General features: G+C 64.3%; 104 protein-coding genes, 3 tRNA genes and 1 riboswitch (1 of these 108 cut by a window edge). Of the genes, 48 read left to right on the plus strand and 59 right to left on the minus strand.

What is annotated here, in order from left to right; all coding sequences use genetic code 11:
• Positions 1-191 precede the first annotated feature (191 nt).
• On the plus strand, positions 192-1,436 hold the full coding sequence (locus RN01_RS05910; RefSeq protein WP_024569966.1) for an O-antigen ligase: 1,245 nt from the start codon (positions 192-194) through the stop codon (positions 1,434-1,436).
• Positions 1,437-1,448: 12 nt separating this feature from the next.
• On the opposite strand, the gene RN01_RS05915 is transcribed toward RN01_RS05910, so the two are convergent.
• The 4 genes from RN01_RS05915 to RN01_RS05930 all read right to left on the minus strand — a co-directional run bounded on the left by RN01_RS05915 (position 1,449) and on the right by RN01_RS05930 (position 5,084).
• Positions 1,449-2,933: a TolC family outer membrane protein gene (locus RN01_RS05915; RefSeq protein ID WP_024569965.1), complete on the minus strand. Its 1,485-nt coding sequence runs from the start codon at positions 2,931-2,933 to the stop codon at positions 1,449-1,451.
• Between the two features lie 136 nt (positions 2,934-3,069).
• Complete coding sequence (locus RN01_RS05920) at positions 3,070-3,393, minus strand: rhodanese-like domain-containing protein (RefSeq protein ID WP_017513381.1); 324 nt, start codon at positions 3,391-3,393, stop codon at positions 3,070-3,072.
• Between the two features lie 13 nt (positions 3,394-3,406).
• A complete protein-coding gene (locus RN01_RS05925) occupies positions 3,407-4,060 on the minus strand; it encodes a protein-L-isoaspartate O-methyltransferase (protein ID WP_017513382.1) in 654 nt (217 codons plus the stop codon).
• A gap of 259 nt (positions 4,061-4,319) precedes the next feature.
• Positions 4,320-5,084: a TetR/AcrR family transcriptional regulator gene (locus tag RN01_RS05930; RefSeq protein WP_024569964.1), complete on the minus strand. Its 765-nt coding sequence runs from the start codon at positions 5,082-5,084 to the stop codon at positions 4,320-4,322.
• Positions 5,085-5,360: 276 nt separating this feature from the next.
• Here RN01_RS05930 and RN01_RS05935 point away from each other — a divergent pair, with 276 nt between their 5' ends.
• From RN01_RS05935 to RN01_RS05945, 3 genes are all read left to right on the plus strand, one after another.
• Positions 5,361-5,660 (plus strand): hypothetical protein, encoded by a 300-nt coding sequence (locus RN01_RS05935; protein WP_017513384.1) that lies wholly within the window; start codon positions 5,361-5,363, stop codon positions 5,658-5,660.
• 13 nt (positions 5,661-5,673) lie between these two features.
• Positions 5,674-6,240, plus strand: coding sequence for a DUF1439 domain-containing protein (locus RN01_RS05940; RefSeq protein WP_017513385.1), 567 nt, complete (start codon positions 5,674-5,676; stop codon positions 6,238-6,240).
• A gap of 85 nt (positions 6,241-6,325) precedes the next feature.
• Positions 6,326-7,207, plus strand: coding sequence for an undecaprenyl-diphosphate phosphatase (locus tag RN01_RS05945; protein WP_011517276.1), 882 nt, complete (start codon positions 6,326-6,328; stop codon positions 7,205-7,207).
• 89 nt (positions 7,208-7,296) lie between these two features.
• On the opposite strand, the gene trmB is transcribed toward RN01_RS05945, so the two are convergent.
• From trmB to RN01_RS35055, 3 genes are all read right to left on the minus strand, one after another.
• Entirely contained in the window at positions 7,297-8,085 is a 789-nt protein-coding gene (trmB, locus tag RN01_RS05950; protein WP_017513386.1) for a tRNA (guanosine(46)-N7)-methyltransferase TrmB, read from the minus strand.
• A gap of 75 nt (positions 8,086-8,160) precedes the next feature.
• A tRNA-Gly gene (locus RN01_RS05955) sits at positions 8,161-8,235 on the minus strand.
• A 210-nt stretch (positions 8,236-8,445) separates the two neighbouring features.
• Positions 8,446-8,772 carry a DUF2335 domain-containing protein gene (locus tag RN01_RS35055; protein WP_128646594.1) on the minus strand — a complete coding sequence of 109 codons (327 nt, stop codon included), beginning with the start codon at positions 8,770-8,772 and terminating at the stop codon, positions 8,446-8,448.
• Positions 8,773-8,974: 202 nt separating this feature from the next.
• Here RN01_RS35055 and RN01_RS05960 point away from each other — a divergent pair, with 202 nt between their 5' ends.
• Positions 8,975-9,364, plus strand: a complete 390-nt coding sequence (locus RN01_RS05960; protein WP_017513388.1) for a DUF5594 family protein — start codon at positions 8,975-8,977, stop codon at positions 9,362-9,364.
• Positions 9,365-9,446: 82 nt separating this feature from the next.
• On the opposite strand, the gene RN01_RS05965 is transcribed toward RN01_RS05960, so the two are convergent.
• Together RN01_RS05965 and RN01_RS05970 are read right to left on the minus strand one after the other, a co-directional pair.
• Positions 9,447-10,352, minus strand: a complete 906-nt coding sequence (locus RN01_RS05965) for an aldose epimerase (RefSeq protein ID WP_024569963.1) — start codon at positions 10,350-10,352, stop codon at positions 9,447-9,449.
• Between the two features lie 85 nt (positions 10,353-10,437).
• On the minus strand, positions 10,438-11,670 hold the full coding sequence (locus RN01_RS05970) for a polyhydroxyalkanoate depolymerase (protein ID WP_017513929.1): 1,233 nt from the start codon (positions 11,668-11,670) through the stop codon (positions 10,438-10,440).
• Positions 11,671-11,953: 283 nt separating this feature from the next.
• Between RN01_RS05970 and RN01_RS05975 the strand changes: the two genes are divergently transcribed.
• Positions 11,954-12,610, plus strand: coding sequence for a glutathione S-transferase family protein (locus RN01_RS05975; RefSeq protein WP_008642239.1), 657 nt, complete (start codon positions 11,954-11,956; stop codon positions 12,608-12,610).
• Positions 12,611-12,619: 9 nt separating this feature from the next.
• Here the strand turns inward: RN01_RS05975 and RN01_RS05980 are convergent, their stop codons facing one another.
• Both RN01_RS05980 and ubiD read right to left on the minus strand, forming a co-directional pair.
• Positions 12,620-14,629 carry an acetoacetate--CoA ligase gene (locus RN01_RS05980; protein WP_017513928.1) on the minus strand — a complete coding sequence of 670 codons (2,010 nt, stop codon included), beginning with the start codon at positions 14,627-14,629 and terminating at the stop codon, positions 12,620-12,622.
• A gap of 85 nt (positions 14,630-14,714) precedes the next feature.
• Complete coding sequence (gene ubiD, locus RN01_RS05985; RefSeq protein ID WP_024569962.1) at positions 14,715-16,238, minus strand: 4-hydroxy-3-polyprenylbenzoate decarboxylase; 1,524 nt, start codon at positions 16,236-16,238, stop codon at positions 14,715-14,717.
• 647 nt (positions 16,239-16,885) lie between these two features.
• On the opposite strand from ubiD, the gene RN01_RS05990 reads away from it, so the two are divergent.
• Positions 16,886-17,953: a lytic transglycosylase domain-containing protein gene (locus RN01_RS05990; protein WP_024569961.1), complete on the plus strand. Its 1,068-nt coding sequence runs from the start codon at positions 16,886-16,888 to the stop codon at positions 17,951-17,953.
• A 118-nt stretch (positions 17,954-18,071) separates the two neighbouring features.
• Here the strand turns inward: RN01_RS05990 and RN01_RS05995 are convergent, their stop codons facing one another.
• The 4 genes from RN01_RS05995 to ribBA form a co-directional block, all read right to left on the minus strand.
• Positions 18,072-19,253, minus strand: a complete 1,182-nt coding sequence (locus RN01_RS05995) for a pyridoxal phosphate-dependent aminotransferase (RefSeq protein WP_017514139.1) — start codon at positions 19,251-19,253, stop codon at positions 18,072-18,074.
• 181 nt (positions 19,254-19,434) lie between these two features.
• The gene (nusB, locus tag RN01_RS06000) at positions 19,435-19,950 is read right to left on the minus strand and encodes a transcription antitermination factor NusB (protein WP_008642244.1); all 516 of its coding nucleotides are present in this window, start codon (positions 19,948-19,950) and stop codon (positions 19,435-19,437) included.
• Positions 19,943-20,452: a 6,7-dimethyl-8-ribityllumazine synthase gene (gene ribH / locus RN01_RS06005; RefSeq protein ID WP_017514137.1), complete on the minus strand. Its 510-nt coding sequence runs from the start codon at positions 20,450-20,452 to the stop codon at positions 19,943-19,945. Before ribH ends, nusB begins: the two co-directional genes overlap by 8 nt.
• Positions 20,453-20,530: 78 nt before the next feature.
• Complete coding sequence (ribBA, locus tag RN01_RS06010) at positions 20,531-21,646, minus strand: bifunctional 3,4-dihydroxy-2-butanone-4-phosphate synthase/GTP cyclohydrolase II (protein ID WP_017514136.1); 1,116 nt, start codon at positions 21,644-21,646, stop codon at positions 20,531-20,533.
• A gap of 236 nt (positions 21,647-21,882) precedes the next feature.
• Between ribBA and RN01_RS06015 the strand changes: the two genes are divergently transcribed.
• From RN01_RS06015 to RN01_RS06025, 3 genes are all read left to right on the plus strand, one after another.
• Positions 21,883-22,917, plus strand: a complete 1,035-nt coding sequence (locus RN01_RS06015) for a CaiB/BaiF CoA-transferase family protein (RefSeq protein WP_017514135.1) — start codon at positions 21,883-21,885, stop codon at positions 22,915-22,917.
• A 67-nt stretch (positions 22,918-22,984) separates the two neighbouring features.
• Entirely contained in the window at positions 22,985-23,821 is an 837-nt protein-coding gene (locus RN01_RS06020) for an alpha/beta fold hydrolase (protein ID WP_223277286.1), read from the plus strand.
• Positions 23,822-23,950: 129 nt separating this feature from the next.
• Positions 23,951-24,142, plus strand: a complete 192-nt coding sequence (locus RN01_RS06025; RefSeq protein ID WP_011517263.1) for a YjfB family protein — start codon at positions 23,951-23,953, stop codon at positions 24,140-24,142.
• Between the two features lie 129 nt (positions 24,143-24,271).
• Here RN01_RS06025 and RN01_RS06030 read toward each other — a convergent pair whose 3' ends face one another.
• From RN01_RS06030 to glyA, 10 genes are all read right to left on the minus strand, one after another.
• Positions 24,272-24,904 (minus strand): riboflavin synthase, encoded by a 633-nt coding sequence (locus RN01_RS06030; RefSeq protein ID WP_017514437.1) that lies wholly within the window; start codon positions 24,902-24,904, stop codon positions 24,272-24,274.
• Between the two features lie 27 nt (positions 24,905-24,931).
• Positions 24,932-26,053: a bifunctional diaminohydroxyphosphoribosylaminopyrimidine deaminase/5-amino-6-(5-phosphoribosylamino)uracil reductase RibD gene (ribD, locus tag RN01_RS06035; RefSeq protein ID WP_017514438.1), complete on the minus strand. Its 1,122-nt coding sequence runs from the start codon at positions 26,051-26,053 to the stop codon at positions 24,932-24,934.
• Positions 26,054-26,097: 44 nt separating this feature from the next.
• Positions 26,098-26,622: a GspH/FimT family pseudopilin gene (locus RN01_RS06040; protein WP_017514439.1), complete on the minus strand. Its 525-nt coding sequence runs from the start codon at positions 26,620-26,622 to the stop codon at positions 26,098-26,100.
• A gap of 1 nt (position 26,623) precedes the next feature.
• Positions 26,624-27,091: a type IV pilin protein gene (locus RN01_RS06045; protein WP_017514440.1), complete on the minus strand. Its 468-nt coding sequence runs from the start codon at positions 27,089-27,091 to the stop codon at positions 26,624-26,626.
• Positions 27,088-28,902: a hypothetical protein gene (locus tag RN01_RS06050; protein WP_024569959.1), complete on the minus strand. Its 1,815-nt coding sequence runs from the start codon at positions 28,900-28,902 to the stop codon at positions 27,088-27,090. The genes RN01_RS06045 and RN01_RS06050 overlap by 4 nt, the downstream gene beginning before the upstream one ends.
• The gene (locus RN01_RS06055; protein WP_017515986.1) at positions 28,902-29,462 is read right to left on the minus strand and encodes a pilus assembly protein; all 561 of its coding nucleotides are present in this window, start codon (positions 29,460-29,462) and stop codon (positions 28,902-28,904) included. Before RN01_RS06055 ends, RN01_RS06050 begins: the two co-directional genes overlap by 1 nt.
• Positions 29,456-30,316: a PilW family protein gene (locus tag RN01_RS06060; RefSeq protein WP_024569958.1), complete on the minus strand. Its 861-nt coding sequence runs from the start codon at positions 30,314-30,316 to the stop codon at positions 29,456-29,458. Before RN01_RS06060 ends, RN01_RS06055 begins: the two co-directional genes overlap by 7 nt.
• On the minus strand, positions 30,313-30,702 hold the full coding sequence (locus RN01_RS06065; RefSeq protein ID WP_029700236.1) for a hypothetical protein: 390 nt from the start codon (positions 30,700-30,702) through the stop codon (positions 30,313-30,315). Before RN01_RS06065 ends, RN01_RS06060 begins: the two co-directional genes overlap by 4 nt.
• A 275-nt stretch (positions 30,703-30,977) precedes the next feature.
• Positions 30,978-31,445 carry a transcriptional regulator NrdR gene (nrdR, locus tag RN01_RS06070; RefSeq protein ID WP_011517254.1) on the minus strand — a complete coding sequence of 156 codons (468 nt, stop codon included), beginning with the start codon at positions 31,443-31,445 and terminating at the stop codon, positions 30,978-30,980.
• Positions 31,446-31,588: 143 nt separating this feature from the next.
• On the minus strand, positions 31,589-32,836 hold the full coding sequence (glyA, locus tag RN01_RS06075; RefSeq protein WP_017513189.1) for a serine hydroxymethyltransferase: 1,248 nt from the start codon (positions 32,834-32,836) through the stop codon (positions 31,589-31,591).
• A gap of 182 nt (positions 32,837-33,018) precedes the next feature.
• Positions 33,019-33,121: riboswitch (ZMP/ZTP riboswitch) on the minus strand.
• Between the two features lie 166 nt (positions 33,122-33,287).
• On the opposite strand from glyA, the gene ybgC reads away from it, so the two are divergent.
• The 12 genes from ybgC (at position 33,288) to RN01_RS06135 (ending at position 44,531) form a co-directional block, all read left to right on the plus strand.
• Positions 33,288-33,692, plus strand: coding sequence for a tol-pal system-associated acyl-CoA thioesterase (ybgC, locus tag RN01_RS06080; RefSeq protein ID WP_024569957.1), 405 nt, complete (start codon positions 33,288-33,290; stop codon positions 33,690-33,692).
• On the plus strand, positions 33,689-34,372 hold the full coding sequence (gene tolQ / locus RN01_RS06085) for a protein TolQ (RefSeq protein WP_011517252.1): 684 nt from the start codon (positions 33,689-33,691) through the stop codon (positions 34,370-34,372). The genes ybgC and tolQ overlap by 4 nt, the downstream gene beginning before the upstream one ends.
• A 24-nt stretch (positions 34,373-34,396) precedes the next feature.
• Positions 34,397-34,834: a protein TolR gene (tolR, locus tag RN01_RS06090; protein WP_008642269.1), complete on the plus strand. Its 438-nt coding sequence runs from the start codon at positions 34,397-34,399 to the stop codon at positions 34,832-34,834.
• Between the two features lie 23 nt (positions 34,835-34,857).
• Entirely contained in the window at positions 34,858-35,940 is a 1,083-nt protein-coding gene (tolA, locus tag RN01_RS06095) for a cell envelope integrity protein TolA (RefSeq protein WP_017513191.1), read from the plus strand.
• Positions 35,941-36,153: 213 nt separating this feature from the next.
• The gene (gene tolB / locus RN01_RS06100) at positions 36,154-37,494 is read left to right on the plus strand and encodes a Tol-Pal system beta propeller repeat protein TolB (RefSeq protein WP_011517249.1); all 1,341 of its coding nucleotides are present in this window, start codon (positions 36,154-36,156) and stop codon (positions 37,492-37,494) included.
• A 19-nt stretch (positions 37,495-37,513) separates the two neighbouring features.
• Positions 37,514-38,023: a peptidoglycan-associated lipoprotein Pal gene (gene pal, locus RN01_RS06105; protein ID WP_011517248.1), complete on the plus strand. Its 510-nt coding sequence runs from the start codon at positions 37,514-37,516 to the stop codon at positions 38,021-38,023.
• Positions 38,024-38,040: 17 nt separating this feature from the next.
• Positions 38,041-38,799 (plus strand): tol-pal system protein YbgF, encoded by a 759-nt coding sequence (gene ybgF / locus RN01_RS06110; protein WP_017513193.1) that lies wholly within the window; start codon positions 38,041-38,043, stop codon positions 38,797-38,799.
• Positions 38,800-38,989: 190 nt separating this feature from the next.
• Positions 38,990-39,673 carry a 7-cyano-7-deazaguanine synthase QueC gene (gene queC / locus RN01_RS06115; protein WP_017510712.1) on the plus strand — a complete coding sequence of 228 codons (684 nt, stop codon included), beginning with the start codon at positions 38,990-38,992 and terminating at the stop codon, positions 39,671-39,673.
• Positions 39,674-39,743: 70 nt separating this feature from the next.
• Positions 39,744-40,859: a YeeE/YedE family protein gene (locus RN01_RS06120; RefSeq protein ID WP_017510711.1), complete on the plus strand. Its 1,116-nt coding sequence runs from the start codon at positions 39,744-39,746 to the stop codon at positions 40,857-40,859.
• A gap of 69 nt (positions 40,860-40,928) precedes the next feature.
• Positions 40,929-41,004 (plus strand) — tRNA-Lys (locus RN01_RS06125).
• 527 nt (positions 41,005-41,531) lie between these two features.
• On the plus strand, positions 41,532-42,377 hold the full coding sequence (locus RN01_RS06130; RefSeq protein WP_017510708.1) for a hypothetical protein: 846 nt from the start codon (positions 41,532-41,534) through the stop codon (positions 42,375-42,377).
• A 141-nt stretch (positions 42,378-42,518) separates the two neighbouring features.
• Positions 42,519-44,531 (plus strand): diguanylate cyclase domain-containing protein, encoded by a 2,013-nt coding sequence (locus RN01_RS06135; protein WP_017510707.1) that lies wholly within the window; start codon positions 42,519-42,521, stop codon positions 44,529-44,531.
• Here RN01_RS06135 and RN01_RS06140 read toward each other — a convergent pair whose 3' ends face one another.
• The 3 genes from RN01_RS06140 to RN01_RS06150 all read right to left on the minus strand — a co-directional run bounded on the left by RN01_RS06140 (position 44,532) and on the right by RN01_RS06150 (position 45,905).
• Positions 44,532-45,068 carry a DUF3318 domain-containing protein gene (locus RN01_RS06140; RefSeq protein ID WP_017510706.1) on the minus strand — a complete coding sequence of 179 codons (537 nt, stop codon included), beginning with the start codon at positions 45,066-45,068 and terminating at the stop codon, positions 44,532-44,534.
• Positions 45,065-45,442, minus strand: a complete 378-nt coding sequence (locus tag RN01_RS06145; protein ID WP_024569953.1) for a phage holin family protein — start codon at positions 45,440-45,442, stop codon at positions 45,065-45,067. The genes RN01_RS06140 and RN01_RS06145 overlap by 4 nt, the downstream gene beginning before the upstream one ends.
• Before the next feature lie 145 nt (positions 45,443-45,587).
• On the minus strand, positions 45,588-45,905 hold the full coding sequence (locus tag RN01_RS06150) for a DUF883 family protein (protein ID WP_029307306.1): 318 nt from the start codon (positions 45,903-45,905) through the stop codon (positions 45,588-45,590).
• Between the two features lie 305 nt (positions 45,906-46,210).
• Between RN01_RS06150 and RN01_RS06155 the strand changes: the two genes are divergently transcribed.
• Positions 46,211-46,849 (plus strand): peroxiredoxin, encoded by a 639-nt coding sequence (locus tag RN01_RS06155; protein WP_017510705.1) that lies wholly within the window; start codon positions 46,211-46,213, stop codon positions 46,847-46,849.
• A 156-nt stretch (positions 46,850-47,005) separates the two neighbouring features.
• On the opposite strand, the gene RN01_RS06160 is transcribed toward RN01_RS06155, so the two are convergent.
• Entirely contained in the window at positions 47,006-48,199 is a 1,194-nt protein-coding gene (locus tag RN01_RS06160; protein ID WP_017510704.1) for an acyl-CoA dehydrogenase, read from the minus strand.
• A gap of 222 nt (positions 48,200-48,421) precedes the next feature.
• Between RN01_RS06160 and RN01_RS06165 the strand changes: the two genes are divergently transcribed.
• The gene (locus tag RN01_RS06165; protein ID WP_017510703.1) at positions 48,422-49,246 is read left to right on the plus strand and encodes an IclR family transcriptional regulator; all 825 of its coding nucleotides are present in this window, start codon (positions 48,422-48,424) and stop codon (positions 49,244-49,246) included.
• A gap of 62 nt (positions 49,247-49,308) precedes the next feature.
• On the opposite strand, the gene kynA is transcribed toward RN01_RS06165, so the two are convergent.
• From kynA to kynB, 3 genes are read right to left on the minus strand one after another with little or no spacing between them, the layout of a single operon-like run.
• Complete coding sequence (gene kynA, locus RN01_RS06170) at positions 49,309-50,208, minus strand: tryptophan 2,3-dioxygenase (RefSeq protein WP_017510702.1); 900 nt, start codon at positions 50,206-50,208, stop codon at positions 49,309-49,311.
• A 13-nt stretch (positions 50,209-50,221) separates the two neighbouring features.
• A complete protein-coding gene (gene kynU / locus RN01_RS06175) occupies positions 50,222-51,478 on the minus strand; it encodes a kynureninase (RefSeq protein ID WP_011517224.1) in 1,257 nt (418 codons plus the stop codon).
• Positions 51,479-51,513: 35 nt separating this feature from the next.
• The gene (gene kynB / locus RN01_RS06180; protein WP_017510701.1) at positions 51,514-52,170 is read right to left on the minus strand and encodes an arylformamidase; all 657 of its coding nucleotides are present in this window, start codon (positions 52,168-52,170) and stop codon (positions 51,514-51,516) included.
• A gap of 151 nt (positions 52,171-52,321) precedes the next feature.
• On the opposite strand from kynB, the gene RN01_RS06185 reads away from it, so the two are divergent.
• Positions 52,322-52,801 carry an Lrp/AsnC family transcriptional regulator gene (locus tag RN01_RS06185; RefSeq protein WP_008646266.1) on the plus strand — a complete coding sequence of 160 codons (480 nt, stop codon included), beginning with the start codon at positions 52,322-52,324 and terminating at the stop codon, positions 52,799-52,801.
• Position 52,802: 1 nt separating this feature from the next.
• Here RN01_RS06185 and RN01_RS06190 read toward each other — a convergent pair whose 3' ends face one another.
• Complete coding sequence (locus tag RN01_RS06190; RefSeq protein WP_024569952.1) at positions 52,803-53,363, minus strand: flavin reductase family protein; 561 nt, start codon at positions 53,361-53,363, stop codon at positions 52,803-52,805.
• Between the two features lie 286 nt (positions 53,364-53,649).
• Between RN01_RS06190 and msrA the strand changes: the two genes are divergently transcribed.
• Positions 53,650-54,192 carry a peptide-methionine (S)-S-oxide reductase MsrA gene (gene msrA, locus RN01_RS06195; RefSeq protein ID WP_017510700.1) on the plus strand — a complete coding sequence of 181 codons (543 nt, stop codon included), beginning with the start codon at positions 53,650-53,652 and terminating at the stop codon, positions 54,190-54,192.
• On the opposite strand, the gene RN01_RS06200 is transcribed toward msrA, so the two are convergent.
• From RN01_RS06200 to RN01_RS06220, 5 genes are all read right to left on the minus strand, one after another.
• A complete protein-coding gene (locus RN01_RS06200) occupies positions 54,189-55,259 on the minus strand; it encodes a DUF72 domain-containing protein (protein WP_024569951.1) in 1,071 nt (356 codons plus the stop codon). The two genes, msrA and RN01_RS06200, sit on opposite strands and share 4 nt — an antisense overlap.
• 3 nt (positions 55,260-55,262) lie before the next feature.
• Complete coding sequence (locus tag RN01_RS06205) at positions 55,263-56,504, minus strand: cyclopropane-fatty-acyl-phospholipid synthase family protein (protein WP_008646259.1); 1,242 nt, start codon at positions 56,502-56,504, stop codon at positions 55,263-55,265.
• Between the two features lie 214 nt (positions 56,505-56,718).
• Positions 56,719-57,357 (minus strand): pyridoxamine 5'-phosphate oxidase, encoded by a 639-nt coding sequence (pdxH, locus tag RN01_RS06210; protein WP_017510698.1) that lies wholly within the window; start codon positions 57,355-57,357, stop codon positions 56,719-56,721.
• 133 nt (positions 57,358-57,490) lie between these two features.
• A complete protein-coding gene (locus RN01_RS06215; RefSeq protein ID WP_017510697.1) occupies positions 57,491-58,681 on the minus strand; it encodes an MFS transporter in 1,191 nt (396 codons plus the stop codon).
• A gap of 308 nt (positions 58,682-58,989) precedes the next feature.
• Positions 58,990-61,197, minus strand: coding sequence for an AsmA family protein (locus RN01_RS06220; protein ID WP_017510696.1), 2,208 nt, complete (start codon positions 61,195-61,197; stop codon positions 58,990-58,992).
• Positions 61,198-61,391: 194 nt separating this feature from the next.
• Between RN01_RS06220 and tcdA the strand changes: the two genes are divergently transcribed.
• Positions 61,392-62,246, plus strand: a complete 855-nt coding sequence (tcdA, locus tag RN01_RS06225; RefSeq protein ID WP_024569950.1) for a tRNA cyclic N6-threonylcarbamoyladenosine(37) synthase TcdA — start codon at positions 61,392-61,394, stop codon at positions 62,244-62,246.
• On the opposite strand, the gene RN01_RS06230 is transcribed toward tcdA, so the two are convergent.
• A complete protein-coding gene (locus RN01_RS06230; protein WP_017510694.1) occupies positions 62,235-62,813 on the minus strand; it encodes an ATP-binding protein in 579 nt (192 codons plus the stop codon). The genes tcdA and RN01_RS06230 overlap by 12 nt on opposite strands.
• A 133-nt stretch (positions 62,814-62,946) precedes the next feature.
• Here RN01_RS06230 and RN01_RS06235 point away from each other — a divergent pair, with 133 nt between their 5' ends.
• The gene (locus RN01_RS06235; RefSeq protein WP_017510693.1) at positions 62,947-63,429 is read left to right on the plus strand and encodes a bacteriohemerythrin; all 483 of its coding nucleotides are present in this window, start codon (positions 62,947-62,949) and stop codon (positions 63,427-63,429) included.
• A 31-nt stretch (positions 63,430-63,460) separates the two neighbouring features.
• Here the strand turns inward: RN01_RS06235 and trxA are convergent, their stop codons facing one another.
• On the minus strand, positions 63,461-64,303 hold the full coding sequence (trxA, locus tag RN01_RS06240; protein WP_017510692.1) for a thioredoxin: 843 nt from the start codon (positions 64,301-64,303) through the stop codon (positions 63,461-63,463).
• 234 nt (positions 64,304-64,537) lie between these two features.
• Here trxA and RN01_RS06245 point away from each other — a divergent pair, with 234 nt between their 5' ends.
• Positions 64,538-66,238, plus strand: a complete 1,701-nt coding sequence (locus tag RN01_RS06245; protein ID WP_017510691.1) for a long-chain fatty acid--CoA ligase — start codon at positions 64,538-64,540, stop codon at positions 66,236-66,238.
• Positions 66,239-66,273: 35 nt separating this feature from the next.
• On the opposite strand, the gene RN01_RS06250 is transcribed toward RN01_RS06245, so the two are convergent.
• Both RN01_RS06250 and RN01_RS06255 read right to left on the minus strand, forming a co-directional pair.
• Positions 66,274-67,083, minus strand: coding sequence for an ankyrin repeat domain-containing protein (locus RN01_RS06250; RefSeq protein ID WP_024569949.1), 810 nt, complete (start codon positions 67,081-67,083; stop codon positions 66,274-66,276).
• A gap of 21 nt (positions 67,084-67,104) precedes the next feature.
• On the minus strand, positions 67,105-67,872 hold the full coding sequence (locus RN01_RS06255) for a gamma-glutamylcyclotransferase (protein WP_008649807.1): 768 nt from the start codon (positions 67,870-67,872) through the stop codon (positions 67,105-67,107).
• A 187-nt stretch (positions 67,873-68,059) separates the two neighbouring features.
• Here RN01_RS06255 and RN01_RS06260 point away from each other — a divergent pair, with 187 nt between their 5' ends.
• Positions 68,060-68,380, plus strand: coding sequence for a hypothetical protein (locus tag RN01_RS06260; protein WP_008649808.1), 321 nt, complete (start codon positions 68,060-68,062; stop codon positions 68,378-68,380).
• Between the two features lie 108 nt (positions 68,381-68,488).
• Here RN01_RS06260 and galU read toward each other — a convergent pair whose 3' ends face one another.
• Together galU and RN01_RS06270 are read right to left on the minus strand one after the other, a co-directional pair.
• Positions 68,489-69,388: a UTP--glucose-1-phosphate uridylyltransferase GalU gene (galU, locus tag RN01_RS06265; RefSeq protein WP_008649809.1), complete on the minus strand. Its 900-nt coding sequence runs from the start codon at positions 69,386-69,388 to the stop codon at positions 68,489-68,491.
• A gap of 114 nt (positions 69,389-69,502) precedes the next feature.
• Positions 69,503-72,370 (minus strand): valine--tRNA ligase, encoded by a 2,868-nt coding sequence (locus tag RN01_RS06270; protein WP_017510689.1) that lies wholly within the window; start codon positions 72,368-72,370, stop codon positions 69,503-69,505.
• 218 nt (positions 72,371-72,588) lie between these two features.
• Between RN01_RS06270 and RN01_RS06275 the strand changes: the two genes are divergently transcribed.
• Positions 72,589-74,952: a UvrD-helicase domain-containing protein gene (locus tag RN01_RS06275; protein ID WP_024569948.1), complete on the plus strand. Its 2,364-nt coding sequence runs from the start codon at positions 72,589-72,591 to the stop codon at positions 74,950-74,952.
• 51 nt (positions 74,953-75,003) lie between these two features.
• Here the strand turns inward: RN01_RS06275 and RN01_RS06280 are convergent, their stop codons facing one another.
• From RN01_RS06280 to RN01_RS06295, 4 genes are all read right to left on the minus strand, one after another.
• Entirely contained in the window at positions 75,004-75,807 is an 804-nt protein-coding gene (locus RN01_RS06280; protein WP_011517204.1) for a BPSS1780 family membrane protein, read from the minus strand.
• 6 nt (positions 75,808-75,813) lie between these two features.
• Positions 75,814-76,800, minus strand: a complete 987-nt coding sequence (locus RN01_RS06285; protein ID WP_024569947.1) for a homoserine kinase — start codon at positions 76,798-76,800, stop codon at positions 75,814-75,816.
• 169 nt (positions 76,801-76,969) lie between these two features.
• The gene (locus tag RN01_RS06290) at positions 76,970-77,389 is read right to left on the minus strand and encodes a DUF2782 domain-containing protein (RefSeq protein WP_008649820.1); all 420 of its coding nucleotides are present in this window, start codon (positions 77,387-77,389) and stop codon (positions 76,970-76,972) included.
• Positions 77,390-77,563: 174 nt separating this feature from the next.
• Positions 77,564-78,370, minus strand: coding sequence for a TIGR00730 family Rossman fold protein (locus RN01_RS06295; RefSeq protein ID WP_017514685.1), 807 nt, complete (start codon positions 78,368-78,370; stop codon positions 77,564-77,566).
• 145 nt (positions 78,371-78,515) lie between these two features.
• Here RN01_RS06295 and polA point away from each other — a divergent pair, with 145 nt between their 5' ends.
• From polA to RN01_RS06315, 4 genes are all read left to right on the plus strand, one after another.
• Complete coding sequence (polA, locus tag RN01_RS06300; RefSeq protein ID WP_024569946.1) at positions 78,516-81,320, plus strand: DNA polymerase I; 2,805 nt, start codon at positions 78,516-78,518, stop codon at positions 81,318-81,320.
• Between the two features lie 232 nt (positions 81,321-81,552).
• A complete protein-coding gene (locus RN01_RS06305) occupies positions 81,553-82,956 on the plus strand; it encodes an NAD(P)/FAD-dependent oxidoreductase (protein WP_017512917.1) in 1,404 nt (467 codons plus the stop codon).
• 128 nt (positions 82,957-83,084) lie between these two features.
• The gene (locus tag RN01_RS06310) at positions 83,085-83,960 is read left to right on the plus strand and encodes a dienelactone hydrolase family protein (RefSeq protein ID WP_017512918.1); all 876 of its coding nucleotides are present in this window, start codon (positions 83,085-83,087) and stop codon (positions 83,958-83,960) included.
• Between the two features lie 123 nt (positions 83,961-84,083).
• Positions 84,084-84,959 carry a ZIP family metal transporter gene (locus RN01_RS06315; RefSeq protein WP_011517199.1) on the plus strand — a complete coding sequence of 292 codons (876 nt, stop codon included), beginning with the start codon at positions 84,084-84,086 and terminating at the stop codon, positions 84,957-84,959.
• A 22-nt stretch (positions 84,960-84,981) separates the two neighbouring features.
• Here the strand turns inward: RN01_RS06315 and RN01_RS06320 are convergent, their stop codons facing one another.
• The 3 genes from RN01_RS06320 to RN01_RS06330 form a co-directional block, all read right to left on the minus strand.
• A complete protein-coding gene (locus RN01_RS06320) occupies positions 84,982-85,839 on the minus strand; it encodes a sulfurtransferase (RefSeq protein ID WP_017512919.1) in 858 nt (285 codons plus the stop codon).
• A 52-nt stretch (positions 85,840-85,891) separates the two neighbouring features.
• Positions 85,892-86,812, minus strand: a complete 921-nt coding sequence (locus tag RN01_RS06325) for a DMT family transporter (RefSeq protein WP_024569945.1) — start codon at positions 86,810-86,812, stop codon at positions 85,892-85,894.
• A 202-nt stretch (positions 86,813-87,014) separates the two neighbouring features.
• On the minus strand, positions 87,015-88,118 hold the full coding sequence (locus tag RN01_RS06330) for an aromatic ring-hydroxylating dioxygenase subunit alpha (protein WP_017512921.1): 1,104 nt from the start codon (positions 88,116-88,118) through the stop codon (positions 87,015-87,017).
• A 458-nt stretch (positions 88,119-88,576) separates the two neighbouring features.
• Here RN01_RS06330 and RN01_RS06335 point away from each other — a divergent pair, with 458 nt between their 5' ends.
• From RN01_RS06335 to folE2, 4 genes are all read left to right on the plus strand, one after another.
• Positions 88,577-88,885 carry an exodeoxyribonuclease VII small subunit gene (locus RN01_RS06335; RefSeq protein ID WP_008649843.1) on the plus strand — a complete coding sequence of 103 codons (309 nt, stop codon included), beginning with the start codon at positions 88,577-88,579 and terminating at the stop codon, positions 88,883-88,885.
• Positions 88,882-89,766 (plus strand): polyprenyl synthetase family protein, encoded by an 885-nt coding sequence (locus tag RN01_RS06340; RefSeq protein ID WP_017514777.1) that lies wholly within the window; start codon positions 88,882-88,884, stop codon positions 89,764-89,766. The genes RN01_RS06335 and RN01_RS06340 overlap by 4 nt, the downstream gene beginning before the upstream one ends.
• 44 nt (positions 89,767-89,810) lie before the next feature.
• Entirely contained in the window at positions 89,811-91,724 is a 1,914-nt protein-coding gene (dxs, locus tag RN01_RS06345; protein ID WP_017514778.1) for a 1-deoxy-D-xylulose-5-phosphate synthase, read from the plus strand.
• A gap of 331 nt (positions 91,725-92,055) precedes the next feature.
• Positions 92,056-92,859: a GTP cyclohydrolase FolE2 gene (gene folE2, locus RN01_RS06350; RefSeq protein ID WP_008649847.1), complete on the plus strand. Its 804-nt coding sequence runs from the start codon at positions 92,056-92,058 to the stop codon at positions 92,857-92,859.
• Positions 92,860-92,925: 66 nt separating this feature from the next.
• Here folE2 and RN01_RS06355 read toward each other — a convergent pair whose 3' ends face one another.
• Complete coding sequence (locus tag RN01_RS06355; protein ID WP_017513891.1) at positions 92,926-94,965, minus strand: alkaline phosphatase; 2,040 nt, start codon at positions 94,963-94,965, stop codon at positions 92,926-92,928.
• A gap of 98 nt (positions 94,966-95,063) precedes the next feature.
• Positions 95,064-96,104 carry a tRNA (adenosine(37)-N6)-threonylcarbamoyltransferase complex transferase subunit TsaD gene (tsaD, locus tag RN01_RS06360; RefSeq protein WP_017513890.1) on the minus strand — a complete coding sequence of 347 codons (1,041 nt, stop codon included), beginning with the start codon at positions 96,102-96,104 and terminating at the stop codon, positions 95,064-95,066.
• Between the two features lie 149 nt (positions 96,105-96,253).
• On the opposite strand from tsaD, the gene RN01_RS06365 reads away from it, so the two are divergent.
• The 4 genes from RN01_RS06365 to dnaG all read left to right on the plus strand — a co-directional run bounded on the left by RN01_RS06365 (position 96,254) and on the right by dnaG (position 100,499).
• Positions 96,254-97,495, plus strand: coding sequence for an NAD(P)/FAD-dependent oxidoreductase (locus RN01_RS06365; RefSeq protein ID WP_024569944.1), 1,242 nt, complete (start codon positions 96,254-96,256; stop codon positions 97,493-97,495).
• Positions 97,496-97,643: 148 nt separating this feature from the next.
• Positions 97,644-97,856, plus strand: a complete 213-nt coding sequence (rpsU, locus tag RN01_RS06370; protein ID WP_008649856.1) for a 30S ribosomal protein S21 — start codon at positions 97,644-97,646, stop codon at positions 97,854-97,856.
• Positions 97,857-97,980: 124 nt separating this feature from the next.
• Positions 97,981-98,430: a GatB/YqeY domain-containing protein gene (locus RN01_RS06375; RefSeq protein ID WP_008649861.1), complete on the plus strand. Its 450-nt coding sequence runs from the start codon at positions 97,981-97,983 to the stop codon at positions 98,428-98,430.
• A gap of 227 nt (positions 98,431-98,657) precedes the next feature.
• Positions 98,658-100,499: a DNA primase gene (gene dnaG / locus RN01_RS06380; protein WP_024569943.1), complete on the plus strand. Its 1,842-nt coding sequence runs from the start codon at positions 98,658-98,660 to the stop codon at positions 100,497-100,499.
• An 82-nt stretch (positions 100,500-100,581) separates the two neighbouring features.
• Here dnaG and RN01_RS33805 read toward each other — a convergent pair whose 3' ends face one another.
• Complete coding sequence (locus RN01_RS33805; protein ID WP_223277285.1) at positions 100,582-100,989, minus strand: hypothetical protein; 408 nt, start codon at positions 100,987-100,989, stop codon at positions 100,582-100,584.
• Here RN01_RS33805 and rpoD point away from each other — a divergent pair.
• Positions 100,979-103,258 carry an RNA polymerase sigma factor RpoD gene (rpoD, locus tag RN01_RS06390; RefSeq protein ID WP_017512930.1) on the plus strand — a complete coding sequence of 760 codons (2,280 nt, stop codon included), beginning with the start codon at positions 100,979-100,981 and terminating at the stop codon, positions 103,256-103,258. The two genes, RN01_RS33805 and rpoD, sit on opposite strands and share 11 nt — an antisense overlap.
• A gap of 10 nt (positions 103,259-103,268) precedes the next feature.
• Positions 103,269-103,347 (plus strand) — tRNA-Ile (locus tag RN01_RS06395).
• A gap of 102 nt (positions 103,348-103,449) precedes the next feature.
• On the opposite strand, the gene RN01_RS06400 is transcribed toward RN01_RS06395, so the two are convergent.
• The 5 genes from RN01_RS06400 to RN01_RS06420 all read right to left on the minus strand — a co-directional run bounded on the left by RN01_RS06400 (position 103,450) and on the right by RN01_RS06420 (position 107,812).
• Positions 103,450-104,478: a nitronate monooxygenase family protein gene (locus tag RN01_RS06400; protein WP_017512931.1), complete on the minus strand. Its 1,029-nt coding sequence runs from the start codon at positions 104,476-104,478 to the stop codon at positions 103,450-103,452.
• Between the two features lie 52 nt (positions 104,479-104,530).
• Positions 104,531-105,343 carry an SDR family NAD(P)-dependent oxidoreductase gene (locus tag RN01_RS06405; RefSeq protein WP_017512932.1) on the minus strand — a complete coding sequence of 271 codons (813 nt, stop codon included), beginning with the start codon at positions 105,341-105,343 and terminating at the stop codon, positions 104,531-104,533.
• 54 nt (positions 105,344-105,397) lie between these two features.
• Positions 105,398-106,189 carry an enoyl-CoA hydratase/isomerase family protein gene (locus RN01_RS06410; RefSeq protein ID WP_017512933.1) on the minus strand — a complete coding sequence of 264 codons (792 nt, stop codon included), beginning with the start codon at positions 106,187-106,189 and terminating at the stop codon, positions 105,398-105,400.
• Positions 106,190-106,262: 73 nt separating this feature from the next.
• A complete protein-coding gene (locus RN01_RS06415; protein ID WP_017512934.1) occupies positions 106,263-107,411 on the minus strand; it encodes a thiolase family protein in 1,149 nt (382 codons plus the stop codon).
• Positions 107,408-107,812 (minus strand): Zn-ribbon domain-containing OB-fold protein, encoded by a 405-nt coding sequence (locus RN01_RS06420; RefSeq protein ID WP_017512935.1) that lies wholly within the window; start codon positions 107,810-107,812, stop codon positions 107,408-107,410. The genes RN01_RS06415 and RN01_RS06420 overlap by 4 nt, the downstream gene beginning before the upstream one ends.
• Before the next feature lie 233 nt (positions 107,813-108,045).
• Here RN01_RS06420 and RN01_RS06425 point away from each other — a divergent pair, with 233 nt between their 5' ends.
• From RN01_RS06425 to RN01_RS06435, 3 genes are all read left to right on the plus strand, one after another.
• Positions 108,046-108,795, plus strand: coding sequence for an IclR family transcriptional regulator (locus RN01_RS06425; protein WP_011517180.1), 750 nt, complete (start codon positions 108,046-108,048; stop codon positions 108,793-108,795).
• 108 nt (positions 108,796-108,903) lie between these two features.
• Positions 108,904-110,052, plus strand: a complete 1,149-nt coding sequence (locus RN01_RS06430; RefSeq protein ID WP_011517179.1) for an acyl-CoA dehydrogenase family protein — start codon at positions 108,904-108,906, stop codon at positions 110,050-110,052.
• 104 nt (positions 110,053-110,156) lie between these two features.
• Positions 110,157-111,541, plus strand: partial view of an acetate--CoA ligase family protein gene (locus RN01_RS06435; protein WP_024569942.1) — the 5' portion only. The gene runs 742 nt beyond the window's last position; 1,385 of the gene's 2,127 nt are visible here — the first part of the coding sequence; the start codon lies at positions 110,157-110,159; the stop codon falls past the right edge of the window.

The raw sequence follows: 111,541 nt of genomic DNA on the forward strand, positions 1-111,541 counted from the left end.
GTAGTGTCCAGTTTGGCCTGGAACGCGTGTCCAGTTTGCGTTGGAACAGGTGCCCAGTTTGCGGCGGAGCGGGTGTCCAGGTTCGGCGGAATACGCACCTGCTGGGGCGGGGCGCCTGATCAGATAGAATCCGGCCTGTTTTCCGAAACGCCACGGCGCAGTGGCGATACCGGCGCATCAAGTATCCCACTATGACCGATAGCAGCAAGCTCTTGTCGAGGATGGCTACCGTCCTCGTCTTCGCCTTTCCCGTGTTGATCCTGTGCGTGCCACGCGGCGCGGGCGTGTTTCTGGCGGGGGTCGGCGTACTGGCGCTGCTCGGCTGGCGGGGCATGGGGCGAGCTTGGCGCGAGTATTCCAAGGTCATGACACCGCTGGCCATTGCCGTGCTGGCCTTCATGCTTGTCTACGTCGGCTCGAAGCTCTACTTCCACACACCGTGGAACGTTATCGACAATCCCTCGCGAACGCTGCTGGCCATTCTGACGTGCTGGGTGATCGTGCGCGCGGCGCCCAATCCCGCATGGCTCTGGCGAGGGATCACAGTGGGGCTGTTTCTGGCGTTGCTAATCGTTGGTTATCAGCGCTTCATGCTGGGCGATGACCGGCCATCGGCGTTTGTTCAGGCGATTGCCTTTGGCAATATGGTGGCGGCGCTTGGGTTAGTCGGTTTTGCCCGGCCTGGTGAAACCCGACGCATTCATGCAGAGGCATGGTTCAACGTGCTATGCGCTGTCGGCATTCTGATGCTGAACGGGACGCGTGGGGCGATGGTCGCCATGTTTGCGACGCTGATTCCGATGCTGCTGATTCGTTATCGGAGGTTCACGTTTCGGATGTTCCTTGTGGCGATCGTCACAAGCGTTGCTCTGGCGGCCGCGGCATATGTACTGCCCGGCAGCCCGGTACCCGCACGCGTGAATCAGGCCGCGCAAGAGCTTCGACAGTATGAGCAAGGGAACATCGAATCATCAGTTGGCGTGCGTTTGAAGATCTGGCACGTCGGTATGCAGTACTTCGCCAATCATCCCTGGACCGGCGTCGGAGTGGGGCAGTTCGCTCGCATTCTTCGAGCGACACCATTCTGTCAACAGCAGCCGAAGTCGCTATCGTGCATTGTTGAACATGCGCACAACGACATTGTTGAGGCAGCCTCTACCACGGGAATTTTGGGGTTGCTGACGATGCTCGGGCTTTTCCTGGTCCCAGCAGAGCTGTTTCGCCGCGCGCTGATTGCTTGTCGAGGCAGTCACCACCAGCAAGGTGTGAGTCTCGGAGGCGCGGGGCTTGCAGTGGTGATGACATCATTGATTTGCGGCCTCACCCAGGTCACGACTGCCCACCAGGCCAACGTCGTCTTCTACGCGGGGCTCATTGGCCTGTTGCTGGGGATGGCCGGGCGCGAGGCGCATTCGGCGAGTGCCGACGGCGCCTGACCTTGCCCGCGGTCAGGACCGCGGCGTGGCGCTCGTAGCCAGACTTTCGCGCCGGCCGCGTTCGCCGCGTGCGGACTTGGTGGCAGCGGGCATGGCACCCACTCTTGTCTTCCCCGGCAACTTGTACATCGCTCCCGGCGCCGACGTCAGCAGCGTGTTGATCTGCACTACGTCGTCTTCCGACAGCGCGCCGGTGGAAGCCTTCAGGCGCATGCCATTCATGATCGTGTCGTAGCGTGCCTTGGCCAGGTCGCGGCGGGTCTGGAACAGTTGCGCCTCCGCGTTCAGCACGTCGATATTGATGCGCACGCCCACTTCATAGCCAAGCTGGTTCGATTCCACCGCGCTTTGCGCCGAGCGTTCGGCTGCCTCGAGCGCCTTGACCTGCGCGAGCCCGTTGTACACACCCGAGTAGGTCTGCCGGGCGGTCTGCGCGGCGGTACGGCGCGCGAATTCGAGATCGCTCGCGGCCTTGTCGGCAAGCGCCAGGGTTTCGCGCACGCGCGACTGGATCTGACCACCGGTGAAGATCGGGATGCTCAACTGGACGCCCACCACACCCGAGTTGTAGCGGCTGCCCACGTTACTGAGCTGCGTGGCCGTGCCCTGGGCGTTGGTGTAACCGTATGAAGCGACGAGGTCGACGGAAGGCAGGTGGCCTGCCTTGGCCTTGTTCGTTTCGCGCTGCGCCGTTTCGAGGTTGTATCCGGCCAGGCTGACTTGCGGATTGGCCTGTTCGGCCTGGGTTGCCCATGCGTTGACATCGGCCGGCGCCGGGCCCGGAATCGCCGCTTCGGAGCGCAGTCCCATCAGTTCGTCGACGGATTTGCCGGTGATCTGTTGCAGCGTGGCGCGGGACACCTCGAGCGCGCTTTGCGAAGCAATCTCCGTGGAGGTGGCCAGGTCGTAGCGCGCCTGGGCATCGTTGGCGTCGGTAATGGTGGCGGTGCCTACCTCGAAATTGCGCTTGGCCTGCTCGAGTTGCTCGCCAATGGCCTTCTTCTGGGCACCCGCCAGGTAGAGGTTGTCCTGCGCGGCCAACACATCGAAGTACGCCTGCGAGGCACGTGTGATCAGGTCGAGCTGTGCCTGCTGGAAGGTGATCTCGCCCGCCAGTGCGGCCAGTTCTCCCTGCTTGTAGGTTTCCCATCGATCCCAGCGGAACAGCGGCTGTGTCAGCTGCAGCTGCCAGGTGTTGGCATTGAAATAGCGGGTGACGTCGACCGGCGAGCTGTAGTCGGCCTGGGTCCGCTGCGCGCCTGCCGTGCCAAAGACCTGCGGCAACAGGCCCGAGCGCGCCTGGGGCAGCTTCTCGCGCGTGGCGACGAGCTGCGCGCGTGCGCTGGCGAACTGGGCGTCATTGGATTGCGCATCGCGATACACCTGCAGCAGATCGGCTGACTCCGCGGCCGGCAAGTGCAGCAGGGCCACAAGAGCAGCCGCGAGCGGCAGGGATCTTCTGGCCGCACCGGGCACGGCGGAAAGCGGAAAACTCATGACATCTCCAGCGCGGCCTGCGACGCGGCGCGGCCAATGTTCGGTTACATCGACGGGTGGTACGGCAAGGACTGCGGAGGTGCTGCAGGGCGGGATGGTCCCGGGCGGTGTTGCCGTCCCGGGGCCAGTTCCCGGGTCAGTACTGCGGGACGGACGGGTCGACTTGCGTCGACCAAGCGTGAATGCCGCCGGTCAGGTTGTAGACCTTGGCATAACCCTGGCGCTCGAGGAAGTTCGCCACCTGCATGCTGCGCGCACCGTGGTGGCAAATGCAGACGATTTCGGCGTCTTCGTCGAGTTCATTCAGCCGGCCAGGAATCTGGCCCATCGGGATATGCGTGATGCCGGGCATTGCGGCGGTCCGGATCTCGATGTCCTCGCGTACGTCGAGCAGCACCGGTTTCGCGCGGCCGGCATCCGCCAGCCATTGGGCGAGTTCGGGAGCGGTAATGACTTGCATATCTGGCGTCTGATCAGAACTTGAAGCGCGACGGCTGGACGGCGCCTTCCAGCGGCTTGGCCAGCGTCTCGAACAGGTCGACAACCTGGTACTCGGTCTCGGAGGCGCGCGTGATGATGCGGGCTTCCATGACCGGGGCCGAGCCGACGATGGCGGCGATACGGCCGCCGACCTTCACCTGGGACAGGATCGTGCTCGGAATTTCCGGCACGGACGCCGAGATGCAGATCACGTCGTACGGCGCGGCGACCGCCCAGCCTTCGGCGGCGTTGCCTTCTGCGACATCCACGTTGGTGATGCCGGCGTTGGCCAGGTTCTGGCGAGCCAGGGCAACCAGTTCGGGATGAACGTCCACGGTGAGCACGTGACGGGCGCGGTTGGCCAGCAGGGCGGCCATATAGCCGGAGCCCGCGCCAATTTCGAGCACGTTCTCATGCTTGCGCACGTTCAGGTCCTGCAGGAGACGGGCCTCGACGCGCGGGGGCAGCATGTTCTCGCCGCACGGCAGCGGAATCTCCATGTCGACGAAAGCCAATGCGGCGTAGGCCTGCGGTACGAACTGCTCACGCTTGACCACGGCCAGCAGGTCCAGGATTTCCTGGTCCAGCACGTCCCATGGGCGGATTTGCTGTTCGATCATGTTGAAGCGGGCTTTTTCGAGATCCATCTTGCCTTTCCTTCCAAATGCTTGCGGGGTTGCGCTGCCGGTTAGCGGGTGATGCCGCCGTCAGCGCTGTCGTTGCGGTTGATGCTGGGTGACGTCCCGACGGGTGCCGAAGCCGCAGCCTGCCGGGAAGTTACGCAAAAGCCCACTATTTTACCCTCTCGCACCCGAATGGCATGTTTACAAAACATTAGAAGCGAGCGGCGGGATGCGTTTGTGCCACGGTGGTGTCGAGACGCCATCTTGCGGGCGACAAGGTCGGTCATTGGCCCGTCTCCGCAGGTGGCGCCAGGTCCGCCGCGCGTTCGGCCAGCAGCTCGTCGCGGATCCTTTCCCATATGTATGGGCCCTGGACCGGCGGTAGCGGCGTATCGCGCGATGGCCCGGTGGTCAGGCCGAACAGCAGTACCTGGAGCAACTGGTCGACGAACGCCTCGGGGTCGATGACCCGGCAGTCCAGTTGTCCAAATGCGCTCCGCCAGAGCATCAGGAATACCAGTGGGGCGCAGATCAGCGTGGTGGTAGGGTTTGCCGGCGCGGCGCGGAACTCGCCGCGCGCCACGCCACGGGCCAGCACACGTGCGAACAGTTCGTCGCCGGGTCCCATGACCTCGTCCTGGTAGAACTGGGCGATATCGGGGAAATTATGCGATTCGGCCATGATCAGCTTGGTCAGGCCGGCCACGGGTGTGGCGCCGATCAGGCCCCACCAGCCAAGCAGCAATTCGCGCAATAACTCGGGCGTGGAGCCCTCGTAGCGATCGACCAAGTCCGTGCCGCGCACGAGCGCGGGCACCATGTTCTCCCGGACCACGGTCTTGAACAGCTCTTCCTTGTTGGCGAAGTAGAGATAAACCGTGCCCTTGGATACGCCCGCGGCGGCGGCGACATCCTCGAGTCGTGTTGCCGCGTAGCCGCGCTCGACGAAGAGGTCCAGCGCCGCGGCAACCAGTTCCTGGGGGCGGGCAGCCTTGCGCCGGCTCCAGCGCCGGGTATCAGGGTCTTTCTTTGGCAGGGCGGCGGTCACGGTGTGCGGGAATGGCAGGGCCCTCGGGCGGAGCAAGGCGTCGCGGGGACCGATATTAATAACCTATGGGTCAGTAATGTAGGGGGGCGCTTACGTATGGTCAAGCAGACAATATGAACAAGGCGCAGCTTGTTAAAAAGTGCCTCATTTGTCTCACGTGGTCGAAGTTGCCCTTTGTTTCAGGTGCCAGCGCCCGCCTGGGGCACAATTGCGGCTTTCTTAGGTCTGATCGGCTTCATATGCTGTTTTTCGGCAGTTGCCGCAGAAATCTTCACCATGACGTGCCAATCCGCTTTGACCTGCCGCGAAGGCTGTGGCGCTTGCTGCATCGCGCCGTCGATCACCTCCCCGCTGCCGGGAATGCCCGCTGGCAAGCCCGCGGGGCAGGCATGCGCCCAGTTGCTGCCCGACATGCGTTGCGCGGTGTTCGGGCGGCCCGAGAGGCCGGATTTCTGCGGCGGGCTGCGTCCGTCGCATGAGATGTGCGGCGATTCGCGTGAGGCGGCGCTGCTGTGGCTGACGCGGCTGGAAGCGATGACTGCGCCGGCATCCCGTTCGGATGGTGGCCATGCTTGACGGAGGTAAATCGATGATTGGCACAACGCGCCGGCGCTGGCTGGCGGCTGCGGGTGTCGCGGCGCTTGCCACGGCCGGATGGCTGGGTGGATGTAGTGTGTTCCGCGACGAATACACCTTCTCGCAAAGCCAGTTGCAGGCGGCGCTGGAGAAGAAATTTCCGTTCAACAAGCGGTATATGGAGCTGTTCGATATCCAGCTTGCCAATCCGCAGCTCATGCTCGACGCCACGCGCAATCGCGTGACGGTGGCATTCGATGCGACGATCGACAATCGCCTGTTCTTCCGGCAGCCGCTGACGGGGCGCTTCGCGCTTGACAGCGCCCTGCGGTACGACCAGCCAACGCGGTCCCTGGTCCTGCAGGACCCCGAGGTCAAACAGTTCGACGTGCAGGGGCTGCCAAGCCAGTTTTCTCGCCAGCTCAATGCGCTTGGCGGTATTCTCTCGGAGCAGTTGCTGCAGGGCTATCCGCTCTATACGTTCAAGCCGGAGCAGCTTCGGCTGGCCGGCACTAACGTCGAGCCCGGTACAATCACGGTCCTGCCGGACGGTATCAACGTCAAGATTAATCGGCCATAAATCCGAATCAACAATAATGCTCGTGCCCGCGCCCATACCGGCGGGTCTTGCGCAGACTTTTCGCGCCTCCCTCTCCTGATTCCGCATGGATATTGCACTCGCCCTGAAAGCCGTCATCCTTGGCATTGTCGAAGGACTGACCGAATTCCTTCCCATCTCCAGTACTGGTCACCTGATCCTCGCGGGTCAGTTGCTCGATTTCAACGACGAGAAGGGCAAGATTTTCGAGATCGTGATCCAGTTTGGCGCCATCCTGGCCGTTTGCTGGGAATTCCGACAGCGCATCGGCACCGTGATCAGCGGCCTGGCCAGCGATGTCAAATCGCAGCGCTTTGCGGTCAACGTGATCGTGGCCACGATACCGGCCATCGTGCTGGCGCTGGTCTTCGGCAAATGGATCAAGGCCCATCTGTTCAACCCGATCACCGTGGCGACGGCGTTCATCATCGGTGGCGTGGTGATCCTGCTGGCCGAATGGCGCGAGGCGCGTCGCGGCACGGTGTCGGCCCCACAAGGCAATGCGTTGCTGGAGGCCGCCAAGGCGGGCGCGCCGCGCATCGAATCGGTGGACGACCTGAACTGGCGCGATGCGCTGAAGGTGGGTCTGGCCCAGTGCTTCGCGCTGGTGCCCGGTACCTCGCGCTCCGGTGCGACGATCATCGGCGGCATGCTGTTCGGTCTGTCGCGCCAGGTGGCCACGGAGTTCTCGTTCTTCCTGGCGATTCCGGTGATTTTCGGCGCCACGGTCTACGAACTCTACAAGGCGCGCGCGCTGTTGTCCGCTGACGATCTCGGCATCTTCGCGGTGGGCTTCGTTTTCGCGTTCCTGTCGGCGTTCCTTTGCGTGCGCTGGCTGCTGCGTTTCGTGGCCACGCATGATTTCAAGCCATTCGCGTGGTACCGCATCGCCTTTGGCATCATCGTGCTCCTGACCGCGTGGACCGGGGTCATTTCCTGGCACGCCTGATCGCTGCCGGGCTTGTCCCGGCATCGGAAATGCAAAGAGGGGCGATTGCCCCTCTTTTGCTTTGTTGCGATTCGATGGTCGATATCCGCTTACTTCTTCCGGAATACGACGTCCCACACGCCATGGCCAAGGCGCAGTCCGCGCTTCTCGAACTTGGTCACGGGCCGGTAATCGGGCCGTTCCGCGAATCCGCCATCGGCCTTCGACGTGTTTTCGAGGGCCGGCTCGCCGGATAGCACTTCCACCATCTGGTGGGCGTACTCTTCCCAATCGGTCGCGCAGTGAATGTAGCCCCCCGGCTTGAGCCGGCTGGCCAGCAGCTTCACCAGCGGCGGTTGCACCAGTCGACGCTTGTTGTGGCGCTTCTTGTGCCACGGGTCGGGAAAGTAGATATGCACGCCATCGAGCGAGTTCTCGGTGAGCATGTGCGCGGCGACTTCGACGGCGTCGTGCTGCATGATGCGCACGTTCTGAAGGCCACGCTCCCCGATCAGCTTGAGCAGGGCGCCAACGCCGGGCTCATGCACCTCGCAGCCCAGGAAGTTGTCCTGTGACCGGAGGCCGGCGATATGCGCCGTCGTCTCGCCCATGCCAAATCCGATTTCGAGGATCGAGGGCGCCTCGCGTCCGAAGGTGGCCGCCCAGTCCAGCGGTTCGGGCTGGTAGGGAACGATATAGGTCGGTCCCAGTTCGTCCATCGCCCGCTGCTGTCCGGTCGAGGTGCGCCCGGCACGCCTGACGAACGAGCGGATTCTGCGCGGATGTGCGACTTCGTCGCCCGGGTTGGAAGTGCCTTGGGAGGCGTCGGCGGACTTTCCAGACGCGCTTTCGGCATCGTCGCCCGGCAGCGGATCGGTGTTCGTGTCTTGGGGAAGCATGGCAACAAAAAGCCGCCGGGCGGATCGCCGATCATCGTTTCGACCGGGTGCCAGAGGCGGCTTGCGTAGTGAGAGTGGAGCGGGCGATGGGAATCGAACCCACGTCTTTAGCTTGGGAAGCTAAGGTAATGGCCATTATACGACGCCCGCTATGGCTTACTGGGGGCGGATTGTAGCATGACAGGGCCGAGAGGCCAGCCCGAGCCGTGACTAGCATTCGGCGTCTTTCGGTCGCCCGCCTAAGGAAGGTCGGATTGCACGAATGCTGCTGCCAATCGGCACGCATAGAAATGCCGCGATGGCGGCCGCGCCCCGATCCATGGCCGCGCCGTTGACAACCCCCCAGCATGCAGCCGGCACCTATCGTCCAGCCGAGCAGTATCCCAGCCGCGCATTGATTCGTGATCCCCGGAGGTGCCGGCGCGCAAGCTCGATCTCAGCATTTTGGGCGGCGATATCTGCAAGCTGGCCTCTTTCATCTGGCGCCTGTCGATAGATTGTCTGCCGTTCGGCTAACTCGAAGATTCGTTGGGGGATTCCAGGCTGCAGGCGCTCGTATTCGGCAAGGGTGTCAGGGAGGGCGGCATCGGTCCGTAATGAAGTGTCGTTTGCGGCGCATGCATGGTGGCTATCGGATGGGAGGAGGGCGGTCCTGTGTCCTTGGGAAAGCTGCTCCAGCCAGGCCATTCAAGCGTCCGCGCACAAAGGCGGAGTGGAACACTGCCGTCAGGAGATTCGTTGGCCGCCCGGTCTTTGCCGCATCATTGCCCGGCATGATCTCGTCCAGTTCGCGACCCGTTTTCGTCCTCGTCAAAAACCTTACTGTCCCGGCCAACCCGGCGCACAATACCGCCTACCACTACACAAGCCACAAGCGCCCCCCGCTCTCGTGCACCCGATTCCTGCCCAACGCTTCAACGCGGAGTTTCTGCCCCGTATCGCCGAGCGCGTGCAATCGCTATTCCATGGCACGCTGAACGTCGAACTGCTTCCTCACACATCGGTAGACCAACCCGCGCGGCTACGTATCTGGGCCCTGGCGCGTGCTGGTGGCGGGCGCTACGCGTGCCCGCTCGATATCACGTTGTCGTGGGATAGCTACGAAGTCGACCGCTTGTTTGCCGCGGGTGGCGATCAGCGGTTTGCCGAGTACCTCGGCGCCTTGCCGGGCAAGCTCAATGCGTGGCAGGACGCACGACAGTTCGACTTCAATTCGCGTACGCAAGCCGACACCACCGTGCTGCTTGGTGGACTCGATTTCGAGCACCTGATTCGGTAACCACCGCCAGACTCTCGCGTCAAATGTGCGCCGAGGGGCCATTCAGTGTGCGTCCAAATGCCACTCTTCTGATGCGATTGGCTCAGGGTTTCACGTCCAGCCTGCAGGTCGCGTGGGCTTCAGTGTTGGCGTCGAGCCAGCGCAGTCCTTGCCCGTGGGCGATTGCGTTCGGCAGGCCGAGCCACGGCTCCACGCAATAGAAGTCGGACGTATTTTTTTCGGTCCATGTGGTGACCGCATACCAGGGCGTGCTGCTTTCCCCTTCCGTGAACAGTTCGATATCAATCGTGCGGGATGGCATCGCGAGACCAACGGACCCCGCTGCCTGGAGGAGGTGAAAGGTATCCTGCAGCCGCGGATCGGCGATGGAGTAGGTGCTATCGCCAGGTTCGGTGCCGGTGAGGCTTCCATCTTCCTTCTGGCGAACACGTGCGGACGGTGGCATCGACAGGCGGCTTTCCGCGCGTTGCTCGTGCGGCAGGGCGAAGTAAAAGTGGTGGCCCGCGTAATAGGGCAGGGGGCGGCTGCCTAGGTTGCGTGTGGTGAGCGTGACCTCGAGCCCATTGGTCGTCAAACGATAGGTGACGGCGAACGCGAAATCGTAGGGATATCCCGCGTGGGTGGCGTCGGATGACGTCAATGTCAGGCTGATGGACGAGTCCGAGTGCGCGGTCACCGTGAACGGCAGATCGCGGGCGAAACCGTGCTGGGGCAGGCTGTGCACCGTGCCGTCGGGGTCGCGCCACTTGCCCGCTTCGCCGTCGACGAAATGGCGTCCGATAAATGGAAACAGCAACGGATTGCCACCACGGATCTTGGCAACGCGCGACCAGTCGGCGTCATCGGGCCAGAACAGGATGTCCTGCCCATGATGGACCCAACGCACCAGCCGGCCACCATGGTCGGGGGCCAGCAGCAGATAGCTGCGGTCGTTATCGATCCTGAGAAGATCCTGACCCTGGTATCGCTGCGTGGAGGTGGTGGGCATGTCGACTGCGGAAGATAAGGGGAGAACCGAAGGTTAGCACCCTGCCTCTTCGGCTCATTTCTTCGGCCCATTCAGGCGCCATCGCTCAGCCAAACATCTCGTCGCTCATGTGGATGGTCTCTCGCAGCAGCGGGTAGACCTGCGATTCCCAGCGTTTGCCGTTGAACACGCCGTAGTGGCCCACGCCGGTCTGGATGTGATGCATCCGCATATACGGGCGCAGGCTGGCGCAGAGGTCCTGCGCGGCCATGGTCTGGCCGATCGCGCAGATGTCGTCGCGCTCTCCTTCCACGGTCAGCAGGGTGGTGCGGCGGATCGCGTCGGTCGATACGCGCCGGCCCGCCACGTCGAGCAGCTTCTGGGCCAGCAGAAAGCGCTGGAAGACCAGGCTGATGGTCTCGAGATAGAACTCGGCCGTCAGGTCCATGGTCGCGAAGTACTCGCTATAGAACGTCTGGATTTCGTCGGCCTTGCCATGCTCTCCGCGCGCACGCAGGTCATACAGATCACGCAGCGCCTGTTCGTGGCGCTCGCGGTTCATGCTCATGAACGCGATGAGCTGGACGAAGCCCGGATACACGCGTCGCAGCGCGCCGGCGAAACGCAGCGGCACGTATCCGATCAGCGTGTTTTCGAACCACTCGATCGGGCGGCTGGTAGCCAGCGCGTTGACGCGGGTGGGATTCACGCGCGCATCGATCGGGCCCGCCATCAACGTCAGGCTCGGCGGCTGTGCCGGGTCGCCGTCCTCGGCCATCAGCGCGACGGCCGCCAGCGCGGCGACAGTCGGCTGGCACACGGCCACGACATGCGTGTTGCCACCCAATACGTGGAGGAACGTGATCAGGTGATGCACGAATTCGTCGAAGCCGAATCGGCCACAGACGAGCGGGATGTCACGAGGGTTATGCCAGTCGGTAATGTAGACGTCATGGTCGCGGAGCATCGTTTCCACGGTACCGCGCAGCAGCGTGGCGAAGTGGCCGGACATCGGCGCCACCAGCAGCACACGCGGTTGCTGGGGCGCGCCCTCGCGGCGAAAACGCAGCAATGTGCAGAACGGCGTACGTATGACGATTTCTTCGGTCACGGGCACATGCTCGCCGCGACCATTGATACGCACGCGGTCGATGCCGAAAGGAGGGCGGTAGTGAGTCAGACGTGCCAGTGCCAGCACTTCGCACCAGGCGCGTAGCGCGCGCAGCGTCTCGCTGTTGTCGGCGCGACGGTATCCGGAGATGAGCGTGGAGGCGATGTCGGCCAGCGAGCAGGCCGGCTGCATCATATCCGCGTAGAGCTGATAGGTCTGGTAGAGCATGGCTCGGTCCCCCCACGTCCGTCGAGCCCCATTGCCGCAATATATATGCCACGGGCGTCGATGTTGGCACGCCGTTTGCAAATTTTGTCTGGCTTGGTGGGTGAGGGCACGCAAAGGGTGCGGAGTGGCGGAGCGGCCCCGTAGCGGCGACGACAGGCGGCCTCGCACTGGTGCCGGACGCGCCGGCGGCACGCACCGCGCGGGTGCGTGCTGGCATATGGTCCGCTCGCCGCCGATACTGCAAGCGAACATCGCACAATGCCCCGGGGGCAGAGGAGGCACGATGTCGAAGACGACGCTGACGATCAGCAGCAAGACGTATTCGTCCTGGTCACTGCGTGGATGGTTGCTGGCCCGGTTTGCGGGGCTTGAATTCGAGGAGGTGCTGGTGCCGCCGGATGACCCGGCCGCGCGGGCGGAGATCCTGCTGCTGTCGCCGTCGATCCTGGTGCCGTGCCTGCGCCATGAGGGCGTGACCGTCTGGGACACGATGGCGATTGCGGAGTACCTCAACGAGATCCGGCCAAAGGCGAAGCTATTGCCGGACGATCTGGTCGCGCGCGCCCACTGCCGCGCGATCTGCGGCGAAATGCACTCCGGCTTTGCCGCCATGCGCGCGGCGCTGCCAATGAACCTGAAGGGGCATTTCCCGGGACTGAAGGTCTGGTCGCGCGCGCAGGCCGATATCGACCGCATTACCGCGATCTGGGCGGAGTGCCTGCAACGCTACGGCGGTCCTTACCTGTTCGGCAAGCGCCGCACCATTGCCGATGCGATGTACGCGCCGGTGGTGACGCGTTTCATCACGTACGGCGTGAAGCTCGATGCGCCGCTCGTCGAGTTCTGCAAGACGATCCTGGCCATGCCCGAGATGCAGGAATGGATTCATGCCGCTCGCGAGGAGCCCGACGAGATCAGCGAACTCGACGTCGAGTTCTGACGCCGCGCCTTACGCCGGTTGCGCGGCGCGCGTCAGGTAGTCCTCGGCATACGCGAAGTACCACGTCAGGCACTCGGGATTCGCCATGGCATCGCGGTTGGCGATCTTCTCGGGTGCATGACCGAGCAGCAGCTTCTTGATCGGCACTTCCATCTTTTTGCCCGAGAGCGTGCGCGGCACGCCGGGCACCTGCAGGATCTCGTTCGGCACGTGCCGCGACGACAACGCAACGCGAATGCGCGCGCGCAGGGTGTCGCGCAGGGCATCGTCCAGCGCCATGCCCTCTCGCAGCGCCACGAACAGTGGCATATACGATTCGCGGCCGAGGTATTCGAGATCGACCACCATGCTGTCGAGCACTTCGGGCAACTCTTCCACCACGCGATACAGCTCGCTCGTGCCCATGCGGATGCCGTATCGGTTGATCGTCGCATCGGAGCGACCGTAGATGATGGCGCCGCCGCGCGGTGTGATGCGAATCCAGTCGCCGTGGCGCCACGCGTTCGGATAGGTGTCGAAGTAGCTGTCGCGGTAGCGCTTGCCGTCGGCATCGCCCCACAGGAACAGCGGCATGGATGGCATCGGCTCGGTGCAGACCAGTTCGCCCACCTCGTCGATCAGTGGCTTGCCGTTGTCGTCAAAGGCTTCGACCTTGGCGCCCAGGCAGCGGCACTGCATTTCGCCCTGATAGACCGGCAGCAGGGGGCATCCGGCCACGAACGATCCGGCGAAGTCAGTGCCGCCGGACATCGGCGCCAGCCAGATGTCGGCGCGCACGTGCCCGTAGATCCAGTCGTACGCTTCCTCCGGCAGTGGCGATCCCGTCGAGCCCAGACCGCGCAGGCGTGACAGATCGGCGATCTCCGCCGGTTCTACGCCCGCCTTCATGCAATTGGTGAAGAATGCGGCGCCGGCGCCGAACATCGTCACACGCGCCTGATCCACGAATCGCCAGAGCACGCCGGCATCGGGCCACGCCGGGTTGCCGTCGTAGAGCGCGATGGTGGTGCCCAGCAGCAGGCCAGCTACCTGCGCATTCCACATGATCCAGCCGCTGCTGCTGTACCAATGGAACACATCATCTGTGCCCAGGTTGTTGTGGAATGCCATCAGCTTGAGCTGCTCGATCACGATGCCGCCGTGCCCGTGGACGATTGGCTTTGGCATACCGGTGGTGCCGGACGAATAGACGATCCACAACGGATGATCGAACGGGACCGGCGTGATCTCGAGCGGCACGTCGTGCGCCAGCACGTCGCTCCAGGTGTGGCGCCGGGCATGTGGCTCGGGCGTGACGTTGCTGCCGATCGACGGCACGATCACGAGGTCGGTCAGCGAGGGTAGCGCGGCAACCAGATCGGCGACCACAGGCGCTCGATCGTACGTCTTGCCGCCGTATCGGTAGCCATCGACGGCGATCAACACCTTCGGTTCGATCTGGCGGAAGCGGTCGATCACAGCCACCTGGCCCATGTCCGGCGCGCAGCCGGACCAGATCGCGCCCACGCTGACGGTTGCCAGGAATGCGACGATCGTTTCCGGCACGTTGGGCAGGTAGCCGGCCACGCGGTCACCGCGCGTTACGCCCATCTGGCGCAAGGCGTGGGCAACCGAGGCGACTTGTGATTCCAGCGCGTCCCAACTGATATCGGCTAGCGGTTGGGCCTCGCCGGCATGGCGAATGGCGGTGCGCTGGCGTGCCAGGCCGGTGCCGGCGTGGCGGAAGATCTGCTGCGCGTAGTTGAGCGTCGCGCCCTCGAACCAGCGCGCGCCCGGCATGGTGCGGCGATCCAGCACACGCTGCGCGGGCGTGTCGAAGCGTACGTCGAAGTAATCGACGATGGTCTGCCAGAACGCTTCGATGTCGGTGACCGACCATTGCCAGAGGCTGGCGTAGTCACGGAAGTCGAGGCCGCGCGCGCCGCGCAGCCACTTCATATAGGCGGCCAGATGGCTGCTTTCGGTGAATGCCGCGGACGGCGTCCATGCCGGCTGTCCGGCCTGGGTTGCAAGCGTCATTTGTCTCCTCCGGGCCCGTCTGCGCGGGCCATGAGAGTGTTGTCGTGGATTGCCGGTCAAAAAGCGATGATAGCGGGCAATCGCGCTACTTGCCTGGGCCTTCCTCGAACAACGAGCCCCACATCTGATCCACGCGGGCCTTGATCTCCGGGGCCATGGTGATCGGGGTGCCCCATTCGCGCGTGGTTTCGCCGGGCCACTTGTCGGTGGCGTCGATACCCATCTTCGATCCCAGGCCGGAGACCGGCGAGGCAAAGTCGAGGTAGTCGATCGGCGTGTTGTCGACCATCACGGTGTCGCGGGTCGGGTCCACTCGCGTGGTGATCGCCCAGATCACTTCCTTCCAGTCACGAACGTCGATGTCGTCATCCACCACGACGATGAACTTCGTATACATGAACTGGCGCAGGAAGCTCCACACGCCGAACATCACGCGCTTGGCGTGGCCGGCGTACTGCTTCTTCATGCGGACGAGTGCCATGCGGTAGCTGCAGCCCTCGGGCGGCAGGTAGAAGTCGGTGATCTCGGGAAACTGCTTCTGCAGCAGCGGCACGAACACCTCATTCAGCGCCACGCCGAGCACGGCCGGCTCGTCGGGCGGCTTGCCCGTATAGGTGGAGTGGTAGACCGGGTCGCGCCGCATCGTGATGCGATCGATCGTGAAGACCGGGAACCAGTCCTGCTCGTTGTAATAGCCGGTGTGATCGCCGTACGGGCCTTCCAGGGCGTGCTGGTAGCCGGACGGGTGGTTCGGATCGGGCTGGATGTGGCCCTCGAGGATGATCTCCGCCGATGCGGGCACCGACAGTTCGGACAGCGTAGGCGTGATACAGCTGGCCAGTGCGGTGCGGCTGCCGCGCAGCAGGCCGGCGAATTGGTACTCGGAGAGTGTGTCGGGCACGGGCGTGACGGCCCCGAGGATCGTGGCCGGATCGGCGCCCAGCGCCACGGCGATCGGAAACGGCTTGCCCGGGTTGGCCAGCGCGTGCTCGCGGAAATCGAGCGCGCCGCCACGGTGGGCGAGCCAGCGCATGATGACCTGGTTACGGCTGATGACCTGCTGGCGATAGATGCCCAGGTTCTGGCGCTTCTTGTGCGGGCCCTTCGTCACGACCAGGCCCCATGTAATTAGTGGTGCTGCATCGCCGGGCCAGCAAATCTGGATTGGCAGGCGCGCGAGATCGACGTCGTTGCCTTCCCAGACGATCTCCTGGCACGCGGGGCTGCTCACGCGCTTGGGCGCCATGTCCCATACGGATTTGGCCAGCGTAAACAGCTTGCCGGCTTCACGCAGGCCACGCGGCGGCTCCGGTTCCTTGAGGACCGAGAGCACGCGGCCGATGTCGCGAAGATCCTCAAGTGACGATGCGCCCATGCCCTGCGCCACCCTCTGTGTCGTGCCGAACAGATTTGCCAGGACAGGCACCTTATAGATATCGCCATTGTCACGTCGCGGTTGCTCGAACAGGACCGCCGGGCCGTTCGCGCGCAGCAGGCGGTCGCAGATCTCGGTCATTTCGAGGTTCGGAGACACCGGTGCTGCCACGCGTTTCAGCTCGCCACGCTGCTCGAGCTGGCTCATAAAATCGCGCAAGTCTTTGTATTGCATAGTGAAATCGATTTGGGGTGCGGTGTCGCGAGGGGTCATGGCGCGACGTTTCCAATGTGTGTGACGATACACACGCCATCGCAAAGGCGCAAAAAAATCGTGCCGGCGCGCGAGTTGAAATTGTAAATAAACTGCGAGGCCGGTCAGGTGGTGGAGGGGGAGCAATACTAGGCCCGGCTTATGATTCCGGGTTTGCGGGTGCGCTGACGGCCGCCCGGAGGCCGTTGTTACATATATATAAAAGTAGTGTTATTGCAATTTGTTATGCTTGACGGGTTATAAAAGCGTTCCTACAATCCGGTCTGCTCTTCGAGGTGTTGCGCCGCAACATGGCTTTTTGTCCTCTGTCAATAGGATGTCTGCCGAATCGCTGCGAATACAACACCTCAATTGATCGCGATCATGAGGCTGCCGGGAGTGGCCCGATCGACGATCACCCCGGCGGGATGCCGGGGCATGAATGAGTGCTTAGTGGCAGGGTGCGGCTCCCCAGGTTCGTACCCTGTTTCTCGTTGGGCGCATGGGGAGCGCCCGCCAACAGGTGCTGGACACCCCTGCTAGGTGACGCAGCATCCTTACTTGAGTACGTTGAGATCGGGCTCGCGCAGTTGTCAGGCGCGCGCAGCGGGCAGCGGATGGAGGTAAGCATGAGCGGTTGGAAAACCCTTCATCTTCCCGGTATCGGGCGGGCATTGCAGGTCCGCTTTAGACAACCGGTTCCCGGTGTGAGCCGCGCACTGCAAGTGCGACTGGCCCATCCGGTGGCAGGCCGCGCGTTGCTGCGCGGTGGCCGCACAACCTTGAAGTACACCCTGAACAGTCTCGGGGTGCTGTCGGTGGCCGCAGCGGTCACCTTGACCGTCAGCCAGCAATGGCGGACCTCGCTCGCCGGTGCGCTGGCAGGCAATGAAGCCCCTGCCGTGCTGGTGGATGCCGCCATGTCGAAGGATTCGATCAGCCATGTGCCGCCCATGTCGGCGGATGTGGCCGCGTCGCGCCTGGTGGCCGCCGTGGCCAGCCATGGCAGTTCGGGCCTGCCGACCGTGTCGGGCGTGGACGAATGGAGCCAGACGGCTGCCGGCAAGGTGCCGTCCGTGGCGCATCTGGCCGCGCAGATTCCGGTCCAGCGCGTGGCGCTGGACGCCCGCAACACGGCTGCGCTCGGCTCCGCGCGTGAGCAGGCTGCCGTGGCCGAGTACATCGCCCGCAAGTACCGCGTGGCGACGCAGGCGACTGCGCAGCTCGTGAAGGCCGCCTATATGACGGGTCGCGAGGTCGGTATCGATCCGCTGCTGATCCTGGGCGTGATCGCGATCGAGTCGAGCTTCAATCCGTACGCGGAAAGTGGCGTTGGCGCGCAGGGCCTGATGCAGGTCATGACGAAGGTTCACCAGGACAAGTACGAGGCCGTGGGCGGCGTGTCCGCCGCGCTGAATCCGTACGCCAACATCAAGATTGGCGCGCTGGTGCTCAAGGATTGCATCGCGCGTGCCGGTTCGATCGAAGGCGGGCTGAAGTACTACGTGGGTGCCACGACCAATACCGACGGCGGCTATGGCGCCAAGGTGCTGGCCGAGCGCGCGCGTCTGCGTGCCCTGCTGGGTCTGCCGAACACGGAGAAGGCACCGGCCGTTTCCGATACCAAGACGCAAGCCGAGCATCATCAAGGCACCGAGAAGCTCGAGGCGTCCGGCAATACGGCCCAGTCGGCCTGAGCAGCGGATTCTCGTCGCTCATGAAAAAGGCACCCCTTGGGGTGCCTTTTTCGTTTGATGCCTGTGAAAAGGTGAGCAACCCAGGCAATCCGCGCAGGCGCTACCTCTACCTCTACCGCTACCGCAGGAAATGATGCAATCGCTGCATCGCCTCCTCGATGTTCTGCATCGACGTCGCGTATGAAATCCGGATGTAGTCGTTGGCGGTATGCGGGCCGAAGTCCGTGCCAGGCACCATGACCACGCCGGCATCGTGCAGGATGGCCTGTGTCAGACGGTCAGCGTTGCCGGCGGCGGGATGATTGACGTGGCGGCAGTTGGCGTAGACGTAGAACGCGCCGTCTGGCTTGACCGGCACGCGCAGACCGAGTGCTTCGAGCGCGGGGACGATGGCATCGCGGCGGCGGCGGAATTCCGCCTTGCGCTCGTCATAGATCGCCAGTGCCTCGGGCGTGAAGCAGGCCAGCGCGGCGTGCTGGGCCACGGCCGACGCGCAGATGAACAGGTTCTGCGCGACCTTCTCGAATGCCGGCACCAGCGAGTCGGGCACCACAAGCCAGCCGAGGCGCCAGCCGGTCATGTTGAAGTACTTCGAAAAGCTGTTAACGGTCACGACGTTGTCGTCGAGCGAGAGCGCCGAGACCGGCGGTGCGTCGTACGACAGCCCCTGGTAAATCTCGTCGAGGATTGCGAAGCCCTGGCGCTTGCGGACCTCGGCCAGGATGGCCTTGAGTTCGTCGGGCAGGATCGACGTGCCGGTCGGGTTCGACGGCGATGCCAACAGCACGCCCCGCGTGTTCTCGCCCCAGTGCCCGATCACCTGGGCCGCCGTGAGCTGGAAACGTTCTTCCGGGCCGCTCGGGATCATCTTCGCGTGGCCATCGAATGCCGCCACGAAATGCCGGTTGCAGGGGTAGCTCGGGTCCGGCATCAACACCTCGGCGCCGATCTCGACGAGTACGGCGCAGGCCAGCAACAGCGCGCCCGAGGCGCCGGCCGTGACAATCACGCGTCGGGCCGGGACATCGATACCATAGGCCGTCTTGTAATAGCCGGCGATGGCTTCACGCAGCGCGTGGATGCCAAGCGCGCCCGTGTACTGGGTGACACCGCGGCGCATCGCGGCTTCGGCAGCGTGAATGACCGGCGCGGCAGCCGTGAAGTCGGGCTCGCCGATACCCATATGGATGATGTGGCGCCCGGCGCGTTCGAGTTCGGCGGCCTGCTTGGCCAACTCCATCACGTGGAAGGCGTCGATGTTGGCGAGGCGGGAAGCGGTGGCAAGGCGCTGGAGATCCATGGCAATCGGGACTGGCCCGTCAGAGAGTCAGAGAAGGGATGGCATGGCGCATCGTCATCGGCTGCGCACGCCGAACATCGGGTGACCAAACGAAAACACCCGCCGGGGCGGGTGTTTTGCCGGTGCTGAGCATATTCGAATGCCACGCACCGAAATGCAACATCTGTTTTAAATGCGCGAATTAACGTCGAGCTGATACTTCTGGCGCCCGCACCTGCGCGGCCAGCTTGTCGAGCACGCCGTTGACGTACTTGTAGCCTTCCACGCCGCCGAAGGTCTTGGTCAGTTCGACAGCTTCGTTGATCACGACCTTGTACGGAATGTCCAGGCAGTGCACGAGTTCGTAGCTGCCAACCAGCAGCGCGGCGCGCTCGACCGGCGACAGTTCGTCGACGGTGCGGTCCAGGAACGGCTCGAAGGCCGCCGTCAGACGTGCTTCCTCGCGCACGGCGCCACCCAGCAGGGCGTCGAAGTGCTCGCGGTCGGCCTTGTTGAAGCCTTGGGCATCGTGCAGATGGGCCTGGATGGCGCCAATATCGTTGCGATTCAGCAGCCACTGGTACAGGCCCTGCAAGGCCAGCTCGCGCGAACGGCGACGCGCGCTCTTCGGCGGTGCCTTCGGCTCGGTGCGGGGCTTGGCGCCAGCCGGCTTGCCGGCTGCCTCGCCCTTGTCGCCGGTGTCGGGCGCGTCACTCATCATCTTCCTCGTCTTCTGCGTCTTCGGCGTCATGCTCGCGCAGCGAATCGAGCGCGACCACCAGGTTGGCCATTTCCACTGCGGCGCGGGCGCAATCGCGGCCCTTCTCGCGGGTGCGGGCATGGGCCTGGGCGTCGGTGTCGACGGTCAGGATGCCGTTGGCGATGGGCACGTTGAAATCGAGGCCCACGCGAGTGATACCGGCGCCGGATTCATTCGAGACCAGCTCGAAGTGATACGTTTCGCCACGCACCACCGCGCCCAGCGCGACCAGCGCGTCGAACTGGCCGCTCTCGGCCATTTTCTGCAGCGCCAGCGGCACTTCCAGTGCGCCCGGCACGGTCACCAGCAGCGTGTCTTCACCTTCGACGCCCAGCTTTTTCAGTTCCGCCATGCAGGCCTCGCGCAGTTCGTCGCAGACGGGCTCGTTGAAACGTGCCTGCACGATGCCGATACGCAGGCCTTCACCGTCGAGGTTGCTCTCGTAGAAGCCGTGATCCATTGTTATTTCTCCAGTGATTCGGTCAGGCAGCCGCGCGGATGCGCCGCTGCCGGGTCAATCGGTACGATCCGTTCCCGGTCAGCCGCGATTCGACTCGCCGCTCATCGGCTGGCAGCCAACGATCTCGAGTTCGTAACCGGTCATGCTCGGCATCTTCTGCGGCGAACCCAGCACGCGCATCTTGCCCACGCCGATGTCGCGCAGGATCTGCGCGCCCACGCCGTAGGTGCGCAGGTCCGGCTTGCGGCGCGGACGGTTCTCCGGAGCATCCAGCGCGGCGAACTGCTCGAACAGCATTTCCGGCGAGTCGCCGCAGTTCAGCAGCACCATCACGCCTTGTTCGGCGCCATGCAGCACTTCCAGCGCGGCGGGCAGGCTCCACGAATGGGTGGTGTGGCCGGCTTCCAGCAGGTCGAGCACCGACAACGGCTCGTGCACGCGCACCAGCGTCTCGCGGTCCGGCTGGGGCTTGCCCTTGACCAACGCCACATGGGCGCGGCCGGACGGCTTGTCGCGATACAGCACGCTGTGGAACGTGCCCCACGGCGTTTGCATGTCGCGCTCGCCCACCCGTTCGATGATGCTTTCGGTGCGGCTGCGGTAGTGGATCAGGTCGGCGATCGTTCCGATCTTGAGGTCGTGCTCGCGCGCGAACTCGATCAGGTCCGGCAGCCGGGCCATCGTACCGTCGTCCTTCATGATTTCGCAGATCACCGCGGCGGGCGTCAGGCCAGCCAGGGTGCCAAGGTCGCAGCCGGCCTCGGTATGGCCGGCGCGGATCAGCACGCCGCCGGGCTGGGCCGTCAGCGGGAAGATGTGACCGGGCTGCACCAGGTCGCTCGCGCGGGCGTCACGGGCCACGGCGGCCTGGACGGTGCGGGAACGGTCGGCTGCCGAGATGCCAGTGGTCACGCCTTCGGCGGCTTCGATGGATACCGTGAAGTTGGTGCCATGCACGGTGCCGTTGCGCGACACCATCGGATACAGCTCGAGCTGGCGGCAGCGTTCGGCGGTCAGCGTCAGGCAGATCAGGCCGCGGCCGTACTTGGCCATGAAGTTGATGGCTTCCGGCGTCACGAAATCGGCCGCCAGGACAAGGTCGCCCTCGTTTTCACGATCTTCCTCGTCCACAAGGATGACCATGCGGCCGGCACGAATGTCGGCAATGATGTCTTCGATACGAGAGATAGTCATGGTTGGGGCGACGTATGAGTGGCGAGCGGGATGCTTTTCGGCGGGCAGGGCCGGCGGCGGGATGCGACGATGCCGGCGAAATCAAGGCCGCTATTGTACGCCAAGCCGTGCATGACTGGCCCGCTCCGACCCCGGGCGCCGCGGCGCCACCGCATCCGGGTTGGTCCCGGTTGCATCGGTGTGCGCGAAGCGCCATATCATGAAGCCATGACTTTTGCCATCTAAGGAGATCGCGCATGACACCGCCGCTGCAGGGCATCCGCATTGTCGAATTTGAAGGAATCGGCCCCGGGCCGCTGGCGGGCCGGATGCTGGCCGACATGGGGGCGCAGGTGACAGTCATCGCGCGGGGCCAGCGGGTGGCTGTGGCCGACCAGCTAGGTGGTGACAAGCCCAGCCCGCTGCGGCGCGGCAAGGTCATCGTGCCACTCGATCTGAAGCAGCCTGACGATCTGGCCGAGGCAATGCGGTTGGTGGACGGCGCCGATGCCTTGATCGAAGGTAACCGTCCGGGTGTGATGGAACGGCTGGGCCTGGGCCCGGCCGACTGCGCCGCCCGTAATCCGAAGCTGGTCTATGGGCGCATGACGGGGTGGGGCCAGTCCGGCCCGCTCGCGCAGACCGCCGGACACGACCTCAACTACGTGGCGCTGACGGGGATCCTGTCGCTCTCGGCCCGCCCGGGCGAGGCGCCGATGATCCCGCCCACCGTGGTCGGCGATGCGGGCGGCGCGCTGGGGCTGGCGTTCGGTATCGTCTGCGCCCTGCTAGACGCCCGTGCCTCGGGGCGCGGGCGTGTGGTCGATGGCGCCATCGTCGACATGGTGGCGATGCTCGGCAGCATCGCGGTGTGGGTGCGCAATAACGGCCAGCTCGATGGCCCCACACCCAGCCCGTTCCATCAATCGCCGTTCTATGATGTGTATGGCTGTGCCGACGGTGGATTCATCACGATCGGCGCGCTGGAGCCCCAGTTCTATGCGCTGTTGCTGGAGCGGCTCGGCATGACCGACGTCGATCCCGCCGCGCAGTATGACCACGCGGCCTGGCCCGCGTTGAAGCAGCGTTTCACTAGGCTCTTCGCGAGCGAGCCGCGCGCGCACTGGGACGCGCTGCTTGGCGGCACTGACGTTTGCTATGCACCGGTGCTGAGCATCGCGGAAGCGGCGCGGCACCCACACAATGTGGCGCGCGGCGTGTTTATCGCCCAGGAGGATGGGGCGCTGGACGTGGCGGGCGCGCCGAGGTTTGCGCCGTCAGGGGCGGCCTGACTGGAGCGAATGCGCACGGCGCGCATCGAGCGGATCGAGCGGAGAGGGGGAGAACATGAGATACGTAATGACGATCGTCGCACTGTGTCTGGGTGTCTTCATGAGCCCCCGCACGATGGCGCAGGAAGCCGCGCTCGAGGAGAGCGTCACGACGGTAAGCCTGCCGCGAGGCACCGAGCTGAGTCTCGTGGTCAGCAAGAAGCCCGGCTCCAGCCCTTCGACGGCGGCGCTGCTGTTTCCGGGCTATCCCGGCGTATTGCGGGTCGAAGTCCAGAACGGGGCGCCGGTCTATCAGCTTCGCGGCAACTTCCTGGTGCGCGCGCGCCGGCATCTGGTGAGCGATCAGGTGATGACGGTGATGGTCGACTGCCCGAAGGACTGCTGGAGCAACTGCGATGACGACTACCGGACGTCGGACCAGTATGCGGTCGACGTAGGCGCGGCGATCGACAAGCTCAAGGCGGACCTTGGCATTGGCAAGGTCTACCTGATCGGCACGAGCTATGGCACCGTGTCGAGCGCCTTCCTGGCGCGCAAGCTCGATGGCCGCATCGACGGCGCGGTGCACACGTCCACTATTACTGACCCACGCGCAGGCCGCAATCGCAATGCGCACGGCCTGCCGATGTGGAACTTCGACTGGACGGCGACGCATGTCGATCAGTTGTTTGTCCACCATCAGGATGACCCGTGTCCGCTGACGCAGTACCGGAGTATCGTGGCCCGGCGTGGAAACATTCCATTGATCACGGTGCTGGGGTCGAAGGGGGCGCGTGGAGAGCCTTGCGAGGCGTTCTCCCAGCACGGCTTCGTGGGACGCGAACAGGTGGTCATGCGGGCGATTGGCGACTGGATTGCCACGCGCAAGGCTGCGGAGACGGTGGGCGAGAAGGGCGACGAGTAAAAGGCCCGCGCTCATAGACCCGCGCTCAAGTCATGCCGGAATTCTGCCGACAACATGGATGCGGCTGAATGGCGCAAGTGTTCGCGCCTGCCGTGCCGCACTTGTCAAACTTGAATCAGGCAGAACCCAATGATCAATTCCATCGTCAGTTCGCTGAACGCCTCAGACCCAGGTAGTGATCCCGTAGGCCTCACGATGCTACGCAAGACGCTCGACCTGCAGTCGCAGGGCGTGGCCCAACTGCTGCAATCCATGCCCGGTGTTGGATCGGCTGGCAGCAATCCGCCGCATCTGGGTCAGAACATCGACATCAAGGTCTGAGCCTCACGCAGCGCAGCAAGAGCGAACGGCCACTGGCAATCGAATTGCCAGTGGCCGTTCTGCATTGCGCCGGTGGACGTCGGGTGGGCGCCGGGAAGAGGCGCCGGCAGCTACCGGCGCCATCGATTGTCAGACCAGCGGTTGTCCGGCGTCGGCGGATGCCGACAGCATTCGTTCCACGTACCGCGCGATCAGGTCGATCTCGAGGTTCACGCGCTTGCCCGGTGCCAGCTCGTTGAGCGTGGTGACTTCCACGGTATGCGGAATCAGGTTGATCGAGAACACGCAGCCGTCGGCTTCATCGCTGACGCTGTTGACGGTCAGCGACACGCCGTTGACCACCACCGATCCCTTGTAGGCCAGATAGCGGCCCAGCTCGCGCGGCGCGCGGATACGGAGCTCATGCGATTCGCCCACCGGTGCAAAGCGAACGACCTCGCCAAGTCCGTCCACGTGACCCGACACCAGGTGCCCGCCCAGGCGGTCGGCCAGACGCAGCGCCTTTTCCAGATTGACGCGGCCTGGCTGGTCGAGGCCGACGGTCTTGTCGAGCGATTCGCGTGACACGTCGACGTCGAATTGGCCCGCGCCCAGCGTTACCACGGTCATGCACGCGCCCTGGATGGCGATACTGTCGCCGATGCCGACGTCGGACAGGTCGAGATCGCCGGCCGCCACGCGCAGGCGCACGCCTGCGTTGACGTCACCGAACGGGGAGACGGTTTCGATGCGGCCAACCGCCGCCACGATGCCAGTAAACATGCTTGCCTCTTCGATGTGTGTGTTTGTTCAGTGTTGGGTATCGGCGCGGCGCGCGATAAGGCGCAGATCGTCGCCAATCTGGCGCACTTCGTGCCAGCGGAATTCGGTCGCGTCCTCAAGCTTCGACAGCGGCGGCAGGTTGAACATGCCCTGCGCGTCGCCAAGCAGCTTCGGCGCCAGGTAGACCAGCAGTTCGTCCGCGCAGCCTTCGCGGATCAGTGAGCCATTGAGCTTGAAACCCGCTTCCACGTGAAGTTCGTTGATGCCTCGCCGCGCGAGTTCTTCCAGCATGCGGCGCAGTTCCACCTTGCCATGCGGATTGGGCAGTACCACGACTTCGACGCCACGTGCCTCGAGCGCGCGCTGGCGGGCCTTGTCTTCGATGGCACAGAAGACCAGCACGGGTTTGGCGAAGTCGCCGGTATCGCGGTTGAGGATCTGCGCGTCGAGCGGCACTTCAAGCCGTGAGTCGACAAGCACGCGCTGCGGCTGCCGCGGCGTCGGGATGGCACGCACGGTCAGTGCCGGATTGTCGTCGCGGACGGTGCCAATACCGGTCAGGATGGCGCAGGCCCGGGCGCGCCAGGCGTGCCCGTCGTCGCGTGCGGGCTGGCCGGTGATCCACTGGCTTGTACCATCGTGCAGCGCAGTGCCGCCGTCGAGGGATGCAGCTACCTTGACTCGCACCCAGGGAAGTCCGCGCGTCATGCGCGAGATAAAGCCGATATTGAGATCCCGCGCTTCCTTTTCCAGCAACCCGCAGCGGACGTCGATGCCCGCGTCGCGCAAGCGCTGCAGGCCGCGGCCGGATACGGTGGGATTCGGATCTTCCATGGCAGCCACCACGCGCGCGATACCTGCGCGCACCAGCGCGTCGGCACATGGTGGCGTGCGGCCGAAGTGGCTGCACGGTTCCAGCGTGACGTAGGCGGTGGCGCCAGCGGGATCATGGCCGCGCGAGATCGCGTCCTTCATGGCCTGGATCTCGGCATGATCCTGGCCGGCCGGTTGCGTGTAGCCTTCCCCGATGACCAATCCGTCCTTCATCAGCACGCAGCCGACACGAGGGTTCGGCGTGGTGGTGAACATGCCACGCGCGGCGAGCGCGAGGGCCTGTTCCATGGCGGTGTAGTCAGCGGCGGAAAACATGGCGTGGGATTCTGGCCAAAGGGTTTGTCGGGAATCCGGTCCGGTCAGTCGCAATCGACATCGGTGCCGGGCCGGCAGATCCGGATGCGCCCCTGGGCACCGAGCCGGACCTGACGCTGCGCGCGGTGGCAGCGCAACTGGAACGTGGCGGCCAGAAAGCCGCCTTGCTCAGACCGTGAGTATCCCACAGGTGTCAAGCGCAGGCTTTGTGCGCCGGCAGGGCCCGCCGTGCTGCGGAGCGTGATCCGCAGGCACGGGTCGCTGGCTCTGACGACCGCGAGCGAAGGCTCCACGTCACTGTCCAACTGCCAGCCGCCATCCAGCGTGTGGGCGCCTGCCAGGGGGCCGATACGCACTTCAACGCGGCGACTGGCCGCCATTGTGCGTGCCAGCGCCAGTGACGCGGCCAGCCGGTCCGCGGCATGGGCCACCGTCTGCTCCGCAGTCAGGTTGCGAAGCACCGGCCACGCGGCGATGGCCAGGATCGCGCTGATGGCCAACGAGATCAGCAGTTCGGGCAAGGTGGCGCCGCGTTTGGCGTTTCGGGACGCGTGGCCTGTGGTTCGCATGTCAGCACTCCCAAGGCAACGGAATGGCGGCGGCGTCCGCCGTGGGCATGGAGAGCCACTCGCCATTGCTGCGCAGGACCAGCGTGCCACACGCTTTGTCCACATGCACTGGGGTGGCGCGTATCTCCACACAACGCGACAGATCGAGTCCGGCACAGCTTGTGGCAGTCAGCCAGTGGCGCGTGTGGGCTGGTGGGGGCGGTACGGGACGCGGCCACTGGCCGGCTGGTGTCGCCGCGCCCGGTGTGCTGGCGAACGAGGTGGTGAGCAGGGCGTGCCGCTCGAGTGAGAGCATCGCGGAAACCAGCTCGGTCCGTGCCTGTACGCGCCACGCGCGTTCCAGATGATGTCGCCATGCGGGCATCGCCAGCGTCGACAGGATCGCGCCGATCAGCAGGGTCACCAGTAGTTCGGCAAGACTGAAGCCGGTCTGGTGGCCACTGATGCTTCTAAGTTGAGCGAGGTTCATGGCTCGGTCCGGATCAGTTCGCGCCAGCCAAGGCGTCCGCGCCGGCGCCGATAGTGCGTGTTCTGCGCGAGATGCGCGGTGCTGCCGTCGACCTGCCAGATGCCGAGTTCGAATGTGTCGAAGGTCGAGCTGCCGGGCACGACCGGCCCGCCGTTCGAGGTTGGCGATGCCACGGCGATTGGCGTGCCGAACCGGTCATCGAACGGCACACCGGTTACGGCGCGCACGAGCGTACCGTCCGGGGCCGTCTGCATGACCGACTCCCCGCTGGCCGCTTCGATCAGGTAGCTACGAGTGCGCCCGTCGGGTGTTAGCGTGGTGAAGCTCAGATGCGCAGGGCCAACGTCGTCCAGCGTCGTGATCGATTCCCCAGGATGGGGGAGTGCAAGAGTCCAGCCATTCGCGCCGGTGTCCAATTGGGGCTGGCCCGTTCGGAAGATCACGCCATCGCCTGACACGCTGGCGTCGATCCGTGAGGGGTTGCCGCGCGGACCGCGCCCATCGGGAATTGCGGAAAGCTCGCCACCGCCCGCGTAGATGACGAGCGGTCCGCTGGACGGATGCATGACGATTGGTGCCTCGGCGGTGGCACTTCCGCGCTGACGATGCAGGCATCGTGCTGGCTCCGCCTGCTGCGTCGCGCCAAGGTGATCGAGTCCGAATCGCCAAAGTCTGCCCGTGTCGTCGACGACGTATGCGGCACGAGCGTGGCCACTTGCGTTGGCAAGTACGCTGGCTGCGAGCAGCCGGGTCCCGGTGGTGTCGGCACCGCATCCGGCTGAGGGCAGATATAGCCTTGGCACCGTGCCGGATGGGAGTCCATTCACGATGGGCCGGTCAAGCGGCAGCAAGGCAATCCCGGCAGGTGAGCCGGTTTCCGGTGCCGCGGTGACAATGGTCAGCGCGGCCCAGCGACGTGCGCCGTGTTCGATCCACATGAGTGCGCGGATCGGGCCCTGGCCTGTCAATGGCAACGTCTCGGAAGCAGGAATTTCCCAGAGCAGCCGGATCGGCGCTTCGCTTTCCGGTGACGAGACATCCAGGGCGAACACGGCGGCCGGCTGCCTGTCCGTCGACGGGATGCCGCACAACAACAGCGTCCGCCAGACGCCGGATGGATCCGCGTCGATGCTATCCGGGCGCGGGCAAGGCGCCACGGGCATGGCGCTGCCCGGTACGGTGAGGGCGGCGGAGCCGGCTAGCGCGGCGCGCGGGAGGAATCCTGCAAGCTCCTTGCCGGTCACGGCATCGAAGCCATGCACGATGCCGTCGCGCGTACCGATCCAGACGGTGACTGGGCGGCTTGCGTGACGCAGGCGAAATTGGGCGTGTCCCGGTTGCATCGGCAGCCAGGCTGGGGCTGCCACAACGCGCACGCGGGCGCCGGCGCCGCTGGCCAATCGCGTGTCGCGCGGGCGAAGTGTGGCGTCCGTCCTGTCGCCTCGCAACCATGCAAGCCGCCTCGTGCCATTGCCACTGGGCTCGGGGGTGTGAAGTACTGCCTGGGCGTCGGCGTCAATGGAGCGCCAATGGAGCGGCACGAGACGATCACCACCGAGGTAAAGCCTGCGCGAAGCGGAATCGCGCAGGTCGAGCTCGGTGCCCGCCTCCCATTTCGTGAGCACTGTGGAAGTGTGGATGCGCGCGGTGCGGAAGGCGATTGCATGGAGCCGGCCGGTCCATGGAAAACTGCCTGCCGAGATGCGATAGCTGAGCGGAAGCTGACCGGCCATGGAGCCATAGCTGGGGGCGGTCACGCCCAGCCAAAGTGCCAGGATGACGATGCCGCCGAAGCATGTGCGATGGCGCATCACGGCTGGAACTCCGTCTGGAGCAGCGCTCGGACGCCAGTGTCGCGCCCAAAGCCCAGCGCCGTGATGCGAAAGCGCGGCCAGGCGTCGGCCGTTAGGCCGGTTCGATCATCGAGGGGTTCGATCAGGTAACGCGGCGCCGTGGTCGCTCCGATGACATCGGCGGGCAGGATTGGCATGGTGGTACCTGTGAACGTGCCGGCTTCGATGCCGAGATCTGCGGGCAAATTGCCCTCGAGCCAAGGCATCCATGCTGCCATGTCACCATCGGCCATGCACAGTCCGCGTTGTGCTCCCGTCCCGCACGTTCCGGGCGTTGGCCATGACGCCAGTCGCCCGCCGCCGGCCTCCGCGATGGCGGCGATGAGATCCGCTTCCGCGTCGAGCAGCGCCACCTCGGCCGCGCGGAAGGCGATCTCGCGGTCCAGCCACTGGCTCGTCATGCTTCGCCCGGCAAACAGCAGGTGCGCGGCGGCGGCGCCGATGCTAGCCATCATCAGCAGCAGGGTGGAGAGGAACGCCAGCAGCGCCGCGCCGGAATGTGGGCGAAGGTTCAGCATAGGGCTTCCCGGCATGGAGACGGATTGCGTAGACGAACAGTCGTGGTGAAGGTTCGTTGTCTCGGCGCGCGACTGACAGTCGGGCGGTGTCCCTGAACGACGAGCGTGACCTGTACCGCTCGCACGTGATGCCAGGCGAGTTGTCGCTGTCGCGCCACGTCTTGAGCGTCAAGCAGAGCGGGGACGCGCTCACTCTCGCCCTGTCCATCGCCCTCATCGACAATGCCGAAACGCAATTGCATCGACTCGACGCCGCGCACAAGGGTGCCGGATGTGTAGGCGTGTGCCTGCGCGCGGTTGTCGCTGCGGCGCGGGTAACGGCACAGCAACTGGGGAACGCCGTCGCTACCGTTGCCGATATAGAAGACGTTGGTCGCGGCATGGTGTGCTGGCGGCGCGATGCCGTCGCCAACTGTTTTTGCGGGCAGCGCGTAGCCACTGCAGTCAGTCATCGTGCCGTCGGCCAGGCTTGGATCGGTTTCGCGACCGCTGCCGGAAAATCGCACGAGCAGTGCATCGCTGCCACGGACGCCGCGTCGCCCACATTCCAGCCCGTCATCGATCGATGGCGCACCACAATCGTCACGGCCTTCAAGCGGCACCTGCGGGGCGGGGTGTGCGGGCTCCAGCGCAACATGCGCGGGAATCCAGCCCGCATGCCGGATCGCATGCGCGATGATGGCCAATGCGCGCTGACCGCGCTCTTCGATCTCGATCCCGTCTGCCACACTGGCATAGGCGTCCCGCATGACCTGCCACATGGTCAGCGCAGCGAGCATTGCAATCGTGCCAAGCGCGACACCGATCATCATGCCCACCAAGGTGAAGCCGTGATGCTGCGAACTTGCCCTCATGGCGCCACCCACAATGCCAGCCGGGTAGGCATGGTGTCGACTCCGGCTGCATCCGTCGGAGAACGGCTCTCGATGGCTGCGATCGCGAGGCGTTTGTCTGGCACGCAACGCTTGTCCTGCTCGGCCAATCCGCAAAGTGGGATCGGGAGCGCGTCGTTGCCGGGTGGCTGCAATGCCATCGCACTTGCTTCGGCCAGTTCAGCGGCCCGCATCAGTGCGGTGGTCAGGCGTTCCTGTTCACCGGTCCAGCGCAGCGAGACCGTGCCGAGCATCCCCAGCGGTATCGCGCCCAGGCCGATGAAGGCCAGGCTCAGCAATGCTTCGAACAGGACGTGACCTCGGCACGAAGTCAACGAAGGGGAGCAGGGGTGAAGGCGGGCAACCATGGCGTATCGGTTCGATTGGAACGGAAGGCCACGATAACGGCGGGGATGCTGTCAGGACGTGTCTGGCTGTGGAGGATTGGTGTCAGTGTGTTTCCGAGTCGAGCCCGGAAACATCCGAGTGAGTGCCAGAGGCGTCAGGGGCGTGACATCACGCGCGTCTGGCATTCGAGATCCGGGTTGCGCCACGCCATGAGGCGGACTTGCACGCGCGCTCGCTTGCCTGTCTCTAGCCAAGAGCGGCAAGTGGTGATCAGCCAGCTTTTTTGCGGTCCTTATTACCCCTTTCGTGGGGTGGATGACGAAAATTCGTCGAGCATTTCCCGGAATTCGGAAACGTCCTCGAAGCTGCGATACACGGAGGCAAAGCGGATATAGGCGATCTTGTCGAGCTTGCGAAGCTCACGCATGACCAGCTCGCCGACCTGGCTGCTCGGGATTTCCTTCTCGCCCAGAGCCAGCAGCTTTTCTTCGATGCGAGTGATCGCTTCGTCGATGGCCTCGGCGGAAACTGGCCGCTTGCGCAGTGCCAGCCGCATCGAATCCTTGAGCTTGGCGCGCGCGTAGTCCACGCGTGAGCCATTTTTCTTGACGATGGCGGGAAAGAACAGCTCGATCCGCTCGTAGGTGGTGAAGCGGCGGTCGCAGGCTTCGCAGCGGCGTCGGCGGCGCACGGTATCGCCATCTTCCGAGACGCGGCTGTCAAGAACCTGAGTGCTGGAATGACCGCAGAAGGGGCATTTCATGCCTGACCACCTGAAAGTAAGAGCCTGACCGCATTTGCATCTTCGATTTCTGTTGCGGTCCTGCGGTTGTTGAAACGGCGCTGCCACCTCTGAGGTGGCAGCGCCGTTCGTGTGCGCTAACTATAGCGCGATCGACTGGCGAATCAGCCGTAGACCGGGAAGCGACGGGTCAGTGCGGCAACCTGTTCGCGCACGGCGGCGATGTTGGCCTCGTCGTGCGGGTTGTCCAGCACGTCGGCGAGCAGGTTGGCCACCTGGCGGGCTTCTTCTTCCTTGAAGCCGCGCGTGGTCATGGCCGGCGAGCCCAGGCGGATGCCCGAGGTGACGAACGGCTTTTCCGGATCGTTCGGGATCGCGTTCTTGTTCACCGTGATATGAGCGTCGCCGAGGATCTTCTCGGCTTCCTTGCCGGTGATCTTCTTGGCGCGCAGGTCTACCAGCATCACGTGGCTTTCCGTACGGCCCGACACGATGCGCAGACCGCGGGCAATCAGCGTTTCGGCCAGTGCGGCGGCGTTCTTGACCACCTGTTCCTGATACGCCTTGAAGTCCGGCTGCAGCGCTTCCTTGAAGGCCACGGCCTTGCCGGCGATCACGTGCATCAGCGGACCACCCTGGATGCCCGGGAAGATGGCCGAGTTGATGGCCTTCTCATGCTCGGCCTTCATCAGGATCACGCCACCGCGCGGGCCACGCAGGCTCTTGTGGGTGGTGGTGGTCACGAAGTCGGCGTGCGGCACCGGGTTCGGGTACACACCGGCGGCGATCAGGCCGGCATAGTGGGCCATGTCCACCATGAAGTAGGCACCAATAGCCTTGGCAACCTTGGCGATGCGTTCGAAGTCAATGCGCAGCGCGAAGGCCGAGGCGCCGGCGATGATCAGCTTCGGCTTCTTCTCGTGGGCCAGCTTTTCCAGCGCGTCGTAGTCGATGTCTTCCTGCGCGTTCAGGCCGTAGCTGACCACGTTGAACCACTTGCCGCTCATGTTCAGCGCCATGCCGTGGGTCAGGTGACCGCCTTCGGCCAGGCTCATGCCCATGATCGTGTCGCCCGGCTTGAGCATGGCGAAGAACACGCCCTGGTTGGCCTGCGAGCCCGAGTTCGGCTGCACGTTGGCGGCTTCGGCGCCAAACAGTTGCTTCACGCGGTCGATGGCGAGCTGCTCCACCACGTCCACGTACTCGCAACCGCCGTAGTAGCGCTTGCCGGGATAGCCTTCGGCGTACTTGTTGGTGAGTTGCGAACCCTGGGCGGCCATCACGGCCGGCGAGGTGTAGTTCTCGGAAGCGATCAGTTCGATGTGGTCTTCCTGACGCTGGTTTTCCTTCTGGATCGCGGCAAAGACTTCGGGGTCGATCTGCTCGATCGTGAAGCGGCTACGTTCAAACATGGCGTGACTCGTCTGTTTAAAAGGGAGAGCGGATGGCACGGCCGGTACGAAAACCGGATGCCTGTCGACGCTACTCTGTATTGCGGGATTTTCGCGTATTAGGGCGCGCGGGGAAGGCACTGGCGTCCAGCACCGGGGGCGCGAAAACGCGACCAGCCGGTGCAGGGCGCACCCTGCTTCCCATTCGCTGCCCAGGCGAGCGGCAGGCGCATCGAATATCACGCCCAATGAACTTGCGCTTCCTCGTGGTAGTACCCACTGACTTCGCCAGTCGCGCAAGGTGGAATGGTTGCCGCAGAGTTTACGCGAGCAAGCGGCTTGCTGCAAGACGATGGCCGGCCCGGATGCGCGCTCGGCCCTGATCCGGCAAGGCCTGGCGAGGATTGGCTCGCAACTTGCTGTTGCAAAGTCACACACGGGTTTACCAGTGCACTCCGTTACAATGCCCGCCATGCCAAATTTCGTATGGCCGCTGCGCGTGTATTGGGAAGATACCGACGCAGGCGGCGTGGTGTTCTACGCCAACTACCTCAAATTCTTCGAACGGGCCAGGACCGAATGGCTGCGCTCGCTCGGCGTCGAACAGCGGAGCCTCGCGGATTCGTCCGGCGTGGTCTTCATCGTCCGCAGCACCACTGTGGAATACAATGCGCCCGCCCGGCTGGACGACCAGCTCGAGATCCGTACGCATATCGAACGCGTCGGACCGGCGTCGGTCCAATTTGCCCAGGAAGCCTGGCGTGGCGAGCTGATGCTGGCCGCCGGCCAAATTCGAGTCGGATGTGTCGATAAAAGCACGTTCCGGCCGACCCCGATTCCTGCCCCTGTTCTCGCCACTATCAAAAACGCTCGATGAATCCAGTGACCGTCACGCAAGACCTGTCGATCATTTCGCTGGTACTTCACGCCAGTCTGCTGGCACAGGCCGTCATGGCCCTGCTGCTGGTGATGTCCCTGTTCTCGTGGACCTACATTTTCCGCAAGCACCTGGCACTGCGCGCCGCGCGCACGCAGACCGAGGGCTTCGAGCGCGATTTCTGGGCAGGCGGCGACCTGCAGGCGCTCTATAACAGTGCGGTCAACAATCGTCACAACACCGGCGCCCTGGAACGGATCTTCGAATCGGGCATGGGCGAGTTCCTGAAGGCACGCGAACGCGGCAATGAGGCCGGCGCGCTGCTCGACGCCGCCCGTCGCGCGATGCGCGCCGCGTACCAGCGCGAAATGGACGTGCTCGAATCGCACCTGCCGTTCCTGGCGTCGGTCGGTTCGGTCAGCCCTTATATCGGCCTGTTCGGCACGGTCTGGGGGATCATGAACGCATTCCGTGGTCTGTCGAATGTGCAGCAGGCGACTCTTGCGTCGGTGGCGCCTGGTATCGCCGAGGCACTCGTGGCCACCGCGATCGGCCTGTTTGCAGCCATCCCGGCCGTGATCGCCTACAACCGGTATGCCACGGAAATCGACCGTCTGGCCATCCGGTTCGAAAGCTTCATGGAAGAATTCCTGAACATCCTTCAGCGCCAGACGCGTTAAACCGAGAGCGGGGGAGCACCAGTCATGGCAGCCATTCAGCGCCGCGGCGGATCACGCCGTCGGGCCAGTGCGGAAATCAACGTCGTGCCGTATATCGACGTGATGCTCGTGCTGCTCGTTATCTTCATGGTGGCAGCACCAATCGTGAACCCGGCCGTGGTGGACCTGCCGTCGGTGGCCAATGCCACGCCGCAGCAACAGACGCCGCCGATCATCGTCACCGTGCACGAGGACGGCGAGCTGACCGCGCGTGGCAAGGACAACGCTGGCAACGCGTTCGAGCGCAAGCTCGACAAGCGCGGCCTGATCGATTTCGTGCACCAGCGTCAGAATGAAAATCCGGACCAGCCGGTGGTGATCGCCGCCGACCGCTCCGTCAAGTACGAAGCTGTGCTCGACGTGATGTCCGTGTTGAAGGCCGATGGCGTCAAGCGCGTCGGCCTGATGGTGAAGTCCAAGTAAGCGCCCCAACGTCGCAACTCAAAGTGGCCAGCCTTTCGTCCCGTCATCCGCATCAACGGCCCGCGCGCGCGGTGGAAGCCGCCGCCTATCCGTACCAGCCAGTCAAGGAACGCGGCACGCTTCGCTCGTTCCTGCTGGCGCTGGTGATGCATCTGCTGCTCGGCATCGTGCTGTACTACGGCGTGCACTGGCAGAGCAGCACGCCGGTGGGTGCCGAGGCGGAGCTTTGGGAAGAGGTGCCGGACGTCGCGCCTGCGCCGCCGCCGCCGCCGCGCCCGGTGGAGCAGCCGCGTCCCACGCCCCCCGAGCCTGCCGTGCGCAGCAAGGTCGAGGAAGCGGCCGATATCGCCCTGGAACGCCAGAAGCGCAAGCAGGCCGAAGAGGCCGCCGAGCGCGAAGCGGCGAAGCAGGAGGCCGCGCGCAAGGAGCAGGAGCGCAAGGACCAGGCGAAGAAGGAACAGGAAAAGAAAGACCAGGAAAAGAAGGAAGCCCAGCGCAAGGAAGACCTGCGTCAGCAGCAGCTAGAGGCGCAGCGCAAGGAAGACGCGAAGAAGAAGGCCGACCAGGAACGCAAGGAAGCCGCGGACGCCAAGGCGAAGGCAGAGGCCGATCAGAAGGCCAAGGCCAAGGCCGACGCGGATGCCAAGGCGAAGGCCGATGCCGAGCAGAAAGCCAAGGCGAAGGCCGACGCCGATGCCAAGGCCAAGCGTGACGCCGCGGCCAATGCCCAGCGCAAGAGCGAACTGGCCCGCCTGCAGGCAATGGCAGGTGGCGGCGTTTCGTCCGGCGGTGGCGTCGGCAGCGCCGCGGGTTCGGGCGCCGGATCGGGAGGCAAGGCTTCGCCGGGCTACGCCGACCGCGTGCGTCGCCTCGTGAAGCCCAACATCATTTTTGGTGGCGATGTCGAGGGCAATCCTGCAGCCGTGGTGTCGGTCTCGCTGGCGCCGGATGGTTCGCTGCTGTCGGCGCGGCTGACCAAGTCGAGCGGTAATTCGGACTGGGACAACGCCGTGCTGCGTGCAGTGCACCGCTCCGATCCGCTGCCGCGCGATGAGGACGGCAAGGCACCCGCGAACTTCACGATTACGTTCAGACCGAAGGGTTGAACGGCGAACCGTGTCGATAGCGCCATGTTTTGCAACATAATGCAACCTTCATCGTGGGCGTTAGGTCCCACCGCTACCATAAATGGTTGCCTGACGCGGCCGGCAGCGTGCAGTACGTACGCTTGTGGGGCCATGCCAAGCCGCATGTCGCCCGTCTCGCCGTGTTTGCTGTGCCGCCGCAACGATGAAACCTGAAATCGACTGAGGAGCAGCATGCGAAAGCTTTGGGCCCCCAACTGGCTATCCCGACGCCAGAACGCCAATCCCACCCGAGACCAGAGCCGCCATGCCTTGATGGCGTGGCTGGCTGCGGCATTGATGTCGGCGGGCGCGGCGCACGCGCAACTGAACGTGGAGATCACCGGTGTCGGCTCGAACCAGTTCCCGGTAGCGACCGCCAACTTCCAGGGCGAGGCCCAGGCCCCGCAGAACCTGACCGCCATCATTCGCAGCGACCTGACGAACAGCGGACGCTTCCGCAACGTCGACCCCGCAGGTGCGACCGTGGCCGAATCGGCCCAGGTGGACCTGGGCAGCTGGAAGGCGAAGGGCGCCGACGCGTTCGTGGCCGGCAGCGTGACGCCGACCAGCAATGGCCAGTACGAGGTGCGTTTCCGCCTGTATGACACCGCCAAGGGGCAGAGCCTCGGCGGTCTGGCATTCACCGTCACGCAGGGCCAGCTCCGCGTGACCGCGCACAAGATCGCCGACTACATCTACGAGAAGCTGCTCGGCGAGCGCGGCGTGTTTGCCACGCGCCTGTCGTATGTGTCGAAGGTGGGCAATCGCTACCAGCTTTTGATCTCCGATTCGGATGGCCAGAACGCCCAGATCGCGCTGACCAGCACCGAACCGATCATCTCCCCAGCGTGGTCGCCCGATGGCCGCCGCGTGGCCTACGTCTCGTTCGAAGCCAAGAAGCCGGTGGTCTACGTGCATGACCTGGCAACGGGCAAGCGTGTTGTGGTGTCGAATCAGAAGGGCAACAACAGCGCGCCGTCCTGGTCGCCCGATGGCCAGCACCTGGCCGTGTCGCTCTCCCGCGACGGCAACACGCAGATCTACCAGGTCAACGCCGATGGCTCAGGCCTGCGTCGCCTGACCCGCAGCAGCGCCATCGATACGGAGCCGCAGTTCTCCCCGGATGGCCGCAGCATTTATTTCACCAGCGATCGCGGCGGCGCGCCGCAGATCTACCGTATGCCGGCGTCTGGCGAGGAATCCGGCGCAGCGCAGCGCGTGACCTTCAAGGGCAGCTACAACGTCAGTCCGCGTATCTCGCCGGACGGCAAGTACCTGGCCTACATTTCGCGCAGCGGTGGCTTCAGGCTGCAACTACAGGACCTGTCGAACGGTGATGTGACGTCGCTCACCGATACGACCAACGATGAATCCCCGAGCTTCGCGGCCAACGGCAAGTACATTCTCTATGCCACCCGCGTGGGCGGCCGCTCCGTACTGGCGGCAGTCTCCACGGACGGACGCACCAAGCAGGTTCTGTCTCTCCAGTCCGGCGCTGTTCGAGAGCCGTCCTGGGGGCCTTTCATGCAGTAAAAAAGAGGAGTCTCTCGCCATGTCCCAAATGATGACCAAATCGCTCGCCATTGCCGCTCTGCTGGCTCTGGGCGCCTGCAGCTCGGGTGTGAAGCTCGACGACGCATCGAAGTCCGGCGCCGGCACCGGCGCGACCACCGACGCACGCAATGTGGCGCCGGTCGATGTTTCGCGTGACCCGCTGAACGACCCGAACGGCCCGCTGGCCAAGCGCAGCGTGTACTTCGACTTCGACAGCTACTCCGTGAAGCAGGACTACCAAGGCATGCTGCAAGCCCACTCGCAGTACCTGGGCAGCAACAAGAGCCGCAAGATCCTGATCCAGGGCAACACCGACGAGCGTGGCACCAGCGAGTACAACCTGGCACTGGGCCAGAAGCGTGCCGAAGCCGTGCGCCGTTCGCTGGCTGCGATGGGCGTGCCTGACTCGCAGATGGAAGCTGTGAGCCTGGGCAAGGAAAAGCCGAAGGCAACCGGTCACGATGATGCCTCGTGGGCCGAGAACCGTCGCGCCGATATCGTTTACTGATCCACGGATAATTCTTCATGAATGCTCGCGTTTCCACGCTGCTATGGCTGGCCGCTGTATCCGGCGGTGGCCTGCTGGCAGCCATTCCCGCGCACGCCGGCGTCTTTGACGACGACGAGGCGCGCCGTGCGGTGATCCAGATCCGGGACCAGTTCAACGGTTTCCAGGCCACGGCATCCCAGCGCATCGACCAGAACAGCCGGACCCTGCTCGACGCGCAGAACCAGCTCGAAGGTCTGCGCCAAGAGGTCGCCCGACTGCGCGGTCAGAATGAAGTGCTGCAAAACACGGTGGATACGCTGCAGAAGCAGCAGAAGGATTACTACGCTGACCTGGATGCGCGCCTGAAGAAATTCGAGCCGCAGCAGGTGACGGTGGAAGGGCGCGAGGGCATCGCCCAGCCGACCGAGAAGCCGGAGTACGACGCTGCGGTGAAGCAGTTCCAGTCGGGCGACTTCAAGGGCGCGGGCAATGCCTTCTCGGCGTTTGCGAAGAAGTATCCGCAAAGCCCGTACTTGCCGCTGGCGCAGTTCTGGCTCGGCAATTCGCTCTACGCGCAGCGCGACTACAAGGGGTCGACCTACGTGCTGGATACCATGGTGAAGAACTTCCCGACGCACCCGAAGGCGCCGGACGCCATGATCGCCATCGCCAACAACCAGTTCGAGTCTGGCCAGAAGGCTGCGGCCAAGAAGACACTGGAAGCCGTGGTGGCGAAATATCCGGGGACTGAAGGCGCCCAGGCCGCGAGCAACCGGCTGAAGACGCTGAAGTAACCGATACCGGTATGTAGTCCAGGAAAGGGTCCGCGCGAGCGGGCCTTTTTCTTTGCGCTGCCGCACATCAATCGCCGTGGGATTCAGGCCATCAGCCGAGCCTGATCCTGTCGAGCCGGCCACCGCGCTAAAATACGCGCTTCGCCCAATCCGGGCGTATTACAGCGCGCTTGTTCCGCGCGCAATCATCATGACCAAACGCGCCATCGTTCTGCTTTCCGGCGGCCTTGATTCCGCCACCGTCCTCGCCATGGCCAACGCGGCCGGCTTCGAAACCTATGCGCTGTCCATGCGCTATGGCCAGCGCCATTCGTCCGAGCTTGAAGCGGCCAAACGCGTGGCGGCCGAACTCGGCGCGAAGCGCCACGAAATCATCGACCTCGATCTGCGCCGTTTCGGTGGCTCAGCCCTGACCGATGACGCGCTCGACGTGCCCACCGACGGCGCCGCAGGCGGAATTCCGATCACTTACGTGCCGGCGCGCAATACGATCATGCTGTCGCTGGCGCTTGGCTGGGCCGAGGCAATCGGCGGACGCGACCTGTTTTTCGGCGCGAATGCCGTCGACTACTCCGGCTATCCGGACTGCCGGCCCGAATATGTCGCTGCTTATGAGACGCTGGCCAACCTGGCCACGAAGGCTGGTGTGGAAGGCGATCGCTTTCACGTGCATGCTCCGATCATCGACATGACCAAGGCCGAGATCATTCTCGCTGGCGTGAAGCTCGGCGTCGACTACGGACTGACCGTCTCGTGCTACAAGGCCGATGACGATGGCCGCGCGTGCGGCGTGTGCGATTCGTGCCGGATTCGCCGGGCCGGGTTCGAGGCCGCCGGCGTGCCCGATCCGACCCGTTACCAGACCTCCAACTGATTGAAGAAGAGAGGGGCGCCGCCAGAGTGCCCCCTCCAGACAGAAATCCACGAGCCACCCCCGGTCCGACATGCCCGATATCGATATCCCAGCGCTTACGCGCACCGTGCTGCTGAGCACCTTCGTTCTGACCTTCTTGTTTGGCGCAATCCTGCAGCGCACGCATTTCTGCACGATGGGCGCCGTCTCGGACATCGTCAACATCGGTGACTGGAGTCGCATGCGTATGTGGATCATGGCCATTGGCGTGGCGATGATTGGCACTGGCGTGCTGGCCTGGGCTGGCCTGATCGACCCGACCAAGACGATCTACACCTCGGCCAGGCTCGGCTGGCTGTCTGCGGCAGTGGGCGGCTTGATGTTCGGCTTCGGCATGGTGCTGGCGTCGGGCTGCGGTAGCAAGACGCTTGTACGGATTGGCGCCGGCAACCTGAAGTCGCTGGTGGTGTTCGTCTTCCTGGGGCTCTCGGCCTATATGACGTTGCGCGGCCTGTTTGGCGTGGTGCGCGTGAGTACCGTCGATACCGTGGCTGTCACACTGCCGGTGACGCAGGATCTGCCGTCGCTCATCGCGCACGGCACCGGCCTGGCGCGCGGCACGCTGCAACTGGCACTGGGTGTGGTGATCGGCGCCGTGCTGGTTATCTGGGCGCTGCTCGGCAACGGTTTTCGCACGTTCGACAACCTGCTGGGCGGGCTGGCGGTTGGGTTGATTATCGTCGGCATGTGGTACGTATCGGGCCATATCGGCTATGTGTCCGAGGACCCGAACACGCTCGAGGAGCTGTTCGTGGCCAGCAACAGCGGTCGCATGGAAAGCCTGAGCTTCGTGGCGCCGTATGCGTACACCCTCGACTGGCTGATGATGTTCAGCGACAAGAGCAAGGTGCTGACGATCGGCATTGTCAGCGTGTTCGGCGTAATCGCTGGCGCGGCAGCCTATGCGTTGGCCTCGCGCACGTTCCGTTGGGAGGGATTCGGCAATGCCGAAGATGTGGCCAACCATATGGTCGGGGGTATCCTGATGGGCGCTGGCGGCGTCACGGCGCTGGGCTGTACCGTGGGGCAGGGGCTGTCGGGCGTGTCGACGCTGGCAGTCGGTTCGTTCATCGCCTTCGCCGCGATCATCGTCGGGGCAGTGCTGGCGTTCAAGTACCAGATCTGGCGGCTGGAACGCATGGTCTGAAGCGCTGGACGAGTCGTCAGGCTTGACAGTCAGTAGGGGCATCCCTATAATCGCCGATTCAGTTTTTGCGGGTCGTTAGCTCAGTCGGTAGAGCAGCGGACTTTTAATCCGTTGGTCGCGTGTTCGAGTCACGCACGACCCACCAGCATTACGAAGGGCCTGTGGCGAAAGTCACAGGCCCTTTTTGTTTTGGCGCTGTCAACGAAGTGCCAACGGCGAGGCGCGTGGCTTGGCGCGGCGGACGGTGCGGGCACCCTTCGCGGCAAATATGGTTGTTATCAAAGCGACATCGTGGGACCTGGCTCCGAACTGATCCTGGCCAGCATCGTGCGCCGTTATCGGGTGGATGCGGACCCTACGCACGTGCCCAAGGTGGTGGGGCGCGTCACTGTCCGCTCGGGCAATGGGGTGCGAGTCCGATTGCATCGCCGCTGATGGCGCTGATGGCGCTTCGGGCGTGATGGGCGTGATGGGCGTGATGGGCGTCCGTGTGCCAACGATGGCGGAGAGCTTGCTGGGCAGGCCACGTCACAAGTGATCGTTGCGCCAATTGCGCGCTACTTGCGTGGCAGCGTCTCGGGCTTTGGCTCGCAGTCGATCATGGTATTTAATCCGGATATCTCCAGGCTGGTCGTCGCAAACAACATGGCGAAGGACCGATGAGAGGATGTCATGAAGCGGCTCGCAGGCCGGCTGGCCATTCTTCTTGCCCTGGGCCTCGCAGCCATCAGCAGCGCGCGGGCGTCCGAGATCGTCTGTCCGCCTAACTACCAGGCCAGTACCGTCCGATGTGTCGATCCGTCGGTCAGTTATTGCGCGCGCCCGGCTGCCCGGCTGGCGTCAGGCGAGCGGCTGATCTGCGAGTACGCGATGCTCAACGTTGCCTACGAACGCATCTACGCGGACCAGCAACGGATGCTGCACGCGGGCACGCTGAGCACGGCCGATCTCGCGGCCTGGCGCAGGAAGCGCAACGCCTGCGAGACGGTCACGTGCGTCGACGAGGTGTTCGCGGACTGGCGGCGAATGCCTGCTCGGCGACCTGTCGAGCATCCCGCGGCCGCGAGGACCATGGCTTCGACGGCGAACCGTCCGCCGACAGCCGCACCGGCAGCGGCAGCGGCAGCGGCAGCGGCACCGGCACCGGCACCGGCACCGGCACCCGCGCCGGCGCGGATGTTGTCGCCAGCGATCAGGGCATTGTCCGTCGCGTCGACGGAGCCGCCCCCGTCGCTCTCGCCCCCTGTCCGTAGTGAGCTTGTGATGCTTGCGCCATCCGTCGTCCCGGCACATGCGGCGCGTGACGTTCCGCCCTGGGTGCTCGCCTGGCTGATCCTGCCGGTGGCCGTTCTCTGCATGTGTGCCTGGGTACTGGCACACGGCAGGGGTCGCAACGTGGCGCCAATATCGGTTCGGTTGCTGGCCGACCGGTTGCATCACATGTCACATGCGACGTTCCTCCTCGGCGCGCTCGCCGTCGTCAATGGCGTCATGCTGGTTATGGTGTTGATGGGCTGACATGGCGGTTGAACCGTTTCAATTACCCAGTCTGAGGTAGAGACACCCCGGGCGCGCTCGCTGACAATGATTGCGCCGCGCCGCATCTGGTGCGGCGCAGTCGTTTGATGGTGCCGGAACGTCCGGCACGGGAAGTCTCCAATGCAGCGAGCTGGTGAAGGTAGTCTGCTGGCCGGTGAGCAAGTCTCGAGCCTCATCTGGCCGTTCGTTCCGGTGGTTGTGGCGCTGGCCTTGTTCTGCATTGCCAGTGTGGATGTGCTATCCGCCGCGCGCAGCTTCGTCGCCGGGGAAAGCCTCTGGACCAAGGGGCAGAAGGCCGCGGTCCTGCATCTGCTCAACTATTCGCGCAGCCAGCTTGATACCGATTACGACGCATACCTTGCCGCCATCGCCGTGCCGCTTGGCGATCGTCAGGCGCGTATCGAACTGGAAAAGCATCCGCGCTATGACCATACGCGGGCCGTCGAAGGGCTGCTGATCGGCGGCAATCATACCGACGACATCTCCGGAATGATCCGGCTCTACCGCACGTTCCGCGGCGTCGCGGAGATCGACGAAGCCATCGAGATCTGGGCGGCGGCAGATGTCGATATCGCCCGGCTCGATATGTTGGCCCGGACATTGCGCGGGCGCTTTCGTGCTGGCGACTGCGATGCCCGCTGCGTGGCGCCTATCCAGCGCGAGATCGTCGATATCGACAATCGGCTGACACCCCAGGAGGCGGCATTTTCCTCGACTCTAGGCAGAGCTTCGCGGCGCGTGCGTGCGCTGCTGACGTGGAGCTCGATTGCGGTGGCGGTGACGTTGCTTGCGTGGGTCACGTGGGTGTCACGCAGCATGATGTTCAAGGAGCGGCAGCTACGCGCCGCACTTGCGACTAGCGAGGAACGCCTGCAACTGGCGGTGGCCGGTAGCAACGATGGCCTGTGGGACTGGCATCCGCATCGCGGAGAACTCTATTTTTCCCCTCGGTGCGCGGAAATGCTCGGCTATCGCGCCACCGAACTCCCACACGCGGTCGAGACCCTGATGGCGCTGACCCATCCCGACGACGTCACCGAGCTGGGGCGTCGCCTGTCGGGGCACATGCGCGAAGGCACTCCGTACGACATCGAGCTGCGACTACGGAAGAAGGCCGGGGGATATCTTTGGACGCGAGCGCGGGGCCGCATGGTGCGCAGCGCGGTTGGCAAGGCGGTGCGCATGGCAGGCTCGCTTAGCGACATCTCGGACCGGAAGCGCTTCGAGGCGCAATTGCATGCGGAGAAGGAGCGGGCGCAGGTCACGCTCCAGGCCATTGGCGAGGCAGTGATCACGACCGATGTCTGGGGACGGATCGAATCGCTCAACCCGGTGGCCGAAGCGATGACGGGCTGGACCGAGGCCGAAGCCGCCGGTTGCTTCCTGCCTCAGGTTTGTCCGCTGACCGATGAAGTTACGTGCGATCTGGTTACCGATCTGGTGCCACGCGCGCTGGCCGGGACGTGGCCGAGCCAGACTGTCACGGTCCTGAGCCGGCGTTCGACGGGCGAGTCTTCGGCGAGAGTGGTCGTCAAGCCCTCCGTGGCGCTGATCCGGGACAAGGTTGGGCAGGCCATCGGCGTGGTGGTCGTGCTCCACGACGTCAGCCTGGAACGCGCGCACGCGGCCCAGCTGGCCTATGAAGCCAGCCATGATCCATTGACCGGGCTGGTAAATCGGCCCGAGTTCGAGCGCCGGCTCGAAACGGCAATCTTGCGGGCCCGACAGGAGGGTTGCACGCACACGCTGATGTACCTCGATCTGGATCGGTTCAAGGCTGTCAACGATACGTGTGGCCATGCCGCCGGGGACGAACTGCTCTGCCAGATCGCCGATCTCATGCGCCAGCAGCTACGCCGTAGCGATACGCTGGCGCGGTTGGGTGGCGACGAATTCGCGGTGCTGCTCGAACACTGCTTGCCGAGTGATGGCGAACGGGTGGCGGAATCCATGCGTCAGGCGATTGCTGCGTTCCGCTTTACCTGCCGGGGGCATGTATTCTCGGTCGCCGTCAGCGTGGGGCTGATCCGGCTCGATGAGCGGACCTCCAGCACGGAAGACGCGCTCGGCGCCGCCGATGTGGCCTGCTATCGGGCCAAGCGTGCCGGACGCAATCGCGTGGAGGTCAGCTAGTCAGGATTGGGGTGGGGTGGAAGTTGCCGGTGGAGATTTCACCAGCGGATCTCGGAAGCCGGTGTCGACGACCTCGCTCGGTGCGGTCGGGGTGGACGCTTTTGATGCACCAGCATTCGCCGGTACGCCCCGCACGGACTGCCAGGTCTTGATGGCCCAATAACCGGCGCCGGCCACGACTCCAAGCTTCGAGACCTTCCAGGCGACACGACCGATCGGCGTGCGCCGCAGCAGCGGTAACGCCAGTGTGATCGCCGTGCTGACCATCGGATATTCGCGCGTCAGACCCAGCAGTTTGAGCCAGCCGGGTGTGTGGGTCAGATTTGGCAGCCAGTTGCCGAGGCTGGTCATCCGGCGCACGCCGCCCTTGACGTTGTGCAGCGCCTGCACGGCGTCGTAGCGTTCCAGCGCCGCGCGGGTGATCAGCAGTTCCTTGCGGATCTCCAGCGGCAGCCGGACTTCCTTGGAGAATCGGACCGGGCGCGCATGCTCGTGGCGCTGGCCCAGGTTGGTCGAATCGTCGGCGGGCGTGGTCATCGGCGCAGCATCTCCCTGTCTTTGTCGAGTTCGGCCAGCGTGGCTTCGAACAGCGGCGGCGCGCGTCGGACCATGCGGCGCGCCAGCAACAGGCAGATCGCGGCGCAGGCGAGGTAGGCCAGGATGATGATGCCGAGGGCCTGCCAGCGGTAGCTTTCCCAGAATACGATGGCGACCAGCAGCGTGAACGTCATCAGCGCCATGCTGAAGAAGACGAGTCCGAAGCACGCCAGCAGCGCGACCTTCATCAGCCGGCCGCGCTCCTCGGCCAATTCCACGCTGGCCAGTTCCAGGCGCGTCTGGAGCATCGACACCACGGAACTGGCGAGGTTGCGAACGGATTCCAGGAACTTGGGGGAAGGGGATTCGCTCATGCGGCTCCGGCGAAGGATCGATGCGCCCGCAGTGGCGGCATCTGCAATGAAAAGGTCCCGGTGCGGCGGGCGGTGCCGCGGACCGGGCCTCAGGCCAAGGCGTCCGGCGCAGATGCGCGGCCAGGACGCCGTGCTGCGATGGGTATTACTTGCGGTTCAGCAGCAGACCGATCAGCAGGCCCACACCGGCTGCCACGCCCACGGCGCGCCACGGGTGGTCATGCACGTAGTCATCGGTGGCGCGTGCGGCGGCCTTGCTCTTGGTGACCACGGCATCTTGCAGATCCTGGGCCTTTTCCTTGGCTTGCTTCAGCAGGCCCATGCCACGCTCGCGCAGTTCGGCAGCTTTTTCCCCGGTGGTCGAGGCCGCTTGCTTCAGCAGTTCCTCGGCATCGGACAGAACGGTCTTGACATCGCTCATTAGTTTCTCCTGTTTGCGGGCGGTTGGTTCAAGTAGTGACATTTTGCCTTGCCAGCCCTGGCTTGTGGCGTTTCTTGTCGTCCAAGTAGCATATGTGGCGGCCTGCCATCGTTTCAAGCCTGAATCCGCAAATCCATACTGCTGTCACTTGCCACGCCCTTGTTTCGGCCGTAGCGCGCCAGGGCAGGGGGACGTCAAAGCGTGGTCACCGCGAGTCTTTATGACTTCGAGTGATTTTGTAGTGACTTTATATTCGTTTGGGTTGGAAGGCAATCCAACTAAGCTCGGTTCCCTGTGTTTGCACGTCATTCCTTACGTTTATTTACTGTTGTTTCAGGAGACCCCCGATGGCACTGCGTCTTGGCGATATCGCACCGGATTTTGAACAGGAATCGAGCGAAGGCCGTATCCGCTTCCATGATTGGCTCGGCGATGGCTGGGGTGTCCTGTTTTCGCACCCGGCGGACTACACCCCGGTGTGCACGACCGAACTGGGCCTGACCGCCCGGCTGAAAGAAGAATTCGCAAAGCGCAACGTCAAGGCGATCGCCCTGTCGGTGGATAGTGTGGAATCGCATCGCGGCTGGATCCAGGACATCAACGACACCCAGTCGACCACGGTCAACTTCCCGATCCTGGCCGACGGCGACCGCAAGGTGTCCGAGCTATACGACATGATTCACCCGAACGCCAACGAAACCCTGACGGTGCGTTCGCTGTTCGTGATCGACCCGAAGAAGAAGGTCCGCCTGATCATTACATACCCGGCCAGCACCGGCCGCAACTTCAACGAGATCCTGCGCGTCATCGATTCGCTGCAGCTCACCGACAATCACAGCGTGGCCACGCCGGGCAACTGGCAGGACGGTGACGACGTGGTGATCGTGCCCTCGCTGAAGGACGAAGAGGTCATCCGCCAGAAATTCCCGAAGGGTTACAAGGCCGTACGTCCGTATCTGCGTCTGACGCCGCAGCCCAACAAGTGAAAAAACCGGGCCCGGGGTTTGCCCCCGGGCCCGGTTCAGTGCCACTGACCGTTCGAATGATGTCGTAAAACGGCGGGCTCGCCCGTCGTCTCCTTGGTAGTGTGCTTCCGCCCGGCTTGATGACTCAAGACCGGGCTTTTTTCATACTTCCGGCATTCAGAAGAATGCCTGGAGGCCGGTTTGCGCGCGACCCAGGATCAGCGCGTGGATGTCGTGTGTGCCTTCGTAGGTGTTGACCACCTCGAGGTTGACCACGTGGCGGATCACGCCGAACTCGTCGGAAATGCCGTTGCCGCCGAGCATGTCACGCGCCACGCGGGCGATGTCGAGCGACTTGCCGCACGAGTTGCGCTTCATGATCGAGGTGATTTCCACCGCGGCGGTGCCTTCGTCCTTCATGCGGCCCAGGCGCAGGCAGCCTTGCAGGCCCAGCGTGATCTCGGTCTGCATGTCGGCCAGCTTCTTCTGCACCAGTTGGGTGGCGGCCAGCGGGCGGCCGAACTGCTTGCGGTCCAGCGTGTACTGGCGTGCGGTATGCCAGCAGAATTCGGCAGCACCGAGCGCACCCCAGGCAATGCCATATCGGGCCGAGTTCAGGCAGGTGAATGGACCCTTCAGGCCGCTGACGCTCGGCATGATGTTCTCTTCCGGCACGAACACCTGGTCCAGCACGATTTCACCGGTGATCGACGTGCGCAGGCCAACCTTGCCGTGGATGGCCGGGGCCGACAGACCCTTCCAGCCCTTTTCCAGGATGAAGCCGCGGATGGCTTCCTTGCCATCGTCGCCCATCAGCTTGGCCCACACCACGAACACGTCGGCGATCGGCGAGTTGGTGATCCACATCTTGGCGCCGGTCAGCTCGTAGCCGCCAGCCACCTTCTTGGCGCGCGTGACCATCGAGCCCGGGTCCGAGCCATGGTTCGGTTCGGTCAGGCCGAAGCAGCCAATCCACTCGCCGGTGGCCAGCTTGGGCAGGTACTTCTGCTTCTGGGCTTCGGTGCCGAACTCGTAGATCGGGACCATGACCAGCGACGACTGCACGCTCATCATCGAGCGGTAGCCCGAATCCACGCGCTCCACTTCACGCGCGATCAGGCCGTAGCTGACGTAGTTCAGGCCGGGGCCGCCGTACTGCTCGGGGATGGTCGGGCCGAGCAGGCCCAGTTCGCCCATCTCGCGGAAGATCTCCACATCGGTCTTCTCGTTGCGGAAGGACTGCAGCACGCGCGGCATCAGCTTGTCCTGGCAGTAAGCCGCGGCGGCGTCACGCACCATGCGTTCGTCGGCGGTCAGTTGCTGGTCGAGCAACAGCGGGTCAGCCCAGTTGAATTCGGCGTTGGCAGCCATGGAGGTCTCCTTCTTTGGTGTGGCGAGGAAGGCCTGTAGCCTTCACACAATCCGGGAAAAACGACACGAAATGGAAATCGGGTGGAATTTCTTAGGTTCCGCATTGCGGAACCTTGTTCCGATGAGCTAGTATAGCCGAACCGATCCGCGGCGCAACAGGGGAAATCTCGCGCCCCGGAGATTTGCGTTCGGCAATCGACCAACCCCATCTGGAGTTTCGCCTTGGACATTTCATCCGAATCCGTCGCGCCAGCCGCGGAGCCGGCGCCGCGTGAACGCGAAAGCGATCCGAACTTCGTTACTGCGCTGGCGCGCGGACTGGAGTTGCTGCGCTGTTTCCGCACGGGCGAGACCATGCTCGGCAATCAGGATTTCGTGCGCCGCACCGGCTTCCCGAAGGCGACGGTCAGCCGCCTGGCCGGCACGCTGGTGCAGCTTGGCTACCTTCGCTATGACGACAGCCTGGGCAAGTATGCGCTCGATGCCGGCGTGCTGGCACTCGGGTTCTCGTACCTGTCAGCCTCCGGCGTGGTGGCGCTGGCGCGTCCGCACATGCTGGCATTCGCGCAGCAGCACGGCGTCTCGGTGTCACTGGGCAAGCGCGAGCGGCTGGAAGTCATCTACCTGGAGTCGATCCGGAACGATGCGGGCGCGATGCTCGGCCTGGGCGTGGGATCGCGCCTGTCGCTGGTATCGAGTTCGATGGGGCGGGCTTATCTGGCCGCGCTGCCGCAGGCCCGGCGCGATCGCGTGCTGGCCGAGTTCGCGCAGGCGTTCCCGGAACAATGGAAGGCACAGGAAGCACTGACGCGCACTGCATTGGCGACGGCGGAGCGCGACGGCTATGCGGCGTCGTTCCGTGACTGGCATCCCGCCATTCACGCGTGCGCGGTGGCGTTTCGTCCGGTGGGGGAGAAGGACTTGCACATGCTCAGCTGCAGCGCATCGTATGGCGCCGTCGGCGAGGAGGTGTTTCGGGAGAAGCTGGCGCCCGCGTTGCAGGCGTTGGCCACGCGGCTGTCGGACCCGGCCGGGCGACAAGTCTGAGTGCCGCAGCTATGCGCTCCCCTCGCCCATGAAGTGGGGGGAGGGGAGCAAACCAGCAGGTGCTACAGGTCTGTCCGCAGTTTCCACAGTTCCGGAAACAGCACCACGTCCAGCATCCTGCGCAGATAGCTGACGCCTTCGGTACCGCCGGTGCCGCGCTTGAATCCGATCACGCGCTCGACCGTGGTCACGTGGCGGAAGCGCCATTGCCGGAACGCGTCTTCCAGATCGACGAACTTCTCGCCGAGTTCGTAGAGCTCCCAGTGGGCCGACGGATTGCGGTAGACCTCGAGCCAGGCCGCTTCCACCGATGCGTTGTACTGCGTCGGCTGGGTCCAGTCGCGTTCCACCACCTCGGGGTCGATCTGGAAGCCGCGGCGGGCCATCAGCCGGATGGCCTCGTCGTACATCGACGGCGTATGCAGCGCGGTCTCCACCAGTTCGAGATGTTCGGGCCGATGCGCGTGCGGACGCAGCATGGCTGCGTTCTTGTTGCCGAGGATGAACTCGATCTCGCGATACTGGTATGACTGGAAGCCGGACGATGCCCCCAGATACGGGCGCATCGCGGAGTACTCGGGCGGCGTCATCGTCGCCAGCACGTTCCACGCCTGCACGAGCTGATCCATGATGCGCGAGACGCGCGCCAGCATCTTGAATGCCGGCTGAAGCTGATCCGACTTGACGCCATCACGCGCCGCGCGCAGCTCGTGCAGCATCAGCTTCATCCAGAGTTCGGTCGTCTGGTGCTGGACGATGAACAGCATCTCGTTGTGATCCGGAGACAGCGGATGCTGGGCGCTCAGAATCTGGTCCAGGCCCAGGTAGTCCCCATAGCTCATGTCGCGCGCGAAATCCATTTGCGCGCCGTGCCAGCCATTGCCGGTATCACCGCCATCACCGCCATCACCGTTTTGCGGGGCGGCTCCGTGCCCCATCGGGCATCCCTTGAATTCGCTCATGATCGACTCCCGCTCAGGTCACCGCCGTCCGCACGGCAAAGCGCGCGTCACGATAGACGCCGCTGTCGAGCACGTCGCGGATGATCTCGACGGCGTCCCACACTTCAGTAAAGCTCGTGTAGAGCGGCGTGAAGCCGAAGCGGGCGATGCCCGGCTCGCGATAGTCGCCAATGACGCCACGCTCGATCAGCGCGGCCACCAACGCGTAGGCATCGGGGTGCGCGAAGCTGACCTGGCTGCCGCGCTTCGTGTGGTCGCGCGGTGTGACCAGCGAGAGCGGGTGCGTGGCGCAGCGGGCCTCGACCAGTTCGATAAACAGATCGGTCAGCTTCAGCGACTTGGCGCGCAGCGCGGTCATGCTGGTCTGCGCGAAGATATCCAGGCCGCATTCGACCATGGCCAGCGACGTCATCGGCTGCGTGCCGCACAGGAAGCGGCCGATGCCCTGCGCCGGTTCGTACTGCGGCGACATCGCGAACGGCGCGCCGTGGCCCCACCAGCCCGACAGGGGCTGCCAGAACTGGTCGCGCAGCGCGGGTGCTACCCAGACGAAAGCCGGGGAGCCCGGGCCGCCGTTCAGGTACTTGTAGGTGCAGCCGATCGCGTAATCGGCCTTGGCCACATTGAGCGCCACGGGCACGGCGCCGGCCGAGTGGGCCAGATCCCAAACGGTCAGCACGCCGCGTGCGTGCGCCAGCTCGGTCAGGCCGGCCATGTCGAGCATCTCGCCGGTCTTGTAGTTGACGTGCGTGAGCATCAGCACGGCGGTGTCAGCGCCTACGGCGGCGTCGATCTCGTCCGGGCTGTTGACCAGCCGGACTTCATAGCCTTGCTGCAGCAGATCGGCCAGGCCCTGGGCGATATAGAGATCAGTCGGGAAGTTGCTGGCCTCGGACACGATCACGCGCCGGGCCGGATCGCGCTGGCGCTGCACGCGCAGCGCGGCCGCCAGCACCTTGAACAGGTTGATCGATGTCGTGTCGGTGACCACTACCTCGTCATTGCCGGCGCCGATCAGCGGAGCCAGCAGGTTGCCCAGGCGGCGCGGCAGGTCGAACCAGCCCGCGGTGTTCCAACTGCGGATCAGGCCATTGCCCCATTCCTCGCTCACGACCTCCGCGGCGCGCGCGGCGGCGGCGCGCGGGCGTGCGCCCAGCGAGTTGCCATCGAGGTAGATCACGCCCTCGGGCAGGGCGAACTGTTCGCGCAGTGCGCGGAGCGGGTCATCCCGGTCCAGCGTCTGGCAGTGTGCTCGGGTCAGCGTTGTCATGCGGTCTTCGTCCGTTCGAAATCGGTTCGTGAATGTCAGGGGAGCTCGCGCAGCACGGCGCGCACCGGGCTCGCATCAAGCGTGGCCAGGCGCAGCGGCAGCGCGATCAGTTCGTAGTCGCCGGCCGGCACCTCGTCGAGGACGATGCCTTCGAGAATGGCAAGCTGGTGGTCACGCACGGCGTGGTGCGCGTCCATCGTCTTCGAGGTTTCCGGATCGAGCGACGGCGTGTCGATGCCGATCAGCCGGACCCCATGGCGGGCCAGCAGCGAGATCGTCTCCGGCGCCACGGCGCAGAAAGCGGAATCCCATGTGCCGTGCGGCGCCTGCGCGTAGGTGCGCAAGAGCACGCGCGATGGCGTGCCGGCCAATGCGTGCGCGATGTGCTGCGGCTCCACGCGCGGTGCTGCGCCAATACAGTGGATCACCCGGCACGGGCCCAGGTAGGCGTCCAGCGGGACGGCTCCAATCGGCGCGCCATCCGCCGCGTAGTGCAGCGGGGCGTCGGCATGGGCGCCGGTGTGCGGCGACATCGTGATGCGGCCGACATTCACCGGGCAATGCTCGTCGAGTTGCCAGGCCGGGTCATGCTGGAACGGTGTGTCGCCAGGCCAGACCGGCGTGGCGGACGAAACGGCCGGGGAAATATCCCAGATGCGGCGACCGTCGTGGATGTGGGGGGCTTGGGGCATGGTGTCTCGCGTCTGCGCTTTTTTTGGGGCGCGGTGTGTGTGGGCATCATAGTCAAACTGCCCGAAAAAAGCCTTGCGAAATGGGCCGTCGATTTGGCCTTCTTTCGCATAAAATTGCGTATCAATTCTAGAAATTCGTGGATTCTGCGAAATGAACCTTGATCCGATCGATTTGCGCATCCTGACGTGCCTGCAGGAGAACGGCCGCATCAGCAACCAGGATCTGGCCGACCGCGTGGCGCTGTCGCCGTCGGCGTGCCTGCGGCGCGTGCGGTTGCTGGAAGAGAGTGGCGTAATCGGCGGCTACCACGCGTGGTTCGACGCCGAAAAGCTCGGGCTGGAGATCGAGGCCATCGTGCAGGTATCGATGCGGCACGACGTGGAGGGGTGGCACGACACGTTCAACGCGGTCGTGCAGACGTGGCCGGAAGTGCTCACGGCCTATGTGATCACGGGGGACAGCAACTACATCCTGCGTGTTCAGGCGCGCAACCTGAAGCACTACTCGGATTTCATCGTGAACCGGCTCTATCGCACGCCGGGTGTCATGGATATCCGCTCGAACATCGTCCTGCAGCGGATCAAGACCGACGGATCGCCGCTGGCGATCGTGAAGGAAGCGGGCGGCTAGCCTAGCGGTCGAGCGGCGAAAGCGTGGAGAACTGGGCGCCCTGGAACACCAGCGGCTGTCCGCCGGTATCGAAAATGCCGCAACGTTCGACCTCGCCGACAAAGATCACGTGATCGCCTTCGTCATAGCGGCTGCGGTTGTGGCATTCGAACCATGCGAGCGCGTTGGCAAGGATGGGCAATCCGGTGGCGGAAAGACGATAGTCGACGCCGGCGAACCGGTCGCCTTTGAGCGTGGCGAAGCGCTGGCAGAGGTCGAGCTGCGATGCCGCTAGCACGTTGATGATGTAGTGCGAGCCGTCGCGGAACATCGGCAGGCTGTTGGCGCGGGTTGCCATGCTCCACAGCACCAGCGGCGGATCGAGCGATACCGAGTTGAACGAACTCGCGGTGATGCCGACGAATGGTGCGCCGTTGGCGTGCGGGTGGCCGGCCGCGCGCGTCGTGATCACGGTCACGCCGGTGGCGAACTGCGACAGCGCCCGCTTGAAATGCTGGCTATCGAAATCGGGGGCGGTGGCCTTGCGCGCCATGATTGGGGTCTCGGCCTCGGGTATGCCCATGTCTCGGGCTTCACACAAATCCATGATCTTCATATCGGGATGGCCGCCATGCATTCAACGCGTATCAACCTAATCCGCGTTTGCGATGTTTTCGGTGGTTTTTCGCACAAAGCAGGCGAGCCAACGTTGCCTGCGATTGTAGCGGAGTCCAGCCAATCACCGCTGAAGTGACGTTGGAAGCCGTTCGGGCGCCTTAAAGTCGGCAGCAAGCGCGCCCAGTGCTTATCCTAGACAGGACGCCTGCGCGAGCCAGCGTGACGTCCGCGACTGGAAGGGGGACGAGCAAATGGACCATGGCCTTGAAATCGCCACGCTCGGTGGCGGCTGCTTCTGGTGTCTGGAGGCGGTCTACCAACAGGTCGCCGGTGTGCGCGCGGTGGAATCGGGATACACGGGCGGGCACGTCAGCCAGCCCACCTATCACGAGGTTTGCGCGGGAGGTACCGGGCACGCCGAAGTGGTGCGGGTGACATTTGACCCGTCCGCGATCAACTATCGCGAGATCCTTGAAATCTTCTTTTCGATCCACGATCCGACGCAACTGAACCGGCAGGGCAACGATGTCGGCACGCAGTACCGTTCCAGCATCTTCACGCACTCGGAGGCGCAGCGTGCGGTCGCCGAGTATGTGATTGGCAAGCTGGTTGCCGAGCATGTCTACGATGCGCCGATCGTGACCCAGGTGGAGCCGGAGCAACCCTACTGGCCCGCCGAGGCCAGCCACCAGAACTACTACCAGGAGCACCCGGCGCAAGGATACTGCGCGTTCGTGATCTCGCCGAAGCTGACGAAATTCCGGCGCGATTTCTCGCACCGGATGCGGCGCTAGGTCGCCAGCTTCCCGGCGATTACCTCAGCGAGCCGCGCGATGCTCAACGGCGCGCAGCCTTCGGCGTTATTGCTGACGATGACATAGGCGGGCTGGCCGGCGCGCAGCGTGCGCACGACCACGTCAGCGATGGCGTGGCGCGTTTCGGCGTCTTCGTCCACGAGCTTGTCGAATGGCGAGAATGCCTGCTCGGCCATCGAATAGGACCGGCCTTCGCGCAGCATCCAGCGCAAGACCAGCGGGCCGGGTGCGCCATCGTCCATCAATGCCTGCGCCGCAGCCTGACGTTGCACGGGTGGCAGACGGTCACGCGCGGCCAGGCAGAAACGCACGCCGCGCTCGCGCAGCATACGGATGTAGCGTGGCGTCAGCAGCGCCGCGTCACGGATTTCCACGGCATAGCAGGCATTTGGCGTCACCGCGCGGTCCAGCGCGGGCAGTTCGGCAAGGAACGCGTCGAGCCGTGCCAGGAAAGCGGGGCCGTCGTCAGCCATGCCAGCCAGCGGCGAAAGCTGGAACAGCAGGGGGCCACAGCGCGGGCCGAGCCCGCTCGTGGCCGGCTCGATGAAGTCGCGGATTGCGATCTCGGCATTGAGGAACGCGGCGTTCTGCAGCCGACCAGCGCCATCGGGGCCGCGCAGCCATGCGTCGCACACGCTGGCGGGCGCCTTGACCAGAAAGCGGAAGTCTTCGGGCACCTGCGAGGCGTAGTTCAGGTAATCGGCCAATGGAATCGCGCCGTAGAAACCGCGGTCGATGCCAGCCGCGCGCAACAGCGGATGCTGGCCACAGGCACTCAGACCTTTGCGTGACAGCAGGCTCTCGGTGTACTGGCCGTCGTAGGTAATGCCGTGCCAGCCGGGATAGGACCAGGACGAGGTGCCGAAGTAGAGGTTTGGCGGCAATTGTTCCGCGAGCGCCTGCAACGCGGCGTCGGGCGTCCAAGGCTGGACGATCTTGCCAACGGGCTTCTTGTTTTCGGGATCGCCCGCCACAGGTCGGGCGGTGGGCTTCGCAACGGGCGGCGATGCCGGGGCATCGCCGAATAGGTCGAGGTTCTCAGTCAAGCGTCAGGAAGGCGTACCGATCGGAGACGCGTAAATATAACGCCGCGACGTCGGGAATGTGTCGGCATTGCGATCGGCCTTCTGGCATACCACCTGGTAGATCGACATCTTCCCGCTCGTGAATGCATGTGAGCAGCCCGCCAGATAGATGCGCCAGATGCGGAATTTCTTTTCGCCGACCATCTCGCGGATGGTATCGGCATTGGTCTCGAAATTCTCCGCCCAGTGGCGCAGCGTCTGCGCATAGTGGCGGCGCAGCAGTTCCACGTCGAAGGCTTCGAGGCCGCCCTTCTGCATCGTGGTCAGCACCATGCCGATATGCGGCAGCTCGCCCTGTGGGAACACATAGCGATCCATGAAGCCCGAGCCATCCATAGGTATCTCGCCGCTGTCTGGGTCGGTGGCGGTAATGCCGTGGTTCATCGCCACGCCACCTTCGGCCAGCAGGTCGCGCATACGGGCGAAATAACCCGGCAAGTTATCCTTGCCGACGTGTTCGAACATGCCGACGCTCGTGATGCGGTCGAATTGCCCGCTGATGTCGCGATAGTCCTGCAGGCGGATCTCGATGCGGTCCTGCAGGCCCGCAGCCCTCACGCGCGCGGTCGCCAGATCGAACTGGTTCTGTGACAGCGTGATGCCCACGCACCTGGCGCCAAACTTTTGCGCGGCCCGCAGCACCAGCGCGCCCCAGCCGCAACCGATGTCGAGCAGCGTCTGCCCAGGTTCCAAGCGGATCTTGGTCAGGATATGGTCGATCTTCTTGATCTGCGCGGTGGCCAGGTCTTCGTTGCCGTTCTCGAAGTACGCACATGAATAGACCATGTTCGGATCGAGCCAGAGCTTGTAGAAGTCGTTGGAAACGTCGTAGTGATACTGGATCGACGCCTTGTCCTCGGCCTTGGTGTGCGTGAAATGCTGCGCCACCTTGTTCAGCACGCCGCCCGCACGGCGTGCGGCGGCGGCGGAGAGACCGTATCCCACCTTGATGATGTCGGCCAGGCGCCCATCGAGGTCGATCTTCTCCTGGACATACGCTTCACTGAGATTGTCCAGGCTGGGTACTAGCAAGAACGGCAGCGCGGAGGCTTCGCGCACGGTCAGCGTGACGGCGGGTCTGTCAAAGCTGCCGAGCTGATATTCACTGCCATTCCAGAGTCGGAGCTTGACGGGCAAATTCGAGTGCTCGCGCACATCGGCAATCCAGCTATCGAGTTGCTTGTCCAGGGTCTGCTTGAAAAACATGCGGCTTTCTCCCGATTGGTTGGCTATCCCTCTCGAACGAATGCCCCACGGTCTGCTGCGATCACTGCGCGCTCATACGCAGCGCTGGCCTTGGGGTGCGCACCGGTGCATAGCCGGTGCAGCAACCGTCAAACTTTACGCCAATTTTTGAAATTGTGCAGTGCAGGTCCTTCATTGGACAAATGTCTATCAGACCTCGCAGACGCTGATGGCGTCAGGGCGAGAGCCGCACGATTTGCCAGTTTCCATCAGCGTTCTGGCGATAGGCGATTCGATCGTGCAGGCGCGAAGGGCGGCCTTGCCAGAACTCGATCCAAGTCGGTTTGAGCCTGTAGCCGCCCCAGTGCGGCGGGCGCGGCGGGTTCTCGCCGAACTTGCTGCGGAAATCCGCTTCGCGCGCTTCGATCACGTCGCGCCCTGCAACCTCGCGGCTCTGTTCGGATGCCCAGGCACCCAGGCGTGAACCGAGCGGCCGCGACGCGTAGTAGGCGTCGCTCTCTGCGTCCTCGACCTTCTCGACGATACCTTCGACGCGGATCTGCCGCTCGAGCTGCACCCAATGGAACAACAGCGCCGCGCGCGGGTTGGCCAGCAGGTCCACGCCCTTGCGGCTTTCGTAATTGGTGAAGAATGTGAAGCCGTCGGCATCCATGCCCTTGAGCAGCACGATGCGCGCGGACGGCTGGCCGTCGGCGCCCACGGTGGCCAGCGTCATGGCGTTTGGCTCGGGCAGCTTGGCTTGCATGGCTTCGTCGAACCACGACTGGAACTGGCGAATCGGGTCGGGAGCGACGTCGGTTTCGGAAAGCGCGCTCAGCATGTAGTTGCGGCGCAGGTCTGCGAGTTGGGTCATGTCGCGTATCAGGAAGGTTTGCGTTCCGCGCACGAATCGCGCGGATAAGCGTACTTCGAGTATAGCGAATGCGCTGCACGCTGCATTTGCGTTGCCGCAACGCGCTTAGGGCACCCGGGGCGCCAAGGGTGCTTCAGTCGGGCAGGGCGATCTTGCGCGACTGTTTGCGCGAGTAGTAACCCGCCATGCCCATCGCGCCGGCCATCGACAGGAAGATCGGCAACATGCCAAGCGCCGTGCCGACCACGCCAAAGGTCAGCGGCCACACCACCTGGCTCGTGTTCAGTACCGCCGAACGCAGGCCAAGCGCCTCGCCGGCGCGGCCCGACGGCGACACCGTGTGCAGGATGTTCATGACGTTCGGCTGGGCGCTGCCCAGCGCGAGGCCGAGCACGAATGCCAGGCTGCACATGAGCCAGAAGTGCGACACGAACGGATAGACCAGATACGCCATCGCGCCCACGGTCAGCGCCAGGCGGATGATCCGCCATTCCGAAAAGTGGCGCGACACCATCGGCATGGCCACGCGGATCGCCAGCGTGGCGATCGAGAACGCACCGAGCACCCAGCCGATCGACGACGGAGACAGGCCGATATGCGTGCCCTGGATCGGAATCAGGAATGCGTGGAGATCCCACGCGGCCGAAAGCACGGCGCTGGCAATGAACACCGCGCGCAACTCGGGGTGCTGGAGCAGATCCAGCGTCGAGCGGCGCGAGCCATCCTCGATGGCGATCCTGCCTGCGTTGCCGCCTTGCGCGGGCAGGCGCGGACGCACGTACTGCAGGCCAGCCTGGCCGACCAGCGCGATGACCACCAGCACGCAGAATGCCGCACGGTATCCGGCGTGCTCGATCATGTAGCCCATCGCCACAGGACCCAGCGTGCCCGAGATGGACAGGCCCAGTGCGTGCAGGGTGTAGTTGCGCAGGCGGGTCTCGTTGGTCGATACCTGACCAATCAGCAGTTGCATGGCCACCTGCACGAGCATGAAGCCCACGCCGATCAGCGCGCAGGCACCGTACAGCGAGGCGATGTCATGCCAGACCGCCGGCAGCAGCGTGCCGGCCACAACCATCAGCGAGCCCGCCGTCATCGGCAGGCGTGGCCCGATCTCGTCAATGCGCTTGCCGGCGCGAATCGCCAGGAACATCGGCAATAGCGCGTAGAGCGACATGAGGATGCCCAGCGTCACGGTGGACGCCTTCAGCGAGATGGCAAAGAGGGAAACGACGACGCGACTGGCGTTGAACGCCAAATGGTTGCACACCGTCAGCGCGATCAGCCAACTGATCGGGGGGACGGCGGCGTGGGGCAACGTCATGGGGGCGCGGTGGCAATGGGGTGGTTCGCGCCGCCGGCAACGGTTCAGGGGCCCAGGCGATAAGACGCGCGAAAGAAAAACCAGTGCGGCGCGAGGCCGCACCAGACAAGGTCGTCAATGGCTGGACTGGACCAGCAACGGCAACCGTTGTTCGCCATTGTGTTAAATGCTTGCTTAGTCAATGGCCGTTTGATTATGCGACTGACGTCGGGCATGCACAACGTTGGTGAAGGGGGGAAGTGCAAATCCGCAACAGATTCTTTCAGCGATCTGTTGCGTGGAAGCCACGCGTAACCCATGGCCGGCCTTCAGCCCCCCTGGAAGAGCTGCGCATCGTTGGCAGGACGCGACGGATTGTGCTGTGCAGCGGGGACAGATGGGGTGGATGCGGGCTGCCGGTTCTTTGGACCGGGCTTGCCCGGCGGCGTGGCAATGACAGGCCGCTTTTTCAGGTTCGCCAGCAGCTTGCCGCACTGGCTGTCCTCTGCCGGCGAGATGTCGAGCAGGGGGACCACCAGTGCGACAGGCGCCGTAAATGCCAGTGCCAGCGCGCTGCCGGCGCGCAGCGCCAGGATGGCGTAGTTCGGACTGACGGACGGCTTCTTGAATGTTCCGCCGACGTAGAGCGGCGAGCGCAGCGAGAGGATGCGCAACCCCTTGGAATCGGGGTGAATCGTCAGGGCCAGCTCCTCGTCCTTGAAGTCGATCGCGCCTTCCGTCGTGATCACGGCATCCTGCGTGTCGAGCACAAACGTCTGCGCCTGGGCCACGCCATTGGTGATGCCGAACGCGCTGACGCCGCAGTTGATCTGCACCGGCTTGTCGCCAAAGAGCTTCGAAATCACCACGCTGCCGACGTTCAGGCCGATTGCCTCCAGGATGAACTTGCTGACCGTGCCATTCTCGACCAGCAGCCGGGCTTCGCCGTTCGCCGAACCGAGCAGCGCCGCGACCGAGTTGCCGGTGGCGGTCAGCCTGGCACCGCCATTGACCTCGCCAACGCTCGCGTGCATCGATTCGATCTTCGGGAAGAGCTGCCGGATCTGCAGATGGCGTGCGTGCATGTCGATCATGGCGGCCATCGGCTCGCGCTTGCCATCGAGCTGGATCGTCGAGACGAGGTTGCCGCCGGCCAGGCCGAAATTGAGGGGATCGAGCCGCAACACACCATCGATCAGCTTGACGTGCGTGGTCAGTTTCGTGATCGGCAGCGTTTCGTCGCGAACGATGCGCTCTCCCGTGAATGTCACGTCGGCATCAATGGCATCCCAGCGCTCGGTATGAAAGGGCGCCACGGGCAGTACCTTGTTTGCGGGCTGCTTGACCGTGCTTTCCGCGGCGGCCTGGCCGGGCTTGGCCTCGGCGCCGATGATCGGCGCGAGATCGGCGAATAGCAGCTGTTTCGACACCAGCTCACCGGACAGCAACGGTCGTGGCGCGCGCTGCGCGAACGTAAGCGTGCCACCGAGGTCACTGCTGCCAACCTTGCCCGTGAAATTTCGGTATGTATAGGACGATGCGCCTTTCTTGAGTGTGGCCACCAGCCGGCCGCGTGTTTCGTACGGCGGCGTGGATGGCAGCACCACGCCGGTCAGCGCGTAGAGCCGCGCCATGTTGTCGCCGGACAGCACCAGACTCACGTCCAGCGCACCCAGTTCCGCCGGATTGGTCAGCGTTCCCTCGATCCGGGCCCGCGTGCCGCCGACGCGTACGTCGGCCTGGAGCGGGAAAGGCTTGCTGGTGTCGCGCAGGCTCAGCGCGGTGCCGGCCTTGCCCGTCGCATTGATCGTGGCCTGGTTGTAATGGCCGACGACCTTCCAGCGGATGCCATAACGGCTCTCGGGTTTGCTTTCCGTCTTGTTTGGCGCGCCCGGGGGCGCGGAAGCCGCCGAGGCGTCAGCGGACGGGGCGAGCGCGCCGTCGCGTTCCTGATCGTAGAGTGGCTGGTCGCCGATGGTGTCGAGCGTGGCCTGCAACTCGATCTTCTCCGCGCCGTCGTTCAGGGACAGGTTGCCGCGTTCCAGCACGATTTCGCCAACATCGAGATGCCACGGCGACTCGCCGGTTTCCGGTCCGGTATCGAATGTCCAGTTGTTACGGCGGTCGGCCAGGCGTTCGAGCCAGACCGCCGGGCTGTCCACCACGATCGTTGGCACGCTGATCTCGTGCGTCAGGAGGGGGGCTGGCCGCAGGATAAAGATCAGCTCGCGGATGGTGGCGAGGCTCGGCTGCTTGGCCCAGTCCGGGTTGCCGACCGTGATGTCCTTGGCCGACAGACGGGGCCACGGCACCAGCGCGCGCCAGCCAGCCTCGCCCTCGGCACGTTTCCAGGTCACCGTCAGGTCACCGTTGATGGCGAAAGGGCGGCCGATGGCCTGTGTGACCTTGTCGTTGAGCCACGGCTTGATGCGGTTCCAGTCGAAGGTCAGGACGACGACGACCACCAGCGCGATCAGCGCCAGTGGCGTGAACAGGCTCCAGAGAGCGATCTTGCGGCGGCGGTGCGAGGCGGGCATGGGAAAGTTATCTCCTGGTGTCAGCCATGCGGCGGATCAACCACTATGCCTATTGTAGGGAGGCAATGCCAATGCGTTTGTCCGCCTTTGACTGACTTTCAGAATCCTGACGCCGACCCGGAGGCGGCGGAGGGCATAAAATGCCGGCACGGTTCGCCGGCAGCCGGTGCCGGCAGACACAGCAACAAGAACGCATGACCCTTACCCCCACGCCTCTCGCGGCGCAGGACTTGCCTGCGCCGTTGTCTCACGAAAGCCCCGAGGACGATGATTATCATCGCCGCTTTGGCGGCGTCGCGCGCCTGTATGGCGCCGAAGGCCTGGCGCGGCTCGAAGCGGCCAATGTCTGTGTGATCGGCATCGGCGGGGTGGGAAGCTGGGCAGCGGAGGCATTGGCCCGCAACGCCGTGGGCCGCCTGACGCTGATCGACCTGGACCATATCGCGGCATCGAATACGAACCGGCAGATCCATGCACTGGGCGACGCCTATGGCCGTGCCAAGGTGGACGCGATGGCCGAACGTATCGTGGCGATCAATCCGCGCTGCCGCGTGACGGCCGTGGACGACTTCGTGACCGAGGACAACGTGCAGGCCCTGTTGTCGGGGTTCGACTACGTGATCGACGCTATTGATGCCGTGAAGGTCAAGACCGCGATCCTCGGATGGGCGCGCCGCGAGGACGTTCGCGTGATCACGTGTGGCGGGGCGGGCGGCCAGCTCGACCCGACGCGCGTGCGCATCGAGGATCTGGCCCGTACGATCCAGGACCCGCTGCTGGCCAAGGTACGTGGCAACCTGCGGCGCCAGTGGGGCTTTCCGCGTGATCCGAAGAAGAAGTTCGGCATCCAGGCGGTCTACTCGGACGAACCGCTGCGCTACCCCGAACCCGAACAGCAGGCGTGCGAGATTGACGAGGTGCCGCCCGCGCCACGCCAGGGCCCGCAGGGGCTGGCCTGCGCGGGTTTTGGCTCCTCGGTGGCAGTGACTGCCGTGTTCGGCTTTGTGGCCGCTTCGGCTGTGATCGGGGCGATTGCCTCAGGCGGCTAATGCCGCGAGCAGCCGATTGACGTCCTCCTCTTGGGGCGCGACGTTGTCGAAGTAGATCAGTTCGGGATATTCGGCCGGCTCGGGCAGGAAGCGGCGCGTGCGATAGGCGTCCCAGTGGGCAAGCTTGTAGGCGTCGTTGGGGTTGCCGCGTCGGACGATCCGGGCCTGGGCTTCGCTTTCGGGCAGGTGCACCCAGACGACATGGGTCTGCGTGCCTTCGGGTACACGCAGCCACGCGGGGTCGGTGAGCTGGTGCGCGCGGATTTCGCGCGAGAGCGGGCCGACCACGAGCACGCTGATACCGAGCATCAGGTTTTCACGAGCGGTATCGAGCAGGCCTTCGTATTCGGGGTCCCGCAGGTTGTCGAGATAGGCGGGGCTGTCGCGATCGTTCGGATCGCCGGTGATCGCCCGCATCGCGGCGGCGCTGTAGCGGCCGTAGAGCGTGTCCTTGTCCAGCAGGCAGAAGGGTTCGCCGGTGGCCTGCATCAGCGGGCCGATCAGCTTGTGGGCGAGGGTGGTCTTACCGGTACCGGCATGGCCGCAGAAGAAAATCAATCGTGGCATCGCACGTGTCCAGCGTGAGGCATGAGCCGCAAGGATAGCGTCATTTGCCGCGCCGTTTGCGGGAAATCAGACCAGACTGGTGCGGAATGGGTATGCTTGCCGACTGTTCACGGCTTCCTTATCCTGCGGTTCCATGACCAATACCGACTCCTACGCCGACCCCTACGCCGGCCTTTCGGCCGAAGGCCTGCCCGACGATTTGCGCCTTGGCGAGCCCGTCACCGATGCCACGCACGCCGAATTCCTCCAGTTGCTCGCTGCCATGGAAAACGCCGACGATGCCGGTTTCCTGGCCGCTTTCGAGGAGTGGATCGAGCATACGCGCCACCACTTCGAGCAGGAGGAGCAGTGGATGGAAGCGATGCAGTTCGGCCCGCGCTTCTGCCACACCAACGAGCATCAGGGTGTGATGTCCGTGGCCAAGGCCTTGCGCGACAAGATCGTGGAGGAACGGGCTGACCCCGAGGGTCCGGGCAAGGGCGCGCTGTCGCTGGGCCGCCGCCTGACGGGTGAGTTGTCGGGGTGGTTCGACAATCACGTGAAGTCGATGGACACGATGATGGTCGAGCACATGAAAGCCAACGGCTTCTCGCTGGTCGAGGCGCCAGCGGCCTGACGGTCCGGCTGGACCGTCAGCTACCTCAAACTCAGTTCAGGACGGTGGCGAGCTGGCGGCGCCACCGTGATACCGCGGGGTCGTCGCCCATGAGCTCGAACACCGAGAGCATGGTCTTGCGGCCGACGTCGTCTTCGAACGCGCGGTCGCTCCGCACGATTTCCAGCAGTTGCTCAAGCGCGGCTTCGTACTCGCGCCGGGCGATCAGCACATGCGCCAGATCCAGTCGCGCTGGCAGATCGGCCGGATTCGCCGCCACCCGCGCCTTCAGATCGGCGCCATCGGGCAGATCGCCCACTCCCTTCATGGCTTCAAGGCGCGTTTGCAGCGCGGCATACGCATCTTCCTGCGCGGCACGCGGAGACAGCAGGCCGAACTCGGTTTCCGCATCGGCGATCTTGTTGCCGTCCAGCAGGAACCCGATGTACGTCAGGCGTGCGGTGTCTGCGCCCGGATCGTAGGCCAGTGCGGCCTGGAACGACGCCTGCGCGGCTTCGCGGTCGCCAGCGGCGGCAAGTTCGACGGCTTCGCGCAGCGCCAACTCGCCCGGATTCGGCGTCAGGCGATCCAGGAACTCCCGCAGCTGCGATTCCGGTAGCACGCCGATGAACTGGTCGACGGCTTGCCCGTCGGCAAATGCCACCACATGCGGAATGCTGCGCACGCCGAAATGGGCGGCGAGTTCCTGGTTTTCGTCGACGTTGACCTTTGCCAGCCGCCACTTGCCGCCAGATTCCGCCTCCAGCTTTTCCAGCATCGGTCCCAACGTGCGGCACGGGCCGCACCACGGCGCCCAGAAGTCGACTAGCACGGGGACCTGGCGCGACATCTCAATGACATCGGCTTCAAAGTTCTGCAGGGTGACGTCGCTCATTGTTCTGCACCTCGGAATTGAAAAGACCGTCGGGTACGGCCTGACCTTCTTATTGTGAGGGCGTAAGCGCCGAAAACAACCTCAGCAACCCCACGTGGGGGAGGGGTGGGAAAACATCCTGTTGAAAATAGAACGGTCGTTCAGTTATATTGCTTGACCGATACGCGAGGCCTACCTCGCGACGCTAGCGATTCCAGAAATCCGGTCGACGCCCGACCGTCCGCAGGAGACACCATGACCACAACGCCGTCCGTTCGCCCCCATTTCCAGTTCTGGCCCAAGCGGGTGCCGACGAACATCGTGCTGCCGGAGACTTCGCTCTGGTACAACCTCGAAGTCTCGGCGCACCGCTATGCGGACAAGGCGGCGATCCGCTATTTTGGCAATGCGATCACGTTCCGTGAACTGGAGGCGCAAGCCACCGCGCTCGCAGGCTGGCTGCAGCAGAAGGCAGGGGTGAAGAAGGGCGATCGTGTGTTGCTCTACATGCAGAACTGCCCGCAGTTCATCATCAGCTACTACGCGATCCTGCGTGCCGATGCCGTGGTGGTACCGGTCAATCCGATGAACCGGTCCGAGGAATTCAAGCATTACGTGACCGACGGCCAGGCGCGCGTGGCCATCTGTACGGCGGATCTGGCCGCTGGCGTGATGCAGGCCGATGCCGAACTGTCAGCCGATGAGCGCCTCCAGCATCTGCTCGTGACCCAATACACCGATGCCCTGCCGCCGACCCACGTGCATCCGGAGGACGCACCGCCGGCTTGGCTCACCGCCGAGCATCCGCTGCCGGACAACGCCACGCCGTGGGCCAAGGCGCTTGCCGCCGGCCTGAAGCCAGGCCCGCATACCGCCGGACCGGATGACATGGCCGTGATGCCGTATACCTCTGGCACCACCGGCTTCCCGAAAGGCTGCATTCATACCCATCGCTCGGTGATGCACAACATCGTCGGCGGCTCGACGTGGTCGGGCAGCGGCGCGGAATCGGTGATCCTGTCGGTGCTGCCGCTGTTCCACGTGACGGGGATGCAGTACGGCATGAATGGTCCGATCTACAGCGGCGCGACGGTGGTGATGCTGCCGCGTTGGGATCGCGAAGTGGCTGGCCACCTGATCTCCCGCTACCAGGTCACGCACTGGACCAATATCCCGACGATGGTGATCGACTTCCTGGGCAGCCCGAACCTGGCGTCGTTCGACATGAGCAGCCTGCGCTATATCGGCGGAGGCGGCGCGGCGATGCCGCAGGCCGTGGCGGAGCGCCTGAAGACTCAGTTCGGTCTGAACTATCTGGAAGGCTACGGCCTGTCGGAAACGATGGCGCCGACGCACAGCAACCCGGCCGACCGGCCGAAGCTGCAATGCCTGGGCGTGCCGACGTTCAACACCGACGCGCGCGTGGTCGATCCGGTCACGCTGCAGGAACTGGCGCCGAACGAGGTGGGCGAGATCATCGTGCGCGGTCCGCAGGTGTTCAAGGGTTACTGGGGCAAGCCTGACGCCACGCGCGATGCGTTCATCGAGTTCGAGGGCCAGACGTACTTTCGCACCGGCGACCTCGGCCGCATGGACGAGGAAGGCTACTTTTTCATCACCGATCGTCTGAAGCGCATGATCAATGCCTCTGGCTTCAAGGTGTGGCCGGCGGAAGTGGAAAACCTGCTGTACAAGCATCCGGCCGTGCAGGAAGCCTGCATCATCGGCACGCGCGATGCCTATCGCGGCGAAACGGTGAAGGCGGTGGTGGTGCTGCGCGCGGATGCCAAGGGCAAGACCCAGCCGGAAGACATCATCGAATGGGCCAAGGAGCACATGGCCGCGTACAAGTATCCGCGCGTGGTCGAGTTCGTCGATGCCCTGCCGAAGTCCGGCACCGGCAAGGTGATGTGGCGCCAGCTGCAGGAAACGGAAAACGCGCGTCAGGCTGGCTGAGCGGGTGAGGTGTAACACCCCGCGGCACTGGAAACTCAGTGGCCGCGGGCCCGCATCAGCATCCGCACCATCGTCTTGTAGCCACGCTCCCGCGCATGGCGCGAGGGCGTGACGCCTTCGCGGTCGGCCAGGTTGGCATCGGCCCCGGCGTCCAGCAATGCCTGGACGATGTCCTCGTATCGCGAACTGCCGTCGCCGAGGATGATGGCTTCCAGCAGTGCCGTCCAACCCAACTGGTTCACCCGGTCCACCGGCACGCCCGCGCTAATCAGCAGCTTCACGATTTCCACATTGCCGTGCTGACTGGCGGCGATCAGCGCCGTGCCGTCGTAGCGATCGGTGCTGTTCAGGTCCGCCCCGTGCGACAGGGCCAGTCGTACCACGTCGATCTGGTTGGTGGCCGCGGCCAGCAGGAATGGGCTGTTGCCTTCATCGTCCTTGCGGTTGACGTCCGCCCCAGCCTGAATCAGCACCCGCATGACATCGCCCCGACGGTTGTAGACCGCCGCGAGCAGAGCCGTACGTCCGCGTTCGTCCGTGGCCTGGGCTGATGCGCCGGCCTTGAGCAGCCGATTGACCAGGTCGAGGTCGCCGATACTGGCTGCCGTGATCAGGTTGTGGTCGAGGGCGGCCATGCCGTCCCCGCGCGACGGCAGGGGTGTGTGATTGCTGCCGTGCCACGGGCGAGAAGGCATCGGCGCGGATGCGCCGCCCAGTCCACCCACCGAGCGGGCCAGCGTTTGCCCGCCCTGGCCGGCCAGCAACCCCCCAGCGACCAGTAATCCCATCAGCCCGAGTATCTCGGCAAGTGCCTGGCGGCGGGGACGGGTCTGGGAGCGCGTCATGTTGGCAGGTGACAGGATCGATCAGACAGTTTCGTGCGGCTGGATAATAGACTCGGCAGCGTCAGCGCTGGCGACACTCGCCCGCGTTGCGGCGCCGTTGGTTTCGGCGGCATCGCTTTCCTGGAGCTGGCGCCACAGGCGTCCCAGGTACGGATCGTCCACGCCATTCGTTGTCAGGCCAAGCAGGGTTTGCTGGAGATACTCGCGCGCCGGGCCATACAGGCCGCAGGCATGGCGCAGGCAGGCCACCACGCGCTCGTCTGGCAGGCGGCCAGCGTAGGCCGAATGCTCGCGGTTCATGACAAAGGCCAGCGCTCGCTGCTCGGGTGCATCCGGCGCGTTGCCGACCCTTACGCGCAGCCAGCGCGGATGATAGGCGCCGGTCAGCATCTCGCGGCGCCACAGCACGCGGAATTCCTGCTCGATCACGTGCCCGGGGATGCGGAATACCATGCCGGTGCAGCAACCGCCACGATCCAGGCCGAGCACGAGGCCCGGATTGTCCCACGTGCCCCGATTGATGCGGGAATAGAGATAGAAGCCGCGATGGTAGCCATGCACGGTGGCCAGCCTGCGATCCGTATGGACCACCATCGGATTCCAGATCAGAGAACCATAGCCAAACAGCCAGACATCGCCGTTCAGGCCGGGTGTCTCGGGCCGGGCGCCGAGCGCGTCGCAGAGCGAACGCTCCACATCGGCTTCTGGCAACAACGAGGACGCGACCGGCGTGCTGCACAATGATGTGCGCAGCCTGTCCGATTCGAGGTCCTGTCGTGTAATGGCCATGTCTGACAGCATAATCCAAAGCGCATTGATGCGTCGCAAGGAAACCACAGATGCCAGCAGGGGTGTGTGTACAAGGCAACGGTCGGCAACGGCTTGTTCCAACAGCCTAGTTCTTCCGCCCGCCCCGATCCGGCGGCAAGTCACTACAATAGGGGCCTCATCCTCGGAGATTTTCGGAGAACCGGCAATGGCGCGTACCCTGACCGTAGTGTTCGGCAGTGGCAAGGAATTTGAATTCACGCTGGGCGACAGTGAACTCGCCGCGGTGACCGAGGATGCCGCCTGGCGCTGGTTTGACCGCGAATACGCCGAGCTGGATTGCCAGGCGTCGAGTCCGGTCGGCAAGGTTCTGGTGATCGACAAGATCCTGAACGTGGCGAAATTCTCGGGCGAAAATCGCTTTGCCACCCATCCGGAATGGGCGCAGGACTATGCCCGGCACGCCGGCCGGCTGCTCGATCGCGACAAGGTGCGTGTGGATGTCGGCAGCGCGGCGATCGGTTTCTGACCGCCCCGGAATAAAGAAAACCCCCGCTTCGGTAACAAAGCGGGGTTTTTTTCTGCCTTCCTGCTGAAGCCGCCTCTTCCGGGGCGGCTTCGTTTTTTCAGGCGGATGTCAGGCGGGTACGCTCGACGGGCTGGTGCAGCGCTGCGACAGATAGGCGCTGAACTCGTCGCGCACCTCGGGGTGCCTGAGGGCGAATTCGACGGTCGCCTTCAGATAGCCGAGCTTGCTGCCGCAGTCGTACCGCACGCCTTTGTAGCGATAGGCCAGCACCTGTTCCTGGTCGAGCATCGACTGGATGGCGTCGGTGAGCTGGATCTCGCCGCCGGCGCCCGGCTTCAGCTCGCGGATATGGTCGAAGATGCGCGGGGTGAGAATGTAGCGACCCACCACGCCCAGGTTCGACGGCGCATTCTCGGGGGCCGGCTTCTCGACGATGGCGGACATCTTGATCACGCGGTCGTCCCACTCGCGGCCGTCGATCACGCCATACGAGCGGCTTTGCTCGGGTGCGATCTCTTCCACGCCGAGTACCGAGCAGTTGTAGTGGTTGTAGATATCCACCATCTGCTTCATCACGGGCAGGTCCTTGCCACCGTCGAGCAAGTCGTCGGCGAGCATCACGGCAAACGGCGTGTCGCCTACGAGCTTGGCGGCGCAAAGGACTGCGTGACCCAGGCCCAGTGCCTCGGGCTGGCGCACGTAATAGCACTCGACGTTCGCTGGCTTGATCGAGCGCACCACATCGAGCAGTGCCTGCTTGTTCTTGGCCTCGAGTTCCGCTTCCAGTTCGTAAGCCTTGTCGAAGTGATCCTCGATGGCGCGCTTGGAGCGCCCGGTGACGAAGATCATCTCGGTAATGCCTGCGGCCATGGCTTCTTCCACGGCGTACTGGATCAGTGGCTTGTCGACCACGGGCAGCATTTCCTTGGGGCTCGCCTTGGTGGCGGGCAGAAACCGGGTGCCTAGCCCTGCAACGGGAAAGACGGCCTTGGTGACGCGGTTTTCCATTTCAGCCTTCCTTGTTTATCCGGAGTGATACCGTGCCGTAACGGTAGGGGTGCCGTCTGTCCGGTTCCGTCCGACGCTGCAGTCGGCACGAAACCGGGGAAGCACTTTTTACGCTCAGGCAGGCAATCGCTGTAGTTGATCCTGAAGCTTGACCAGCGTCTGTTCGAAATCGGACAAACGCTGCGTTTCCTGAGCCACGACGGCCGGCGGTGCCTTGGCGACGAAGCTCTCATTGGACAGCTTGCCACGGCATTTGCCGATTTCGCCGGAGATACGGTCGATCTCCTTGCCCAGGCGCACGCGTTCGGCAGCCACGTCGATCTCGATCTTGAGAAGCAGGTGGTTGCCGTCGGCGATCGCCACAGGGGCGCCGGCGCCTTCCTTCTGCAGCGTGGCCTCGTCTTCGAACACCTTGACCTCGGAAAGTTTCGCCAGCGCCTGGATTTGCGCCGCCGCTTCCTTCAGGAACGTGCTGTCTCCCTGAGCATAGAGCGGGATGCGCTGGGCCGGCGAAATATTCATCTCGCCGCGCAGGTTGCGGCAGGCGTCGACCACCGACTTGAGGCGGGCCACCCAGGCTTCGGCGGCTTCGTCGATCTTGGCTGCGGCGCTCAGCGGGTAATCCTGCGTGGCGATCGACTCGCTGCCATCGCCCTTGGCGCGGCCGGCCAGCGGAGCCACCTTCTGCCACAGTTCCTCGGTGATGAACGGGATAATCGGGTGGGCCAGGCGCAGCACCGTTTCCAGCACGCGCAGCAGCGTGCGGCGCGTGGCGCGTTGCTGGGCTTCGGTCCCGGTCTGGATCTGGACCTTGGCCATCTCCAGGTACCAGTCGCAGTATTCGTCCCAGACGAACTTGTAGATCGCGCTGGCGATGTTGTCGAAGCGGTACTCGGCGAAACCCTTCTCGACTTCCGCTTCCACGCGCTGCAGAAGCGATACGATCCAGCGGTCGGCCTGCGAGAAGTGCAGGTAGCCGTCCGGGCCGCAATCGTTGCTGCACGGGCCCATGCCGCAGTCATGGCCCTCGGTGTTCATCAGCACGAAACGCGTGGCGTTCCAGAGCTTGTTACAGAAGTTGCGATAGCCCTCGCAGCGGCCGGTGTCGAAGTTGATGTTGCGACCCAGCGTGGCCAGCGACGCAAACGTGAAGCGCAGCGCGTCGGCGCCAAATGCGGGAATACCGTCCGGGAATTCCTTCTTTGTCTTCGACTCGATCTTCGGCGCATCCTTCGGACGACGCAGGCCGGTGGTGCGCTTCTTGAGCAGCGGTTCGAGCGAGATACCGTCGATCAGGTCCACTGGGTCGAGCGTGTTGCCCTCGGACTTGCTCATCTTCTTGCCTTCGGAGTCCCGCACCAGGCCGTGCACGTACACGGTGTGGAACGGCACCTTGCCGGTGAAGTGCTTGGTCATCATGACCATGCGCGCCACCCAGAAGAAGATGATGTCGTAGCCGGTCACGAGCACCGACGACGGCAGGAAGTGCTGGATCTCGGGCGTGTTCTCGGGCCAGCCCAGCGACGAGAACGGAACCAGCGCGGACGAGAACCACGTGTCGAGCACGTCTTCCTCGCGGCGCAGCGCGCCGGTGCTGCCGGCGGCCTGGGCCTTCGCGCGTGCTTCCTCTTCGGTGCGCGCCACGAAACAGTTGCCGGCATCGTCGTACCAGGCGGGAATCTGGTGGCCCCACCAGAGTTGGCGGCTGATACACCAGTCCTGGATGTTCGACAGCCACTGGTTGTACGTGCTGATCCAGTTTTCCGGCACGAGCTTGATCTCGCCGCTCTGCACGGCCTCGAGCGCGACTTCGGCGATCGAGCGGCCCGGGTTGAATGTGCCTTCCGGGGCCGGCTTGCTCATGGCCACGAACCACTGGTCCGTCAGCATGGGTTCGATCACGCTGCTGGTGCGCTCGCTGCGCGGCACCATCAGCTTGTGCTTCTTGACCTCGCCCAGCAGGCCCTGCGCCTCGAGGTCTGCCACCATCTTCTTGCGCGCGTCGAAGCGATCCATGCCGGCGTAGGCGGCCGGCGCATCGGCGACGATCTTCGCGTCGAGCGTCAGGATCGACAGTTGCGGCAGGTTGTGGCGCTGACCCACGGCGTAGTCGTTGAAGTCGTGGCCCGGGGTCACCTTGACCACACCGGTGCCGAACTCGCGATCCACGTATTCGTCGGCGATGACCGGGATCTTGCGATCGGTCAGCGGCAGATGTACGAACTTGCCAATCAGGTGGGCGTAGCGCTCATCCTCGGGGTGCACCATCACGGCCGTGTCGCCGAGCATCGTCTCGGGACGGGTGGTGGCCACGGTCAGGTGGGTCAGGCCGCGTACGGTGTCCGGCTCGGCCAGCGGGTAGTGGATGTGCCACAGCGAACCGTCTTCCTCGACGCTGTCGACTTCCAGATCGGACACGGCGGTGCCAAGCACCGGATCCCAGTTCACCAGCCGCTTGCCACGGTAGATCAGGCCTTGCTCATGCAGGCGGACGAATACCTCGGTCACGGCCTTCGACATCTCGGGCGACATCGTGAAGTACTCGCGCGTCCAGTCGATCGACGCGCCCATGCGGCGCACCTGGCGCGTGATCGTCGAGCCCGATTCTTCCTTCCACTCCCAGACCTTCTCGGTGAACTTGGCACGGCCCAGGTCGTGGCGCGATACGCCTTGCGCCTCGAGCTGGCGTTCCACGACGATCTGCGTGGCGATGCCGGCGTGGTCGGTGCCCGGCACCCACAGCGTGTTGGCGCCGCGCATACGTGCATGGCGGGTCAGGCCGTCCATGATCGTCTGGTTGAACGCATGGCCCATGTGCAGCGTGCCGGTCACATTGGGCGGCGGCAGCTGGATGGCGAAATCGGGGCGATTGGCGTCGAATGTGGGCTGGGCAATGCCGCGCCGCTCCCATTCTGGGCCCCATTTCGCCTCGATGGCGGCGGGTTCGAAGCTCTTGGCTAGGGACTGGTCTTCTGCGGTCATGCTGGGATGTCGAGGTGTGCGGGTCAGGGCTCTGGCCGGCAGGCGGATCGGCGCGCCGCGGCATTGGGCCGGGAAAACGTCAAATTATAGGGGAGGCGGGGTCCCGGTGCGCATTTCGGCGCCGGAAGGTGGTCCGGGCGAGTGGATGCTGTCATTGCTGCCAGGACGCGGCGGGGGCCATCGGTATAATTGCGGCCTATCCTTCCGGCCCCGCTCCGATGTCCAGTCTGCTCGCCAATCTCAACGCTGAACAACTCGCCGCCGTCACATTACCTGACGAGCCGGCCCTGATCCTGGCCGGTGCGGGCAGTGGCAAGACCCGCGTGCTGACCACGCGGATCGCGTGGCTGATCCAGAACGGCCGTGTGTCCCCGGCCGGCATCCTGGCGGTGACCTTCACGAACAAGGCCGCCAAGGAGATGCAGACCCGGCTGTCGTCGATGTTGCCGATCAACACCCGGGGCATGTGGATCGGCACGTTCCATGGCCTGTGCAACCGGATGCTGCGTGCGCATTTCCGTGACGCCGGCCTGCCGCAGACATTTGCGATCCTGGACTCCCAGGACCAGCTTTCGGCGATCAAGCGGCTGCTCAAGGGGCTGAATGTCGACGACGAGAAGTACCCGCCCAAGAATCTCCAGTACTTCATCAACAACGCCAAGGAGCAGGGCCTGCGCCCGGCCGACGTCGAAGCCAATGACGATTTCAATCGTCGCTTCGTCGACCTGTACGCGGCCTACGACGAGCAGTGCCAGCGCGAGGGCGTGGTCGACTTCGCCGAGCTGTTGCTGCGCTGCTATGAACTGCTGCGTTACAACGACGCGATCCGCCAGCACTACCAGCACCGTTTCCGCCATGTGCTCGTCGACGAGTTCCAGGACACCAACGTGCTGCAGTACCAGTGGCTCAAGCTGCTGGCCGGCTACGGCTCGGGCAATGCCGCGGCGGTGTTCGCCGTGGGCGACGACGACCAGAGCATCTATGCGTTCCGTGGCGCCAACGTCGGCAATATGCGCGACTTCGAGCAGGAATTCCGCGTTCGCCACCTGATCAAGCTCGAGCAGAACTACCGCTCGCACGGGCATATCCTCGATTCGGCCAACCACCTGATCTCGCACAATGCGCGCCGACTGGGCAAGAATCTGCGCACCGACGCCGGGCACGGCGAGCCGGTGCGCGTGTTCCAGGCAGGTTCGGACGGCCAGGAAGCCTCGTGGATCGTCGAGGAAATCCGCGACCAGATCGCGCAAGGCATGTCGCGCTCGGAGATCGCGATCCTCTATCGCAGCAATGCGCAGTCGCGGGTCATCGAACATGCGCTGTTCTCGTCGGGTATCCCGTACCGGGTGTACGGCGGCCTGCGTTTCTTCGAGCGCGCCGAAGTGAAGCACGCGCTGGCCTACCTGCAGTTGATCGAGAACCCGCGCAATGACGCCGCATTCGGGCGGGTGGTCAATTTCCCCACGCGCGGCATCGGCGCGAAGTCGCTCGAAGTGCTGCAGGACGCGGCGCGGCAGTACAACTGTTCGCTGGCCGAAGCCGTGGCCTACGTGCCTGGCAAGGCCGGTAGCTCGTTGGGCGCCTTTATCCGGCTGATCGAGCAGATGCGTGCCGAGACCAGCCGGCTGACGCTGGCGCAAACGGTCGAGTACGTGACCAACACCAGCGGCCTGATGACGCACTACCAGACCGAGAAGGAAGGTCAGGACCGCATCGAGAACTTGCAGGAACTGGTGACGGCCGCGCAGGCGTTCGTGGTCGAGGAAGGCTACGGGCTCGAGGCGCTGGGCCGCATGCTGCCGGCGAACCGCGATGCCATGCCGGCGCTGGCGCAGGGCGAACAGGACCAGCAGGTGCTGAACCCCGAACAGTTGCCCGTGGTGATGACGCCGTTGGTGGCGTTCCTGACCCACGCGTCGCTGGAGGCCGGGGACAACCAGGCGCAGGCCGGCCAGGATGCGGTGCAGATGATGACCGTGCACGCGGCCAAGGGGCTCGAGTTCAATGTGGTGTTCATCACCGGGCTCGAGGAAGGCCTGTTCCCGCACGAGAACAGCGCGATGGAAGCCGACGGTCTGGAGGAAGAACGCCGCCTGATGTATGTGGCCATCACCCGCGCACGCGAACGGCTTTATCTGTCGTTCGCCCAAAGCCGCGTGCTGCACGGCCAGATGCGCTATCACGTGCGGTCGCGCTTCTTCGAGGAGCTTCCCGAGGCTTCGCTGAAGTGGATCACTCCGCAGGGCCAGGCCTACGGTGCCTATGGCTCGGGCAGCGGACGTCAGTCATCCGAGCGTGAAAGCGCTTGGGGCCGTGACTGGTTCAAGCGTGCCGAGGACGTGCCCTATACCGGCGTCAAGCCGACCGGCGGCATGGACACCGGCAAGAACTACGCCGAAGAAAAGCGCGCCGCGGCCACTGGATTCCGCGTGGGCCAGAGCGTGTTCCACAACAAGTTCGGGGAAGGCAAGATCAAGGCGCTGGAAGGCGAGGGCGCCGATGCGCGCGCGAACATCGACTTCAAGCGTCACGGCACCAAGTGGCTGGCGCTGTCGGTGGCGAAGCTGGACGCGATTGATTGAGGAGGGGATTTTCTCCCCACTTCCGCACATGGAAGCGGGGAGAAAGGAAAATCAGGACTGCGCCACGCTATCGTTCGCCGTCTCACCCGGCGGCGCGATGTTGAAGCAGCCGCGGTACGTCGCATAGAACGAGCAGTAGAGGATCGCCAGCATCAGCAGCGAGTACGGCGTGATCAGGAACGACAGCACGGTATCCGCGCCGATCGAGGCGAACACTGCCTCAAGGAACAGCGGCACCACCACCAGCAACAGCGCGAACAGCAGGGCGTAGGTGAAGAACGCGCCACGGTTGCGCCAGCAGGCGGTCCAGCTGAAGAACAGCGCCTTGACGGGCGGCACGCCATGCCAGGCGGCAAGCATCGGCGCGAACCAGAACATCATTGCCACCGGTGTGTACAGCAGCGCGCCGATTAGCAGCGCGTAATACAGTTGCCGTACCGCTTCGCCGGAGGGCTCCTCGCCCTTGAGCACCATCGGCGCCAGTGCGCTGATGTCGACCACGGCCGTGGCGATGAAGCTCAGCGCGAACACCAGCACCGCGTAGATACCACCCAGCACCAGCAGGTTGCGGGTGGCCTGTTTCCCGTTCGTGCGGAAGCCCGAAAGCAATACCGTGGGCAACACGCGCTTGTTCTGGATGACGTCGCGGCAGGCGGTCATCACGCCCACGGACAGGCCCGGGGTGAACACCAGCAGCGCGATGATGCCGAACAGCGGCACGAAGATCGCCAATTGCGCGGCAATCAGATAGATGAACAACAGCATCAGGAATGCCAGCGGGTTCTTGCGGAACAGCCAGATGCCCTGGCGGAACCAGACGTAGCCTTCCTTGGCGGAAACTTCCAGTAGTTGCATGGCGAATCAGATCCAGGGGAGCGCTGCGGCGTCGTCGATGCGGCGGCGCAGGATGCGTTCGAAGTGGGTCGGATCGTGCGGCTGGAGCATATCGGCCTCGCGCGGCAGGTAGAAGTCCCACAGGCGCGATACCCAGAAGCGCAGTGCGCCAGCGCGCAGCATATCTTGCCAGTGCGCCGCCTCCACTGCCGTCAGGGGCCTGACCGCATGATAAGCCCGCAGCATGGCCTGCGCACGTTCCATGTCGATGGTGCCGGTCGCGAGGTCAATGCACCAGTCGTTGACGGTGACGGCCAGGTCGAACAGCCATTTGTCGTCACCGGCAAAGTAGAAATCGAAGAAGCCGCCGAGCCGGTGGTTGCCGGCACTGTCGGTGTCGAACAGCGCGTTGTCGCGGAACAGGTCGCAGTGGCAAGGGCCACCCTGCAGCGCGGCGTAGTCACCGCTGCCGAAAAACGCGGTCTGGTGCGCGATTTCCTCGGTCAGCAGCTTGCGCTGCGCGGCATCGAGGAAAGGCGTGATTTCCGGGGTGGTCTGCTGCCACCACGCCAGGCTGCGCAGATTCGGCTGCTTGCGTGGATAGTCCTGACCGGCGATATGCATGCGCGCCAGCATTGCGCCGACTTCGGCGCAATGGTCGGGCTGCGGCGCAAGCTGCGAGGCGCCGGGCAGGCGCGTGACGATGGTCGCCGGCTTGCCCTTCAGTTCGCGCAGGATCTCGCCGTCGCGAGCTGGCATCGGCGCCGGCACGCAGATGCCGTGCCGTGCCAGATGGTCCATCAGGTGCAGGTAAAACGGCAGCTGGTCGAATTGCAGCCGTTCAAAGATCGTCAGTACGTACTCACGTGTGACGCCATCCTGCTCCATGGTCAGGAAAAAGTTGCTGTTCTCGATGCCCGAGGCAATGCCGCGCAGCGCGCGCACTTCGCCAAGGTCATAGTCAAGCAGCCAGCGGGCGATCTCGTCCTGCGAGACCGTGGTGAAAACGGCCATACTGTTCTGTTGGTACAATTCGGGACGCGACGAACCGAGGGCGGATGGCAATGGCGGTTCGCCGCCGCGGCATCACTGCCGGAGGGCCGGCGCGACCTTCGCCAGGCGCGAGCGCCCGGCGAGGATCGTGGGTAAAAAGACAATCAGGATAACGGGAAAGGCTGCCGTATCAGAACTTCAGGTTCACGGACGGCACGCGGTTCACGTCATGGTCACGAATCTTGGGCGAGCTGTCTTCGGGCTTGCTCATTTCGTACTTGGTGCCGAAACCGGACTGAACCTGGATATCGGTGGCCCGACCCTTGTTGCGGTACTCGGTCACCTGCGTGCCATCGCGCTCGCGCAGCACGAAGCTCGGCTCGCGCGGTTTGTTGATCTCGCTCTTCGCGGCAGGGGCGATCGGTTGGTTGTTGATTTCGTTCAGTTCCTGCTGGGTCAGCGCATTGCTTTCCGCGTTGTCCTGGGCCACGGCATGGGTGGTCACAGTCAGTGCAAGCGCGGCTGCAGCAAGCGCAAGAAGGTAGCCATGACGGCCAATGGCCGTCGGGACATTGGCGAGCCTGGCACCCGTATGCGAAGGGGAAGTCATCTGGGGCTCCTGTGCGTGCGGGCCGGCAGCCCAGCGACGCGGATTTGGCCTGCAAGTACCCGACGGTGCCGGATCTGGCAGGAGAATGCTTCCATTCTAGCAATTCCTGTCGGTTCCGGGCCGCTCTCGTGCCCTAGCGTCCACCCGCCAGCACCGCCGGCGGGCGTCCATGCCTTACAGATAGAACATTTCTTCCTTGGGCGGAATCGGATGCTCGCCGCCGCGCTTTTCGTAGTACTCGTAGACGGCTTCGAGCACTTCCTGTGGCTCGTCGACGATCTTCATCAGGTCCAGGTCGTGCTCGGCGATCAGGCCCATCGGCAGCAGCGTGAAACGGAACCAGTCGAGCAGGCCCTTCCAGAAGCGGCTGCCGTACATCACCACGGGCACAGAACGAGACTTGCCGGTTTGTACCAGCGTCAGCACTTCGGCCAGTTCGTCCAGGGTGCCGAAGCCGCCCGGCATGACGATGAATGCATCCGAATTCTTCACGAACGTGACCTTGCGCGTGAAGAAGTGGCGGAACCGCATGGCGATGTCCTGGTACGGATTGCCCTGCTGCTCGTGGGGCAATTCGATATTCAGGCCGACACTGGCGGACTTGCCCGCGTGCGCGCCCTTGTTGGCCGCTTCCATGATGCCGGGGCCGCCGCCGGAGATGACGGCAAAGCCGGCATCCGAGAACAGCCGGGCGATTTCGATGGTCTTCTGGTAGTAAGGCGAGTCCTCGCGCAGGCGCGCGCTGCCGTAGATCGAGACGGCCGGGCGGATCTCCGAAAGGTACTCGGTCGCCTCGATGAACTCTGCCATAATCGTGAACATTTGCCACGAGGCGCGCGCCTTCTTCGCAGTGGCGCGGTCTTCGTCGGCCAGCGCGCGCAGGCTTGGAATCATCTTGCGCGGATTCGAGCGCGCTGCCGCATCGCGTGCGGCAGCCTCCTGCTCGTCGGGGCCTTTGCCTGCCTCGGCGGCATCGGCCATGGCGGCAATGGCAGCAGCATGTGCGGCCGTTTTCTCGGCCCGCTGGTCTGCCTTGTTACCGGCAACGTCAGCAGTGTCTGTAGCGGCAAGGGGGGCGGCGTCAGCACCGCCTGCGGGGGCACCAGTCAATTTTGAGTCCATGGGAATGTCGGATAGTCCAAAAACACTCTTGCTCGTCGATGGATCGAGCTATCTATATCGCGCGTATCACGCTCTGCCGGACCTGAGGAATGGCGAAGGTCTGCCCACGGGGGCAATCTACGGCATGATCAATATGCTGCGCAAGCTGCGCAATGATTACCCGGCACAGTATATCGCCTGTGTGTTCGACGCCAAGGGCAAGACGTTCCGGGATGACATGTATCCGGCATACAAGGAGCATCGCCCGTCGATGCCCGAGGACCTCGCGAAGCAGATCGAGCCAATACACGAGGCCGTGCGCGCGCTCGGCTGGCCGATCGTGGTCGTGGAGGGCGTGGAGGCCGACGACGTGATCGGCACGCTCGCGCTCCAGGCGTCGCAGCAGGGCGTGAACACGGTCGTTTCTACGGGCGACAAGGATCTTGCGCAGCTCGTCAATGACACCGTCACGTTGGTCAACACCATGAGCGGCGAGGTTCTCGACCCGCCGGGCGTGGTGGCGAAGTTCGGCGTGCCGCCCGAGCGCATCGTCGACTACCTGTCGCTGATCGGTGACGCCGTGGACAACGTGCCCGGCGTGCCGAAGGTCGGTCCGAAGACCGCGGTCAAATGGCTGACCGAATACGGCACGCTGGACGACATCATGGGCAACGCCGAGAAGATCAAGGGCGTGGTGGGCGAGAATCTGCGCAACACGCTCGAATGGCTCCCGCGCGCGCGGGAACTGGTCACGGTCAAGACCGATTGCGACCTGAGCGGTGCCGTTGCCGATTTCCAGGCGCTGCACGACCTTGGCGAAGACAAGGAAAAGCTGATCGCGTTCTTCCAGCGCTACGGATTCAAGTCGTGGCTGCGCGAGGCAACCGGTGAGTCGCTGCCGAACGCACGCGCGGCAGCGCGCGCGGTGCCGAAGCCCGCGCCGGCGCAGGGCGGGCTGTTCGATGCGCCGGCGCCGGCCGACGCCCCAGCCGAAGATGTGCCCCCGGCCGAGATCAGCTACGAGACCGTGACCACCGAGGCCGCGCTCGACGAATGGCTGCGCAAGATCGCTGATGCGCAGATCGTCGCCGTCGACACCGAAACGACCTCGCTCGATCCGATGCTGGCGCAGCTCGTCGGCATCTCGCTGTCGGTCGAGCCGGGTGCGGCTGCCTATATTCCCGTGGCGCATCGCGGTCCGGACGTCGCGGGTCTCGAGAACCATGGCCAGCTCTCGCGCGAGTACGTGCTCGAGCGTATGCGCGGATGGCTCGAGGATCCGACGCGTCCGAAGCTCGGTCAGCACCTGAAGTACGACTCGCACGTGTTTGCCAACCACGGCGTGGCGCTGCGCGGCATCGCGCATGACACGATGCTGGAAAGCTACGTGCTGGCTTCGTACCGCAATCACGGCATGGATAGCCTGGCCGAGCGCCTGCTGAGCCTGAAGACGATCACGTACGAGGAAGTTTGCGGCAAGGGGGCGAACCAGATCGGCTTCGACCAGATCGACCTGCCGCGCGCCACGGAATACGCGGCCGAGGATGCCGACGTGACACTGCGCCTGCATCGCAAGATGCTGCCGCAGCTCGATGCATCGGAAGGGCTGAAGTACGTCTACGAACAGATCGAGATCCCGGTCTCGGTGGTGCTGCAGAAGATCGAGCGCAACGGCGTGCTGATCGATGCCGACCGCCTGGCCGCGCAGAGCGCCGAGCTGGGTCTACGCATGATGGACCTCGAGCGCGCCGCGCACGATGCGGCGGGCCAGCCGTTCAATCTCGGATCGCCAAAGCAGATCGGCGAGATCCTGTTCAACCAGATGAAGCTGCCGGTGGTCAAGAAGACCGCCAGCGGCGCGCCGTCGACCGATGAAGAGGTGCTGCAGAAGCTGGCGGACGACTATCCGCTGCCCAAGCTGCTGCTGGACTACCGGGGCCTGTCGAAGCTGAAGTCCACCTACACGGACAAGCTGCCGAAGATGGTCAACCCGAATACCGGGCGCGTGCATACGAGCTACGGGCAGGCCACTGCGGTGACGGGTCGCCTGGCATCGACCGATCCGAACCTGCAGAACATTCCGGTGCGCACCGAGGAAGGTCGCCGCATTCGCGAGGCGTTCATCGCCGCGCCCGGCAACGTGATCGTCTCGGCCGACTATTCGCAGATCGAACTGCGCATCATGGCGCATATCTCGGGCGACGAAAACCTGCTGCGCGCGTTCGCCAATGGTGAGGATATTCACCGTGCCACGGCCGGCGAAATCTTCGGCGTCGAGCGCGAGGCCGTCAACAGCGAGCAGCGCCGCTATGCGAAGGTGATCAACTTCGGTCTGATCTATGGCATGAGCGCGTTCGGGCTGGCCAGCAACCTTGGCATCGAGCGCGAGGCGGCCAAGCACTATATCGACCGCTACTTCATGCGTTACCCCGGCGTGGCGCACTACATGGAACAGACGCGCCAGACGGCGCGCGAGCAGGGCTATGTCGAGACTGTGTTCGGCCGCCGCCTCTGGCTGCCGGACATCAACGGCGGCAATGGCCCGCGCCGTCAGGCCGCAGAACGTGCGGCCATCAACGCGCCGATGCAGGGCACCGCGGCCGATCTGATCAAGCTGTCGATGATCGCCGTGCAGGACTGGCTCGAAGGCGAGCATCTCGGCACGCGCCAGATCATGCAGGTGCATGATGAACTGGTGCTCGAAGTGCCACAGGCCGAACTCGAACTTGTCCGCGTGAAGCTGCCCGAGCTGATGTGCGCGGTGGCCACCCTCAATGTGCCGCTGGTTGCCGAAGTGGGTAGTGGCGCGAACTGGGAAGAGGCCCACTGATCCTCGCGACGAGGATGTCCTCAACGCGATGCCGATGTATGCATAAGAGTACTGATTGAAGCGACTGCGGAAGGCTTGTCAGGGGTGCTGCTCTGCAGCACACTGGCAACAATGAACGCATTTGCGGTACATCAAGAAATGCTGCAAGAACATCGGCTTCGCGGCGCAAGACGACAATAGAAAGTCGCCGACGAGGCCTGCCGGTTTTCAAATTGAAAACATCGGGTAGACCATGAGTCACGCATACGACAAAGAGGACAGCACGCAGAGGGAGGCGGCAACCGTAAGTACCCAGCCCAGCACGGTGGCACGATCGGAGAAGCAGGCACACCGGATCATCGTGGTCGGTGGCGGAGCCGGCGGGCTCGAGCTTGTCACGCGGTTGGGCGACAAGCTTGGCAAGTCTGGTACGGCGCAGGTGACGCTGGTCGACCGCTCGCCCACGCACATCTGGAAGCCGCTGCTGCACGAGGTGGCGGCGGGCAGCATGGACCCGAACACGCATCAGCTCGAGTACGTGGCCCAGGCGCGTTGGCACTACTTCGAATTCCAGCAAGGTGAACTGACCGGCATCGACCGGGAGCGCAAGCTTGTCAAGGTGGCGGCGTGCCTCGATCAGGATGGCGCGGAATTGCTGCCTGCCCGGGAGTTGCCGTATGACACGCTCGTGCTCGCCATCGGTTGCGTCACGCATTTCTTCAGTGTGCCCGGAGCCGCCGAGAACGCGATCGCGCTCGATACGGTCGATCAGGCAGAGCGCTTCCGGCGCAAGCTGATTGCCGCGTGCGTGCGCGCGCAGAACGGCCGGGGCCGAGTCGGGGAGGATGGCCGCCCACGGGTCGATGTGGCGATCATCGGCGCCGGCGCGACGGGGGTGGAACTGTCAGCGGAGTTGCGCAATACGGCGCACGTGCTCAGTGCATACGGGCTGCACCAGCTCGATCCGCGTCGCGACGTACGCATTCATATCGTCGAGGCGGGCCCGCGCATCCTGCCGGCACTGTCGGAGCGTGTATCGGCCGAGACGACCAAGCTGCTGCGCAAGCTCGACGTCGACGTGTTCACCTCGGAGCGCGTGACCGAAGTCACGAAGGACGCCGTGCTGACCGCCAGCGGCAAGCATGTCGATGCCGATCTGACGGTGTGGGCGGCGGGTATTACGGCGCCAGGTGTGTTGCGCACGCTCGGCCTGCCAGTCAGCAAGATGGGCCAGATCGTCGTGGGCCCGACGCTGCAGTGCGAGACGGATCCAGACATCTTCGCGTTCGGCGATTGCGCCGCCGCGCCGTGGCCCGAGAAGCAGACCACGGTGCCGCCGCGCGCTCAGGCCGCGCACCAGCAGGCAACATTCCTCTATGACGCGATTCGCGCGCGGCTGGCTGGCAAGCCGCTGCCGAAGTTCGGCTTCAAGGACTTCGGCTCGCTGGTGTCGTTGGGCCACTTCAGCGCCGTGGGCAGTCTGATGGGTGGCCTGATCGGTGGTTCGATGTTCATCGAGGGGCTGTTCGCGCGCTTCATGTACACGTCGCTGTACCGGATGCATGTACTGGCGCTGCATGGGGCCATTGGCATGGGGCTGGACACCATCACGCACTGGCTGCGCAGCAAGACCAGCCCGCGCGTGAAGCTGCACTAGGCCCAGCGGGTGGAGGCCGGCACCACCCGGGATGCGTGCTGCCGGCCCCACTTGTTCCAGGATTGCTTAGAATTGGCGGCGATGTCTGCATCACTTACCTGATTTCCCGTGATCAAGGAGACCGCCCCATGCTGAAGCCCGAAGTCGAGAGCCTCGTTCCCGGACAGACGTTCGACCGCCGCAGTTTCGTCAAGACCGCACTCGGATCGGCTTTCGCGGCCGCCGTGCTGCCGGTCCACGCCACGACCATCAAGACCGATTTCAAGGGCCTGACGGCTGGCGAGGTCACGGTCGAGTCGAATGGTTTCAAGATGCCGGTCTACCGCGCACAGCCCGACGACAAGACAAACCTGCCGGTGGTGCTGGTGATCAGCGAGATCTTCGGCGTGCACGAACACATCGCGGATATCTGCCGCCGCTTCGCCAAGCTGGGCTATCTGGCGATCGCGCCCGAGCTGTTCGCGCGTCAGGGCGACCCGAGCAGCTACGGCACGATCCAGGAGTTGCAGGCCAATATCATCCAGAAGGTGCCCGACGCCCAAGTGATGGGCGATCTCGACGCCTGCGTGACCTGGGCCGGCGCCAACGGTGGCGACCTGAGCCGTCTGGCCATTACCGGGTTCTGCTGGGGAGGTCGCATTACGTGGCTTTATACGGCACACAACAATCGCGTGAAGGCCGGTGTGGCGTGGTACGGGCAGCTTGTAGGCGAGCCGACAACGCTCAAGCCGCGCAGTTCGGTCGATATCGTCAACGAACTCGATGCGCCGGTGCTGGGTCTGTATGGCGGCAAGGACACTGGCATTACGCAGGAGCAAGTGGAACGGATGAAGGCTGCGCTGGCCGCCTCTTCCAATCCGAACGCCAAGGCGTCGCGGTTCGTGGTCTACCCGGAAGCCGGGCACGCGTTCAACGCCGACTATCGCGCCAGCTATGTCGAGTCGGCTGCCAAGGACGGCTGGCAACGCTGCCTCGACTGGCTCCGTCAACACAAGGTCGCCTGACCTGACTCGCTGGAAGGGCCAGCAGATCCATCTGGCCCTTCCAGCGTTGCGGTCATTGCAAAGACTGTGCGGACGTACGTACAATGCCGCTTTCACGTTTTTGCAACATTGTTGCGTTAATCGGTGGCGCCTGCCCGACTCCGGGCGGACACCGGTTCCGGGGAGCCCATCATCCATTCCACGCTTCTGTACATCCTGCTGGCCGCGACAATCTCGGGCGTCGGCAGCATTTTTGGCGCGGCGCTGCTCTCGCTGACCGTCGCGTCGCGTGTGGTGGAGCGCATGGTGAGCTTTTCGGTCGGGGTGCTGCTGGCCACCGCGCTGCTGCATTCGCTGCCCGAGGCCTTCGAATCCGGTGCTGATACGCGTGCGCTGTTCGGCACATTGCTGGCGGGGCTTCTCGGCTTCTTCCTGCTGGAGAAGATCTCGCTGCTGCGCCATTCGCATCACCACGAGGGCGACGGGCACCATCACCATCACGGGCATGACCGTGAGGAAGCAGGGCGTAGCGGCCTGACGATCCTGGTGGGCGACACCTTCCACAACTTTGCCGACGGCATCGTGATTGCTGCCGCGTTCCTTGCCAATCCGCATATCGGCATCGTCACCGCGCTGGCGATTGCCGCGCACGAAATCCCGCAGGAAGTGGGCGACTTCATCGTGCTGCTGAATGCCGGGTTCTCGAAGGCGCGCGCGTTTGCGTTCAACCTGCTGTCGAGCCTGGCGGCCATCATCGGCGGGCTGGTCGGATATTTTCTGCTCGACCAACTCACGGGCTGGATTCCGTACGTGCTGGTGATCGCGTCGAGCAGCTTCCTCTACATTGCCGTGAGCGATCTGATGCCGCAGATGCAGCGCAAGCCGCGACTCAAGGAGTCGGCGGTGCAGGTGGTGCTGGTGGCGGCCGGCATTGCGGCCATCGTCTTCATCACGAATGGCGTGCACGAGCAACACGGGCATCGCCACTCGCGCACCGCCGCCGGGGTGACATCGAACTGATGTCGCTGGCGGGAATTCCGGCTTAGCTGTCGGTGGCGACTGGCCGCTTCGGGTCAGCGCACCACTCGCTCCATGAGCCCGGATAGAGCGCCGCGCCGGTCAGGCCGGCGACTTCCAATGCCAGAAGATTGTGGCAGGCCGTGACGCCCGAGCCGCACTGCATCACCGTCTGCGCCGGGGCCTTGCCGGCGAACACCTGTCCGAAGTCGGCGCGCAATTGATCGGCCGGCTTGAAGTAGCCGTCAGCTGTCAGGTTGTCCTTGAAGAATCGATTGGCGGCGCCGGGAATATGGCCGCCCACCGGGTCGAGCGTTTCGTTTTCGCCGCGGAAGCGGTCCGCGGCGCGGGCATCGACGACCAGCAGCGAAGGCTGGCTCAGGTTCGCCACCAGCGCGTCGGCATCCACGGTCTTCACCAGTGACGCACGGCGCGTCAGGTTACCTCCGATCTCCGGCTCGGTCGTTGCGCCGTGCTCCAGCGGCAGCCCAGCCGCCACCCACGCATTGCGTCCGCCATCGAGCACGAGCGCCGCGGCATGGCCGATCCAGCGCAGCATCCACCAGAGCCGTGCGGCATACATGCTGCCTTGTCCGTCATAGGCCACGACCAGCGTATCGCTATCGACGCCCAGCACGCGCAGGCGCGCCGCGAACAGTTCGGCATCAGGCAGCGGGTGGCGACCGCTGAGGCCAGTCTTCGGTCCGGAGAGTTCGTTGTCGAGGTGGAGGTAATACGCGCCGGGGATATGGCCTTGTTGATAGCTATCGCGGCCGGCGGCGGGGTTGGTCAGGTCGAACGAGCAGTCGAAGACGACCACGCGCGGCTTGCCGGCGGCGCGCAGTTGGTCGAGATCGGTGGCGGTGATCAGCGGAGTCGGCATGAAAGTCCTGTCTGCGTTACGTGTCGGAACATGCCGCCAATGCTACACCGGCCTACACCTCCGGATGCACCTCGGCCTCGAGTGACTTGACTGGGGTGGCCGGCGTGGGGTGTTTGTCTGTGGCGCGTGCGCGCGTGAGCGTGGTGGCGATGCCGCTGGCCACGATCAGTGCCATGCCCAGCCACGAGATCCAGTTGAGCTTGTCGCTCCATACCAGGATGCCCCACAGGCTGGAAAACACGATGCCCGCGTACTGCAAGTTGGCGGTCAGCAGCGTGTTGCCGCGCTTGTAGGCGCGCGTCATCGACGTCTGGCCAAGCGTGGCGAGGATGCCAATCGCCAGGAGCAGGCCGGCGCTATGCCACGTGTGCGGGCTCACGCCGGTAAACAGCATCCAGACCAGGCCGCACACCAGCCCTACGGCCGAGAAATAGAACACGATGCGGCCTTCCGGCTCGCCCAGTTGGCCGAGTTGGCGCACTTCGACATAGGCCAGCGCCGTGAACACGCCCGAGATCAAACCGATCAGGCCGCCAGTGAGTTGGTCTTGGCCAACCGAGGGTTGCAGCAGACAGATCACGCCGGCAAACGACAGCAGGATTGCGCCGATCAGCTTGCGATCCGCCGCCCCGGCTGTGCCGGCAAGCGCGGCGCTGGCGCCGAGGATCAGGGCGATCCAGACCGGCGACATGTAATTGAGCGTCATGGCCGTGGCCAGCGGCAGCATCGAGATCGAGGTGAACCAGAGCAGCAGTGCCGTCACGCCGAACACGCTGCGCTTGATGTGAGTGGCCATGTGCGGCGTGCGCACCGGTACTCCGCGCGAGGCCAGCATGATCCACATGATCGTCACGCCGATGAGGCTGCGATAGAAGACGATCTCGCCCGTGGTGTAGAACTCGGCCGCCAGCTTGACACCCACCCCCATCAACGAGAACGAGAAGGCGGCGAACAACATCCAGAGCGATTGCATGATGGCGGGTGAGGGCGAGGGGGGGCGGAACGGAAGCGTGTGCCGGTGTCGGCACGGCGCCAAAGGCAGGCAAACCGTTGTAAAAGCAACGAATAAGAGACGGATTCTAGCAGTGCTCCGGCGGCCGCACCAATGCAAAACGGACCGCTCTCGCGGTCCGTTTGCTGGCATCCATCGATAACGGGCGATCAGCGCACGCCTGTTACCTGCTGTAGTCCATCACGCGGCGGTACCACTCGTGGAAGTGCTGCATGCCGTCTTCCATCGGAGACTGGTAGGGGCCGGTCTCGCTGATACCGCGCTTCATCAGCGCCAGGCGGCCGGCGTCCATTCGCTCGGCGATCTCGTCGTCCTCGACGCACGTTTCCATATAGGCAGCGCGCTCGGCCTCGACGAACTCGCACTCGAACAGCGCGATTTCCTCGGGGTAGTAGAACTCGACGATATTGCGCGTCTTGCGCGGGCCCAACGGGTGCAGCGTCGAAATGCACAGCACATTCGGGTACCACTCCACCATGATGTTGGGGAAGTAGGTCAGCCAGATCGCGCCGTGCTTCGGCAGTTGCCCGTTGTTGAAGCGCAACACGGCCTCGTGCCACTTCTCGTACGTAGGGCTGCCCGGGCGCTTCAGGCCAGCATGCAGGCCCACGGTCTGCACGCTATGCCAGTCGCCGAATTCCCACGTGAGGTCGTCGCAGGAGACAAAGCTGCCCAGGCCCGGGTGGAACGGCACGACGTGATAGTCCTCCAGATAGACCTCGATGAAGGTCTTCCAGTTGTAATCACAGTCGTGGACTTCCACGTGGTCGAGCTTGTAACCGTCGAAGTTCAGGTCCTGCGCCACGCCGAGCTTTGCCAGGTCGGCGCGCACGTCGCGCTTGCCCTCGAACAGCAGGCCGTTCCAGTTCTGCAGCGGCGAGCGGTTCAGGTGCGTGCAGGGCTGCTTCTCGAAGTGCGGCGCGCCGAGCAGGCCACCCTTGAGATCGTATGTCCAGCGATGCAGCGGGCAGACGATGTTCCTGGCATTGCCGCGGCCGTTGAGCATGATGGCCTGGCGATGGCGGCACACGTTCGACAGCAGTTCGATGCCGTCAGGGTTGCGCACCAGCATACGGCCTTCGTCCTCGGCGGCCAGCGTCTGAAAGTCGCCGGTCTCCGGCACCATCAGTTCGTGGCCGACGTAGCCGGGGCCGTTCTTGAACAGCAGTTCCAGTTCTTGTTGATGCAGTGCCTCGTCAAAGTAGACATTCACGGGCAACTGCGAATCAGCCGGCGCCAGCTTGAGCGCGGTGCTGAGATTGGACATTATCCCCACTCCCTATAACAGGCGAAAGCAGTGAACAACCCAACCATCGAAATATGAATCGATTTGGGAAACCGTGTCAGACGAGCCGGATCCGGCCAGGTTCCCCGGGGTTAGTGATGGGGAAAATGTGCCCGCCGACACACCGCGTATGAGCGGTCATGTTGGTGCGGACGCAACGGCGCGGAACTCGCTGACGAGCCCGCGATTGTACCCGAGCCAAAAAGTTAAGGGCCTGATTTTTTTGCCTTTTTAGCGAAAAAGTCGACCCGGGTCGTCATGGAGGTGCCCTTTCGGGCGCATTCCGAATGACGACCCGGCCGCACACGTCACTTCCCTGTCAAAACCCGGTGCTAGGCAGATATCCATGCAGTTGGTATGGCTATTGCGCCGGTCAGGCGATTCTGCGGCCAAGCTCAGGATTGGCGTAAAATCCCGGATTCCCCTGATGAAGGCCTGACATGCCAAGAACCACGACCGCCCCGGTCCAGCCTGAAGATACGCCGGCCGCCAGCGTGCCGCCGGCTTCCTATGAGGCCGCAATGGCCGAGCTGGAAACGCTGGTGGCGAGCATGGAAAGCGGCGATCTGCCGCTCGAGGCATCGCTTGCCGCCTACCGCCGCGGTGCCGAGCTGGTGCGCTTTTGCCAGCAGAGCCTGGAGCGCGTGGCGCAGCAGGTCAAGGTACTCGAAGGTGACGCACTGAAGCCGCTAGCCGGCGAGTCGCGCACCCAGAACAACGCAGACAGCAACAGCGCAGATTTCGAATGAGCGATTTCGCCACCTGGATGCGGGCGCAGGGCGCCCGCACCGAAGCCGCTTTGGAAGCGGCCCTACCTTCCACGGACACAATTCCACACACCCTCCATGAGGCGATGCGCTATGCTGTGCTCGGCGGTGGCAAGCGTGTGCGCCCCCTGTTAGTGCACGCTGCGGGCGAGGTGGTCGGTGCGACACCTGAGGCTTGCGACGCCGCAGCATGCGCCGTCGAGATGATTCACGCCTATTCGCTGGTCCACGACGACATGCCCTGCATGGACGACGACGATCTGCGCCGCGGACGCCCCACGGTCCACAAGGCCTATGACGAGGCCACGGCCCTGCTGGTCGGTGACGCGCTGCAGAGCCAGGCGTTTATCGTGCTGGCCCAGACCCCGGCACTGGCCGCGGAAGCGCGCCTGAAAGTGGTGGCGGAACTGGCCGTGGCATCGGGCTCGGTGGGCATGTGCGGTGGACAAGCCATCGACCTCCAGAACGTCGGCAAGGCCATGACCCGCGAGGCGCTCGAAGGCATGCACCGCATGAAGACCGGCGCCCTGTTGCGCGCCAGCGTGCGCATGGGTGCGTTGTGCGGAAACATCGACCAGGCCGGCCTTGTGGCGCTTGATCGATATGCCGCGGCCGTGGGATTGGCGTTCCAGGTCGTGGACGATATTCTCGACGTCACTGCCGACACGGCAACGCTTGGCAAGACGGCGGGCAAGGATGCCGCGAACGACAAGCCGACCTACGTATCGCTGCTTGGCCTGGATGCCGCACGCGAGCTGGCTGCCCAGCTTCGCACCGACGCCCACGAGGCGCTGGAGGGATTCGGCACACGCGCTGGCCGGCTCGCCGAACTGGCCGACCTGATCGTGCTGCGCTCAAACTGAACTGAAAAGCCGGACGCACAGAATCCGGCGGCCGAACGGACACCATGACCTACACGCTGCTCAATAAAATCGACGACCCCGCGGACCTGCGCAAGCTGGACCGTCGCCAGCTCGACACGCTGGCCGAGGAACTCCGCGCCTACGTGCTCGAATCGGTCTCGCAAACCGGCGGGCACCTGTCGTCCAACCTCGGCACGGTGGAGCTGACGATCGCGCTGCACTATGTCTTCGACACACCGAACGATCGCGTGGTCTGGGACGTGGGTCACCAGAGCTATCCCCACAAGATCCTGACTGGCCGCCGCGACCGCATGTCGACGCTGCGCCAGTACGGTGGCATCTCCGGCTTCCCGCGCCGTGCCGAGAGCGAGTACGACACCTTCGGTACTGCGCATTCGTCGACGTCGATTTCCGCGGCGCTGGGCATGGCGCTCGGTGCCCGTACCCGGGGCGAGAAGCGCGTGGGTATCGCCGTGATCGGCGATGGCGCGATGACCGCCGGCATGGCTTTCGAAGCCATGAACAATGCGGGCGTCTACAAGGACCTGCCGATGCTGGTGGTGCTGAACGACAACGACATGTCGATCTCCCCGCCGGTGGGCATGCTGAACAAGCACCTGGCGCGCCTGATGTCGGGCCAGTTCTACGCGGCCACGAAGAAGGGCATCGAGAAGGTGCTGTCGGTGGCGCCGCCGGTGCTCGAATTCGCCAAGCGCCTGGAAGAACATGCCAAGGGCATGGTCGTGCCGGCCACGCTGTTCGAGGAATTCGGTTTCGACTACGTCGGCCCGATCGACGGCCACGACCTCGAGTCGCTGGTCCCGACGCTGCAGAACATCCGCCAGCGCGCGCTGGAAGGCCACGGCCCGCAGTTCCTGCACGTGGTGACCAAGAAGGGCCAGGGCTACAAGCTGGCCGAGGCCGATCCGATCCTCTACCACGGCCCGGGCAAGTTCAATCCGGCCGAGGGTATCCGTCCGTCGGCCAAGCCGTCGCGCAAGACCTACACGCAGGTGTTTGGCGAGTGGCTGTGCGACATGGCCGCCGCCGACAAGCGTCTGATCGGCGTGACGCCGGCCATGCGCGAAGGCTCGGGCATGGTCGAGTTCGAAAAGCGCTTCCCGGACCGCTACTACGACGTCGGTATCGCAGAGCAGCACGCGGTGACCTTCGCCGGCGGCCTGGCCTGTGAAGGCCTGAAGCCGGTGGTGGCGATCTACTCGACGTTCCTGCAACGTGGTTACGACCAGCTTATTCACGACGTGGCGCTGCAGAACCTGCCAGTGGTGTTCGCGCTGGACCGCGCTGGTCTGGTGGGCGCCGATGGCGCCACGCACGCCGGTGTGTACGACATCCCGTTCCTGCGCTGCATCCCGAACATGATGGTGATGGCGCCGGCAGACGAGAACGAGTGCCGTCAGTTGCTGACGACCGCGTTCCAGCAGGACTGCCCGACCGCCGTGCGCTATCCGCGCGGTGCCGGCGTCGGCGTGGCCACGCAGTCCGAACTGACCGCGCTGCCGGTGGGCAAGGGCGAGATCCGCCGCGAAGGCCATGCCCGCGCAGGTCAGCGTGTGGCGATCATGGCGTTCGGTTCGATGGTGCATCCGGCCCTGACCGCGGCTGAGCAACTCGATGCCACGGTGGCCAACATGCGTTTCGTGAAGCCGCTCGATGTGGAACTGGTCAAGCAACTGGCCGCCAATCACGACTTCCTGGTCACGGTGGAAGAGGGCGCCACGATGGGCGGTGCCGGTAGCGCCGTGCTCGAGGCGCTGGCCGAGGCGGATATCGCACTGCCGACGTTGGTGCTGGGCCTGCCTGACAAGTTCATCGACCATGGCGATCCGGCGCATCTGCTGTCGCTGTGCGGCCTCGACGCGGCCGGCATCGAGCGTTCGGTGCGCGAGCGCTTCAGCCTGACGGCGCAACCGGTCAAGGTGGCGAGCGTGGCCTGACGCCACTCGACACAGGTCATACGCGGTACTGAAAACCGGCGCGGCAACCCCGCGCCGGTTTGTTTTTGGGCGAGCGGGAATGGCATTTTTCTGCAGCACGGCGGCATTATCCGCATGAAATATGCGGATTCACGGCGGGCGGAAACATGACTGTCCAATATCCCGTAAAATCGCCTTTCCGTTTTTGTGTTCGCAGCTGCGGGCCGGCGCCCCCATCCAGCCTGGACCCGTCGTTTCACACTCGTTGCGCGGCGTAGAGATGTTCTGCGAAATCGCCGCGACCGTAAGGATGGCCGCGCCCCCTTTGTCGGCCTCCTGGAGGAAACCGTAGATGAATGACATCAATCCCGCCTTTGTCATGCCCGACGTGCAGTCGAGCGTCGATACCCGCCAGATCGTGATCCAGCGCGTCGGCGTGAAGGGCGTGCGATATCCGCTGACGCTGAAGACGCCTGCCGGCGCAGTGGGCACGGTCGGTACGTTCAATATGGACGTGCGCCTGCCGGCCGACCAGAAGGGCACGCACATGTCGCGCTTCGTGGCCCTGCTCGAGGAAAACCGGGCGCCGCTGGACCTGGCCGCTTTCCGCGCGCTGGTCGACGACATGCTGGTTCGCCTGGAAGCCGATGCGGGCCGTATCGAAGTGTCGTTCCCGTACTTCATCACGAAGACCGCGCCGGTGTCGGGCGTGCAGTCGCTGCTGGACTACGAAGTCACGCTCGTGGCCGAGGCGCGTGACGGCCAGACACGCATGTTCATGACCGCGCTGGTGCCGGTGACGAGCCTGTGCCCGTGCTCGAAGAAGATCTCGCAGTACGGCGCGCACAATCAGCGCTCGCATATCACGATGCGCGTGGAGCTTGCCGGTGACCTCGATGTCGAGGCGCTGGTGCGCATGGCCGAGGAAGAGGCATCGTGCGAACTGTGGGGCCTGCTCAAGCGCCCCGACGAGAAGTTCGTGACCGAGCGTGCCTACGAGAATCCGAAGTTCGTGGAAGACCTGGTGCGCGATATCGCGATGCGGCTGAACGCAGACGATCGCATCGTCGCATACACGCTGGAAGCCGAGAATTTCGAATCGATCCACAACCACAGCGCCTATGCTGTGATCGAGCACGACAAGCGGCATCAGTAACAGTCGCTAGTTTTTCGCCCCTCGCCCACGTGTGGGAGAGGGGCGCATTGCCGCATCAGGCTGGTATCAGACCAGTGTCACCGCAGGCGTTCCCGCCGCAACCTCCACCACCTGCACACTGGCTGTCGCCGGCATCGCCGGGGCCACGCCGTCCGCGATTGGCTTGAGCTTGTGAAAGCTGCAACTCAGCTTCGAAGCCGTCAGCGTCACCACTGCGTAACCCTGCGCGTCGGAGTTCACATACGTTAGCCACGGATTGAACGATGTCAGCGTCGTGTTGAACGTGTTCACCATCGCCCCGTTGCCATCGGTCGTGTAGACCAGCGGTTTTGCGTCCGCGAATGCCGCGTCGCTGTCTACCACGCTCTTGAAGTAGCTTTGGAACGAGTTGCTCGACAGACCCGCCGTGACCAGATCCACCATGACCGGGACCGGCGTCGCGGCGTCGTAGTCGTCCATGACCGGGCCCGCGAAGAACGCGTGAATGTCGCCGGTCAGCGCCACCACATTGCTGATGCGCTGCGTCTTCAGGAAGGCCATCATGGCCTTGCGCTCGGCGTTGTAGCCATCCCACTGGTCGGCGTTGAGAATGAACTGGTCGATCAGCATCGCAGGCGGCAGACCGCTGGTCAGCGCGGCCACGATGGCGTTGATCTGGAGCGCGGGCACGGTCAGTCCCGCCAGCAGGCCGCGCAACTGGGTAAAGGCCGGCGCCTGGTAGCTGTTGGCGGTCTTTGCGTCCTTCAGATCCTGCGCAATGGCGCCGGTCAGGGGCCGCTTCTGCGATGCCAGCGCGGGAATTTGCGCGATCACGGCGTCGGCCAGCAACGATCCGACCGCCAGCGCCCCGTCAATCTGCATGCGTAGCAACGAGACCTCGTTGCCCCACAGCTTCCACGTGGTCGTGGCATTGCCTATCTGCTGTTGCCACCAGCCGCGTTGGGTGTCGCCAAGGATCGACACCGGCGTCAGCGCGCCACCAGCGGCGGCCAGCTTGCTGCCTTCCAGCGCGGCCAGCGTGGTCTTCGGCACGAAGTAGCGGCTGCCGATTTCGCTGCCCGCCGCCTGTTCCGGAATCACATGATCGGCGCGATAGAGCCGCTCGTCCGTCATCACCAGCGTGGCGAGGTTGCCGAACGTGAACGAACGGTAGATCTGGATGTTGTGGAACGACGTATCCGCCTGGTCGAAGCTGACGTCGGCTGGCATGAACTCGAACCACGCCTGGTTCGCCGCGCGCCGGCGCGCGGTGCGCGGCGTGGCATCGTCAGTGGCGGTATAGGTCTGGTGGTCCTGCCAGCAGTCGTCGGAGAATTCGTGATCGTCCCAGATTGCGATCACGGGAAAGCGCGCGTGCAGCGCCTGCAGACGCGGATCGCTGCGATATGACTTGTAGAGGTAGCGATAGTCGTCGACCGTGGTCGCGTAGTGGGCACCATCGTCGCGCAGCGTGCCGTTGGGCAACGTCAATTGCGCATGGCGCGTTTCCACCTTGCCGGTCTGGAACGCCGCGCCGACGGTCTCGTAGATGTAGTCGCCCATGTGGACCACGAAATCGAGGTCTTCGTTGACAAGCTCCTCCATGCCGGCCCAGTGATTCACGCTCCAGTCCTGGCAGGTGATGAAGGCGAACTTCAGTTGCGACAGTGGCGTGCCGGCGGTGGGCGCGGTCTTGGTGCGGCCCACGGGACTGGTCTGATTGCCAACCTGGAAACGGTAGTAGTACGTGGTGCCGGCGGACAGGCCCGTCACCTTGTTGCGCAGCGTGTAGTCCCAGTCAGGCGAGGCAGCCAGTGTGCTGTTGACGATCAGCGTGCTGAAGTCCGCCTGTGTCGACACCTGCAGTTGCACGTTGACGGGCTTGCTGCCGTTGTTGCCGTCCACGCGCGTCCAGAGCATGACGCTATCGGGTTTCGGGTCGCCGGATGCCACGCCTTGCTGGAACGTGAACGTGTTGCCCGGCTCGTTGGCGGGCGGCGTCGTGGGCGGATTGGTCGAGGGGGTGGCGGGCGAGGCGTTGTCGTCACCACCGCAGCCGGCCAGGCCGGTGGTGGCCACCGTCACGGTGACGAAACTTCCCCATTGCAGAAATTTGCGGCGATCCACTTTGCGTTCCCTTCCTTGTTATGTGATGCAGGAATCGCAAATTGTTCGGTGGTCCCGTGACCACCATGTGTCTGGATGTCAGCTCGATTAGAGCTTTTCTACGAAGTCCGGGCCTCGGGCAGGCGGATATCGGCCAGATCCCACCGTGGCGTCACGCCATAGTCGTAGCCGTGCCGGGCAAGCTCTGGCGCAGCCTTCAGGCGCATCGCGCCGGCGAACGCGATCATCGCGCCGTTGTCGGTGCAGAACGCCAGATCGGGGTAGAACACCTCGACCTTGCGGCGCTTGCCCATCTCATTGAGCCGTTCGCGCAGTTGCCGATTCGCGCCCACGCCGCCCGCGACCACGAGCCGCTTGTCGCCGGTCTGCTTGAGCGCGGCGAACGACTTGGCGGCCAGTACGTCGACGATCGCATCGACGAACGCGCGCGCCAGATTGGCGCGGTCCTGCTCGCAGGCATTGCTGAGCTTGCGTGTCTGCGTCAGCACGGCGGTCTTGAGGCCAGCGAACGAGAAATCGAGATTGCCAGAATGCAGCATCGGCCGCGGCAGTTCGAAGGCGCCGGGGTTGCCGAATTCCGACAGCCGCGACACTTCCGGGCCGCCCGGATACCCGAGGCCCAGCAGCTTAGCGGTCTTGTCGAATGCTTCGCCGGCGGCGTCGTCGAGCGTTTCGCCGAGCAGCTTGTAGTCGCCGATGCCCTTTACTTCCATGAGCTGGGTGTGCCCACCAGACACCAGCAGCGCCACGAACGGGAACGGCGGCGGGGCACTCGTCAGCAGTGGCGAGAGCAGATGGCCTTCCAGGTGGTGCACGCCGATCATCGGCACGCCTAGCGCGAAGCCCAGCGCATTGGCCACCGATGCGCCCACCAGCAGCGCGCCGGCCAGTCCGGGGCCCTGCGTGTAAGCGATGGCGTCGATGTCCGCGCGCGTGCGGCCCGCATCGTCCAGTACCTGCTGCAATAGCGGCAGCACGCGCCGGATATGGTCGCGTGATGCGAGTTCAGGCACCACGCCGCCGTACTCGCGATGCATGGCGATCTGCGAGTGCAACGCGTGCGCGAGCAGGCCGGCCTCGGTGTCGTAGAGGGCCAGCCCGGTTTCGTCACAGGAGGATTCGATACCGAGGACAAGCATGGCGTTTCTGGTGCGGCTGGCAGCGCCCGTGCAGTCATCTGCAGCGATCGTGCCGGCAAAATCTGAAGGCCAGCAGGGTAGCACACCGGGGCCTGGCGCGCTCGCGGGCCCGCATTTCGATACAATCCGGGCTTCGTTGAAGGGGTGGCATGACTCAGGGCAGACAAGACCGGTTCGATGTGGCGGTGCTGGGCGCGGGAGCGGCCGGCATGATGTGTGCCGCCGTGGCCGGGCAGCGCGGCGCGCGCGTGGTGTTGATCGACCACGCCACGAAACTGGCGGAGAAGATCCGTATTTCAGGCGGCGGGCGGTGCAATTTCACGAATCTCCAGGCCAGCCCGGCCAACTATTTGTCGTCCAACCCCCATTTCTGCCGCTCGGCGCTGGCGCGCTACACGCCGCAAGATTTCCTGGCGCTGATGCGCCGCTACGACATCGGTTGGCATGAGAAGCATCGCGGCCAACTGTTCTGCAATGACAGCGCCGAGGACGTGATCAACCTGCTGCGCGCCGAGTGCGAGGCTGGCGGCGTGCGCTGGCAGACCGGCTGCAGCATCCATGAGATCCGCCGCGAGGGTGCCGACTACCTGTTGCTGACATCCCAGGGCACGGTGCGAGTCGGCGCGCTGGTGGTGGCTACCGGTGGGTTGTCGATCCCGAAGATCGGCGCCACGGACTTCGGCTATGCCATCGCCCGTCAGTTCGGCCTGAAAATCATCGACACGCGACCGGCCCTGGTACCGCTGACGTTTGATGGCCAGGCGTGGCAGCCGTTCGTGCCGTTGGCGGGGGTGTCGATGGAAGTCGATATATCCACCGGCAGCGGCAAGTCCGCAGGCGCGTTCAAGGAAGACCTGCTGTGGACGCATCGGGGCTTGTCCGGACCGGCGGTCCTGCAGATCTCCAGCTACTGGCGCCCCGGCACGCCAATCGAGATTGACCTGTTCGATGGCGAGGACGCCGCCGCGTGGTTGATCGGGCACAAGAAGAGCAGCCGCAAGCATCTGAACAATCTGCTGGGCGAGCGTCTGCCGTCGAGGCTGGCAGACGCATGGTGCGCGGCGGTGGGGCTGCAAGGCACGCAATCCGTGGCTGATATGCCGGACAAGGCACTGCGCCAGCTCGGTGAATCGCTTAATCGCTGGCGGCTGGTGCCGTCCGGCACCGAGGGCTACAAGAAGGCCGAAGTGACGCTGGGCGGCGTTGATACGCGCGGACTGTCGTCGACCACGATGATGGCGCGCGAAGTCGACGGACTTTATTTCATTGGCGAGGTCGTGGACGTGACCGGATGGCTCGGCGGCTACAACTTCCAGTGGGCCTGGGCATCGGCGGTGGCGGCCGGGGAGGCCGTGGCCGAGGCGGCTCGTGGCGCAGGCGCTGTTGCGTAGGCGGCACTGTCGGACCTGGCGTTGGCCAGGGTGCCGGCGCTCACGTGCAGCTTGGCAGACCTTGCGCTAGAATCGTCGCTCTCGTAAAGCCGCCGGCGGGGTGCCGGCGCAATCCCACCCGGTTTTCTCATTGCATTTCGGCCGCCATATGACGACGATTCGCCTTAAGGAAAATGAACCGTTTGAAGTCGCGCTGCGTCGCTTCAAGCGCACCATCGAGAAGAATGGCCTGCTCCCCGAACTGCGGGCGCGGGAGTTTTACGAGAAGCCCACCGCCGAACGCAAACGCAAGCGCGACGCTGCCGTCAAGCGCAATTACAAGCGCCTGCGCAGCCAGATGCTGCCGAAGAAGCTATACTGACCGCGTCTTAGCGTCAGCACGAAACCCGCTGTGAGCATGGCTCCGGCGGGTTTTTGCGTTATGGTCGGGTTTGCCCCGCCCGCGTCCGTCGCTGGCGCGTAATCCAACTTTTCGGAAGATTGCCATGTCCCTCAAAGCCCGCATCAACGATGACATGAAGGCCGCCATGCGTGCCCGTGAAGCCGAGCGTCTCGGCACCGTCCGCCTGCTGCTGGCGGCCATCAAGCAGCGCGAGGTGGACGAACGCATCGAGCTGGACGACGCTGGCATCACCGCCGTGATCGACAAGATGATCAAGCAGCGCAAGGACTCGATCTCCCAGTTCGAGCAGGCCGGCCGCGATGATCTGGTTGCGAAGGAGAAGGCCGAGCTCGACGTGCTGGTAGCCTATATGCCGGCACAGCTCTCCGACGCGGAAGTGGCTGCCGAGGTTCAGAAGGCCGTGACCGAAAGCGGCGCAGCCGGTCCGCAGGACATGGGCAAGGTCATGGGCCTGGTGAAGGCCCGCCTGGCTGGCCGTGCCGACATGACCGCGGTTTCCGGGCTGGTGAAGGCCGCGCTTGCGCCTAAGTAAGCCTCTCATCGGTCAGAATCATTGCCATCAGCAGATGTAATGCGTGATGTTGTCTGCGCGTTGATGAAAATTGCGCGTAGATGTCAGCAATCCCAAGTGGCGCGTTGCATCTGCACTACAATGATTCGATAGCCGCCGGGCGACGCCCCGGTCACGTATTCCAGAAAACTTCGAAACGGCCGCCGGCGTTTTGCCCGGCAGTCCGTGCCATCAGGACGGTCAGTCGGGTGATTCCGCAATCCTTTATTCAGGACCTGCTCAACCGCGTCGACATTGTCGATGTGGTGGGCAAGTACGTGCAGTTGAAGAAGGGCGGCGCCAACTTCATGGGCCTGTGCCCGTTCCATAACGAGAAGTCCCCGTCCTTTACCGTATCGCCGACCAAGCAGTTCTATCACTGCTTCGGCTGCGGCGCGCATGGATCCGCCATCGGGTTCCTGATGGAGTACTCGGGGCAGTCCTACCCCGACGCAGTGCGCGAGCTGGCCCAGTCGGTCGGCCTGTCCGTGCCGGAGGAGCGCAATAGCCTGCCACCCGCCCAGCGGGTAGAGCAGCAGGCCAGGTCGTTGGCGCTGACCGATGCCATGACGCGTGCCACCGACTTCTACAAGAAGCAGTTGCGCGGTGCCCCGCAGGCCATCCAGTACCTCAAGGGCCGTGGCCTGACCGGCGAGATTGCCGCTCACTTCGGTCTTGGCTACGCGCCGGACGACTGGCAAGGGCTGGAGACCGTGTTCGGAAGCTATCGCGATGACGCGATCGCCGGTCCGCTGGTGGAGGCCGGGCTGCTGATCGAGTCCCAGGAGAAGCGCGACGCCGATGGCAAGCCGCGCCGCTACGACCGCTTCCGCGATCGCATCATGTTCCCGATCCGCAATACGAAGGGCAATGTGATCGGGTTTGGCGGCCGCGTGATGGGGCAGGGCGAGCCAAAGTACCTGAATTCACCGGAAACACCGCTCTTCAGCAAGGGAACGGAGCTCTACGGTCTGTTCGAGGCGCGTCACGCAATCCGCGAAAATGGCTACGTGCTGGTGGTAGAAGGCTACATGGATGTGGTTGCGCTGGCCCAGCTCGGGTTTGCCAATGCCGTCGCCACACTTGGCACGGCCTGCACGCCAGTTCATGTGCAGAAGCTGATGCGCCAGACCGACGCCGTGGTCTTCTCGTTCGATGGTGACGCCGCTGGCCGCCGTGCCGCGCGCCGCGCGTTGGAAGCCTGCCTGCCGCACGTGGCGGATAACAAGACGATCCGCTTCCTTTTCCTGCCGGCCGAGCACGACCCGGATAGCTACGTCCGCGAGGAGGGAACTGACGCGTTCGCGCGCCAGGTTCAGAACGCGATGCCTTTGTCGCGCTTCTTGCTGCAAATCGTCACGGAAGATCAGGATCTGCGCCAGCCCGAGGGCCGTGCCCGCGCGCAGTACGAGGCCAAGCCGCTGCTTCAGGCGATGCCCGCCGGTGGCTTGCGGCTGCAGATCGTGCGCGAACTTGCCGATACCACGAGCACCACGCCGGCCGAGATTGAGGCGATTTGCGGCCTGGGCAGCGATTCCTCGCGGGTTGGTCGTTTCGCCCAGCCGCGCCCGCGCGCGCGGCGTCAGGCGCCGACCGGGCTCGAGCAGCGCGTGATCCAGTTGCTGATGTGCTACCCGTCGCTGGCGGCCCGGCTCGATGGGGACGCGCGCGCATTGCTGCTGGACCCCCAGCACTCCGGATCCGAGGCGCTGGGCTACCTGGTGTCCGCTTGCGATGGCATTCAGGGTGAGGTGAATTTTGCGGCCTTCAGCGAGCAGTTGGCGCAGACGCCCTACGCCGATGTCTACGCGAGCGCACGCACGGCGGTACTGCGGGAGGAAATCGAAGAGGAGCCGGCGACGCATGAGTTCGATGGCGCCGTCCACAAGTTGCTGGCCGAGCCGCTGGAGCGCGAGCAGAAGGCGCTCGAGGCCATGGTGAGCGCTGGTACGGCCGACGAAGAGACCAAGGCGCGATATCTCTGGCTATCGCGTGAAGTGCAGCGGCGCAGGCAAATGGGCTGGCGGCCCGCCGCCATGGAGGATAGTTGAGCCGATTTTTGGCGTGAGCAGTTGAGCACGTGGCCAGAACCGATGGATAAATTGGCGGCCAAACTGCTTAAGCCTTGATTTTTCAGGTGAAAACACAACCTGACAGGAAGCCGGGGGTTGGTGACGTGCTACAATGCCCGGTTTGGATTGCGAAATCTTTCTTCCCATTACTGGCGAAAGTGAGCGTGCCAATGGCAAAGGCCAAAGCAACCGAAGGGGTAGCCGTGAAGGCGCCCTCCAAAGCTCCCCAATCAGGGAGCGGCAAGGCGTCCGTGAAAACAACGGCGGCGAAGACATCGACCGCGTCAGTCAGGACGACATCAGCCCGGTCTGCGCCAGCAAAATCCGCGCGGAGCGCAACTGCGCCCGCCGGAACCACTTCCGCCAGGAATCGCACATCCGAAAATACAAAGCCCTCGACTTCGGCACGCGAGAGCGGCAAGAGCGCCAATACAAGCGGCAAGAGCGCCGCTGCACCAGTGAAAGGCAAGAGTATCACCGTGGCGAAACAGCAGAATACCGAAGTCGAGAGCAAGCGTGCGGCAACGACGGCCGGCACACGGAGTGGAGGCGCCAAGGCAGGCACCACCGCTGCCGCGACGCCCAAGGCCCGTGCCGCGACTCCCGCACCCGTTGCATCCGAGCGTCCCGCTGCTCCGGCCGTCAAGCCGGAGCCGAAGAAGCGTGGCCGCAAGCCCAAGGCCGAGATGCAGCAAGACGACAGCACCATCGAAGACGTGACTGAAGAGTTTTACGACAACGACGCGCCGGCTACCCCTGCCGCTGCGCCCAAGACCGAAAAGCAGAAAGCCAAGGACCGCAAGGCCAAGGAAAAGGCCCTGCTCAAGGAATTTGCCTCGTCAAATCAGGCTGGTAGCGAGGAAGAGCTCGAGATCCGTCGCCAGAAGCTCAAGGCGCTGATCAAGCTCGGCAAATCGCGTGGCTACCTGACCTATGCGGAAATCAACGATCACCTGCCGGACGACATGGTCGATTCGGAAACGATCGACACGCTGGTCGCCACGCTGAACGACATCGGTATCGCCGTCTACGAACAGGCGCCGGATGCCGAGACGCTGCTGCTCAACGACAACGCACCGTCCGCCACGAGCGAGGAAGAGGCCGAGGAAGAAGCCGAAGCCGCCCTGTCGACCGTGGACTCCGAATTCGGCCGCACCACCGACCCGGTCCGCATGTACATGCGTGAAATGGGTACCGTGGAACTGCTGACGCGCGAAGGCGAAATCGAAATCGCCAAGCGCATCGAAGCGGGCCTGAAGGACATGGTGATGGCGATCTCGGCCTGCCCGGTCACGATCTCCGAAATCCTGGCCAGCGCCGAGCGCGTGGCGAACGAAGAGATCAAGATCGACGAGTTCGTCGATGGCCTGATCGACCCGAACGCAGAGGAAGTCCAGGACAACTCCCCGGCCCAGGCGGTAGCCGCCGATGACGAGGACGAGGATTCGGACGAAGACGGCGACGACGGCGAAGAGGAAGACGACGAAAGCGGCGGTGGCGCCGGTGCGTCGGCTCGCCAGCTTGAGGAACTGAAGGTTGCCGCGCTGGAAAAATTCCGCGTGATCGCCGAGCAGTTCGACAAGATGCGCCGTGCCTTCGAAAAGGAAGGCTACAAGTCCAAGCCGTACGTGAAGGCCCAGGAAGCTATCCAGGCCGAACTGATGAGCATTCGCTTCACCGCGCGTAACGTCGAGCGTCTGTGCGACACGCTGCGTGGCCAGGTGGACGAAGTGCGCAAGCTGGAACGCGCCATCCTGAATATCGTCGTCGACAAGTGCGGCATGCCGCGCGCCGACTTCGTTGCCCGTTTCCCGGGCAACGAGACGAACCTGGACTGGATCCAGACCATCGTGGCCGACAACAAGTCGTACAGCACGATCGTCGAGCGTAACGTGCCGGCCGTGCACGAGCTGCAGCAGAAGCTGATCGACCTGCAGTCGCGTGTGGTGCTGCCGCTGAAGGAACTGAAGGACGTCAATCGCAAGATGTCCGAAGGCGAGAAGCGCGCCCGCGAAGCCAAGCGTGAAATGACCGAGGCCAACCTGCGTCTGGTGATCTCGATCGCGAAGAAGTACACGAACCGCGGCCTGCAGTTCCTGGATCTGATCCAGGAAGGCAACATCGGCCTGATGAAGGCGGTGGACAAGTTCGAATACCGTCGCGGCTACAAGTTCTCCACGTACGCCACGTGGTGGATTCGCCAGGCCATCACGCGCTCGATCGCCGACCAGGCTCGTACCATCCGTATTCCGGTTCACATGATCGAAACGATCAACAAGATGAACCGGATCTCGCGCCAGATCCTGCAGGAAACCGGCAACGAGCCGGATCCGGCAACGCTGGCCGAGAAGATGGAGATGCCCGAGGACAAGATCCGCAAGATCATGAAGATCGCCAAGGAACCGATCTCCATGGAAACGCCGATCGGTGACGACGACGATTCGCATCTGGGCGACTTCATCGAAGACACGAACACGCTGGCCCCGGCCGAGGCTGCGCTGCATGGCTCCATGCGCGACGTGGTCAAGGACGTGCTCGACAGCCTGACGCCGCGCGAAGCCAAGGTGCTGCGCATGCGTTTCGGCATCGAAATGAGCACCGACCACACGCTCGAGGAAGTCGGCAAGCAGTTCGACGTGACGCGCGAACGTATCCGCCAGATCGAGGCAAAGGCACTGCGCAAGCTGCGCCACCCGAGCCGCTCCGACAAGCTGAAGAGCTTCCTGGAAGGCAACTAACGCCTTTCAAGGGCCTCTAGCTCATGCCTGGTTAGAGCAGCGGACTCATAATCCGTTGGTGCCGTGTTCGACTCACGGGAGGCCCACCACTGATGTTGTAAATGCGAAGGGGTTACGGTTCAGACCGTAACCCCTTTTCTGTTTCTGGCCTGTTTCTGGCGGTAGATCGACCAAAACTGTCGATCAAGGACTCAAGCCCACGCCCGTTCCACCCGCCCTGTCATCACCTCCCACGCCGCCCACGCCCCTTCCACCAACCTCTCGACGATCTTCCCCGCCGGCTCGATCGCGTCGGCGAACCCGCCGGCCGGGCCGAGCGAGACGATGCCGGCGTCGGCATCGCCGCCCAGGTACACGCGTTCCTGCGTGCGCGACGACAGGATGAGGTCGCCGAATGCCGCGTGCGAGCGGGTGCCTTCGGCTTCGAGGCGCTGCACCTCGCGCGCGGCAGCGTTGTCGAGCACGCGCCAGGTATCGTTCAGGCTGCGTAGGATCGCAATCGAGCAGTGCTCGTCGGCGGCGGCGATGCGTTCCTTTAGTGCGCGATGGGTGGCGATCTCCGTGGCCACCATGAAGCGGCTGCCCATCACCACGCCATCGGTGCCAAGCGCCAGCGCGGCCGCGATCTGACGGCCGCTGCCGATGCCGCCGCCGATCACGAGCGGGATCTCCACACGCTCCAGCGCAAACGCGCCATTGACGAAGGCCGACAACTGGTTGGCGCCAGGGTGTCCCCCTTCCTCGAGCCCGACCAGCGCGACGGCATCCACGCCAAGCCGCTGCGCTGTGAGCGCGTGGCGCACGCTTGGGCACTTGTGGATCAGCAGGCCACCGCCGGCATGGATCGGCGCGACCAGTCGCTCGGGCGACATGCCCGCGCTCTCGAACACGCGCACGCCTTCGTCCAGCGCCACGTCGATCCATGCAGCGGCCAACTGGTTTCGATCCTCGCGAGCCGAGAGCGTGACGTTGACACCAAAGGGCCGACCCCGGGTCAGCGTGCGGCAACGGCGGAGGTCGGCGCGGAAGGCTTCGAGGGTCGGGAAGGAGCGCGCGGTGATGAACCCCATCGCTCCCGCGTTGACCACGGCCGCCACCACATCGGACGTGCCGAGGAGTTGCATGCCGCCCAGCAGGATCGGATAGCGGATATCCAGCAGCGCCGCCAGGCGCGTCTGGAAGATGCGTTCGGCCGCGTGGCCGGATGCTGCCGGACTCATGTGTTCTCCTCGGTCGGACGTCAGGATGTGGTGCGGGCCAGAGAGGTTGGCTTCAGAGCATCACGTAGCCGCCACTCACACCAAGGCTCTGGCCGGTGATGAAGGCCGCGCGATCCGATGCCAGGAAAGCCACCACGCCCGAGATGTCCTCGGGCCGTGACAGCCTGCCGAGCCCGCGTGCGATCGGGTAGGCGCCGAGCATTTTCTTGAGGCGATCGTCGGTCTCGGGGGTGGACGACGGATGCAGCGGGCCGTTGGCGATGCCCTCGTGCGACACCGCGCCCAGTGCGATGGTGTTCACGTTGATGCAGTCACGGCCGTGCTCCTGCGCGATCGCCTTCGCGAAGCCCAGCATGGCGGCCTTGGCGCCCGAGTAGACCGCCAGGCGTGCCTCGCCGACGCGTCCGGCTTCGGACATGATGTTGACGATCTTGCCGCCGCCCTTGCGTTGCATGCCGGGCAGGGCGCTGTGGCAGCAGTTCATCACGCCGTAGACGTTCAGGTCGACGACTTCCTTCCAGTCTTCCACCGGCATTTCCATGAACGTTGGGGGCATACCGCCCTTGGTGCGACGCGCCACGGTCACGCCGGCGTTGTTCACCAGGATATCGACGTCGCCGAAGCGTTCACGCGCCGCCGCGAACATGCGTTCCACCTGTTCCGAGTCGCCGATATCTGCCTGCACGGCCAATGCCTGGCCGCCTGCTGTTTCGATCTCCTTTTGCACCGCCTGCGCGCGCTCCAGGAAGTAGTCGTTGATCACCACCTTGACGCCTTCGCCGGCGAGTTCCAGGCAGATGCGTCGGCCCACGCCTTGTCCGCCACCAGTTACCAATGCCACCTTGCCTTGCAGATGCAGTTCCATTCCGTACTCCTCCAGTTTTCGATGTTCTGTGTTTCGATGCCGTTCGCTTGCGGATTAGCGCCCGACGAATCGGGGCTCGCGCTTCTCGACGAATGCGCGCATCCCTTCCTTCCTGTCTTCGCTGTCCATCACCATGGCCGCGCCGTAGCATTCGAACTGCAGGCCCATGTCGACCGAGCCCTGCATGCCCAGGTTGACCGACCGCTTGGCGAAGCGCACGGCCAGCGGTGGTTGCGCGGCGATGCGCCTGGCCATCGTCAGTGCCGCGTCCATCAGCTTGTCGTCGTCGATCACACGGTTCACCAGGCGGATGTCTTTCGCGGCGTCGGCGTTGATCAGTTCGCTGGTAAAGATCAGTTCCTTGGCGATGGCCGGACCCACCACGCGCGGCAGGCGCTGCGTGCCGCCCGCCGCGGGAATGACGCCGAGCTTGATCTCTGGCAGGCCGAATCGTGCCGATTTGGCTGCCAGACGGATGTCGGCGCACAGGGCCAGTTCCAGGCCGCCGCCGAGCGCCACGCCATTGATGGCGGCGATCACCGGTTTCTCGAATTCCTCGATGCCACGGAACAGCTCGTGCGTGCGTTGCTGCGTGACGTAGTAGTCGGCGGGGTGGGCCGTGCCGCCGGCGCGTTCCTTGATGTCGGCGCCTGCGCAGAATGCTCTGTCACCGGTGCCGGTCAGCACTACGCATCGAACGCTGGTGTCGTCACGCGCCAACTCGAAGAACGCGCGGGCGAGATCCGGTTTCATGGTGCCGCCGAGTGTGTTCATGCGATCCGGGCGGTTCAGCCGGATGATGGCCACGCCTTCGACCACTTCGTACAACAGGGTTTCGAATTGCATCCTTGTCTCCTTGCTTGGAATGATGTGCGCGACGGATGCGCCAGCCGTGCTCGCGGCCGGCGCATTCGCGGGGTCAGTGCGATGCCGCCAGGATGTGCGCGAAGGCCACAGAGCCGAGCCCGATCATGTGGGCGAGCCCCAGGCGTGCGCCGGGGTGCTGCCGTCCATGTGCCTCGCCGCGTATCTGGCGCGTGATTTCGGCGATCTGCCCGATGCCGGTCGGGCCGGTCGGGTGGCCCATGCCGAGCAGGCCACCCGAAGCATTGACCGCGCATTCGCCGCCAATGGCGGAAGCGCCGCGTTCAAGCCATGCCGCGCCTTCCCCGGGCGCGCACAGGTCCATCGCTTCGGTGTAGACCAATTCCTCGATCGAAAAGGCCTCGTGCAACTCCACCAGGTTCAGGTCGCGCGGGCCGACGCCGGCCTGCTCGTACGCCATCGCTGTGGACTTGCGCACCATGTCGACGGCTGCAGACGAATCGCCGTGTTCCAGTTCTTCGCTGTTCGCCACCGATGCCAGCACGCGCACGGCGCGGCGCTTGTCCAGGCCGAGCCGCTTGATCGCGGCCTCGGACACCACGATCACGGCTGCGGCGCCATCGCCACGCGGGCAGCACTGCTGCACCGTCAGGTCACCCACCACCTTGGGCGATGCCATGACCTGCTCGAGCGTACGAGCCTTGCGGAACTGCGCATATGGGTTGAGCGCTGCGTTGCCATGGTTCTTTACCGCGACGCGCGCCATCGCTTCGGGCTTCAGCCCGTGCTGGCGCAGGTATTCATGCGCCATCAGCGCGAACTTCACGGGCGGCATGGTCGCGGTGGGCGCAAGGTGCGGCAGGCCGTCCTTGTCGGCGGCCTTGCGGCCATCGCCGAACTTGTCGACGCCGATTGCCACCACCACGTCCGAGACGCCGCTTGCCACTTCCAGGCACGCCTGGCGGAATGCCGAGCAACCCGATGCCGAAGCGCTTTCCACCTGTGTCACGGCCAGGCCGGTAGAGCCCAGGTGGCGGAACATCACGCGTCCCGCTGCCATGCCGATTGCCGAGGTGCCCACGTAGGCGCTCTGCACCTCGGGCCAGGCGATGCCAGCGTCCGCCAGCGCCTCGCGCATCGCGCGCAGACCAAGGCTGACGTAAGGGGTGTCCGACGCGAACTGGTACGGATGCAGGCCGATGCCGATGACATAGACCGAGGTCTGCTGCAGCAGGCGGTTCATCGTTGCACCTCCTGGCTGGCGGGTACGAAGCGCAGTGGATAGCGGTCGCCGCACGGTGCGTCGGCGCGGATCACGCCCTGAACCGTCATGCCCGGGGCCAGCTCCGCTTCGCTGACGACGTCGAGCAGGACCTCTTCGCGAATGCCTTCCGCAAAGTCGACCTCGCCGACGACGAACGGCGGCGGCATGTCGCGCACCAGTGGCGCATGGACAGTCACGTAATTGCGCAGCGTGCCTCGCGCCGGCATTTGTTCCACCGTGCCGCGCTCGGGCTCGGCGCCGCAGTACTGGCAGCCATAGGCGGAAGCGGGATAGGTGGGCTTGCCACATGCGCCGCAGCGCAGGACGGCCAGGCTTGGCGCTGCTTGTGTTCCAGGCGAGCGGGATTCCGCAGTCTGCATCGTGTCTCCTCTTCAGTGTCTGTTTGCCCATCGGTGCGCGGGTGCCTTGTACGTCGACGCGCCGTCGCGGGTGCCATCGGCCGATCTTTATCTTGCATAACTACGATAGGTCGGATTAGTATCCAGTATATCGTAGTCATATCCCCTGTCAAACACGGAAACGCGTACGAAATCTCGTAGACTGTGCGGTTTGGGCGGATGTTGCCCTTTCAATACGAGATTTCGGAGAACCCATGCCTAGCTTTGTTCCTGCTGCCGCGCGCAGCCTTGCCGTCTTCGAGGTGTTCTCGCGCGAAAAGCGCGAGCTCTCCAATTCGGAACTTGCGCGCCTGCTCGACCTGCCGGAGAGCAGTTGCTCGGACCTGCTGCATACGCTGACCGAGACGGGGTACCTGATGCGTACCGCGCGCACGCGCCGCTTCTATCCCACGATGCGGCTTCATTCGATCTGCGAGGCCATTGCGGGCAACGATCCGCTGGCCGCCGTGGCGGCCGAGGCCACCGAGTTCCTCACCGGCAAGACGGGCGAGACCTCGCTGTGCGGCCGGTTGGACGGCGCCTACGTGCGGGTGACCGGCTTCCAGGAAAGTCGCTACGAACTGCGTTACGTGCTGCGCGTTGGCAAGCGTCTGGCCTTGCACGCCACGGCGCTCGGCAAGGCGTTGCTGGCGGTGCTGCCGCCGGAAGACGCCGCGCGGCAGTTGCGCCTGCGCGCGCTGCCCAAGCTGGGGCCGAAGACGGAAGTCAATCCGGTCGCGCTGGAAAAGCAGGTCGCCGAAGTGCGCGAGCGCGGATGGGCGTGGGTCGAGGACGAGGGCGGAGAAGGGGTGACGGCCATCGCGGTGGCCGGGCGGATCGGCGACGAGCCGTTCGCGATCTCGCTGGCCGGCCCCACCGAACGATTCAATCGCCGCAAGGACGAGTACCTGGAGGTGATCGAGGCAGCGCGGGATCTGGTGTTCCCGACAGCCCAGAAGGATTAGGCCGGCACATGGGACCGCTCCTGTGGTCGGCGTTGTTTCGACGGTGCCTGGCGATGATGCCGCTGGCGCCGGATGCATTTCCCAACCGGACTATTACAGGAGACATCCATGTTTTTCGAAGCCACGCCAGAGCAGCGACTGCTGCGCGACAACATTCGCCGATTCATGCAGGCGGAGGTTGCTCCGCTAATCAGCCGGCATGATCAGGAGAAGACCTTTCCGTTCGAGATCTTGAAGGGGCTGGCGCAGTTCGGCTACATCGGCGGGCGCCTGTCAGAGGAGCAGGGCGGGATGGGGCTGGACCAGCTCACTTGGGCGATGATGATGGAAGAGGCCGGCTATGCCTGGCTTTCGCTGCGTACCATCCTGAACATCACTAACGGCCCGATCGCCAAGCTTGCCGCAGTCGGCACGCCGGACCAGAAGACCCGTTTCCTCGATCCGTTGCTCGCCTGCGAGCGCAAGGTGTTCACAGCGATCAGCGAGCCTGGCACCGGTTCCAATATCGCGCAGATCCAGACGCGCGCCGACCTGAAGGGCGACCACTACGTGCTCAACGGCCGCAAGCTCTGGATCACCAACGGCGCATTTGCCGACTTCGGCATCGTGGTGGCGCGCACCTATAGCGACAACTGCGAAGGCCAGCTGTCGACGTTCCTGGTGGAGCGCGAGGTCAGCCCCTACGAGGTGCGTCGCGTGGACACCATGGTGCTGCGCAGTACCGGCACCGCCGAGCTCGGTTTCGACAACGTGCGTGTGCCGCGCGAGAACCTGCTCGGCGAGGAAGGCGGCGCGCTCAAGCGCATGCTGCAGGGCCTGGATGGCGCGCGCGTCAATATCGCGATGGGCGCTGTGGGCGCGGCGCAGTGCGCGCTCGATCTGGCTACGGACTATGCCAAGACGCGCACGCAGTTCGGTCGTGCCATCGGCAGCTTTCAGCTCGTGCAGAAGATGATCGTGGACATGACGATCCGGGTGGAAGCCGCTCGCGCGCTCGGGTATCGCGCCGCGATGGCGCTCGACCGTGGCGAGGACACGCGTGTCTCAGCGTCGATCGCCAAGCTGTATGCGACCGAGGCCGCGCACGAAGTAGCCAGCATGGCGCTGCAAGTGCATGGCGGTCTGGGTTACGCCACCGATTATCCGATCGAACGCATCTTCCGCGACACGCGCGGCGGCACCATTCCCGAGGGGACCACGGAGGTGCAGACCTTGATCGTCGGCCGCGAGATTCTGGGCATGTCGGCGATTGCCTGATCGACACAGCTGTCACCTTTTCCGCCCGGCGTAGCGGTGAACCAGTGCATCAGCACATCGGCGCTTCGTCGGGCTCCACAGACTTCCGCATCGAGAGAACAAATATGGAGACATACCAAGACCTGTCGCGGCTCGTCAGCCCGCGTTCCATCGCCCTGGTTGGGGCCAGCGACCGCAGCGGCAGCATTGGCGCGCGTGCACTCGAGAATCTGATGGACCATTCCGACTTCAAAGGCGACGTCTATCTGGTCAACGCGACCAAGCCGGAAGTGGCAGGGCGCAAGGCATGGCCCGATGTGGCCTCGCTGCCGGCAGTGCCCGACACCGCTCTGGTAGCGGTGCCCGCCGAGCACGTGCTCGCGGTGCTTGAACAATGCGGCGAGAAAGGGGTGCGCTTCGCGATTATTCTGACCTCGGGCTTCGGCGAAGCCGGCGAGGAAGGCAAGGCCGCCGAGCAGACCATGAAGGAGATCGTGGCGCGCACGGGCATGCGCATCTACGGACCGAATTGCCCGGGCCTGACCAATATCACGGAGCGTCTCGGCTTCACGTTCTCGCCGTCGTTCCGGCACGATCTTCGCGGCGGGCCGGTCGGGCTGGCCACGCAGGGTGGCGGCCTGGGCCGCAATGTGCTTCAGGCGATGGACCGAGGCATCGGCGTGGCGCTCTGGAGCTCCAGCGGCAACGAGGTCGATCTGCAGGTGAGCGACTTCATCCACTACATGGCCGACGCGCCGGATATCAAGGTCATCGCCACGCTGCTCGAAGGCGTCAACGATGGCCGCAAGTTCGTCGCCGCCGTGCAGCACGCGGCGCGCAAGGGCAAGCCGGTGGTGGTGCTGAAGGTGGGACGCTCCGAGTACGGCCGCAAGGCGGCGCAGTCGCACACGGCGTCGATCACCGGCTCGGCGGAGGTCAACAGCGCCGTGTTCGCGCAGCTTGGCGTGGTGGAGGTGGATGACATCGACGAATTGATCGATACCGCCTGGCTGTTCGCGCGCGGCATGCCGCGTCAGGGCGGCGCGCTGGCCATCTATTCGGGATCGGGCGGCACTGCGGCACTGTGCGCCGACATGGTCGGCAATGCCGGATTGAAACTGGCGGAGTTCGCGCCGGAGACACTTGCGGTGCTGCGCGACGCGCTGCCGTCGTATGCCGCAATCGACAACCCCATCGACACCACCACCGCGGTGATGGCAAAGCCGGAGCTGGCGCGCACGTGCCTGCAGGCGGTCTGCAATGACCCGAGCGTGTCGCTGGTACTTTTGCCGCAGGCGCTCGAGTATGGCGACATCACCAAGCTCGCTGCCGATATCACGGCCGACGTGCAGAAAGAGAGCCCGGTGCCGATGTTGCCGATCTGGATGAGTGAGCGTCAGGGCGGGGCCTACAAGGTGTTTGCCGATGCAGGCTTGGCGCCCGTGCGCAGCATCAGCAAGGCGGTCAAGGCCGTGGAGCGCTGGATGGGTTACGCGGACTGGCGCGCCCG

The sequence above is a fragment of the Cupriavidus sp. SHE genome, from assembly GCF_000812445.1.
GTDB classification, from domain to species: Bacteria; Pseudomonadota; Gammaproteobacteria; order Burkholderiales; family Burkholderiaceae; genus Cupriavidus; species Cupriavidus metallidurans.

What these genes read in the sequence shown, in the direction of transcription:
- RN01_RS06270 (WP_017510689.1), bottom strand. Translation starts at nt 72,370, where the DNA reads ATGACCGCAGAAGACCAGTCCCTAGCCAAGAGCTTCGAACCCGCCGCC.
- RN01_RS06420 (WP_017512935.1), bottom strand. Translation starts at nt 107,812, where the DNA reads ATGCAGACTGCGGAATCCCGCTCGCCTGGAACACAAGCAGCGCCAAGC.
- RN01_RS06280 (WP_011517204.1), bottom strand. Translation starts at nt 75,807, where the DNA reads ATGCAACTACTGGAAGTTTCCGCCAAGGAAGGCTACGTCTGGTTCCGC.
- RN01_RS06065 (WP_029700236.1), bottom strand. Translation starts at nt 30,702, where the DNA reads ATGGTTGCCCGCCTTCACCCCTGCTCCCCTTCGTTGACTTCGTGCCGA.
- RN01_RS05940 (WP_017513385.1), top strand. Translation starts at nt 5,674, where the DNA reads ATGATTGGCACAACGCGCCGGCGCTGGCTGGCGGCTGCGGGTGTCGCG.
- RN01_RS06330 (WP_017512921.1), bottom strand. Translation starts at nt 88,118, where the DNA reads ATGTCCAATCTCAGCACCGCGCTCAAGCTGGCGCCGGCTGATTCGCAG.
- RN01_RS06230 (WP_017510694.1), bottom strand. Translation starts at nt 62,813, where the DNA reads ATGCCACGATTGATTTTCTTCTGCGGCCATGCCGGTACCGGTAAGACC.
- galU (WP_008649809.1), bottom strand. Translation starts at nt 69,388, where the DNA reads ATGGAAAACCGCGTCACCAAGGCCGTCTTTCCCGTTGCAGGGCTAGGC.
- RN01_RS05980 (WP_017513928.1), bottom strand. Translation starts at nt 14,629, where the DNA reads ATGACGCTTGCAACCCAGGCCGGACAGCCGGCATGGACGCCGTCCGCG.
- ribBA (WP_017514136.1), bottom strand. Translation starts at nt 21,646, where the DNA reads ATGACTATCTCTCGTATCGAAGACATCATTGCCGACATTCGTGCCGGC.
- RN01_RS06425 (WP_011517180.1), top strand. Translation starts at nt 108,046, where the DNA reads ATGCCTAGCTTTGTTCCTGCTGCCGCGCGCAGCCTTGCCGTCTTCGAG.
- RN01_RS06325 (WP_024569945.1), bottom strand. Translation starts at nt 86,812, where the DNA reads ATGCAATCGCTCTGGATGTTGTTCGCCGCCTTCTCGTTCTCGTTGATG.
- nusB (WP_008642244.1), bottom strand. Translation starts at nt 19,950, where the DNA reads ATGAGTGACGCGCCCGACACCGGCGACAAGGGCGAGGCAGCCGGCAAG.
- RN01_RS06140 (WP_017510706.1), bottom strand. Translation starts at nt 45,068, where the DNA reads ATGACCACGCCCGCCGACGATTCGACCAACCTGGGCCAGCGCCACGAG.
- trmB (WP_017513386.1), bottom strand. Translation starts at nt 8,085, where the DNA reads ATGCTTCCCCAAGACACGAACACCGATCCGCTGCCGGGCGACGATGCC.
- pdxH (WP_017510698.1), bottom strand. Translation starts at nt 57,357, where the DNA reads ATGACCCAACTCGCAGACCTGCGCCGCAACTACATGCTGAGCGCGCTT.
- RN01_RS06255 (WP_008649807.1), bottom strand. Translation starts at nt 67,872, where the DNA reads ATGGCCATTACACGACAGGACCTCGAATCGGACAGGCTGCGCACATCA.
- nrdR (WP_011517254.1), bottom strand. Translation starts at nt 31,445, where the DNA reads ATGAAATGCCCCTTCTGCGGTCATTCCAGCACTCAGGTTCTTGACAGC.
- RN01_RS06130 (WP_017510708.1), top strand. Translation starts at nt 41,532, where the DNA reads ATGAAGCGGCTCGCAGGCCGGCTGGCCATTCTTCTTGCCCTGGGCCTC.
- RN01_RS05920 (WP_017513381.1), bottom strand. Translation starts at nt 3,393, where the DNA reads ATGCAAGTCATTACCGCTCCCGAACTCGCCCAATGGCTGGCGGATGCC.
- RN01_RS06375 (WP_008649861.1), top strand. Translation starts at nt 97,981, where the DNA reads ATGTCCCTCAAAGCCCGCATCAACGATGACATGAAGGCCGCCATGCGT.
- tcdA (WP_024569950.1), top strand. Translation starts at nt 61,392, where the DNA reads ATGACCCTTACCCCCACGCCTCTCGCGGCGCAGGACTTGCCTGCGCCG.
- folE2 (WP_008649847.1), top strand. Translation starts at nt 92,056, where the DNA reads ATGAATGACATCAATCCCGCCTTTGTCATGCCCGACGTGCAGTCGAGC.
- RN01_RS06260 (WP_008649808.1), top strand. Translation starts at nt 68,060, where the DNA reads ATGGCGCGTACCCTGACCGTAGTGTTCGGCAGTGGCAAGGAATTTGAA.
- RN01_RS35055 (WP_128646594.1), bottom strand. Translation starts at nt 8,772, where the DNA reads ATGGCCTGGCTGGAGCAGCTTTCCCAAGGACACAGGACCGCCCTCCTC.
- RN01_RS06050 (WP_024569959.1), bottom strand. Translation starts at nt 28,902, where the DNA reads ATGCGCCATCGCACATGCTTCGGCGGCATCGTCATCCTGGCACTTTGG.
- RN01_RS06320 (WP_017512919.1), bottom strand. Translation starts at nt 85,839, where the DNA reads ATGCCGACTCCGCTGATCACCGCCACCGATCTCGACCAACTGCGCGCC.
- RN01_RS06150 (WP_029307306.1), bottom strand. Translation starts at nt 45,905, where the DNA reads ATGTCACTACTTGAACCAACCGCCCGCAAACAGGAGAAACTAATGAGC.
- kynU (WP_011517224.1), bottom strand. Translation starts at nt 51,478, where the DNA reads ATGACAACGCTGACCCGAGCACACTGCCAGACGCTGGACCGGGATGAC.
- RN01_RS06155 (WP_017510705.1), top strand. Translation starts at nt 46,211, where the DNA reads ATGGCACTGCGTCTTGGCGATATCGCACCGGATTTTGAACAGGAATCG.
- RN01_RS06305 (WP_017512917.1), top strand. Translation starts at nt 81,553, where the DNA reads ATGAGTCACGCATACGACAAAGAGGACAGCACGCAGAGGGAGGCGGCA.
- RN01_RS06410 (WP_017512933.1), bottom strand. Translation starts at nt 106,189, where the DNA reads ATGCAATTCGAAACCCTGTTGTACGAAGTGGTCGAAGGCGTGGCCATC.
- RN01_RS06215 (WP_017510697.1), bottom strand. Translation starts at nt 58,681, where the DNA reads ATGACGTTGCCCCACGCCGCCGTCCCCCCGATCAGTTGGCTGATCGCG.
- RN01_RS06275 (WP_024569948.1), top strand. Translation starts at nt 72,589, where the DNA reads ATGTCCAGTCTGCTCGCCAATCTCAACGCTGAACAACTCGCCGCCGTC.
- RN01_RS06290 (WP_008649820.1), bottom strand. Translation starts at nt 77,389, where the DNA reads ATGACTTCCCCTTCGCATACGGGTGCCAGGCTCGCCAATGTCCCGACG.
- RN01_RS06040 (WP_017514439.1), bottom strand. Translation starts at nt 26,622, where the DNA reads ATGCGAACCACAGGCCACGCGTCCCGAAACGCCAAACGCGGCGCCACC.
- RN01_RS06405 (WP_017512932.1), bottom strand. Translation starts at nt 105,343, where the DNA reads ATGGAACTGCATCTGCAAGGCAAGGTGGCATTGGTAACTGGTGGCGGA.
- RN01_RS06310 (WP_017512918.1), top strand. Translation starts at nt 83,085, where the DNA reads ATGCTGAAGCCCGAAGTCGAGAGCCTCGTTCCCGGACAGACGTTCGAC.
- RN01_RS06120 (WP_017510711.1), top strand. Translation starts at nt 39,744, where the DNA reads ATGCCCGATATCGATATCCCAGCGCTTACGCGCACCGTGCTGCTGAGC.
- RN01_RS06190 (WP_024569952.1), bottom strand. Translation starts at nt 53,363, where the DNA reads ATGGGCATACCCGAGGCCGAGACCCCAATCATGGCGCGCAAGGCCACC.
- ybgF (WP_017513193.1), top strand. Translation starts at nt 38,041, where the DNA reads ATGAATGCTCGCGTTTCCACGCTGCTATGGCTGGCCGCTGTATCCGGC.
- RN01_RS05995 (WP_017514139.1), bottom strand. Translation starts at nt 19,253, where the DNA reads ATGGATCTCCAGCGCCTTGCCACCGCTTCCCGCCTCGCCAACATCGAC.
- ybgC (WP_024569957.1), top strand. Translation starts at nt 33,288, where the DNA reads ATGCCAAATTTCGTATGGCCGCTGCGCGTGTATTGGGAAGATACCGAC.
- RN01_RS05990 (WP_024569961.1), top strand. Translation starts at nt 16,886, where the DNA reads ATGAGCGGTTGGAAAACCCTTCATCTTCCCGGTATCGGGCGGGCATTG.
- tolR (WP_008642269.1), top strand. Translation starts at nt 34,397, where the DNA reads ATGGCAGCCATTCAGCGCCGCGGCGGATCACGCCGTCGGGCCAGTGCG.
- RN01_RS05915 (WP_024569965.1), bottom strand. Translation starts at nt 2,933, where the DNA reads ATGAGTTTTCCGCTTTCCGCCGTGCCCGGTGCGGCCAGAAGATCCCTG.
- trxA (WP_017510692.1), bottom strand. Translation starts at nt 64,303, where the DNA reads ATGAGCGACGTCACCCTGCAGAACTTTGAAGCCGATGTCATTGAGATG.
- rpsU (WP_008649856.1), top strand. Translation starts at nt 97,644, where the DNA reads ATGACGACGATTCGCCTTAAGGAAAATGAACCGTTTGAAGTCGCGCTG.
- RN01_RS06295 (WP_017514685.1), bottom strand. Translation starts at nt 78,370, where the DNA reads ATGGCCGATGCCGCCGAGGCAGGCAAAGGCCCCGACGAGCAGGAGGCT.
- RN01_RS06185 (WP_008646266.1), top strand. Translation starts at nt 52,322, where the DNA reads ATGAACCTTGATCCGATCGATTTGCGCATCCTGACGTGCCTGCAGGAG.
- RN01_RS06135 (WP_017510707.1), top strand. Translation starts at nt 42,519, where the DNA reads ATGCAGCGAGCTGGTGAAGGTAGTCTGCTGGCCGGTGAGCAAGTCTCG.
- msrA (WP_017510700.1), top strand. Translation starts at nt 53,650, where the DNA reads ATGGACCATGGCCTTGAAATCGCCACGCTCGGTGGCGGCTGCTTCTGG.
- RN01_RS06020 (WP_223277286.1), top strand. Translation starts at nt 22,985, where the DNA reads ATGACGATCGTCGCACTGTGTCTGGGTGTCTTCATGAGCCCCCGCACG.
- RN01_RS06055 (WP_017515986.1), bottom strand. Translation starts at nt 29,462, where the DNA reads ATGCTGAACCTTCGCCCACATTCCGGCGCGGCGCTGCTGGCGTTCCTC.
- RN01_RS06060 (WP_024569958.1), bottom strand. Translation starts at nt 30,316, where the DNA reads ATGAGGGCAAGTTCGCAGCATCACGGCTTCACCTTGGTGGGCATGATG.
- RN01_RS06365 (WP_024569944.1), top strand. Translation starts at nt 96,254, where the DNA reads ATGACTCAGGGCAGACAAGACCGGTTCGATGTGGCGGTGCTGGGCGCG.
- RN01_RS06430 (WP_011517179.1), top strand. Translation starts at nt 108,904, where the DNA reads ATGTTTTTCGAAGCCACGCCAGAGCAGCGACTGCTGCGCGACAACATT.
- RN01_RS06235 (WP_017510693.1), top strand. Translation starts at nt 62,947, where the DNA reads ATGACCAATACCGACTCCTACGCCGACCCCTACGCCGGCCTTTCGGCC.
- RN01_RS06400 (WP_017512931.1), bottom strand. Translation starts at nt 104,478, where the DNA reads ATGAGTCCGGCAGCATCCGGCCACGCGGCCGAACGCATCTTCCAGACG.
- pal (WP_011517248.1), top strand. Translation starts at nt 37,514, where the DNA reads ATGTCCCAAATGATGACCAAATCGCTCGCCATTGCCGCTCTGCTGGCT.
- RN01_RS05945 (WP_011517276.1), top strand. Translation starts at nt 6,326, where the DNA reads ATGGATATTGCACTCGCCCTGAAAGCCGTCATCCTTGGCATTGTCGAA.
- RN01_RS06205 (WP_008646259.1), bottom strand. Translation starts at nt 56,504, where the DNA reads ATGTTTTTCAAGCAGACCCTGGACAAGCAACTCGATAGCTGGATTGCC.
- RN01_RS06285 (WP_024569947.1), bottom strand. Translation starts at nt 76,800, where the DNA reads ATGGCCGTTTTCACCACGGTCTCGCAGGACGAGATCGCCCGCTGGCTG.
- RN01_RS06045 (WP_017514440.1), bottom strand. Translation starts at nt 27,091, where the DNA reads ATGAACCTCGCTCAACTTAGAAGCATCAGTGGCCACCAGACCGGCTTC.
- glyA (WP_017513189.1), bottom strand. Translation starts at nt 32,836, where the DNA reads ATGTTTGAACGTAGCCGCTTCACGATCGAGCAGATCGACCCCGAAGTC.
- RN01_RS05910 (WP_024569966.1), top strand. Translation starts at nt 192, where the DNA reads ATGACCGATAGCAGCAAGCTCTTGTCGAGGATGGCTACCGTCCTCGTC.
- tolB (WP_011517249.1), top strand. Translation starts at nt 36,154, where the DNA reads ATGCGAAAGCTTTGGGCCCCCAACTGGCTATCCCGACGCCAGAACGCC.
- RN01_RS05965 (WP_024569963.1), bottom strand. Translation starts at nt 10,352, where the DNA reads ATGCCCACCACCTCCACGCAGCGATACCAGGGTCAGGATCTTCTCAGG.
- dxs (WP_017514778.1), top strand. Translation starts at nt 89,811, where the DNA reads ATGACCTACACGCTGCTCAATAAAATCGACGACCCCGCGGACCTGCGC.
- ribH (WP_017514137.1), bottom strand. Translation starts at nt 20,452, where the DNA reads ATGGATCACGGCTTCTACGAGAGCAACCTCGACGGTGAAGGCCTGCGT.
- RN01_RS05925 (WP_017513382.1), bottom strand. Translation starts at nt 4,060, where the DNA reads ATGGATCTCGAAAAAGCCCGCTTCAACATGATCGAACAGCAAATCCGC.
- tolQ (WP_011517252.1), top strand. Translation starts at nt 33,689, where the DNA reads ATGAATCCAGTGACCGTCACGCAAGACCTGTCGATCATTTCGCTGGTA.
- RN01_RS06415 (WP_017512934.1), bottom strand. Translation starts at nt 107,411, where the DNA reads ATGAACCGCCTGCTGCAGCAGACCTCGGTCTATGTCATCGGCATCGGC.
- tsaD (WP_017513890.1), bottom strand. Translation starts at nt 96,104, where the DNA reads ATGCTTGTCCTCGGTATCGAATCCTCCTGTGACGAAACCGGGCTGGCC.
- RN01_RS06340 (WP_017514777.1), top strand. Translation starts at nt 88,882, where the DNA reads ATGAGCGATTTCGCCACCTGGATGCGGGCGCAGGGCGCCCGCACCGAA.
- RN01_RS06145 (WP_024569953.1), bottom strand. Translation starts at nt 45,442, where the DNA reads ATGAGCGAATCCCCTTCCCCCAAGTTCCTGGAATCCGTTCGCAACCTC.
- RN01_RS06335 (WP_008649843.1), top strand. Translation starts at nt 88,577, where the DNA reads ATGCCAAGAACCACGACCGCCCCGGTCCAGCCTGAAGATACGCCGGCC.
- RN01_RS06015 (WP_017514135.1), top strand. Translation starts at nt 21,883, where the DNA reads ATGACACCGCCGCTGCAGGGCATCCGCATTGTCGAATTTGAAGGAATC.
- RN01_RS06250 (WP_024569949.1), bottom strand. Translation starts at nt 67,083, where the DNA reads ATGACGCGCTCCCAGACCCGTCCCCGCCGCCAGGCACTTGCCGAGATA.
- kynA (WP_017510702.1), bottom strand. Translation starts at nt 50,208, where the DNA reads ATGAGCGAATTCAAGGGATGCCCGATGGGGCACGGAGCCGCCCCGCAA.
- RN01_RS05935 (WP_017513384.1), top strand. Translation starts at nt 5,361, where the DNA reads ATGACGTGCCAATCCGCTTTGACCTGCCGCGAAGGCTGTGGCGCTTGC.
- RN01_RS06245 (WP_017510691.1), top strand. Translation starts at nt 64,538, where the DNA reads ATGACCACAACGCCGTCCGTTCGCCCCCATTTCCAGTTCTGGCCCAAG.
- polA (WP_024569946.1), top strand. Translation starts at nt 78,516, where the DNA reads ATGTCGGATAGTCCAAAAACACTCTTGCTCGTCGATGGATCGAGCTAT.
- kynB (WP_017510701.1), bottom strand. Translation starts at nt 52,170, where the DNA reads ATGCCCCAAGCCCCCCACATCCACGACGGTCGCCGCATCTGGGATATT.
- RN01_RS05975 (WP_008642239.1), top strand. Translation starts at nt 11,954, where the DNA reads ATGTCGAAGACGACGCTGACGATCAGCAGCAAGACGTATTCGTCCTGG.
- RN01_RS06220 (WP_017510696.1), bottom strand. Translation starts at nt 61,197, where the DNA reads ATGCCCGCCTCGCACCGCCGCCGCAAGATCGCTCTCTGGAGCCTGTTC.
- queC (WP_017510712.1), top strand. Translation starts at nt 38,990, where the DNA reads ATGACCAAACGCGCCATCGTTCTGCTTTCCGGCGGCCTTGATTCCGCC.
- RN01_RS05970 (WP_017513929.1), bottom strand. Translation starts at nt 11,670, where the DNA reads ATGCTCTACCAGACCTATCAGCTCTACGCGGATATGATGCAGCCGGCC.
- ribD (WP_017514438.1), bottom strand. Translation starts at nt 26,053, where the DNA reads ATGTTTTCCGCCGCTGACTACACCGCCATGGAACAGGCCCTCGCGCTC.
- RN01_RS06025 (WP_011517263.1), top strand. Translation starts at nt 23,951, where the DNA reads ATGATCAATTCCATCGTCAGTTCGCTGAACGCCTCAGACCCAGGTAGT.
- RN01_RS06030 (WP_017514437.1), bottom strand. Translation starts at nt 24,904, where the DNA reads ATGTTTACTGGCATCGTGGCGGCGGTTGGCCGCATCGAAACCGTCTCC.
- ubiD (WP_024569962.1), bottom strand. Translation starts at nt 16,238, where the DNA reads ATGCAATACAAAGACTTGCGCGATTTTATGAGCCAGCTCGAGCAGCGT.
- RN01_RS06160 (WP_017510704.1), bottom strand. Translation starts at nt 48,199, where the DNA reads ATGGCTGCCAACGCCGAATTCAACTGGGCTGACCCGCTGTTGCTCGAC.